Below are 113,196 nucleotides of genomic sequence, written 5' to 3'. Positions count from 1 at the left end.
CCCGGCTGGCCGCGTCGCTGTAAGTGGTCTTTGCCACGGTTCTTGCCGGGCTGATCCCCAGCTTCCTTCTGGTGGGGCTGGGAGGCCTTGTACGCAGGCGACTGTCCGAGAATGCCTGGACCGGGCTCGACCGGCTGAATTTCGAGATCCTGTTTCCCGCCCTGCTGTTCACCGCCGCCGCCAGTCGGCCCATCGTCCCCGCGCAGATGGCGGTGATCGGGCCTTCGGTCTGGGCGATCCTGACGCTGGGCCTGATCGCGGGCTATGCCGCGCGGCGCGTGGGACCTCAGCGGTTTCTGGATTTCGCGGGCGCCTGGCAGACCGCGTGGCGCTTCAACACCGCCATGGGTTTCGTGGCTGTGGGCGCGCTGAGCCTGGCCGATGCCGGGATGATGGCGGTGATGGCGGGCATGGCGGTGCCGATGGCCAATATCTTTGCCGTCTCGGCCCTGTCGCGGGGCGGCAATCTGGGCCTGGGGGCCACGGTTCGGAAGGTGGCGCTGAACCCGTTCCTGCTGGCTTCGGTCGCCGGGGTTCTGGTGGGGGTCAGCGGCGTGCGCGTGCCCGTGCTGGTGATGGCACCGCTTGACTTGCTGGCACAGGCGGCGATTCCCATCGCTCTGGTGTCGGTGGGCGCGACGATGGACTGGCGCGCGCTGGCCCAGTTCGATGCGTTCAGCGCGGTGCTGGTGGCGGTCAAGCTGCTGCTGTTGCCTGCCATGACGCTGGTCGTCTGCCTGACCATCGGCGCCGATCCGGCCCTGACGCAGGGACTGGTCATGTTCGCGGCCCTGCCCACGGCCTCGGCCGCGCATGTGCTGGCGGCGGGGTTCGGCGCGGACCGGCGGCTGTCGGCGACTGTCGTCGCTCAGTCAACGCTGCTGAGTGCGCTGACGTTGACAGTCTGGCTGAGTGTCGTGGAATTTGCGACCTGACACAGACAATCGGGCGCCGAAAACGAAACAGTGCAACCGCAAGGTTTCCACTGTCATTTCAGCGCAAACAAACGCCCCGTCAATTCCCCGGCCCCGCCCAGATCGCGCCCCAATTGGGGTGTCTAACGGAAACATCGAAACTGTCTGGGTATGGGTGCGCTATGGACCGTCTGACCGAAATGGAAGCCTTCGCCACGGTGGTCGATCAGGGGGGATTCACCGATGCCGCGCGGAAGATGGGGATCTCGAAATCCGCCGTTTCCAAGCATGTCTCGTCCCTGGAAGCCCGGCTGGGTGCGCGGCTTCTGAACCGCACGACCCGCCGTGTCAGTCCCACGGAAATCGGGCTTGTCTATTATGACCGCGCCCGCCGCGTCCTGAACGATGCGGGCGAAGCGGACAGCATCGTCACGGCGATGCAATCGGCGCCCTCGGGCGTGCTGCGGATGTCGGTGGCCACGGATTTCGGCGTCAGCCTGCTGTCGCCCGTGCTGGACGAGTTTCTGACCGAATTCCCGGAAATCAGCGTCAACATGGTGCTGAAGAACCGCTATGTCGAGCTGATCTCGGAAGGGTTCGACATGTCGATCCGCGTGGGCGAGATGGAAGACAGCTCGCTCAGGGCGCGCAAGATCACCGAGACGACGCAACGCCTGATCGCCGCGCCGAAATATTTCCAGGCGCATGGCCGTCCGATGAAGATCGACGATCTGAACGAACACCGGCTCTTGCATTATTCGAACCAGGCCAGCGCCAATGTGTGGAAGATCGCCGCGCCCTCGGGCGAGGTGCGTCAGGTCCGCGGCGCGGGCTGGCTGACGGTCAATGACGGGCAATCGCTGCTCAATGCCGCCGTGAAGGGGCTGGGCATCGCTTATCTGCCGAGCTTCCTGTACCACGACGCGATGGCGCAGGGTCTGGTCGAGGACGTGATCCCCGACCTGCCGCAGACCACGCTGGGCATCTATGCCGTCTATCCGCCGGGGCGCTACACGCAGCCCAAGGTCCGCGCTTTCATCGATTTCCTTGTCGCCCGTTTCGCCGACAAGGGCCCGAACGAGTGGTGAGCCGCGCCGGGTGACACGCATGGCAACCGCGTTCACCCGTCGTTTCCCGTTCGTTGCGACGTCCGCCCTGACTTTCGTTCCCTCGGGTCAGGTTTCGTCCAACTGGCCGGCCCTCGGGCCGGCCTTTCTTTTGCCGGCGTGGCGCTTACTTCGAGCCGCCCTTGCCGCCGCCCGATGGCAGGCCCGAGCCGACGCGGCTGTCGTCGGAATTGCCGCCGCTGCCCGCCTGTTTCTTTCCGCCCCCGGGCAAGGTGCCCTGCGAGGACGAGCCCTTGCCGCTTCCCGGAACGCCCTTGTTCATGATTCCCCCTCCTGACATGTCGTGAAAAGCCGGATTCGTTCCGGCGCGATCAGGCTAGCGCAGGCGCCGCGTTCGGCAAAATCAATCTTGCGCTGATGCCGGCAGGGGCAGTGCCCCGTCAGGTCACGCGCAGATAGCCCGTCAGGCCGGTCTTCTGGTGTTCGATGACATGGCAGTGAAACGCCCAGTCGCCGGGATTGTCGGCGACCAGCACCACGTCCATCGTCTCTTCCTCGAGCAGCATCGCGGTATCGAGCCAGTTCTGCGCCACCTCGCGGCGGTTCGAGGCGATCGGCTTGAAGATCATGCCGTGCAGGTGGATCGGGTGGTCGTTGGGGCTTTCGTTGCGCAGCCGCAGGATATAGGTCCGCCCGCGTTCCAGCACCGCCAGCGGATCGGAGGCCGAGGCATCGCCCGGCCAGGCCTCGCGGTTGATCGACCAGAACGTGTAGCCCAGCGTGCCGCAAAAACCGTTGTTCACCGGCGCGTCGTCGGGGGACCAGCCGAAGACGAACTCGATCAGCTCGGCATTGTCCAGATCGGGCTCGGGCAGGGCATTCGCCGTCAGCGGCCGCAGATCGTCCAGCGCGTGCCCCAGGTCCTCGCCCGTTGCGCGCAGGCGCAAGAGGCTCCGCGGGCCGCCCGGCTGTTCGTTGAGCAGGGCCAGTTCCGCGCCCTCTCCGGCGGGCATCCGGATCGCCAGGTCGGCGCGTTGCCCGGGGCCCAGGATCAGCGGCGCGTCCGGTGCCGGCCAGCCGACCGGGTCGATCACCGGATGGCCGTCGAGGGCGATCACCCGCCCCTCGGCCCCGGGCAGATGCAAACGGTAGACGCGCGTCGTGTCGGTCGCGGCCAGCCGCAGACGCACCAGGCCGCCCGCGGGCGCGTCATAGATCGGATCCTGCGCCCAGTTCGCCGTCATCACCGTGCCGAAGGTCCCCGCCCGGGCGGCCCCGCGCGCGGTATAGAGGTCGATGAACTGGCTGTCGTCGCCCAGTCGCCAGTCGCGCAGATTGACCGGCAGGTCCAGATCGAAGCCCGGATCCTCGTCATCCTCGACGATCAGCACGCCGGTGAGGCCGCGCGCCATCTGGTCCATCGTGTTGCAATGCGGGTGATACCAGAACGTGCCCGCATCCATCGGCGTGAAGGCATAGCGATAGCGGTCGCCCGGCCCCATCGGCACCTGCGTGAGATAGGGCACACCGTCCATGTCGTTGCGGATGCGCAGCCCGTGCCAGTGCATCGCGGTGTAATCCTCGGCCTGGTTGGTGACTTCGGCCACAAATTCCACCCCGCGCCGCAGCCGCAGAACCGGCGGCGGCGCGTCGGGAGACAGGCTGATCATCCCCTCGGTCACGGTGCCTTCCAGCGCATAGCGGGCGGGCTGGATGGTCATCGCCATCGGCGCGGCCTGCGCCTTGCGGGCAAGGCTTGCCACGCCAAGCCCGAGCGTGGTCGCGCCCAGCGCGGCAAGACCGGACGTGGCAAGGAACTGACGGCGTTTCATGGAGGCCTCCGGTGTAATCCGAGTGTTTCTATCAGGGATCGCGCGGCGATGCACCTGCGCTATTGGCCGCACTGGGACGGCGGCGGCGATACTTAACATGCGAACCGGGCTTGCCCTGCCTGCCGGCTGCCCCTATCCATGCCGAAGCGGCCCGCACCGCCCGGAGGAACAGCATGACAACCGTACAGGACGGCCCCCATCCGCGTCCCGAACCGCAACAGCAGCCGCTGAAAGCGGCGCTCTGGATGTGCGGGGCGATCCTGTCCTTCGTGCTGATGGCGGTTTCAGGCCGGGCGGTCCAGGCCGAGCTGAACACGTTCGAGCTGATGTTCTGGCGCTCGCTTCTGGGTTTTGCGATCATCCTTCTGGTGATCCGCGTCGGCTCGGGCAACCTGTCCCTCGCCCGGACGCAGCACTGGAAGCTGCACCTCGTGCGCAACGTGTTTCACTTCTTCGGCCAGAACATGTGGTTCTACGGCCTGATGATGATTCCGCTGTCGCAGCTCATCGCGCTGGAATTCACCAGCCCGATCTGGGTCGTGCTGCTGGCGCCCTTGCTTCTGGGCGAGCGTCTGACCGGTCTGAAACTGATGGTGACGGTCGCGGGCTTCATCGGCGTGCTGATCGTGGCGCAGCCGGGCGTGCAGCCGCTGAACGCGGGTCATGCCGCGGGCGTGCTCTGCGCGATGGGCTTCGCGATGAACCTGATCTTCACGCGCAAGATCATGCAGTTCGACCGCGTGCTCACGGTGCTGTTCTGGATGACGCTCAGCCAGACGGTGATGGGGCTGGTGCTGGCGATCGGGGCGGGCTTCACCTGGCCCAGCCTTGCGCTGTCGCCGTGGCTTGTCGTGATCGCGGTGACGGGATTGTCGGCGCATTTCTCGCTGACCTCGGCGCTGCGCCACGCGCCCGCAACGCTGGTGGCGCCGATGGAATTCGCCCGCCTGCCGATCATCGCGCTGGTCGGCTTCGCGCTTTATGCCGAGCCGCTGGACCCGTTCGTTTTCCTTGGCGCGGCGATCATCTTCTCGGCCAATTTCGCCAACCTGATCCTTGGCTCGCGCCGCCGCGCCGCGGCTTGACGCTACGGCAGGGCCGGACAATCCACTGGACGGAAACTGCCGCTCGGATAGGATGCCGACGGCCCGGATTTTGTTCGCTAACATTGACAATCCGGGGCCTCACGGTGCATGAGCCGTGACATACGGACGATTTGGTCAAAAATTCAGACCAAACGAACTCAATGGGAGGACTAAATGGATCGTCGTTCTTTCCTGCGCGCGTCGACTGTCGGCGGTGCGGCAGCCGCTGCCACCTCGCTCGCAGCCCCTGCCGTCGCGCAGGGCCGCACAACCTGGCGCATGGTTACCACCTGGCCGCGCAACTTCCCCGGTCTCGGCGTCGGCGCCCAGCGTCTGGCGGACCGGATCACCGCCGCGACCGACGGCCAGCTGACCGTCGAAGTGTTCTCGGCCGGTGAAATGGTGCCCGCGCTGCAATCGCTCGACGCGGTCATCGACGGCACCGCCGAGATGAGCCACGGCGCCGCCTATTACTGGCAGAACAAGTCGGTTGCGCTGTCGTTCTTCACCGGCGTGCCCTTCGGCCTGACAGCGGCCGAGCATTCGGCCTGGATGCGCTTCCTGGGCGGCCAGGAGATGTGGGACGAGGTCTACGACCAGTTCGGCGTCATGGGCTTCCTGTCGGGCAATACCGGCACCCAGACCGGCGGCTGGTTCCGCGAAGAGCTGACCAGCCTCGACGACCTGCAGGGCCTGCGTTTCCGCACCCCGGGTCTGGGCGGTCAGGTCTGGCAGCGTCTCGGCGCTTCGGTCACCAACATGGCCGGCGGCGAGATCTTCCAGGCGCTGCAATCGGGCACGCTGGACGCGGCCGAATTCGTGGGGCCGTACAACGACCTCGCGCTGGGCTTCTACCAGGTCTGCAAGCACTACTACACCTCGTCCTTCGTCGAGCCCGGCCTTGCGACCGAGCTGGCCGTGGACAAGGCGAAGTTCCTGGAACTGCCCGAAAGCACTCAGGCGATCGTCCGCGCGGCCTGCCAGGCCGAGTACGAGAACGTCTATTCGGACTTCGTGGCGAACGACCCGCGCGCGCTGGCGACCATCGTCAACGAGCACGGCGTGACCGCGCACCCGTCCTTCCCCGACGACATCGTGGAAGCCGGTGCCAACGCGTCGAAGGAAATGATCCAAGAACTGCTGGCCTCGGACGACGACCTGACCGCGCGCACCGCACGCAGCTTCGTCGACGCGCTGAAGCTGATGCGCACCCGGACCGAGGGCACCGACCAGGTGTTCACCACGGCCCGTCAGCGCTTCTTCGACACGTCGGACCTGTAATCCGGCGAAACGACCGCCCCGCGCCCGGCCAGCCCGAGCGCGGGGCTTTTCGCAATCCGGCCCCCGGGCGCTGCGGTCGCCCGTCCAGCCCGGGGCCGTGTCATCCGCGTCCGGATCCAGGAGGTCCCCTTGAACGGTCTTTCCGCCATCATGCGCGCCATCAACGGCGTGAACCGGCTGATCGGCAACGTCTTTTCATGGCTTGCGCTCGCCATCGTTCTGGTCTGCTTCTGGGTCGTGGTCGAGCGATACCTGTTCTCGACCACCCGGCTGTGGATGCAGGATCTGTATCCCTGGCTGAACGGCGTGATGTTCACCGCCGTCGCGGGATACGCGCTTTACACCAACGATCACGTCCGGGTCGACATCTTCTACCGACCGGCCTCGAAGCTGCGCAAGGCGTGGCTCGACATGATCGGGGTGATCCTGTTCCTTCTGCCCTTTGCCTTCGTCGTCTGGACCTATTGCTATGTCTTCGTCGCCCGGTCGTGGCGGCTGCAGGAAGGCTCGGCCAATCCCGGCGGGGCGCCGGGGCTGTATCTGGTCAAGGCCTTCATCCTGGTCTTTGCCGTGACGCTGGCGCTGCAGGGCGTGTCGATGCTGATCCGCTCGATCCTGGTGATCCGGGGGCGCGAGGATCTGGTGCCCGAACCTTACCGCTACGAAGCCGCGCCGGAGTGATCGCATATGGACCTTGTTCTCATCGGTGAGATCCTCTCGGGGCTGATGTTCCTGGGCGTGATCGGCTTTCTCATGCTGGGCTTTCCCGTCGCCTTCACGCTGGCGGGGACCTCGATCCTGTTCGCGCTGATCGGCCTGTCGCTGGGCGTGTTCGACATGTCGAACTTCAGCGCGCTGGCCGGGCGCTATACCGGCTACATGACCAACGAAGTTCTGGTCGCTGTGCCGCTCTTCATCTTCATGGGCGTCATGCTCGAACGCTCGAACATCGCCGAGCAATTGCTGTCGACGATGGGCAAGCTGTTTGGCTCGATGCGCGGCGGGCTGGGCATTTCGGTCGTGGTGGTGGGCGCGCTCTTGGCGGCCTCGACCGGGGTCGTGGGCGCGACCGTGGTGACGATGGGCCTGATCTCGCTCCCGGCGATGCTGCGCGCGGGCTACGACCCCAAGCTTGCCACCGGCACGATCTGCGCCTCGGGCACGCTGGGACAGATCATCCCGCCCTCGACGGTGCTGATCTTCATGGGCGACATGATCGCCGGGATGCACGCGCAGGCGCAGATGAGCCTTGGCAACTTCGCCCCCAGCGCGGTCTCGGTGGGCGACCTGTTCGCGGGGGCCTTCATCCCCGGCCTGCTTCTGGTCTGCGTCTATATCGGCTTCATCCTGTTCAAGGCCTGGACGGACCCGGAAAGCTGCCCGGCGATGCCGATGTCGCCCGAAGAACGCCGCGGCCTGCCGCGCGAGATCTTCGTCGCGCTGGTGCCGCCGCTCATGCTGATCATCGCCGTGCTGGGCTCGATCCTGGGCGGCATCGCCACGCCCACCGAGGCCGCCTCGGTCGGGGCCGTGGGCGCGACGCTGCTGGCCGCCTTGCGTGGGCGTCTGCGGGTGTCGATCATCGTCGATACCGTGCGCAGCACCGCCAAGATCACCGCCATGGTGTTCATCATCCTGTTCGGCGCCTCGGTCTTCTCGGTGGTGTTCCGGCAGATGGGCGGCGACGACCTGGTGCATGAATTCCTGACCGGCATTCCCGGCGGCGCCATCGGCGCGATGATTGCCGTCATGGTGGTGATGTTCATCCTGGGTTTCATCCTGGACACGTTCGAAATCATCTTCATCGTGCTGCCGATCACCGCGCCGACCCTGCTGCTGCTGGGCGTTGATCCGATCTGGCTGGGCGTGATGGTGGGCGTGAACCTGCAAACGAGCTTCCTGACCCCGCCTTTCGGCTTCGCGCTGTTCTACCTGCGCGGGGTCGCGCCGGGCTCGATCTCGACCGGGACGATCTATCGCGGGGCGATCCCCTTCGTCCTGCTGCAGATCGTGGCGATCGCCACGTTGTTCATCTTCCCCGGACTGGTGACCTGGTTGCCGGGTGTGCTTTACTGACCCTCTCGCGGCCCGCCCCCTCCGAGGCGGGCCGTTTCATCTCCGACACGCCCCATGCTGACTGTCTTCGCCCAGACCCTTCCGTTTTTCGCCGTGATCGGCCTGGGCTACGGCGCGGGGAAGACCGGCTTTTTCCCGCCCGAGGCCACGGCCTGGCTGACCAAGTTCGTGTTCTACTTCGCGCTGTCGGCGATGCTGTTCGGCTTTTCCGCCAGCATGTCGCTGGGCGATATCTTCGAACCTCGCGCCGCTGCCGCCTATCTGTGGGGCTGCGCGTTTCTGTACCTGATCACGCTGGGCGTCGCCTTTGTCCGGCTGCGCCCGCTGACCGAGGCGGTGATGGAGGCTCATACCGCCATCATCGGCAATACCGGCTTCCTGGGCGTGCCGATGCTGGTGCTGATCCTGGGCGACCGGGCGGCGGGAACCGTGCTGCTGGTGCTGTCGGTCGACCTGATCGTGTTTTCCAGCCTGCTGACCATCATCATCACGCTGGCCCGGCAAGGGCGGCTGTCGCCCGACCTGCCCCGCGTGATCGGCATGGGACTGTTGCGCAACCCTATGGTCGTGTCGATGGGGCTGGGCCTGTTGTGGTCCGCCACGGGCTATCCCCTGCCCGGGCCGGTCGATGCCACGCTCACGCTGCTGGGGGCCGCTGCGACGCCCGGCGCGCTGTTCGCCATCGGTGCCAGCCTGACCCAGAGCCGGGCCGAGCGCCTGACCGTCGCGGGCTGGCTGAGCGGGGCCAAGCTGGTGCTGCATCCGCTGGCCGTGGGGGGCGCGGCGCTGTTCGTGTTCGGCGTCGATCCCTTCGCCGCGGGCGTGCTGATCTGCGCCGCCGCGCTGCCGGTCGCGGGCAATGTCTATATCCTTGCCCAGCACTACGATGTCTGCGTCACGCGGGTCTCGGCGGCGATCCTGATCTCGACGGCGCTGAGCGTGCTGACGCTTCCGGTCGTGATCGCGCAATTCACCGGATAAGACGCGAAATACTTGTGAAATTGGCACCGCGCCGACGCTTGCAGCGTGCAAGCCCCCTCCCTATATAGCCCTCGAAGCCGGGATGACCCCTCGGGGCCCGGTTCTGGGATCGGGGTGACGAAGCCTGATGGGATCGCCACCCCACAACATCGCCGAAGGAAAGAGGACTTCATCATGGCCAAAGTCATCGGGATCGACCTCGGGACGACGAACAGCTGTGTCGCGATCATGGACGGCTCGGCCGCCCGCGTGATCGAGAACTCGGAAGGCGCGCGCACCACGCCGTCGATCGTCGGTTTCACCGAAAACGAACGCCTCGTCGGCCAGCCCGCCAAGCGGCAGGCCGTCACCAACCCCACCAACACCGTCTATGCCGTCAAGCGCCTGATCGGCCGCCGCGTGGGCGATGCCGAGGTGGTCAAGGACAAGAACCTTGTCCCCTACAACATCGTCGATGGCGGCAATGGCGACGCCTGGGTCGAAGTGCGCGGCGAAAACTATTCGCCCAGCCAGATCTCGGCCTTCATCCTGCAGAAGATGAAGGAAACCGCCGAATCGTATCTGGGTGAAAGCGTCACGCAGGCGGTCATCACCGTGCCCGCCTATTTCAACGACGCCCAGCGTCAGGCCACCAAGGATGCCGGCAAGATCGCCGGCCTGGAAGTGCTGCGCATCATCAACGAGCCGACCGCGGCCGCGCTGGCCTATGGCCTGGACAAGAAAGAAACGAAGACGATCGCCGTCTACGACCTTGGCGGCGGGACCTTCGACATCACCATTCTGGAAATCGACGACGGCCTGTTCGAGGTGAAATCCACCAACGGCGACACGTTCCTCGGTGGTGAAGACTTCGACATGCGGATCGTCAACTACCTCGTTGACGAGTTCAAGAAAGAGCACGGCGTCGACCTGAGCCTCGACAAGATGGCCCTTCAGCGCCTGAAGGAAGCCTCGGAAAAGGCCAAGATCGAGCTGTCGTCCAGCCAGCAGACCGAAATCAACCAGCCGTTCATCTCGATGGACAAGAATACCGGCCAGCCGCTTCACATGGTGATGAAGCTGACCCGTTCGAAGCTGGAATCGCTGGTCGGCGACCTGATCACGAAGTCGATGAAGCCCTGTGCGCAGGCGCTGAAGGATGCCGGCCTGTCGAAGGGCGATATCGACGAGGTCGTGCTGGTCGGCGGTATGACCCGCATGCCCCGCGTGATCGAGGAAGTGACGAAGTTCTTCGGCAAGGAGCCCCACAAGGGCGTGAACCCCGACGAAGTCGTCGCGATGGGCGCGGCCATTCAGGCCGGCGTTCTGCAGGGTGACGTCAAGGACGTCGTGCTGCTGGACGTGACGCCGCTGTCGCTGGGCATCGAGACGCTGGGCGGCGTGTTCACCCGCCTGATCGACCGCAACACGACGATCCCGACGAAGAAATCGCAGGTCTTCTCGACCGCCGAGGACAACCAGAACGCGGTGACCATCCGCGTGTTCCAGGGCGAGCGTGAGATGGCGGCCGACAACAAGATCCTCGGCCAGTTCAACCTGGAAGGGATTCCGCCGGCGCCGCGCGGCATGCCGCAGATCGAAGTGACCTTCGACATCGACGCGAACGGCATCGTCAACGTCTCGGCCCGCGACAAGGCCACCAACAAGGAGCAGCGGATCACGATCCAGGCTTCGGGCGGTCTGTCGGATGCGGATATCGAGCAGATGGTCAAGGACGCCGAGGCCAATGCCGACGCCGACAAGGCCCGCAAGGAGCTGGTCGAAGCCAAGAACCAAGGCGAAAGCCTGATCCACTCGACCGAGAAATCGCTGGCCGAGTACAAGGACAAGGTGGATCCGACCACGGTCGAGGCGATCGAACTGGCCATCGCGGCGCTGCGCGACACGCTGGAAGGCGACGACGCCGACAAGATCAAGTCGGGCATCAACAACGTCCGCGACGCCTCGATGAAGCTGGGCGAAGCCATCTACAAGGCGCAGCAGGAACAGGCCGAGGGCGAAGAAGCCTCGGGCGATGACGAGCCGCGCTCGGTGGATGACGATATCGTCGATGCCGACTTCGAGGATCTCGACGACAACAAGCGTCGTGGCTGACACGTGAACCCATCGCGGGGCCCCGGCCGGAAGAACCCGTGCCGGGGCCTTGCCTTTGACAGCGAGGTCCACGAATGGCCAAACGCGATTACTACGAGGTCCTGGGCGTCGCCCGCGGCGCCTCGGCCGACGAGCTGAAAAAAGCGTACCGGACCAAGGCCAAGGCGCTTCACCCCGACCGCAACGCCGACAATCCCGACGCCGAGGCCCAGTTCAAGGAAGTGAACGAGGCCTATGATGTCCTGAAGGATGCCGACAAGAAGGCAGCCTATGACCGGTTCGGTCACGCGGCCTTCGAAGGCGGAATGGGGGCCAGCGCCGGCGCCCGCGGCGGTCCGCGCGGCGGCGGCGATTTCGGCGCGTCCTTCTCGGACGTGTTCGAAGACCTGTTCGGCGACTTCATGGGCGGACGCGGCGGCGGCAATGCCCGCCAGCGCGCCAGCCGGGGCAGCGATCTGCGCTATAACCTGCGCGTGACGCTGGAAGAAGCCTATGGCGGCGTGCAGAAATCCATCCGCGTGCCCACGCTCGCGGCCTGCGATTCCTGCGGCGGCTCGGGCGCCGAGGGCGGCGCGGAACCCGTGACCTGTCCGACCTGTTCGGGCATGGGCAAGGTCCGCGCGCAGCAAGGGTTCTTCACCGTCGAGCGCACCTGCCCCACCTGCGGCGGGCTGGGTCAGATCGTCAAGAATCCCTGCTCCAGCTGCAAGGGCGCCGGGCGCGTCGAGAAAGAGCGTCAGCTTTCGGTCAACATCCCCGCCGGGGTCGAGACCGGAACGCGCATCCGCCTGACGGGTGAAGGCGAAGCCGGTCTGCGGGGCGGTCCTGCGGGCGATCTGTATATCTTCATCGACGTGCGCGAGCATTCGATCTTCCAGCGCGACGGCATGGATCTGCATTGCCGCGTACCCGTCAGCTTCACCACCGCGGCCCTGGGCGGCGAGGTCGAAGTGCCCACCATCGACGGCGGGCGTTCGCGCGTGAAGGTCCCGGCGGGGGCGCAATCGGGCAAGCAGATGCGCCTGCGGGGCAAGGGGATGCCTGCGCTCAGGGGCGCGGGTCATGGTGACATGATGATCGAGCTGAGCGTCGAGACGCCGGTCAACCTGACCAGCCGGCAAAAGGAACTGTTGCGCGAATTCGAGGGACTGTCGCAAGACAACCACCCCGAGGGCCGCAGCTTCTTTGGCAAGGTCAAGACCTTCTGGGACGGCATGAAGGGCTGACGCCCTGGTCTCTATCCTGCACCAAAAACGGCGCCCCGACGGGCGCCGTTTTCATTTCCGGCGTCCGCTTTGTCCCGTTAACCAATTATCAACGGCTCCGGGCGCAGCCTTGCCATATGCCCCGTTCCGCCCCGCCCTCTGCCGATCCCCGCGACACCGCTCTGTCAGAGCCGCCGCTGCCGCTGTTTTCCAGCCCCGTTCTCGTCACCGGCGGCCGCCTGCCCTCGTATGTCAAGGATCACCGCAAACGCCTGCGCGCGCGGTTTCTGGACGGCGGTGCCGCGGCCATCCCGGATTACGAATTGCTGGAACTGCTGTTGTTCGGCGCCCTGCCGCGTGGCGACGTCAAACCGCTGGCCCATGCGCTGATGGCGCGCTTTGGCGATCTCGCCGGCGTCGTCACCGCGCCCGAAACCCAACTCTGCAAGGTCGAAGGCGTGGGCGAATCGGTGCTGGTGGCGCTGAAGGTCGCGCAGGAAGTGGGCGGGCGACTGGCGCGGGCCAAGGTGCTGAACCGGCCGGTCATCTCGTCCTGGACCGCGCTGCTGGACTATTGCCACACGATCATGGCGCATCGCAGCGTGGAACATGCCCGCGTACTATATCTCGACCGCAAGAATTGCCTGATCGCGGATGAAGAACTCGGGCGCGGAACGGTGGACCATGTCCCGCTCTATCCGCGCGAAGTGCTCAAACGGGCGCTGGATCTTGATGCCTCGGCGCTTATCCTTGTGCACAACCACCCAACCGGCGACCCGACACCCAGCGATCAGGACATCGCCCTGACCAGACGCGTACACGACGCAGCCTCGGCGCTGTCCGTGGTGCTGCACGATCACCTGATCATCGGCAAGTCGCAGGAATACAGCTTTCGGGCCAATGGCTTGCTTTAGGCGCCGCGTTGCGGGGCGACAGCCCGGCCCGCCATCGGACAGGGGCCGCCCGGAGCCATGGCGGCGGACAATCAGTTCGACTGTTGATCCGTCTGCGCGATCTGCAGGTCGGGCAAGACCCCCGGCAGAACCACGAAGCCCCCCGCCCCATCGCAATCGGGCATGTCGAGCTGCATGTTGCGGATCTGCGCCGAGCGGGTGCCATGAACCTCGATCGTGCGCGCGGTGATCGACTGGCCGCAGCTTGCATCGGTCACGGGGACTTCGATTTCAAGCGTGACGGTCCCGGTCTGCGGGGTTTCGCCGCGCGGATAGCTGTAGACCTGCGCCAGCTGGCCACCGGGGATCTGCGGATCGCCCAGAACCGTGACGAAGCCCTGATCCGACACACCCGCCGTGCGCGGCGCGCCAGCATGGACATGGCCCGCACTGCCATAGCGCGCGCCGAACTCGTAGGCATTGAGCTGCAATTCCGCCGGCTGGTCCCATTGCAGGACCACGCGCTCGACGTCGGCCAGATCGGGCACTTCGGTGCGATCATGCTCGACCCGTCCGTCCTGAAACGCGATGCTGACGCTCGCCTCTTCGGTCAGGGCCGGGATCTGCGCCAGATATTGGCCATCCTCGCCCAGCGTGGCATCGAAGCTGAGCCCCGAATGCGACAGGATCACATGCGCGCCGCCGTCGCAGGGCGCGTAGACGCTGGTTTCCAGCATCGCGCCGGCCGAGGGCGTGACAACCAGCCACACGGCACAGGCGGCAAGCTCGGCCTCCAGCTCGGGGTCGAGAGGGGCCGCTTCGGGCGCCTGCATCGCGGGCGAGGGCTGTTCCGCGGGACGTGTATCGTGTTGGGCGTTCAGGGCTTCGGTCAGGGGCGTGTCGGAGCGTCCCGTGCCGGGCGTGGCCCCTGGCGCGACCGCCTCGTCTGCGCGGGCGATCCGCACGCTGTCATCCGTCATGCTGTCCTGGGGTGCGGTGTCGCTGGCCGTGACCGGCGGGGTGGCGGTGTAGGTATCGCCGATCAGCGACGGCACCGATCCCCCGGTCGCGTCCGCCCGCTGCTGGCCTGCCGGGGGCGTGTTGCGCTCGCCATCGACCGGCACGACCGAGGCACGGTTGAGTTCCGCAGCCGCCTCGGATCCCTGGTCCTGCTGGGCCTGCTGAAACTTGGTCCCGGCAGTCACCACGGCACCGAGCGTGACGGCAGCTAAAGCGACGATTCGCACGCGGTTCATGGCGGACTCCACTCAGGTCTGGTTGAGCCCAAAATCCCTTTGAAACCGGGCAGCTTTTGGGCACCCGATGGGTGGTTTCGCGGCAAATCCGTTGCATTCCGCGCAATTGCGCACGGGGTTCGCGACAGCAAAACGGGGCCCGCGGGCCCCGTTTTCGTGCCGACTTTCCGGTCGCGCTGTCAGGCAAGCGCGCCGTGGCAATGCTTGAACTTCTTGCCCGACCCGCAGGGGCAGGGATCGTTCCGCCCGGGATTGCCCCAGGTCGCCTGATCGTTTTCGTCGAAGCCTTCGCGCGGGGTTCCGGCGGGCGCAGGCTCGGCCAGCGCGGTGGCGCCCGCGGCGGCTCCGCCTGCCGGGGCTGCGGCCCCGCCGCCGATACGCGGCAGAGCCATCGGCGTCTCCAGCCTGCCATCGTCGCGCGCGGCGGCCGTCTGCAGCGCCATCTGTTGCTGCATCTGCGCCTGTTCCTCGGGCGAAAGCGGACGGATGCGCGACAATTGACGCGTCACGTCCTCGCGCAAAGCCGCCAGCATGTGCTCGAACAGGACGAAGGCTTCGGACTTGTACTCGTTCAGCGGGTCGCGCTGCGCCAGCCCGCGGAAATTCACCGCCGAGCGCAGATGGTCCAGCGTGACGATATGCTCGCGCCACTTGGTGTCGATGACGTTGAGCAGAAGCTGCTTCTCGATCATCCGCATCGTCTCGGCCGAGAAGGCGGCCTCCTTGTCGGCCATCAGCTTGTCCGAGGCTTCAAGGATCCGCTCGCGCATGACCTCCTGATCCACGCCGTCCTCGGCCGCCCATTCCGCGACCGGCAGGTCCAGGTTCAGGCGATCCTTGATCGACGCGGCCAGACCCTCGGTATCCCATTGATCGGCATAGCTGCCCTTGGGCATGTATTCGGCCACCGTCTCGTCGATGACGGCATGGCGCATGTCGGTCGCGGTTTCCTCAAGCTCGTCGGCTTCGAGAATCTCGAGCCGCTGCTCGAAGATCACCCGACGCTGGTCGTTCATCACGTTGTCGAATTTCAGCAGCGTCTTGCGGATATCGAAGTTGCGCGCCTCGACCTTGCCCTGCGCTTTCTCCAGCGACTTGTTCACCCACGGGTGGACGATCGATTCGCCTTCCTTCATGCCCAGCGTGCTGAGCACCTTTTCCAGCCGCTCGGACCCGAAGATGCGCATCAGATCGTCTTCCAGCGACAGGAAGAACACCGAACGCCCGGGGTCGCCCTGACGGCCCGAACGGCCGCGCAGCTGGTTGTCGATCCGGCGGCTTTCATGCCGTTCGGTGGCCAGAACGTACAGACCGCCCGCATCGAGAACCTTCTGCTTCTCATCCGCGACCGAGGCCTCGATCCGCGCGCGCAGGGCCACGGGGTCGGCGTTCGGATCGGCTTCGAGCGCGTCCTGCACCTGCATCTCGACATTGCCGCCCAGCTGGATATCGGTGCCGCGACCGGCCATGTTGGTGGCGATTGTCACGGCGCCCACGCGTCCCGCTTCGGCGACGATATGCGCCTCGCGCTCGTGCTGGCGGGCGTTGAGGACGTTATGCTTGATGCCGGCCTTGGTCAGCATCTGCGCCAGTTCCTCGGATTTCTCGATCGAGGTCGTGCCCACCAGAACCGGCTGACCCTTGGCATTGGCCTGCTTGATCTCTTCGAGGATGCCTTCGAATTTCTCGCGCGCGGTGCGGTAGACCTGATCGTGCTCGTCCAGACGGGCGATCGGGCGGTTGGTCGGGATTTCGACCACGCCGAGATTGTAGATTTCCTTGAATTCTTCCGCCTCGGTCGAAGCCGTGCCGGTCATCCCGCCCAGCTTCTTGTACATGCGGAAGTAGTTCTGGAAGGTGATCGAGGCCATCGTCACCGTTTCCGGCTGGATCTGCAGACCTTCCTTGGCTTCGACGGCCTGATGCAGCCCCTCGGACAGCTGGCGGCCCAGCATCATGCGGCCGGTGAATTCGTCGATCAGGACGATCTTGCCGTCGCGCACGATGTAATGCTGATCCTTGTGCAGCATCTTGTGCGCGCGCAGCGCCTGATTGACGTGGTGCACGATGGTCGTGGATTCCGGATCATAGAGCGACTGCCCCTCGGGCAGGATCTCGGCCTCGCGCAGAAGCTGCTCGATATGCTCGTTGCCCTCATCGGTATAGGTGATGGTGCGGGCTTTCTCGTCCAGCGTGAAGTCTTCGTCCAGGAGCGACGGGATCAGCGCATCGACTCGGACATACAGATTGCCGCGATCCGCCATCGGACCCGAGATGATGAGCGGCGTCCGCGCTTCGTCGATCAGGATCGAATCGACCTCGTCGACGATGGCGAAGTTGTGCCCGCGCTGCATCATCTGACCCAGATCGGTCTTCATGTTGTCGCGCAGGTAATCGAAGCCCAGCTCGTTGTTCGTCGCATAGGTGATGTCGGCCTGATAGGCCGCGCGCTTTTCCTCGTCGGGCTGGTGCGGGACGACGACGCCCGTCGTCATGCCCAGCTTTGTGAAGACCTTGCTCATCCAGCCGGCGTCGCGGCGGGCGAGGTAGTCGTTCACGGTGACGACATGCACGCCTTCGCCCGACAGCGCGTTCAGATAGGCCGGGAAGGTCGCGACCAGCGTCTTGCCCTCGCCCGTCTTCATCTCGGCGATATTGCCCTGATGCAGGAAGATCCCGCCGATCAGCTGCACGTCGAAGGCGCGCAGGCCCAGGGCCCGTTTCGCGGCTTCGCGGCAATTGGCGAAAGCTTCCGGCAGCAGGGAATCGAGGCTCTCGCCCTTCTGGTAGCGCTCTTTCAGCTCGGCGGTCTTGGCCACCAGGCCCGCGTCATCAAGCGCGGCGATCTCGTCTTCCAGCGCGTTGATCTTGGCCACCAGCGGTCGCACGGTCTTGACCTTGCGATCGTTCGCGGTGCCGAAAATCTTCCGGCTGACAGTTCCGAGGCCCAACATGATTTCTCCCGCTCGCCTTTGTGTGACTGGCCGTTAACGCCGGCGGGGTTGCCGGTCGGCGGCTGCTTTCCTAAACAGGGCGCGGCTGACCAGCCCTTAAATTATACCGTCTTGGCATGTAGGGGCCGGTCATGTTGGTGTCAATCACAGCGACCCGAAGGGACGCGATTCAGGAGCTCTGCATGTTCAAAAACGCTCGATTTGCCACGGCGACCGCGATCTTTACCGCTTTCGCCCTCCCCGTGGCGGCGCAGGACGCGTCGACCGTGCTTGCCCGCGTCGGCGAGACCGAGATCACGCTGGGCCACGCCATCGCGCTGCGCGCGCAGCTGCCCGAGCAATTCGCGCAGGTGCCCGACGAGACGCTGTTTCCGGCCATCGTCGAGCAGCTGGTCGAGCAGGAACTGGTCTCGCAGGCCAATGCCGACACGCTGAGCAGCCGCCAGCGCGTCCTGCTGGAAAACGAAACCCGCAACTTCATCGCCGCCGCCGTGCTGCAGGACATCGCCACCGAGGCGGTGACCGAGGAAAGCCTGAACGCGGCCTATGAAACCTTCGCCGCCGAATATGCCGAGGGCGAGCCGGTGACCGAATACCACGCCGCGCATATCCTCGTGCGGACCGAGGAAGAGCGTGATCAGGTCGTGGCCGCGCTGGACGAAGGCCAGGAATTCGGCGCTGTCGCGGCGGAATTCTCGATCGACGGCTCGGCCCAGCAGGGCGGCGATCTGGGCTGGTTCGCGCCCGGCATGATGATCCCCGATTTCCAGGCCGCCGTCGAAGCGCTCGAACCCGGCCAGGTGTCCGAGCCGGTGCAGACCCGCTTCGGCTGGCATGTCATCAAGCTGTTCGAGACCCGCACCGCCGAGGTTCCCGCGCAGGAAGAGGTGCAGATGGAGCTGAGCCAGGAAATCCAGCGCGAAGCCACCCGCGTCTATATCGAGGGCCTGCGTGAAAACACCGAGGTCGAGATGGATATCGAAGGCGTCGATCCCTCCGCGCTCAGCAATGTGAGCCTGCTGGACGAGTAAACCCCGGCACCGTATTCTCGGCGCCGAACCGGCCCGCGCCCTTCCGGGGTGCGGGCCTTTGCCTTTCCAAGGAGTCAGGGCCGATGGCCAAGAAGACCAAGAAAGCCGGGAAGCCGGAGAAACAGAAAACCGACAAGCTGAAGGCCCGGAAGTGGAAAGCCCGCGCCAAGGCGCTGAAGGCCCGTCTGGCCTCCGTTCCGCTCGTCGCCAAATCCAAGGTCTCGGTCGTCTCGCCGCTGGCGCCGAAAGACGGCTTCCCCGTGCTGCCCGAAATCGCGGGTCTCGAACTTGCCACCGCGCAGGCGGGCGTGCGCTATCAGAACCGCACCGATGTGATGCTGGCCCGGCTTGCCCCCGGCACCGTGATCGCGGGCACCTTCACGCGCTCGGCCACGCGCTCGGCGGCGGTGCTCGATTGCCAGGCGAAGCTGGGCAAGGGGGACGAATCCACAGGTGCCGCGATCCTGGTGAATTCCGGCAATTCCAACGCCTTCACCGGCGCCCGCGGCCGGGAATCGGTCAATGCGCTCTCGGCTGCCGTGGCCGCCAGGCTGGGCCTGCCCGAGAACCGCGTCTTCACCTCGTCGACCGGGGTGATCGGCGAGCCGCTGCCGCATGAGCGGATCGAGGCCGCGCTCGACGGGCTGGTCACCGACCTGTCGCCCGCCACGCTGCCCGATGCCGCGCGCGCGATCATGACCACCGATACCTATCCCAAGGGCGCGATGGCCGAGGTCGAGATCAACGGCCAGACCGCGCGCATCGCCGGTATCGCCAAGGGCTCGGGCATGATCGCCCCCGACATGGCGACGATGCTGGTCTATATCTTCACCGATGTGAAAATCGGCCAGAAACAGCTGCAAAGCCTCGTCAGCCGCCTGACCGACAGCAGTTTCAACAGCATCACCGTCGACAGCGACACCTCGACCTCGGACACGCTTCTGGTTGCCGCCACCGGGCAGGGCCCGGCGCTGGAGGACATGCGCTCGGCCGAGGCCAAGGCCTTCGAGCGCGCGCTGGGCGAGGTCATGCTCAACCTCGCGCATCAGGTCGTGCGCGACGGCGAAGGAGCCACGAAATTCGTGGGCATCACCGTAACCGGCGCGGCCGACGACGCCGATGCCAGGCGCTGCGCGCTGGCCATCGCCAATTCGCCGCTGGTCAAGACCGCCATCGCCGGCGAGGATCCCAACTGGGGCCGCATCGTCATGGCGGTGGGCAAATCCGGCGCCGCGGCCGATCGCGACCGGCTGGGCATCACCTTCGGCGACATCACCGTCGCAACCGCCGGCCTGGTCGACCCGGATTACCGCGAAGAAGACGGAGCTGCCTACATGCAGAACGAAGACCTGGATATCGGGGTCGATCTGGGCATGGGGAACGGCAAGGCGACGATCTGGACCTGCGACCTGACGCATCGCTATATCGACATCAACGCCGATTACCGGTCCTGATCCTGGTTAACAGATCCTGAACGTCCCGTCTTTGTTCGATAAATATCCTCGGGGGGTCCGGGGGGCAGACAGCCCCCCGGGGCCTTCACCCGAACGACCGGCCTGAAAGGTCCGCGCATGAAAACCCTTCTCGTCTCTGCTGTCGCGCTCATCGATGCCGATGGCCGCGTGCTTCTTGCCCAACGGCCCGAGGGCAAGTCGATGGCGGGCCTGTGGGAGTTTCCGGGCGGCAAGGTCGAGCCCGGCGAAACGCCCGAAGCCGCGCTGATCCGCGAGTTGCACGAGGAACTCGGGATCGAAACCTGGCGCAGCTGTCTCGCGCCGCTGACCTTCGCCAGCCACAGTTACGACGATTTCCACCTGCTGATGCCGCTCTTTGCCTGCCGCCGCTGGGAGGGAATCGTCACCCCGCGCGAAGGGCAGAGGCTTGCCTGGGTCCGCGCAAAGGACCTGCGCGACTACCCGATGCCGGCGGCGGATGTCCCGCTTGTGCCGATCCTGCGCGACTGGCTGTAGGTCGTACGGGGTCAATTGCGACCGATCCGGCATACTGTTTCTCATTGCAAAACAGTCAGGCCCGCAACCCTCTGAAACCGAACGAGAATTGTGTCTTTTTTCTGGCGTACGCCGCGCAGATTGTGGCAAAAATCTGTCACGAACGAAAGGGCGCAGCATGTTCAAGACCATCATGATCGGCAACCATCTGAGCATTCAGGGCACCTTCGTGCGGACCACCGCCTCGGGGCTGGTCGTGGTGAAGGTCGGCAGCAAGACCTATGCCGGTCGCCCCGTCCGCAAGCCTGTCGGCACGGCCAAGGCGAACGGCTGAGCCCCTGCCCGGCGGCGCGACAGTTTCCCGCACCTCACCGACCTCTGATCGCCTTGTAACACAGGCGAGTCTGGCCTTCCCGCGCCGGATATGGCATCAACGGGCCGTGTTTTTCGTCCCGTGCCCCGGCACCGGCGCCCGGCTTTCGGGTCCGGTATCCGGGCGCCCCGCTTTCGCGTCTGCCACCAACCAGCGAGCCCACCATGCCCGATCTGTCCCGCCGCGCCCTGCTGGCCGGTCTAGCCCTTGTTCCCGTTGCGGGCTGCGTCATGTCGGACGAGCCGCCCGAATTGCAGCCGGTCGATTACGGGACGGTTTTCGATGGCGGGCGCACCATTCCCGGTGTCCTGCCCGAGGAACTGCCCGTGTCGCAACGGCGGCGGCTGGTCGATTACGACCCCGAGCTCGAAGCCGGGCGGATCGTCATCGACCCTGACGAGGGCGCGCTCTACCTGACCCTGCGCGGACCTTACGCGTTGCGCTATTCCATCGCCGTGGGCCGCGATGCGCTGGGATATCACGGGGAGACCGAGATTTTCGAGATGGAAGAATGGCCGCTCACGCAGCCTTCGGTCCCCGGCATGCCGATGGCGGCGCCCGCCGCCATGCCTGCCGCGCCTGCGGGCACCGTTGCGGCGGATGACGGCGCGATGCCGGCGCCCGCCGGTCCCAGCTATCCGCTGGGCGCACGCTCGCTGGCGCTGCGCTCGATGGCCAGCGCCACCGATCGGGGCATCCGCATTCACGGCACGCCGCTGTCGTCCACCGGCACGCCAAGCTCGGCCGGTTACCGGATGATCAACCAGGAAATCATCGACCTCTATAGCCGCGTCACCATCGGCACGCGGGTGTCGATCCTCTGACGAGCGGCGTTTCGGACGCCTACGGCCTCAGGCCGCGCCCGAACAGCGCGGCCAGCCGGCCCATCGACGCAAGAAGGGGATCGTAGCCGATCCCCGGCGTCATCTTCAGCCCGTGCAACGCCGCGACCATCATCGCCGCCAGCGCCGCCGCGTCGTCATCGGGCAGCGTGATCCGCCCTGCCCCGGCTTCGTTCAGCAGCCACTGCTCCAGCAGTGTCGCGACGCGCCGCTCGCCCTCGGCCACCAGGTCCGACGCCGCATCGAACCCGCCATCCATCAGTTCCTCGCCATGCGGGCTGTCCAGCAACAGCCGCATCTCGGGTCCCAGCTTGGCGGCAAAGGCCGCGGCCAGCGCCCGCTCAGGTGGCAGGCCGGGTTCCAGCGCCGTCTCGACACGGGTGACCACCTGCCCGAAATACCAGCCCACCAGCGAGCGGAAGATGTCCTGTTTGCTGCGGTAGTATTGGTAAAGCGCCGTGCGCGACAGACCCGCCGCCGAGGCGATATCCTCCATCGAGGTCCGCTTGAACCCGTAGCGGGCAAAGACCTCGGTCGCGGCCGTCAGGATGGCGGCGCGGCGCGGATCGGCATCTTCGGCGGACAGGGGATCGGGGACGACAGACTTCATCCGGAAGCGATGACACTTTCCGTTCAAACTGTCAATTTACAGACTGACATTTTTCGACCATAGTGTCAGGAGAGATGATTCGAAGCGCGGGGACCCTCATGGCGACGACATTGACCATCAACGGCAGCGATCACCGGATCGACGCGCCGGACGACACGCCGCTGTTGTGGATCCTGCGCGACGAACTGGGCATGACCGGCACCAAGTTCGGCTGCGGCGTCGGGTCCTGCGGGGCCTGCACCGTGCATATCGACGGCGAGGCGATGCGCAGCTGCCAGGTGGCGCTGGGCGATGTCTGGGGCGACGTGACCACGATCGAGGGTCTGGGCACGCCCGATGCCATGCACGCGCTGCAGGCGGCATGGCTGCGCAACCAGGTGGCGCAATGCGGCTATTGCCAGTCCGGGCAGATCATGCAGGCCGCCGATCTTCTGTCGCAGAACCCCGATCCGACCGATGACGAGATCGACGCCGCGATGTCCGGCAACCTGTGCCGGTGCGGCACCTATAGCCGGATCCGCGCGGCGATCCGCGACGCCGCCACCCAGATGCGGGAGGAGGTGCTGTGAGCCGTCTCGGAACCATCACCCGCCGCAGCTTTCTTGTCGCCTCGGCCGCCATCGCCGGGGGCGTGGCCTTCGGGATCTACAAACTGCGCCAGCCGATCCCCAACCCGCTGGACCCCGGAGAAGGATCGGCGCTGAACGCCTTTCTGGTGATCGATCAGGACGGCGTGACCGCGATCAGCGGCCGCGCCGATATGGGACAGGGCGCGCAATCGACGCTGGCGATGCTGCTGGCCGAAGAACTGGATGTCGACTGGGAAAGCGTCCGCGTGGCGCATGGCCCGGCCTCGGTCGCCTATTACAACGCGGCGATGATGGAATCGGCGTTGCCGGGGGCGGAATACAACAAATCCTCGTGGATGCGCACCGTCGGGGCCTTCGTCGGCAATGCCGGGGGACGGTTCCTCGGCACCCAGATCACCGGCGGCTCCACCTCGGTCCGCGACGGGTTCGATAAAATGCGCCTTGCCGGGGCCTCGGCCCGCGAGACGCTGAAGCTCGCCGCGGCCGAGCGGCTGGGCGTGGCCGCCGACCGCCTGCGCACCGAAGCCGGCGCCGTGGTCGCGCCCGACGGCACCCGCCTGCCCTATGCCGAACTGGCCGAAGCCGCCGCCCGGATAGAGCCGCCACAAACCGAGCCGCGCCCGCGCGCAGATTGGCGGCTTCTGGGCAAGGACCAGCCGCGCCGCGACATGGCGGCGAAGGTCACGGGCACGCAGGCTTATGGCATCGACACGCGCCTGCCGGGCATGAAATTCGCCAGCCTGCGGATGAATCCCCGGCTGGGCGGCGGCCTGCGCGGCTTCGACCCGGCCCCGGCGCTGGCCATTCCCGGCGTCGAGCAGGTGCTCGATATCGACGGCGGCATCGCCGTTGTCGCGCGCAACAGCTGGGCGGCGATGCAGGGCGCTCAGGCGGTCGACTGTGACTGGGGCCCGGCCCCCTATCCCGACACGACCGAAGCGATCTTTGCCCGGATCGAAGCGGCGTTCGACGACAGCCCCAACTCGACCATGCGCGATGATGGCCCCGAGGCGCAGGACGGCACCGAGATCACCGCCGAATATCGCCTGCCCTATCTGGCCCATGCGCCGCTGGAGCCGATGAACGCCACCGCGCTGTTCGAAGACGGCAGGCTGACGCTCTGGTCACCCAATCAGGCGCCTCTTGTCCAGCAACGCACCGCCGCGCGCGGCGCCGGGATCGAGCCCGAACAGGTCACGGTGCACACCACGGCCATGGGCGGCGGTTTCGGGCGACGGGGCGAATCCGACTATTCCGAGCTGGCCGCACGGGTGGCACGGCAGATGCCCGGCGTGCCCGTACAGGTGATCTGGTCGCGCGAAGAGGACATGACGCATGACTTCTACCGCCCCGGCGTGATCGCCCGGCTGCGCGGCGTGGTGGCCGATGGCACGGCGAAACAGCTCGATGCCCGGATCGCGGGACAGGGCATGACCGCCCAGGTCGCGCCGCGTCTCTTCGACATTCCGGTGGGTGGTCCCGACCGCGCGCTGGTCGAAGGGTTGTTCGACCAGCCCTACGCGATTCCCAGCTACCGCGTGCGCGGCTACACCGCCGAGATGGACTTCCCCGTCAGTTTCTGGCGCTCGGTCGGGGCCAGCCATAACGGCTTCATCCACGAAAGCTTCATCGACGAGCTGGCCCATGCCGCCGGTCGCGACCCGATGGAGTTCCGGCTTGACCTTGTGCGCCCGGAAAGCGCGGTCGCGGCGGGGGTGCTGGAGGCCGTGCGCGCGATGTCGGATTGGGACAACGCCCGCGCATCGGGCCGCGCGCTGGGCGTGGCGATGGTGTGGTCCTTCGGCACGCCGGTTGCTCAGGTCATCGAAGTCGAGGATCAGGACGGCGCGATCCGCATCGCCCGCGCCTGGATCGCCTGCGACCCGGGCATCGCCCTGGACCCGCTGAACCTGCGCGCGCAGATGGAGGGCGGGCTGATCTTCGGCCTGTCGGCGGCATTGCACGGGCAGATCACCGTCTCGGACGGGATGGTCGAGCAGTGGAACTTCCCCGATACCGACGGCCTGCGGATCTCGGGCGCGCCCCGGATCGAGGTTCAGGTGCTGGAAACCAACCCGCATCTGGGCGGCGTCGGCGAGCCGGGAACGCCGCCGGCCGCGCCGGCGCTGGCCAACGCGATCTTCGCGCTGACCGGCACCCGGGCCCGGGAGCTGCCCCTGGACCGGCAGTTCGACTTCGTGCTCTGAGCCGGGCCGCCGCTTCGGACTAGCGCCAGCGGCTGCCCAGCGCGCGCACCAGTGCGCCCGCGCCCCGCCGGGCGCGGGTCAGGTTGCCGCGCAGCCCCTGGCCCGCCGCGCCTTCCAGACGCAGCCGGTTGCGCCGGGTCATGCGGGCTTCGGGCAGGACCGCGTCGATCGCCGCGTCAAGCGCGTCGATGTTCCAATCCGGCGCCTCGGCCCGGATCGGGATCACCGCACGCGGATCGACCGCCGGCCCCATCGCCTGCGCGATGGCCCCGGCAGCGGCGTCGAGCGTGGCGCGATCCTCTGCCGTCAGGGTATTCTCGGGGCGGGGCCAACCGGGCAACAGAAGGTCGGCCGCGTTCGCGACATGGATCACCGGCGGGTGCCGGCGCGCGGGATCGCGCGTCATCGCCGCGTCAAAGGCCGCCTGCAGCGCGGTATCGGCGGCGCGGCCCGGGCGATTGGCGCGGTGGACCCAGATCACCAGATCGGCCGCGACCATCTGCGCCGCAATCGCCCGCGCCATCCGGTCGGTGCCGTCGAGCCCCGGCGTATCGATCAGCCGCACGCCGCTTTCCGTCATGTGTCCCGAGGCCGCCTCGGTGGTGGGCGCGGCATCCGTCTCGGCGCTGTCTTCCTCAAGAAGGGCGTTGAGCAGCGTCGATTTCCCCGCCGAGGTCTGGCCGACGATGACGATCTGCACCGCGCCTTCGGGTCTGGCATCGGGCACCGTGACGCGCGCGCCCAGCCGCGTGAGGTCCTGTTCGCTGACCTTCAGCCGCCCGCTATAGAGGTCGATTGCCGCCTGCGCGCTTTCTTCCAGCAAGATCGCCTGCGCATCGCGGCGGAACTTGTCGGTCAGCCGGTCCTGCAGCCCGGTGGCCAGCACACGCTCGGCCTCGCGCAGCAGGCCCACGGCGGGGTTCATCACCAGCCGCACCCCGCGCCAGGCCAGAAAGCCGGTTTCCCACGCGCTGAGCGCCGCGTCCTGCTTGCGCCACAGCCAGTGCATCGTGCGCACTGACAGCTTGTCGGAATAGGGGACGTGTTCAAGCAGGAAGGCGCGGTAGCGAAGCGCGACCTGATCGACCAGCATCAAGGCCTCGGGCAGCGTGAAGTCCAGCGCCGAACGGCGGCCGTCTGACAGGTCGGTCGCGACCTCTTCGACCACGCTCAGCGCCTCGGCGGGCAGGGTGGCCCAGGGTATCGGCTCGGACAGGCGGCGGTCGATACGGGCGCGGGCGCGGGCGAAGGCAGCTTTCTCGGCCTCGGTCCATTCCGGGTCTGGCTTGGGGCCCTCGACCTCGCGCGGGACCCTCTCGCCCGCCGCGCGGGTACGCCAGCGGGCCACGAAGACCGCGCCCCGGAACCCCGCGTAGAACAAGGCCGTGCCCAGCGCGAACCACAGAAGATAGCCGTGTTCGTGCAGATACAGGAAGCCCAGCAGCATCGACAGCGTCAGCGGCAGCGCAAGGATGGCGGCAAGTCCCAGCTTGTCCCAGCGCAGCAGCGTATGCCGAAGCCGTTCACCCAGCGTCATTGCGCGCGCCTTTCAGCGCCTGATCGTAGAGACTGCGCAGCGTCGCGCTATCCGGCTCGGCCCCGTGTGCCACGCCGTAAAGCCAGGCCGAGGCGGCGCGGCCCAGCGCGTAGGTCGTGGCGAAACTTGCCCCCGCAGCGGCGGCGGCCCCCACGGTCTGGCCCGCGACCGGCAGCAGCTTTGCCCCCTGCCGGGCCAGCAACGCGGCGCCCATCCGCGCAAGCGAGCCGATCCCCAGCGCCGAGGCCAGCAGCCCCATCCGCGTCGGCGTCAGATCGACCCCATGGGCCTGCGCCAGCGCTTTCAGCATCGCGGCCTGCGTCGCGGGAACGGTGGCCAGCCCGGCAATCGGCACGACATCGGTCGCCCCCGCCAGCGCCGCGTAGCGCACCACCGTCTTGCGCATCCGCTGGAAGGCGCGCGCTTCGTCTGCGCGTCGCAGCGCGGCGGCGGCACGGGGAAGGAAGCTGTCGAGCGCGTCGAGAAGATCCTCGAGCCCCGTCACCAGCCCCTCGCGCGGCATGGCCAGCGTGACCGAGGGCAGCTCCCGCCCGATCAGCTCGGTGAGATGAGCGCGCGCGCGCAGTTGCGCCTGCGGATCGGGGACCAGGTCGGCGCCGGTCAGGACCAGCAGCACCGGAAGCTTCGTCCGCCTGAGGATGTCGGTGACCGGCGCCTGCACCGGATCGTCAAGCCGCACCACTGCAAGGATCGCCTGCGCCATGCGCTGCGCCGCCGCTACGTCGCCCGAGGCCTCGTGCCCGGCTTCGCCCAGCCCTCTTGTGTCGAGGAACCGCACGGCAGGCGCGGCGGCGGGGAAATCGTGGACTGTCGCGTCCTGCGTGCCGGGGGCAAAGCCGTTGCCGACCTCGCCCGCGCCGGTCAGCGCGCGCACAAGCGATGTCTTTCCCGCCCCGGTCTTGCCCAACAGCCACAGAACCGGGACGGCCGGCTCAACGGCGCCTTTCGTGTCAGTCACGTTCTTGCCCCTTGCGATCCATGCCCATCAAGATGGGAACGGTCCGGCGCGGTTGCAATCCACGAGCCCGCGCTCGGCGCTCAGCGGTTGACGGCCACGTCGATCAGTTCCGAAGGCCCCCGCTGCAGATCGTCGTCCGAGACCATCAGCAGCCGGATACGCCCGTTCCAGTCACGAAACACCGCAAGTCCTTCGAGGTTCCCGAACTGGTTGTATTCCGAGCGCATGACCCATTGCCCCTCGGAAATCGCCTGCCCGTTCACGCGAAAGCGCCTTACCTGGCTGCGATAGCCCCGTCCCGCGCTTTCCTGTTCCAGAATGTAGAGCGCGCCATCGGGTCCGAAATCCGCGCTCACCGGATAGAAATGCCCGTCCGAGGGGATGCGGAAAGCGCCTGTCCAGCTTCCGTTGGTGTACATGTAGGACGGGAAGCCATAGGTCGCCCGCGCCGCGCGTTTGGGGATCGAATAGATGCGCCCGGAGGGGTCGACCGCCACCGATTGCAGCCCGCTTCCCGCGCGCAGGCGTTCGAAATCGTGATGCATGCCGGTCGATTGTGCCGCCGAACCCAGCGACGGATAGCGCAGCACGCGGTTGTGCTGCTCGAACGACACGTAGAAGGCGCCATCGCGGCCGATGCTCAGACCCTCGGCATCGCGCAAAGACCCCGACAGCGGGCGCCCGTCCTCGCCGCGCAACAGCGCAACCTGACGGATCTGCATCCCGTCGATGCTTTGCCCGTAGCCGCGCTGCAGGCGCGCGGCGACGATGAAGCCGTGATCCGAGACCATGTAGATATTGGTGCCGTCGCTGGTGGCGATCCCCGAGAAATCGTTGATGCCCCCCGACATCAGCGGAATCCGGTAACGCGCCACGACCTGAGCGGCGGGAATGCTGGCGGGCTGGTGCTGAACCACGCCGGCATAATAGGTGTCGGGATGCGACTGGGTATGCCCGGACTCGGTCTGAGCGCGCGCGCGTTGCGAATACGAGGTCTGGGCACCGGCGGGCAGGACGGCGCCGCCGAGGGCGACCCCCACGAGGGCAGCGATGAGAGAGCGGGCAGCGATCATCTGGTTACAACTTCCGAACATTGGCGGGGCAGGTCAGCCATGACAAATTCCCGCGGATGGCGACGCCGGGGCGTCGGTTCCGCGGGTTCGGCAGGGCGCTCAGTCTGGCGCGGCGGGTTCAGGAAATCCGTCACCCACCACATGAGGGTGTCGTCGCACGCATTGCCGCCATTCGACAGCTCGGCCACGGTCGGGCTTTGCGTTTCGCATGACGGAGACCCGGCTGGGCAGCGCAGCCGGACATGGAAGTGGTAATTGTGTCCCTGAATCGGGCGAATGCGCTGCAGCCACGCGGTATCGGCCGGGGTGGCCGTGCGGCACATCTCGATCTTCACCGCCGCGGCGACGAATATCCGGTCGACCCGCGGATCGGACGCCGCCGCCCGCAGCACCTGCGCATGTTGCGGCGTCCAGTGGCTGGTCAGCCCGCGCTGATCCTCTGTCCGGACACTGACCGAGGACAGGTTTTCACGCTCGGTGCGGCTGAGATCCAGACGCCCCGGCGGCAGCATCCAGATATCGGCATCCAGCCCCATCTGGTGGCTGGCATGACCCGAGGTCATGGGCCCGCCGCGCGGCTGGCTGATATCGCCGACATAAAGCCCGTTCCAGCCGATCTGCACCGCCTGACGGCTGAGATCCTGAATAAACGAGATCATCTCGGGATGGCCCCAATTTCGGTTGCGCGACAGGCGCATCGCCTGCCATGTCGGTCCGGTTTCGGGCAGTTGAACGAAGCCGTCGCCGCAGCCCCGCGCGTAAGAGCCGTAAACCTGCGCCGGTTCGCTGGTGCCGCGCGTCGCCGCGCCGAACAACTGGTTGGCGAGTTGCTGGGCGATGGCCGGATCGATGGCGCTGCTGCTCACGCAGGCGCCAAGACCCAATGCCCCCAGCAAAAGCGACAGGCGTTTCATGCGGGCACCTCTTTGCGGCTGGACCCTTCGGGGTGGACGAAAGCGAGAAGGACGAGACCCAGCATGAACAGCGCCGTCACCGGCAGGATGCCGATCTGCTGGCTGCCCGACAGGTCGGTGGCGATGCCGATCGACAGCGGCGCCAGGAAGGCGGTCGCCTTGCCCGACAGGGCATAGAGACCGAAGCCTTCGGTCATCTTGTCGGTATCGCCCTGGCGCACCATCATGGTGCGCGACGCCGATTGCATTGCGCCGCCCGCGGCACCGACAATAGCGCCCAGCACATAGAACGCGATGTCAGGAAGCGACGAGTCGGGCGTCACGGCGATGCCGAAGACCGAATCGCGCGACACGAAAACGATGGCCAGCGCGGTCAGGGCCAGCGCCACGACGTTGAAGACGATGACGGGTTTGGGGCCGAAGCGGCTGTCGGCCTTGCCCCCCAGCCATGCGAACAGCGCGCCGGTCGCGGCAGCGAGGATGCCGAAGATGCCCACCTGCACCACGCTCCAGCCCAGCACGCCGGCGGCATAGATGCCGCCGAAAGTGTAAACGCCGTTGAGCGCGTCGCGGTAGAACATCGAGGATCCGAGAAAGGCAAAGAGGCTGCGGTTCGCAGGCAAACCCGCCAGGGTCGATTTCAGTTCCGGCCAGGCGCCGCGAATGGCGGTGCCGATGCCGACCGCGTCGGGTTTGCGCGGCTCGCGCACCCACCAGAAGAACGGGATCATGAAGACGACATACCAGAACGCCGTCAGCGGCCCGACCGAGCGCGTGCCCTCGCGGGTTTCCGGGTCCAGCCCGAAGATCGGGTCGATGCCGATCAGCGTGGTGCCGTTCGATCCCTCGGCCAGCAGCGTCAGCATCAGGATCAGCGCGACCAGCCCGCCGACATAGCCCCAGGCCCAGCCCGAGCCCGACACCTTGCCCAGTTCCTCGCGCGGGGCGAGGTCGGGCAGCATGGCGTTGGTGAAGATCGTCGCGAATTCCATCCCGACCAGACCGAGGCAGAACATCAGCATCACGTACCAGATGTTGAAATCCGCCGGTGCCGAGAACCAGAGCCCCCATGCGCCGACCACGTAGCACAGCGAAAAGAACCAGATGAAGACCATCCGCTTGCCCGAGCGGTCGGCCACAGCGCCCAGAAGCGGCGCCAGCACGGCCAGCAGGATCCCGGCAAAGCCGATCCCGTAGCCCCAGATCGCCTGCGCGCGCGAGCCGTCGCCCACCACGCCCACCACATAGGGGCCGAAGATGAAGGTGATCAGCAGCGTGTTATAGGGCTGGCTGGCCCAGTCGAACCACCACCAGCCCCAGATCCGCCGCTGTGCCGCGCCACGCGCGTCGGCATCGGCCGCGCGTGCGGCCGTCGATTCGGTCATAACAAGGCCCCCCCAGGCTATCTGAACGATCAAGACCTATGGGGGGGCGCCGGGCAAGTCACGAATCCACAACGGTTTTCACCTGTGGCGGATTCGTTACCCCTGCCCGTACGCCTGTCTACCACTCCTTCTCAGGGCGCACGGACTTCAGCGCTTCTTCAGCGCATCCATCAGCGCGGCGCCGAACGCGCCCTGCGCTTGGTCACGCTTCGCGGGCCCGGCGCTGCCGCCGCGCGGACCCTTGCCGCCCTTCGGCCCTCGCTGCTGATCGCGGGCGCCCCGGTCGGGGCGGGTATCGGCATTGTCCTTGCGCATCGTCAGCCCTATGCGCTTGCGCGCCACGTCGACCTCGACCACGCGGACGGTGACGACATCGCCTGCCTTGACCACTTCGTGCGGATCCTTGACGAAGCGATCAGCCAGCTGGCTGACATGGACCAGCCCGTCCTGATGCACGCCGATATCAACGAAAGCGCCGAAGGCCGCGACGTTGGTGACGGTCCCCTCCAGCCGCATCCCCGGTTTCAGGTCGCGGATCTCGTTCACGCCCTCGGCGAAGGTCGCGGTCTTGAACTCGGGGCGCGGGTCGCGGCCGGGTTTTTCCAGCTCGGCCATGATGTCGCGCACGGTGGGCAGCCCGAACGTGTCGTCGGTGAAATCCTCGGGGCTGAGGCGCTTCAGCGGGGCGGGATCCTTCATCAGCGTGGCGACATCCTTGCCCGCCGCCGACACGATCCGGCGTGCCAGATCATAGGCTTCGGGGTGCACGGACGACGCGTCCAGCGGCTCTTTCCCGCCCTGGATGCGCAGGAAGCCCGCCGCCTGTTCAAACGCCTTGGGACCAAGCCGCGCGACTTTCAACAGCTCCTTGCGGCTGGCAAATGGGCCGTTCGCGTCGCGATGCGCGACCACCGATTCCGCCAGCCCCGCGCTGAGCCCCGATACCCGCGCCAGAAGCGGCGCCGAGGCGGTGTTCAGTTCCACACCGACCGCGTTCACCGCGTCCTCGACCACGCCGTCCAGCGCCTTGCCCAGCGCGTTCTGGTTCACGTCGTGCTGGTACTGGCCGACGCCGATGGCCTTCGGTTCGATCTTGACCAGCTCGGCCAGTGGGTCCTGCAAACGCCGCGCGATCGACACCGCGCCCCTGAGCGACACGTCCAGATCGGGGAATTCGCGCGCCGCCAGTTCGCTGGCCGAATAGACCGAGGCGCCCGCTTCGCTGACCACCACCTTGACCGGGCGCGGGCTGGGCAGTTTCGACAGCAGATCGGCGACCAGCGCATCGGTTTCCCGGCTGGCCGTGCCGTTGCCGATGGCGATCAGGCCCACGCCATGCTTGCGCACCAGCGCCCCCAGCACCGCCAGCGTGCCCTGAACATCCATGCGCGGCTGGAACGGGTAGACGGTCGCGGTTTCGACCACCTTGCCCGTCGCATCGACAACCGCCACCTTCACGCCGGTCCGGATGCCCGGATCCAGCCCCATCGTCGCCTTGGCGCCTGCCGGGGCAGCCAGCAGCAGATCCTTGAGATTGCGGGCGAAAACGCGGATCGCTTCGGCCTCGGCGGCTTCGCGCAGATCGGTCATCAGGTCGATGGTCAGGCTGAGCTTCAGCTTGATGCGCCAGACCCAGCCTGCGACCTTGTCGAGCCACGCATCGCCCTTGCCCGCAGTCCCGATATTGAGCGCCCGCGCGACCATGCGTTCGGCGGTGGACTGACCCGGCGCGGCCTCGGGCTCGACAGCGAGATCAAGCGCAAGGATCCCTTCGTTACGCCCGCGCAGCATCGCCAGTGCGCGGTGGCTGGGCACGCCCGACAGCGCTTCGGAATGTTCGAAGTAATCCGAGAATTTCGCGCCCTCGGCTTCCTTGCCCGGCAATACCTGCGCCGTCAGCCGCGCCACGGCGGCCATATGCGCGCGCAGCTGCGCCTTGAGCGCGGCATCCTCGGTCAGACGCTCGGCGATGATCTCGCGCGCGCCGTCGAGCGCGGCCTTGGTATCCGCCACCGCCTCGGACAGGTAGCCCTGCGCCAGCGTTTCGGGATCCGCCGCGCGGTCGTCCAGGATCGCGTCGGCCAGCGGTTCCAGCCCGTTCTCGCGCGCGATCATCGCCTTGGTGCGACGCTTGGGCTTGTAGGGCAGGTACAGGTCTTCGAGCACCGCCTTGGTCTCGGCCGCGTTGATCTTCGCGCTCAGATCGTCGGTCAGCTTGCCCTGCGAGGCGATGCTGTCGAGGATCGTCGCCCGCCGCGCTTCCATCTCGCGCAGATAGGACAGCCGCTCGGACAGCGTGCGCAGCTGCGAATCGTCGAGGCCCCCGGTCGCCTCCTTCCGGTAGCGCGCCACGAAGGGCACGGTCGCGCCTTCGTCCAGCAGGGTCACGGCGGCGATGACCTGATCGGGGCGGGCGCCGATTTCGGCGGCGATGAGACGGGGAATGCGCGCGGTTGCGGGCTGGGTCACGGAGCGGGCCTTTCGGTCGAATGCGGGAAGCGACCCTAGCCGCGCCCGGACCCGAGGCCAAGCCCCGCGCCGCTACTTGTAATCGGGACCGACCACGGTAAGCGCGCTGCTGCCGAGAATACGCTCGGTGCCGTTCTCGCGCCCGACATAGCGCAATTCCCACGATCCCGGTTCCGCGGGCGAGGCGATGATCGCGGCGCCGTCGACGGGAACGAAGGTGGCCCCTCCCGAATCGTCCTCGACCGGGGCGCCGGGGCGGGCGATGCGGATCAGGTCCTGCGCGGCACGCGGGGCCTCGGGGCCCAGTTCCACGGTAAGCGTCACGCCACCCGGCGCGGTCATCGGCGGCAATCCGACCGACGTCGCCACGGGGATGCCGGTGCCCTGCGGCACGCCCTGAGCGGTCAGAGGGGACGCGGCCAGAACCGCGATAAGGACCAGTGCCGCCCGTATCGTCATGAAATCGCTCCCGGTTGCGGCCCGGATTACGGCCGAAGCTTTGGCCGGACGCTGCCACGCGCCGCGCGCGGCGTCCAGCGCTTCCGACCTTAGGCGATGCCCGGGCGCTTTCCTCCGACGTCCCGCCGGGCTATCACCCCGGCATGATCACCCGAAGCCACACCAAGGGCGATGCGCCCTCGACCGCGCTCTACTCGGCCTGCGAAGCCTATCGCTACATGCTCACCCGGATCTGGGATCCGGACGGGCGGCGGGTGCTTTTCGTCATGCTCAACCCCTCGACCGCGACCGAGGTCCAGAACGACCCGACGGTCGAGCGCTGCGAGCGGCGCGCGCGGGCGCTGGGTTACGGCGCATTCCGCGTGTGCAACATCTTCGCCTACCGCGCGACCGACCCCAAGGTGATGCGCGCGCAGCCGGATCCGGTAGGGCCGGCCAATGACGCCGCGATCGTGGAAAGTGCGGAATGGGCGGATACCATCGTCTGCGCCTGGGGCACGCATGGCGCGCACAGGGCGCGCGGGCCGCAGGTCGAGGCGCTTCTGCGCGCGACCGGCAAGCCACTGTACCATCTGGGCCTGAGCCAGGCGGGGCATCCCAAGCATCCGCTCTACATCGCCTATGCCCACCAGCCCGAGCCCTGGTGAAGGCCGGCTGCGTCCGGCTGTCGGCGAAGACCTGCCGATCCGGACCTTCGGCCAAGCCTCCTGGAAACTCCTTGTTTAACAAGGACCTGCCAACAGCTCAGTGAGCGGCGCGACCCGCAGCGCCACCGCTTTGGCCCTTTCGCGGTTCTGACCAAGGAACCCGGACAACCCGCCTTGGCGTTTCTCTCGCGACCCTGCAGCGGCGGCCTTTGTGCCTGTCTCGCTGCCTGCTGCGACGCGAAAGGATGAAAAGATGAAGCGTTTCCTGGTTGCCGGCATCGCCGCCGTATCGACCCTTGCCGTGGCCCCGATGGCTTATGCCGATCCCCCGTCCCATGCCCGTGGCGGTCACGGTGCGCAGCATTGCAACGGGAATGGCCATAACTGCCGGGGCCGTTTCAATCCCGGGCACGGTCCGAACGATGTGCGCCATGGCGGGCGCCACCTGCGCGGCCATGGCGACGACCGCTCGGGCGGCGATATCACCGTCAACGTGACGAATATCCGGATCGGTGCCGATGCCAGCGGCGCCCGGTACTGGGATTACCGCAGCGGCTATGGCATCGCGCCCGCCCCGGCGGGACAGGAATACCGCGTGATCAACGGCCAGCTGGTGCTGGTCGACAGCCAGACCTTGCAGGTCGTGGCGCTGATGGGGCTTCCGAGTGCGCTGATCAACTGACGCGATGACCGCGGTGCCCGGCGGGATGGCTGTCAGAAATCGACCGCCGTTCCCCGGTTCTCGGCCTCGGCGCGGGCCAGAACGTGACGGGCAGCGGCAAGGTCCTGCGCCACGATACCCAGCGAGCGATAGAGCGTGATCGCCTGCGCGTCCGAACGCCCCTGCCCGCCTGCCAGCACGGCACCGATCTCGGATTTCAGGTCCGCCTCGGTGATCGTGCCCGCCTTCAGGCCCGAGATGATCTCTTCCGCCTGCGCCAGAAGCGAGGGGCGGTAATCGAAAAACAGCTCGGCCCGCTGCAGGACCGCATCGTCGATCTCGCGTTTTCCCGGCATCGAGGCGCCGACGATGTTCAGATGCTGCCCGGGTTCCAGCCAGTCGCCCCTCAGCACCGGCGTGGCCGCGTTGGTCACGGTGCAGACGATATCCGCACCGTCGACGGCGGCCTGTGCATCCGTGCCATGGGTGATATCCAGAGCGGGAAAGAGGCTGCGCGCGTGATCGGCGAAGGCTGCGGCCTTCTCGGCGCGGCGCCCGACAATCCGCACGGTGCCGATATCGCGCACCGCCAGCATCGCGGCGAGGTGATGCTCGGCCTGCTCGCCGGTGCCGATGATCGTCAGCCGGGACGCATCGGGCCGCGCCAGGGCGCGGGTGGCCACCGCCGAGGCCGCGGCGGTGCGGATCGCGGTCAGAAGCCCCGCATCCATCATCGCCACGGCGCCGCCCTCTTCGGAGTCAAACAGCACGACCGCCCCGCGATGGCCCGACAGACCCTTGGCCGGGTTGCCCGGGAACAGGCTGACCAGCTTGACGCCGTAACAGGCCGGATCGCCCAGAGCGCCCGACATGACGCCCATCAGGTTCCTGCCTCCCACCGGCACGACATGGCGCAGCGGCAACTCGGCATCGCCCTTCGACACGCTGCGCATGGTGGTGTCGATCACCGCGATGGCCTCGTCCATCGGCAGAAGCGCCGCGACATCGGCGTTCGACAGCACCCTCATGCCTGAAAGACCCCGTCTTCGGCTTTCGTCCACTCCGCCGACAGCGGCACGATCCCCAGCCGCGCGAGCAGCAGGTTGGTGTAGAGATCCGGCCGCAGCAGATAGGGGAAATGCCCGCCCCAGAGAAACCGGAACGCGGGCGCCGGACGGTTGCGGGCGCGCACCGCGTCGCGCATCGGCGGCGGGATCAGCGGGTCGTCGCTGGCTTCGATCACCGTGGCAGCGTCCGCCGTGTTGCTCAGCGCCGGCAAAACCGGCCCGGTCTTGATCGCGTCGAGCCGGGCGCGCATCTCGCGCTCGGGAATGCGGCCCTCGGCTTCGGTCAGCAGGAAACCGACCATGTCGGCATGGTCGGGATGCGCCGCGCGCCAGGCGTTCATGCCCGCCGCGAACCCGGCGCGCAGCTCGTCGATCGGGGCGTTCCACAGATCGCTGGAATAGGGCGGGCGCTGGTCGATGCCGTCGACCGAATGCAACGTATTGGCGGCGAAGAGATGGGCCACCAGATCGGGCCGTTCCGCCGCGAAATACTGCGCAAGGTATCCGCCCAGCGACGAACCCAGAACCGCCGCCTGCCCGACGCGAAGCCGCTCCATAAGCCCGGGCAGAGCCGCCGCCCATTCGACCACGCCGCCGCTTTCCGGGTAGCTGACGGCGATCACGCGCAGATGCGGCGCCATCGCGTCGATCTGGTGAAAGAACACGTCCGCGCGGCCCAGCGTGCCGGGCAGGAACAGGAAGCACGGCCCCGCCGCGTCGCCGTCTTCGCCGCCCGGAACCCCGGTATCGATCAGGCCCCAGGAACGGCCATCGATCTCGATGCGCTGCTCGGGAAAGCGCGACAGGAAAGCGTCGCGCGCGGCCATCAGGCTGTTGCTCATGCGAAAGGGTTCTCCACGCGCGGCCAGTAATTCAGCGACCGGATCTTGTAGGGAATGGCGGTGAAATCGGGGGTGATCGCGCCGGGCGAGGCGATGGGGATGATCACCGACGCGATGGGCGCGAAGCCCGCGCGGAAATGGTTCGAGGATTTCACCACGACATGGCGCTTGCCCTGCACGTCGATGCCGATCTGGGTGAAGGCATCGGGGTGGAAGGTCTGGGTGCGAATGTCGTTCACCACGATGTCGATGTTCTCGGACGGATCGTTGGTTCCGGTGTCGATGGACAGCCAGACGCTTGTGCCCAGCTCGACCGGCAAAGTGCCGAAGGTCTGCGCCAGCCCCGGAACGATGCGCTTGATGGTCACGGTCAGGTCCAAGGGGTCGCCCGACATCGGCCCCACCTTGCCGCCCAGCCGCACCGGCAGCGTTGCGCCCTCGCCCGCATCCTGACACAGCCGCACAAGCTGCGGGTCCCAGTACAGCCCCGACACGACCGAGGTCAGGCCCCGATCCAGCATCGCGCGCAGCACGAAAGTGGCGTCGCCCGGCGCGCCGCCGCCCGCGTTGTCGGACATGTCGGCCAGCACGATGGGGCCCTGATTGTGCCCGGCCGCCAGATCGAGCGCCTCGTCGATGGTCAGGACCTTCTGGAAGATCGCCTCTTTCTCGGCCCAGAGCTTTTCGCCGATCTCGCGGGCGATCTTTTCGGCCAGCGCCGGGTCGCCGTCGGTGATGGCCAGCGCCCGCGCGCCGGTGCGCTCGTGATCGCCCCACGGAAAGCCATGGGCCAGCGACAGCGACAGGATGCCCGGCTCGGTTTCGCGCGCGCTCATCGCATCGACGAAATCGCGCATCGGGCCCTCGGGCGTCGGCATCGCCATGACGATGCGGCAATCGTAATCGCGCATCACCGGGTTGGTCTTGCCCTCGGCCGCGTCGGCGATCAGGGCGAACAGCTCGGCGCCGCGGTCGAGGATGTCGATATGGGGATATTCCTTGAAGCAGATCAGCGCATCGGCCTTGGTCAGCATTACCTCGGTCAGATGGCAATGCGGGTCCAGAAGGGCGCCGATCTTCGCGTCCGGCGCCAGCGCGCGGATATGCGCGATCAGGTCGCCTTCGCAATCGGGATAGCCATCGGCGATCATCGCACCGTGCAGCTGCAACAGCACGATATCGACCGGCATCGCGGCTTTCAGGTCGGCAAGGATCTCGTCGCGGAACTGCTCGTAGACCTTGCGCAGCGTCGGCCCCGAGGGCTGGGCAAAGGCGGCAAGGCTTTCGGCCACGTCCCAGCCGCGCGCTTCGGCCTCCTTGCGCCACAGGCTCATCGCGCCGGTCCAGTAGAGCGGCTTGCTGGAGGTCGCCGTGCCGTGATGGATCATCCCCTCGTCGAAGCTGGCATAACTGGTGGGGAGCGGCGAGAAGCTGTTGGTTTCGGTGGCCAGACAGGCGATGAAGGTCTTCATGGGGTCTTTCCAAGCGGTTCGGGCAACGGGGACCCGGGCGTTCCGGGTTCGGACGCTGCGCGCGCGGGTGCCTGACCGGTGGCGTGCAACGACAGCGATGCGGCGACATGGATCAGGATCAGGATGAAGGCGAGCGGCACCGCCGCCGTGAACCAGATCATCGAGACCGGGATCATTTCGGCGGTCCGCGACAGCGAGCGGCCCAGAAAGCCGCGCGCCATGTTCATGTTGGGGCCGAAGAAGCAATACCAAAGGATCGGCGCGGCAAAGATCACCACGCCCAGCGCCCGCAGGGTCGCCAGAACGGCGCCCAGCTTGCCGCGCATCACGACCATGGCGGGAAACAGCACCGGATCGGCCCCCGCGCGGAACGCGACCGAGGCCCCCAGCATCCCGGCCCAGACCATGGCCCGACGCGACAGTTCCTCGGTCCAGATCGGCGGGCTGGACAGGAGATAGCGCGCGATGACCTGCCAGCCGGCGGCATAGACCATGACCAGCACCGCAAGCACCGCGCCGCCGATGGCAAGCACGTTGAGCGTGGCCGAAACCCGCTCCAGTCCACGAGCGAGCGCCTGGGCAAGTCGGCGGATCATCGCGCGCCTCTCCGTTACTCGATGGCGGCCTGCCAGGCGGCAAGCTCTTCCTCGTTGACGATCCGGCCATAGGTCACGGCCGAGGCTTCCTGGAACTCGGCCCGCGCCTCGGGCGAAAGCTCGGTGATCTCGACACCCGCTTCGCGCAGCTGATCGATCACGCCGCCCTGCGTGCCCAGCCATTCCCGGTTCGCCGCATTCGCGGCCTCGATGGCCGCGTCAACCGTCGCGCGGTCTTCATCCGACAGGCCCGAGTACCAATCTTCGGACACGATGGCGCCCCGCAGCGAGACGAGGATATCGGCAGGGGTGAAGTGGCGCAGGAATTCGGTGTGACCGAACAGAAGCGGCACGAAGGCCGGGTTCAGATAACCGTCGGCGACGCCGGTCTGCAGCGCGTTCGGCACCTCGGCCCAGCTGACGATGGTGCCGGTGGTGCCCCAGGCCTGGAACAGCTCGATCTGCGCCTCGTCGAGCGCCCGCATCCGCAGATCCGCCATATCCGCCATCGAGGCGATGGGCTGGCGGGTGTTGAAGATCCCCGCCGCCGGACCGACGGTCACGACGCCCGCGACCCGCACGCCATGCGACAGAAGCGGCTCGTTGATCCGCTCCAGCATCCCGTTGTCGTAGAGCGCATGGTCGATCTGCTCCATGCCGCTGAAGAAATAGGGCAGGCGCAGGCCGTTGATCAGCGTGTCGAGCGACGAGGTGATGCCCAGCGGCGCCATGGCGACCTCGACCAGCCCCTGCGTGACCTGGTCGAAAACCTCGTCATCGCCGCCCAGCGCGCCGCGCTGGTATTCCTCGGCCTCGATGCCGTGCTCGTTCAGATAGGTCGAAAAGGCATGAGCCCAGACATAGGTGCCCGACCCGTTCAGATCGGCGGGGCTGTCCAGCGCGACCTTGACCTGCGCCTGCGCGGCGCCGGTGGCAAGAGCCGCAAGGATGGATGCGGTGATCAGCAGTCTGTTCATTGTGTTTCCTCCATGTTGTCGTTTCTGCTTGGTGAAGGGGACGGCGCAGGCTAACCGCCGATGAAGCCCAGCACGCGGGGTAACCACAGCGTCACTTCGGGCACCCAGATGAGCACGCCCAGTACCGCGATCTCGACCACCAGGAACGGCAGGACCGCGCGCGCGAGGCGCCAGTAATTGATGCCGGTCACGGTGCTGACAATGATCAGGCAACCGCCCAGCGGCGGGGTGAGCAGGCCCAGCGTCAGGTTGAAACACAAGACGATGCCCAGATGCACGGGATCCGCCCCCTGTTCCAGCGCCACGGGCGCCAGCAGCGGCACCAGCAGCGCCAGCGCAACGGGCGTATCCAGAACCATGCCCGCGAGCAGGAAGATCACGTTCAGCAACAGCATGTATTCGACCGGGCCCAGCCCCGCGCCGGTGACCATGTCGGCGATGGCTTCGGGCAGACGTTCGAGCGCGCCCAGATAGCCCAGGGCGGACACCGCCGCGATCAGCATGAAGATCGAGCCCGACAGCATGGCCGTACGTTTCAGCGCCTCGAACAGCGCCATCAGCGTCATCCGCTCATAAGCCATGCCCGCGAAGGCGGCCGCGACCACGGCCACGGCGGCGGCTTCGGTGGGCGTCATCAGCCCGAACACGATCCCGCCCAGGATGATCCCGGGGATGCACAGCGCCGGCAGCGCGCGCAGGAGGGTAGGCAGGAAGGGCGGCAATTCCCCCTTGGCGGCGCGCGGGTGATCGTCGCGCCACGCGAAATAGCCATTCGCAAGCATCAGTGCGAGCGCCAGCAACAGACCGGGCACGATCCCCGCGATGAACAGCGCGGTGACCGAGGTATTCATCAGCGCGCCGTAGAAGATCATCACGATCGACGGCGGCACGATCGGCCCGATGATCGACGACGCCGCCGTGATCGCGCCCGCATAGGTCAGCGTGTAGCCCTGCTCGCGCATGGCCGGAACCAGCGTGTTCGACACCGCCGCGCTGTCGGCCACGGCCGAGCCCGATATGCCCGCAAAGAAGACAGAGGTCATCACGTTCACATGCCCCAGCCCGCCCGGCAGTCGCCCGACCAGCGCCATGGCCAGCCGGATCAGCACGCGCGTGACGCCGCCCCGGTTCATGATCTCGCCCGCCAGGATGAAGAGCGGCATCGCCATCAGCGCGAAAACGTCGATCTTCGAGAAGATCTGCTGCGGCAGGATGGCGAGATAGCGCTCTTGCCCGGCGCCGAAGAACGCCACCACCGCAGAAGCGCCGATGACATAGGCGATGGCCAGCCCCGAGGCGAGCAGAACGGCACCGAGGACAGGAGCGGCCCAGATCATGCGACCAGCGCCTCGCGGCGGGGGGCCAGCGCAGCGGCGGTGACGCCCGCCCCGGCGATGTCTGGCGGGACGGGCTGGCCCAGAACCAGCGCGGCGGCCATCCGTGCCAGTGCCGGCGCGGTCTGGATCCCGTAGCCACCCTGCCCCGCCAGCCAGAAGAAACCGGGCGCATCAGGCGCATAGCCCACGACCGGCGCCTTGTCGGCGACGAAGCTGCGCAGACCGGCCCATTTATGGTCGATCCGGCGGACCGGCAGGTCGAACGCGGTCTGGATCCGGTCGACGCAGAGGGCGATATCCCATTCGTCGGGCTGCGCATCGCAAGGCTCGGACGGGGTTTCGTCGGCGGGGGACAGCAGCAGCTTCCCGGCATCGGGGCGCAGGTAGAACTGCTCGTCGATATCGACCGCCATCGGCCAATCCTCGACATCGGCCCCTGCGGACGGGCTGACAAGGATCGCCGTGCGCCGCTTGGGGACCAGGCTCACCGACGCGACACCCGCCATGTCGGCCAACGTGTCGGCCCAGGCGCCCGAGGCGTTCACCACGATATCCGCCGCGATCGTCCCCTGGGGCGTTTCAACGCGCCAGCCGTCACCGTCGCGCGACAGGCCGGTCGCCTCGGCCCTGAGCCGCATCTCGCCGCCCATCGCGGTGAGATGGCGCAGATATTGGCGGTGCAGCGCGTCGACATCGATATCGGCCGCCTCGGTGTCGAGGAGGGCGCCATGCAGATCCCCGCTGCGCAAGATTGGCAGGTGCGCGCGCGCCTGCGCGGGCGTCAGGCGATCAAGGGCCATCTCGTCGGCCATCGCGTCGAAGCTGTCGGCCTGATCGCGGCGCGCCAGAAACAGCACGCCGCGCGGCTTCAGCAGGGGATGCGGGCGCCCGGATGTGGGCGGCGCCTGAAACGCCGCGCGCGAGGCCCGGGTCAAAGCGCGGATCACAACCGGGCCATAGCTGGGCGCATACAGCGCGGCAGAACGGCCGGTCGTGTGATAGCCCGGCGCCATTTCCCGCTCGAGCAACACGACATCCTGCCCCGAGCCGGCCAGTTCCGCCGCGACCGAGGCCCCGGCAATCCCGGCGCCGATGACGACGATCCCGCGTTTTTCCATCGGACTCACCCGCGCCCCCGTGTTCACGTTTCCGTCAGGCTAACACGGTTTTTCCAATCCGAAAGAGATTTTTTCCTATACGAAAATTCATTGGCGCGGCACCCGGATCACCGTATGATCGCGCCATGAGCCCCAATGACGCGTCGCCCCGGAAAACCGCCCCCGACATGCCGGACACGCAGCGCGCCGGTTTCGGACGCAGGCTGCACGATCTGCGCCGGGATCGCGGCTGGACCCTCAGCGATCTGGCCGAACGCTCGGGGCTGGCGGTGAGCACGATCTCGAAGGCCGAGCGCGGGCTGATCTCGCTGACCTACGACCGGATGCGGCAACTGGCGAAGGGTCTGGGCATCGACATGGCCGAACTGCTCAGCGCCGAGGGCGCGGCGTTCCAGCCGGGTAGCTTCGCGGTGGCGCCGAAAGGGACCTTCAAGCGGCAGGAGACGCGCAACTACGTCTACGAAATGCTGTTTCCCGAGCTGCGCAACAAGGCGATGATGCCGATGATGGGCACGCTGAAGGCCCATGACCTGATGGATTTCGACGATTTCGTCCGCCATCCGGGACAGGAATTCCTGCTGGTGCTGGAAGGGGCCGTCACCATCTATGCCGAGGGCAAGGCGCCCGTCATCCTGCGTCAGGGCGACAGCGCCTATTTCGACAGCTCGCGCGGGCATCTCTATGCCTCGGCCGGCGCCGAGGATGTGCGGATCCTCGTGGTCTGCACCGATTTCGAAGCGTCCGAGCTGAGCGGGGATGTGCCGGTGAACGGCACATCCGACACCGCGCCCGATTAACGCATCAGAACGACCGGCACCTTGCAGGACCGTACCATCTCGGTCGTGGTCGAGCCGATGATCAGGTTGCGGATGCGCGAATGGCCGTAGGCGCCCATGACCAGCATGTCGAACCCGTCGCGCTCGACCATCTCGCCCAGCGCCTTTTCCGGCTGACCGGGCACGATGGCGGTCGTGGCCTCGATCCCGGCACTGCGCAGCATGGCCTTCGCATCCTCGAGCCCGCCCGCCAGTTCGGCGCTGTGCGAGCCGACCGTCACCAGATGCACCTGCAACCCTGGAAACAGCGACGAGCGGGCGATGTGATCGACCGCCTTCATCGCCGACGAGCCGCCGTCATAGGCCACCAGAACCTTCCCGATCGGCCTGAACGCGCGTGAGGCCACGAAAACGGGTTTATGCGAGGCGCGCACGATCCGTTCCAGGTTCGACCCCAGATGCCCCTTGGCGAAATCCGCCGCCTCGCCGCGCTTGCCGATCAGGATCACGCGGGCTTCGGCCTCGGTCTCGGCCACAGCGTCGACCAGATCCCCGTGGCGCAGGCGGGTCGTCACGGCGGTGACCCCCGCCTTTTCCACCAGCGCGCGTGCATCGTCGAGGATCGCGCGGCCCCGGTGGCCCACCAGCTTGGCGCGCTGCGCGTCAAGCTCGGCCAGTTCCTGCATAAGCTGTGTGCGCGCGCCCAGCGCGATGGCACCGGACAGGTCATGCTTGTCGGCGGCCTCGCGGCGGCCCAGCACATGGACCAGTTCGACGGGCGCACCGGTGCGCTGGGCGATCCAGGCTGCATGGTCGCAGACGCTGGCCGAGTAGATCGAGCCATCGACGAGGGCGATGATCTTTTCCATGGTCTTTCCCTCTCTCAATGCGCGCTCAGCGTATCCATCGCGCCCGGCTTGTCGTGGATCGCCAGCCTGTCGACGATCGTTTCGGACGCCTCGTTCATGCCGACGATCTCGACCTCGGCCCCGTCACGACGGAACTTTAGCACCGCCATGTCCAGCGCCTGAACGCTGGAAATATCCCAGATATGCGCCGCCGAGACGTCGATGACCACACGCTCCAGCGCCTCCTTGAAGTCGAAAGCCGCCATGAAATCCTCGACCGAACCGTAGAACATCTGCCCCTCGACGCGATAGGTGCGCTCGCGCCCATCGGGCGAGATGGTCGAGGTGACGCGGAACAGCTGCGCGATCTTCGCGGCAAAGAAGATACCCGACAGAAGCACGCCCACCAGCACGCCAATGGCAAGGTTATGGGTCCAGACCACGGTCACCACGGTCGCCAGCATCACCACCGAGGACGAGCGCGGATGCGTGCGCAGCGTGCCGAGGGACGACCACGAGAACGTGCCGACCGAAACCATGATCATGATCGCCACCAGAGCCGGCATCGGGATCTGTCCCACCCAGTCGCCCAGGAACACGACAAGGATCAGCAGAACCACGCCCGCGGTGAAACACGACAACCGCCCGCGCCCGCCGGATTTCACGTTGATCATCGACTGCCCGATCATCGCGCAGCCCGCCATCCCGCCGATGAAGCCGGTGCAGAAATTCGCCACGCCCTGACCGACACATTCCTGATTGCGGTCGGTCTTGGTGTCGGTCAGGTCATCGACCAGCTGCTGCGTCATCAGGCTTTCCAAGAGCCCCACGACGGCGACGGCCAGCGAATAGGGCAGGATGATCATCAGCGTCTCGACGGTCAGCGGCACATCGGGCAGCAGGAACACGGGCAGCGCGTCGGGTAGTGCGCCCATATCGCCCACGGTCCGCACGTCCCAGCCGAAGACCATCGTCAGTGCGGTCAGCACGACGATGGTCACAAGCGGCGAGGGGATCGCTTTCGTGAGGCGCGGAAACAGGTAGATGATCGCCAGCGAGGCCGCGACCAGCACATAGGTCAGCCAGGTGACGTTGCGCGGATCGAGCTCGGGCAATTGTGCCATGAAGATCAGGATCGCCAGCGCATTGACGAAGCCGGTCATCACCGATTTCGACACCCAGCGCATGACGAAGCCCAGTTTCAACAGGCCCATGGCGATCTGGATCACGCCTGCCAGCACGGTCGCGGCCAACAGGTATTCCAGCCCGTGATCGCGCACCAGCGTCACCATCAGGACGGCGGTCGCGGCCGTCGCGGCCGAGATCATGCCGGGCCGGCCGCCGGTGATCGCCACCAGAACGGCAATCGAGAAGCTGGCATACAGGCCGACCTTGGGGTCGACGCCTGCGATGAGAGAAAAGGCGATGGCTTCGGGGATCAGCGCAAGCGCCACCACAAGGCCCGAGAGAAGATCGGCACGCATGTTGCCGAACCACTCCCTGCGATACTGGTCGAGGGTCATCATGTCAGTCGTTTCCCGTCCCGACGGGGCGGGGCCCGTCGCTGTCCTGGTCTTGTCAAATCAGGTTGTCCGGCGGATCGGCGGCCGGAATAGCCATCCGGGGCTTGCACCCGGATCCGTGTTCGCTGCCCTGCGGCATACACGGTTTCGTGACGGGTGCCAACCGGGACGGGGCAGGACGCGAAAAGGGCAGAAAGGGTGCCCCCTTCCTGCCCGTCTTCGAGGCGTCAGGCGCCGCTTAGCCGGTAAAGGCCTGCGCCAGCGTGCCCGCGACCATAGTGGTCATCATCAGGGCGAACACGATCTTCTTCATCAGGGGAGACGTCATTGCAGCAACTCGCATGTCAGGCACCGTGCGGCCCTCGGGCAGCGGTCACGGCGCGGGTGATCTGTTCAGGCCGCGCGGACGGGCGCGCGGCGGTGACGGATCAGGCGAGAGGCGGCGCGCGGGCCTGCGGATGCAACCACGCGACCGGGGACGACACCGCGCCCGCCGGCGGAAGGACAAGGGTGGCATGGCTCTGCGGGCGCGCGATATCCAGCGGATCGGGCAGCAGTCCGGCCAGATCGGTCGCGGGATCGGCGGCTTCGGGCGCATGAGCCCGGGCGACGGCAAGGCCCGTCGCACCGCGCGTCTGTGCCTGCGCCGAGGCTTCGCCCGCCTGCACCTGCGGCGGTTGCAGCAGGCCCGTCGCAGGCCCCAGGGCTACGACCCCGCTGACCACAAGCAGCAGGCGCAGCAGGGTCAGGACGGGGTCAAACCGTTGGCGCATTCGTCTCATGTGGGGGCTGCGGGCCAGCCTGCAAGAGCGCCGGCCCGCAGAAAAACGTCAGCCCCGGTTTCAGCCCCAGTCGCGGCACACATATTTGATGTCGGTGAAGGCTTCGAGCCCCTGCCGCGCGCCTTCGCGCCCCAGCCCGGACTGCTTGACCCCGCCGAAGGGAATGGGCGCGCCGGTGACCTTGGTGCGGTTGACCGCCACCATGCCGAATTGCAGCGCGCGGGTCATGCGGTAGATCCGGCGCGGATCCTGACTGTGGACATAGGCGACCAGCCCGTATTCGGTGTCATTGGCGCGCGCGGTCACCTCTTCCTCGGTGTCGAACGGAGTGATCGGGGCGACGGGGCCGAAATTCTCGTGGCTCATGATCAGCGCGCTGTCGGGGACATCGGCCAGAACCGTGGGCTCGAAGAACAAAGCCCCCTTGTCCGCAGCCACCTTGCCGCCGCTCAGCAGCCGCGCGCCCTTGGCCAGCGCATCCTCGACCTGCTCGATCTGCTTGGCGATGGCTTTCTCGTTGATGAGTGGGCCGATATCGGGATCGTCCATGCCCTGCCCCATGCTCAGCGCTTCCACGGCGGCGGTGAAGCGGGCGCAGAAGGCGTCATAGACATCGCGGTGGACGTAGAAACGGTTCGCGCCCAGACAATCCTGTCCCGATGTGGCGAACTTGGCCTTCACCGCCTCGGCCACCGCGCGGTCGAGATCGGCGCTGGGAAACACGATGAAGGGCGCGTGCCCGCCCAGTTCCAGCACCAGCCGCTTCACCGTCTCGGCGGATTGGCGATACAGCAGGCGTCCGACCTCGGTCGAGCCGGTGAAGGACAGCGCACGCACCCGCGCATCCGAGGTCCATTCACCGACGATGGCCGGTGCATCGCCCACAACGGTGCTCATCACCCCGTCCGGAAAGCCCGAGCGGCGGGCCAGTTCGGCCAGTGCCAGCGCCGAAAGCGGCGTCTCGGCCGAGGGATGGATGACCACGGTACAGCCCGCGGCCAGAGCAGCGGCGGCCTTGCGCGTGATCATCGCCGAGGGAAAGTTCCACGGCGTGATCAGCGCGGCCACGCCCACGGGTTCGCGCCACAGCTCCATCTCGGCATCGGGCAGATGGCTGGTCACGCCCTCGATATTCGGGCGCAAGGCTTCCTCGGCGTAGAATTGCACGAAGCTGGCGGCGTAATCGATTTCGCCGCGCGCCTCGGAAATCGGCTTGCCCTGCTCGGCGACCATGATCCGCGCCAGATCCTCTTTCGCGGCGATGATCCGGTCGTGCCAGTCATGCAGGATGCGCGCGCGGTCCTGCGGCAGCATCCCCGCCCAGAGCGGAAAGGCGCCGTGGGCGGCATCGACCGCCGCGCGTGCGCCGGTGGCGTCGGACATCGCGACCTGCGCGACCAGATCGCCGGTGGCGGGGTCGCGCACCGCCAGCCGGCCCTGACCGGGAAAATCGCCTTCGGTGCACAGAAGGGCGGTGTCGTCGATCCAGGCTTCGGGGGTTGGGCGCATCTGCGTCATCGGGGGGCTCCTTTGTCGGGGCCATCATCGCGCGCGGGCGCCAGAGATTATGCCTGTTCCGCGTGGCCCGGGCAGAGGAATCCTCTGTTTCCCGGCCCCGGCGCCGAAAGTTCCCCTGACCCGCGCGTCAACCGCCCAGCAAAGCCAGCGCGGGCGGGACGGTCTTGACCGGCTTGGTGACGATATAGCTGTAATACCGCCGCACGCCCGCGCGACTTTCCAGAAGGCCGTCCATCAGATCCTGAAACGCGGCGACATCGGTCGTGACCACCTGCATCAGGTAATCGTAGCCACCGCCGATGGCCCAGCAGCCCGAGATCGCGTCGATCCGTGCCACGATCCGCTCGAAGCGCTGGAAACTCTCGGCCTTGTGGCTGTCGAGCTCGAGCGTGACGAAGACCTGCACATGCGGTCCCAGCCTTTCCAGATCGACCTCGGCCCGGTAGCCCCGGATAAGCCCCGCCTGTTCAAGCCGCTTCATCCGGTCCCAGCAGGGCGTTGGCGACAGGTTCACGCGCGCAGCAAGCTCGGTCTTGGCGATGCGGCCTTCGCGGCTGAGAATGGCCAGAATGGCGATGTCCCTGTCATCGAGGCGAGTATCCATGCCGCCATGATCCGGGCGGGGGCGCGTTTGTCAATCGCGCGCCGGGCGGGCCAGTTTGCGGGCGTGGGAAAAACCCGATGCGATTTTTGCGATCAAAGGCTTGCTAGGACGCGTTCCGGGCGACAGGGTGGCGGTATCGGCAAGTCCGACGGCCCTTCAACGCCTGTCCAGCGAAAGCCCTTCATGAACAAGCTGCAACGCACGCCCGAGCGCTACACCACCGAGGAATACAACAAGCGGCTTTCCAAGCTGCGCCTGAAAATGGAAGCCCAGGGTTTCGACATGCTGATCCTGAGCGATCCGTCGAACATGTCCTGGGTGTCGGGCTATGGCGGCTGGTCGTTCTATGTCCATCAATGCGTCATCGTGGGCCCCGTGGGCGAGCCCGTCTGGTTCGGCCGCCAGCAGGATGCGCAGGGCGCCTACCGCACCGTCTGGATCAAGCGCGACAACGTCATCGGCTATCCCGACCATTACGTGCAGTCGACCGAATGCCACCCGATGGAATATCTGTGCGAGCAGCTGATCGACAAAGGCTGGGACAAGGGCACGATCGGCGTCGAGATGGACAATTACTGGTTCTCGGCCCGCGCCTATGAGCGGCTGCAGAACGGCCTGCCCAACGCCAAGTTCAAGGATGCGACCGGCTTCATCAACTGGGAACGCGCGGTGAAGTCCGAGAAAGAGCTGGAATACATGCGGCAGGCCGCGCGGATCGTCGAGCGGATGCACCACCGCATCGCCGACAAGATCGAGGTCGGCATCCGTAAATGCGATCTGGTGGCCGAGATCTACGATGCGGGGCTGCGCTATGACGAATGGTACGGGCATGGCGGCGATTACCCCGCCATCGTGCCGCTGCTGCCGTCAGGCCCCGATGCCGCCGCGCCGCACCTGACCTGGGACGACCTGCCGATGAAAGAGAACGAAGGCACGTTCTTCGAAATCGCCGGCTGCTATCAGCGCTATCACGTTCCGCTGTCGCGGACAATCTTCCTGGGCAAGCCGCCGCAGGAGATCCTGGAGGCCGAAAAGGCGGTGATCGAAGGGATGGAGGCCGGGCTGGAGGCCGCGCGTGCGGGCAATACCTGTCACCACATCGCCGACGCGTTCTTCAAGTCGCTGGAAAAGCGCGACATCATCAAGGACAACCGCTGCGGCTATTCCATCGGGCTGAGCTATCCGCCCGACTGGGGCGAGCGCACGATGTCGCTGCGCCGGGGCGACATGACCGAGTTGCAGCCGGGCATGACCTTTCACTTCATGACCGGGCTATGGATGGATACCTGGGGCTACGAGACCACGGAATCCATCGCCATCACCGACGGCGCGCCCGAGGTCTTCTGCGACCTGCCACGCAAGATGCTGATCAAGCAGTGAGGCTCTGGGGCTGCCCGGTCCGGGTGGCCCCCGTTTTCAGAGCCCCCGTTTTCAGAGGTCGAAGGTCGCCAGCACCGGCGCGTGGTCGGATGGCTTCTCCCAGCCCCGCACATGCCGCAGGATGCGCGAGGAGTGACCGGCCGCCGCGATATCGCCGCTGGCCCAGACATGGTCCAGCCGGCGGCCCTTGTCCGCCGCGTCCCAGTCGGGCGAGCGATAGGACCACCACGAATAGACCTGCCCCTCGGGGATGTCCTGCCGGGTGATGTCGACCCATTTGCCCGCCGCGCGCGCCTCTTCGAACGCCTCGACCTCGACGGGGGTGTGGCTGACGACCTTCAGCAACTGCTTGTGGCTCCAGACGTCATCCTCGCGCGGGGCGATGTTCAGATCGCCCACCAGGATCGACTTTTCCGGCAGCGAGTCGCGGAACACGTCGCGCATCTCGGCCACGAAATCCAGCTTGTGGCCGAACTTCTCGTTCACCGTGCGGTCGGGGATGTCGCCCCCCGCCGGGACATAGCAATTGTGGATCGTCACGCCGTTTTCCAGCCGGGCCGCGACGTGGCGCGCATCGCCCTTCTGGCACCAGTCGATATGCCCGGCATCCTCGATCGGGATGCGCGACAGGATGGCGACGCCGTTGTATCCCTTCTGCCCGCGCGCGACCATGTGACCGTATCCCAGGGCCTCGAAATCGGCGAGCGGGATCTTGTCGACGGGGCTCTTGCATTCCTGCAGGCACAGCACGTCGGGCGCTTCCTCGGTCAGGAATTTCTGCACCAGCGGGCTGCGCAGCCGGACCGAGTTGATGTTCCAGGTGGCAAGGGTGAATGACATGGGATTTCCTTTCGCGCCTGAACGTCCGCGCCCGTTTCGCACGCAGCGGGTCTACACGTTCGGATGCCGGGGAAAAACCCGAAACCTGCGATCGCGACGCGGCCTGAGCGGCAAAAAAGAAGGCCCCGCGCAACATGCGGGGCCAAAGTCCAACAGGGAGAAATGACTCGTTAAATCTGCAGCACGGATGCCGCATTGATGTAAATCAAGTCTCGGACGCCCCCGGGTCAAGGTCTGGGCGCGTTTTTTCCCGCCGGGCGCGCGCCTCGCAGGCAAAATCCCTGTCCCGCAAGAAATCCCAGTCGCGAAAGAAATCACCGTCGTGAAAGAAAAAAGGTCCGGGCCGAAGCCCGGACCAGTCCAACAGGGAGGAGCGTGTCATGACCCCGACACGCAGGGGATAAGAAAACCCATGACACCACCCTACCAGCCAGACCTTACCCCAAGGTAAAGCACGGCAGGGGACGGCAGCGGGTTACGGAACCAGCCGGTACCCGCCCGGCTCGGTCACCAGAAGCCGCGCATTCGACGGGTCGGATTCGATCTTCTGACGCAGCCGGTAGATATGCGTCTCGAGCGTGTGGGTGGTGACGCCCGCATTGTATCCCCAGACCTCGTGCAGCAGCACTTCGCGCGGGGCCAGGCCGTCGGGCGCGCGGTACAGGAACTTCAGGATGTTGGTTTCCTTCTCGGTCAGCCGAATCTTGCGGTCCTTTTCGTCGACCAGCATCTTCTGCGCGGGCTTGAACTGGTAATCGCCCAGCTGGAACACCGCGTTTTCGGATTGCTCGTGCTGGCGCAGCTGCGCGCGGATCCGCGCCAGAAGCACCGGGAATTTGAAGGGCTTGGTGACGTAATCGTTCGCGCCGGAATCGAGCCCAAGGATCATGTCGGCATCCGAATCCTGCCCCGTCAGCATGATCACCGGACATTTCACCCCGGCCTTGCGCATCCGCTTGCACAGCTCGCGCCCGTCGGTATCGGGCAGCCCCACATCGAGGATCACGAGGTCGAACTGCTCGTCCCGCACCCGCTCCATCCCCGAGGCGCCGTCGCCGGCTTCGAACGTGTCGAATTCCTCGGTATCGACCAGTTGCTCGGCCAGCGCCTCGCGCAGGTCTTCGTCGTCATCGACAAGCAGGATCTTGTTCAGTTTGGCCATGGGTCCGTCCTCGGGCTCGCGGTCTGTTGCCCATAAGGTGTTGCAGGCACGCGGATCGTTCAAGCGACGGCGAATTTTCTCACGCGGACGTGTCGCAGTTACGGCTTATGTTTCAATTTCCCCGCCGGTGTCTTACATCCACGGGACAATTGTTACAGTCAAAGGCGCGCCATGACGCTGTCCCCCGGCCCTCTCGAACGCCTCAACCGCGCGCGTGCCGATCTGCGCGTGGGCCTGCCCGTGGTGCTGACCGAGGGCGCGCAGACCGCGCTGATCGCCGCCGCCGAGACGCTCGACGATACGCGGCTCGGCGCGCTGCGGGCGCTTGGCCAGCCGGTCGTGGCCCTGACCGAACGCCGCGCCGCCACGCTGAAGGCGCGCGCCTATGACGGCGATCTGGCACGAATCCTCGTGCCCGCCGATGTCGATGCCCGCTGGATCGAGGCGCTGGCCGACCCGGCCGAGGATCTGACCCATCCGATGAAAGGCCCGATGCAGTCGCAGCGCGAGGGCAGCGCCGATCTGCACCGCGCGGCGATCCGGCTGGTGAAATCGGCCCAGCTTTTGCCCGCCGCGCTGGTGGTTACGGGCGCAGCAGTGCCCGAGGGCCTGACCCGCCTGTCCATCGCCGAAACGCAGGCGCCGGAAACCCGGCTCGACCCGGTGATCGCCGCGCGCCTGCCGATGCGGCTGGCCGGTGTCGGACGTCTGCATGTCTTCCGCCCGCAGGATGGCGGGACCGAGCATTACGCGGTCGAGATCGGCAAACCCCTGCGCGATGCGCCGGTCCTGGCACGGCTCCATTCCGCCTGTTTCACCGGCGACGTGCTTGGCTCGCTGAAATGCGATTGCGGCCCGCAACTGCACGCCGCGCTGGCCGCGATGCAGGCGCAGGGGGCGGGCGTGCTGCTCTATCTCAACCAGGAAGGCCGCGGGATCGGGCTGGCCAACAAGATGCGCGCCTATTCGCTGCAGGATCAGGGCTTCGACACGGTCGAGGCCAATCACCGGCTGGGTTTCGAAGACGACGAGCGGGATTTCCGGCTCGGCGCCGAGCTTCTGCGCAAGATGGGCTTTTCGCAGGTGCGGCTGCTGACCAACAATCCGCGCAAGGTCTCGATGCTGGAATCGGGCGGCATCGACGTGGTCGAGCGCGTGCCGCTGAAAGTGGGGCTGACGGACGAAAACGCGGCCTATCTCGCGACCAAGGCTGCCAAATCGGGCCACCTGCTGTGATCGGTATCAGAGACGATGCCCTCCATCTCACGCCCACGGGCATTCTGTTCGCCGGACGCCGCCTTCCCTGCGTGATCGGTCGCGGCGGGATCCGCGACGCCAAGCGCGAAGGCGACATGGCCACGCCGTCGGGCCGCCACCGCATCCTCGGCCTGCTCTACCGCCCCGACCGGCTGCGCGCCGGCGCCCTGCCCCGCTGGGCCGAACCCATCGGCCCGCGCGATCTGTGGTGCGACGATCCGGATCATCCGGATTACAACCACCCGGTCCGCGCGCCGTTCAGGGCCAGCCATGAACGCCTGCGCCGCGCCGATCCGATGTATGACCTGATCCTCGTCACCGACTGGAACTATCCCGATGCCCGCCCCGGCAAGGGTTCGGCCATCTTCGTCCATACCTGGCGCCGCCCCGGCTATCCGACCGCCGGCTGCCTCGCTTTCTCGCGCGAAGACCTGCTCTGGATCGCCGCGCGCGTGACGATCGGCACGGAAATCGTTGTCCCGCCCGCGCCCGGCATCTTTGTTCCCTAAATATCCTCGGGGGGTGAGGCCGCAGGCCGAGGGGGGCAGACAGCCCCCCTTCCCCGACGACCATGTCTCAGCCCTGGTAGACCCGCTCGCCGAAAATCGCCGAGCCCACGCGCACATGCGTGGCGCCATGCGCGATGGCGGTTTCGAAATCGTCGGACATGCCCATGGACAGCCCCTCAAGGCCATTGCGCGCCGCCAGTGCCTGCAACAGCTCAAAATGCGCCGCCGGCTCCTGATCGACCGGGGGAATGCACATCAGCCCTTTCAGCGGCAGCGACAGGTCCCGGATCTGTCGCACCAGCCCGTCGGTATCGTCGGGCAACACGCCCGCCTTCTGCGGCTCGGCGCCGGTATTGATCTGCACGAACAGATCCGGGCACGTCCCGATCTCGTCGGCGATGCGGGCGATCGTTTCGGCCAGCTTCAGCCGGTCGACCGAATGGATCGCGTCGAACATCTCCATCGCGGCGCGGGTCTTGTTTGTCTGCAGCGGGCCGATCAGGTGCAGCGAGATGCCGTCATGCGTCTGCATCAGCGACGGCCAGCGTCCCTGCGCCTCCTGCACCCGATTCTCCCCGAAGACGCGTTGCCCCTGCGCCAGAACGTCGCGCACGCGCTCGACCGGCTGCACCTTGGACACGGCGATCAGCGTCACCGAACCCGGCGCTCGTCCCGCGCGGGCCTCGGCGGCTTTCAGACGATCGTTGATATCTTTCAGCGACATGAACCCTCCTGTGCGTCGGACAGCGGCGTCCGGCGAGGAAGCCACAGCATGCCGGAGAAGTAAATCGCCCGCCGCCCCGATCCACAGACCCGGCCCACGGGCCCACTCCACAGGCCCGGGAAGGATCCGTTCAGTTCTGTGAGACGGGCAGCGGTTCGCCGAAATTGTCGCGGTCGTTGAGCGGCCTGTCGGGCAGATTGCCGACCGTGACGCCCAGATCGAAGCGAAACAGCACCCCGACATCCGAGGTATGGCGGAAACTGGCGGTGTAGCGGCCCTGGTAAAGGGGCTGCAGCGACGATTGCGCGGCGTTCGGGTCGTGCGCATAGCCGACCCCGAACCGGGAATCGAAGGAATGGACGACATAGGTCTGGCCGAAGGCCGGAGCCGACAGCAGGGTCAGGGCGGAAGCGAGAAGGGCGTTGCGCATGAAAACCAACCGAAAATGTACCTAAGGGTATCATTTCGCTTGGGCAGACGGAATGTGGCGCGTGGGCCGTCAGCGGCGCTTCGCTTACACGTTCGCGTGCGCGGCGAGGGTCTGGAAAGCGAACGGGCCCGCAAACGGGCCCGTCGACATGGCGGTCATGCGGTTTTCGGATCGCGGGTCAGAAGGTGAAGGCCACGCCGACCGAGGCCGAGGTCGCGCCCGCGCCGATATCCCAATGCTCGACGCCCGCCGTCAGGGTGGCGCCGCCGCCCAGATCATAGCCGTAGCTCAGACCATAGGTCTGGCCGCCGAATTCCCGGCCGACATAGCCATAGAGCATCCCGCCATAAAGCGCGATATTGCCCGACACCGCATAGTTGTTGATGGTGCCGTCCGACACGACCAGCGCGCCGACGCCCCACGATCCGCCATCGTAATGGCCCGACACGGTCCAGATGCCCGAAGCGAAGGTGGTGTAGCCGGCGGCGACGGTGAAAGCGTCGAACGAGGTCATCGCCGCGACCTCGGTTTCGCCGGTCGCGCGCTCGTGCGAGACGGCGACAGTCGTGGCGCCGAAGGCATAGGCGGCGGTCACATTGGCCGGGCCGACCCCGGCGGTGTCCGAATCGACGAAGGCAAGGTCCGCGCCCGCATCGTCGCCGCAGATCGTGCCGCCCTCATAGCCGACCAGGCAGGTATCAAGCGCGAAGCCGGCGGTATAGACGGCGCCCGGCGTGTTGCCGAAGGTCAGCGTCAGGCCGTTCGCCTCGACCCAGACGGCCGAGCCGGAAAAGATGCCGACCGAGCCGTTGGCGATTTCCGCCGTGGTGAGCGCGCCGAAGCTCAGGCCGTGATCGGCTTCGATGGCGACGTTGAAATCGAGCGACAGCTGGTTGTCCTGCGCCCAGCTCCAGACGCCGAAGAAGGGGCCGTGAACGGCGATGACGCCCATCCGGCCTTCGCCCGAAATGGTGAGGGCCTGCGCATTGGCGATCGTTGCCGAGGCGATCAGGGCGGTAGTGGCGAGGAGAAGGTTTTTCATTGTTGTGCGCTCTCGCGATGTTTGTCCTGAGTATTTTTGTCAGGTATTTCGCGGCGCGTTTCGAGAAAAATCCCGACCCTTTCCTGACTGCTGCATGACTTGTTGCGGCGCAGCAACAATTTCCGCGCAGCCGCAGCATCCTGGCGGATGGTCACGCCCGCAAATCGGGCAACCGGCTTGCCGCTGCCTGCAAAACGGACGGCGGGAAAACCGGCTCTTCAAGGATGAAACAGACAAGCTGTCGGGAGATATGCGGCTGTCTTCCCGGCGATTCCGCATGGGCCGCCATACGGACAGGAGAGCACAAAAAAAAGAAAGAGCGGGCCGAAGCCCGCTCTTCCATAAAGTCCGTCGCGTTCTGGATCAGAACGTGAAGGCAACGCCGACCGAACCGAAGGTCACGTCGTTGTAGGCGGTGTGCTCGGCACCGACGGTCAGGGTGGCGCCGCCGCCCAGGTCGTAGCCGTAGCTGATGCCGTAGGTGGCGTCGTCGTACAGTTGGCCGACGAAGCCGTACAGGTCGCCGCCGCCCAGGTTCACGTTGCCCGAGATGGCGTAGTTGGTCCAGCCAGCGAAGTCGGTGATCAGAGCGCCAACGCCCCACGAACCGCCGTCGTAGTGGCCCGAGATGGTCCAGACGTCGCCGAAGATGAACGCGTCGCCGTCCGAGTAGCCCAGAGCAACGGTGAAGGCGTCGAACGAGGTGCGAACACCCAGCTCGGTGTTGCCGTTACGGTCGTGCGACAGAGCAACACGGGTTTCGCCGAAGCTGTAGTCGATGCGGGTGCGCGAGCCCGGGCCAACGCCGGTCGACGACTGGCCTTGGGTCACGGTGCCGTTGCCGACCAGGCCGAGCGAGTCACCGCACAGGGTGCCGCCTTCGTAGCCGATGCCGCAGCCGCCGCCGTAGCCCATCGCAACGCCAGCGCCACGGATCGCGCCGTCGATGTTGCCGAAGGTCAGGCGCAGGCCCGAAGCTTCAACCCAAACGCGCGAGCCCGAGAAGATGCCGGCGTAGCTGCCCCAGTTGGTCGACTGGGTACGGGCACGGGTCCAAGCGCCGAAGGTCAGGCCGTGATCGGCTTCGACCGAGACGTTGAAGTTCAGGGTCAGGCGGTTTTCTTGCGTCCAGGCCGACACGAAGCCGTTGTCCTGGAAGAAGACCCCCATGCGGCCTTCGCCGGTGATGGTCAGGCCTTGGGCGTGGGCCAGGCCGGCCGACAGGACCAGGGCGGTCGAAGCGAGAAGAATTTTCTTCATGGTTTCCCTCGTTGCGTTTTAACTGCCCACCTTGTCCGCAAGCTGGGTCTGTGTCTGTTTCTCGCCTTTGCCCCCCCAATGCAAGATACGCACAAACACCCCCGGAACTCCGTCGATTTGTGATGCAGAATTGCCACGCCGCTGTTTCCACCGGGCTTTCCGGGACAGGATTCGGGCAAGGCTAAGCGCTTCAGGGTCGCGTTTTCGACCGCAGGAACCACCTTATCTTATCCCCTGGCCGCCGCCAGTGCCGCGATGGCGGACGCCCCATAGAATCGCGGGCCGTGCCGGGGCCGGATCGAAAAGCAGGCAGACCCTTGTGGAATGCGGCGGGAATCGGCAGGTGCGGGAGGCTGCCGTTCCTCTCCTGCACGGCGCGCGCGCGACGAACTGCCGGCACGCCCTGCAAGCAGACACCGACTCGCGCACCGACCCTTGTTCGCAAACGCCCGCTCGGGTAGACACGCGATGCGCGTCTTGGGACGCCACGCATGTGCCCTGTCACGGGGAACGCTCAGGGGGACGCCGCAGGGCAAACCCGAAGGCAGGCAGGCGGGGCCTCATGAAGCATTGGTGGACGACAACAAGGGTGACGGACCCATGATCACGAAACCGGCGATGCAGGTCATTGCGGCCCTCGGTATCACGCTTGCGCTGGGCGCCTGTGGCGGCGGCAGCTTTTTCCGCGGGGGCGGCGATGCCGCGCGCGAGGAGGCGCTGCAGCAGCGGGTCGAGGAAACCGGGTCGACCGACTCGATCTGGGACCTGTTTTCAGGGCGCGAGGATCCCTCGACCGTGCTGACGGTGAACCGCTATATCTGGACGGCCTCGCTGGAAGTGCTGGATTTCCTGCCGGTCGAACAGGTCGATCCCTTCTCGGGCGTGATCACCACGGGCTTCGGCACACCGCCGGGCGGCGGGCGCCCCTACCGCGCGACCATCGCGGTGACGGATGCCGCGCTCGATGCGCGCTCGCTCAACGTGGCGCTGATCACCCGCAACGGCCCGGCCAGCGCCGAGACCGTGCGCGCGGTGGAAAACGCCATCCTCACCCGCGCCCGCCAGATCCGCATCCGCGAGCTGGGGCTCTGAGCGCGAATCGCGCGCGGGGCATCGCGACGCTGGAAACCCCGCGGAAACGCGCGTAAGACACCGCCGGGCGTTTCGCCCGGCTTTTTCATTCGTCCGGCCCTTACACTTCGCAGGAAACCGCATGTCCGCCGACCGTTATTCCCCGCAAGAGATCGAACCCCGCTGGCAGGCCGCCTGGGATTCCGAGGGCTGCTTCACCGCCAGGGTCGACGCCTCGCGCCCGAAATACTACGTGCTCGAGATGTTCCCCTACCCGTCGGGCCGGATCCATATCGGCCATGTGCGCAACTACACGATGGGCGACGTGGTGGCGCGGACGAAAAAGGCGCAAGGCTTCTCGGTGCTGCACCCGATGGGCTGGGACGCGTTCGGGATGCCGGCGGAAAACGCCGCTATGGCCGAGGGCGGGCATCCGGGCACCTGGACCTATAACAACATCAAGGTGATGAAGGGGCAGATGAAGCCCCTGGGCCTGTCGATCGACTGGTCGCGCGAATTTGCCACCTGCGATCCGGAATATTACGGGCAGCAGCAGGCGCTGTTTCTCGACATGCTGGAAGCGGGCCTCGTCTATCGCAAGAACGCGGTGGTGAACTGGGACCCGGTCGACATGACCGTCCTGGCCAACGAACAGGTCATCGACGGCAAGGGCTGGCGCTCGGGCGCGGATGTGGAACGCCGCGAGCTGACGCAATGGTTCTTCAAGATTTCCGAATACAGCGAAGAGCTGCTCGACGCGCTGGATGGGCTGAAGGACTGGCCCGAAAAGGTGCGCCTGATGCAGGCCAACTGGATCGGCAAGTCGCGCGGGCTGCAATTCGCCTTCGAGCGGACCGACGGCCAGGGCGAAATCGAAGTCTACACCACCCGCCCCGACACCCTGATGGGTGCCAGCTTCGTCGGCATCTCGCCCGATCACCCGCTGGCACGCGAGCTGGCCAAGCGTAACGCCGCCCTGCAGGCCTTCCGCGAGGAATGCGCCAAGGGCGGCACCACCGCCGAAGAGCTGGAAACCGCCGAAAAGAAGGGCTTCGATACCGGCCTGACCGTCAAGCACCCGTTCGATCCCGACTGGGAGCTGCCGATCTGGGTCGCCAACTTCATCCTGATGGATTACGGCACCGGCGCGATCTTCGGCTGCCCCGCGCATGACCAGCGCGATTTCGAATTCGCCACCAAGTACAGCCTGCCGATCCCGCCCGTCTTCGTGCCCGAAGGCACCGAGGAAGCGCCGCTGACCGAGGCTTTCGTCCCTGCCAAGTCCGAACCCGTCCGCTTCGTCCGCCTGCTGGCCGGGTCCGAGGAGCAGACAGGTGAGGCCGCCGTCGATGCCGCCATCGCGCTCTGCGAGGAAAAGGGCATCGGCAAGGGCGTGACCAAGTTCCGCCTGCGCGACTGGGGCCTGTCGCGGCAGCGCTACTGGGGCTGCCCGATTCCGGTGATCCATTGCGACACCTGCGGCGTGGTGCCCGAGGCGAAGGAAAACCTGCCTGTCCGCCTGCCCGAGGATGTCAGCTTCGACAAACCCGGCAACCCGCTGGACCGCCATCCCACCTGGCGCGACTGCACCTGCCCGAAATGCGGCGCGCCGGCCAAGCGCGAAACCGACACGATGGACACGTTCGTCGATTCGTCGTGGTACTTCGCCCGCTTCACCGCGCCCCATGCCAACGGCCCGACCGACATGGCCGAGGCCGAGTACTGGATGAATGTCGACCAGTATATCGGCGGGATCGAGCACGCGATCCTGCACCTGCTCTATTCGCGCTTCTTCGCCCGCGCGATGCACAAGACGGGGCACCTGCCGCAAAAGTCGATCGAGCCGTTCAACGCGCTGTTCACGCAGGGCATGGTGACGCACGCGATCTACCAGACCCGCGACGCCAAGGGCCGCGCGGTCTATCACTTCCCCGAGGATGTCGAGCTGAAGGACGGCAAGGGCTTCCTCAAGGACGGCACCGAGGTCGAGATCGTGCCCTCGGCCAAGATGTCGAAATCGAAGCGCAACGTGGTCGATCCCGTCGCCATCATCGACCAGTTCGGCGCCGATACCGCGCGCTGGTTCGTGATGTCCGACAGCCCGCCCGAGCGGGACGTGGAATGGACCGCTGCGGGCGCCGAGGCCGCGTACAAGCATCTGGGCCGGGTCTGGACGCTGGGCGAGAAGATCGCCGCGATGGATCCGGGCATTACGGGCGAGGGCGACGACGACCTCAAGCGCGCGATGCACCGCGCCATCGACGACGTGACGCAGACGATCGAGGGCTTCGCCTTCAACAAGGCAATCGCCAAGCTTTATGAATTCACCAACACGCTGAGCCGCACCAAGGCTTCGGGCGCGGTGCAGAAGGAAGCCGCGCGCGTTCTGGCCCAGCTGATGGCGCCGATGACGCCGCATCTGGCCGAGCATCTGTGGCACCGTCTGGGCGGCGCCGGGCTGGTGACGCTGGCCGCATGGCCAAAGGCCGATCCGGCGATGCTGGTCGATGAAAGCATCACCCTGCCCGTGCAGTTCAACGGCAAGCGCAAGGCCGAGATCACCGTCCCCGCCGATGCCAGCAAGGAAGAGGTTGAAAAAGCCGCGCTGGCCGACGAAGCTGTGATCCGGGTGCTGGCCGGGGCCACACCCAAGAAGGTGATCGTGGTGCCGGGGCGGATCGTGAATGTGGTGGTCTGAGACCAGAACATTGAACAGACGGGGTTTCCTGGGGCTTGCGGGGGCGCTTGCGCTGGCGGGCTGCGGCTTTACGCCGGTCTACGGGCCGGGCGGCGCGGGCACGGCCTTGCGCAACGCCGTGCGTGTCGATGATCCGGTCACCCGCTCGGACTTTCAGTTCCTGCGTGCGGTCGAGGATATCCTCGGCCCGCCCACCGCGCCGCGCTATGCGCTGGCCTACACGATCACAACCGAGGAAGTCGGCGGCGGCGATGTGCAGGATTTCGGCGCGACACGGGTGCAGATCTTCGGCACCGCCGCCTTCACCCTGACCGACACCGCGACCGGCCGGACCGTCGCGCAGGGCGAAGTCGCGGGCAACACCGCCTATTCGACCACTGGCACCCAGCTTGCCAGCTTCACCGCCGCCGAGGATGCCGAGGCGCGGCTGATGCGGATGCTGGCCGATTCGGTCGTCACGCGGCTTTACACCGAGCCGGGCCTCACCGCGGAATGAAGCTTTCTCCCCGCGATGCGACCGGGTTTCTCAGCCGTCCCGATCCGCGCGTGCCGGGGCTTCTGATCTATGGTGCCGATGCGATGCGGGTGGCCGAGCGCCGCGCCAAGGTCGTCACCGCGCATGTCGGCGCGAATGCCGATACCGAGATGCGCCTCACCCGGATGACCGGCAGCGACCTGCGCAAGGACGGCTCGGCGGCGGTGGATGCGATCAAGGCGCAGGGCTTTTTCCCCGGCCCCCGCGCGCTGGTCATCGACGAAGCCAATGACCACGCCGTCAACGCGCTGAAAACCGCGCTGGCCGAATGGGCCGAGGGCGACGCGATGATCGTCGCCACGGCCGGGCAGCTTACCCCCGGATCGAAACTGCGCAAGCTGTTCGAGGGCGACAAGCGCGCGCTGTGCCTGGCGGTCTATGACGACCCGCCGGGCCGGGCCGAGATCGAGGCCATGCTGCGCGAGGCCGGGCTGACGCAGATCCCCGACGACACGATGCGCGACCTGCTGGCCTTGGGCCAGATGCTGGAACCGGGCGATTTCCGCCAGACGCTGACGCGGATCTCGCTCTACAAGCTCAACGACGACACTCCGCTCAGTCCCGCCGAAGTCGCGCTTCTGGCGCCGCAATCGAACGAAGCGGATATCGACGACGTGCTCGACGTGGTGGCCGAGGGCCGCGTGGGCGAACTTGCGCCGATTCTGTCGCGGCTGTCGGCGCAGGGCGTGCAGCCGGTCGCGGTGTTCATCGGCGCCGCGCGGCATTTCCGGGTGCTGCATGCGCTGGTCAGCGCGCCGGGCGGGCCCGGTCAGGCCATCGGCACGCTGCGGCCCCCGGTCTTCGGCCCGCGCCGCGACAAGCTGCTCAGACAGGCCAATATGTGGTCCCTGCCGCGTGTGGAAGAAGCCCTGCGCGGCCTGACGGAGACCGATCTGATGCTGCGGTCATCGACCCGCGCGCCCACCCGGGCGCTGGCTGAGCGCGCGCTGGTCCGGCTGTGCCGGCTTGCCGGGCGGCGCTGAATGACGCAGCGGCGGGCTTGCCTGCCCGCTCGGCCCGTGGCTTGATGCCGCCCGACTGCCAAGGAGGAGCGTGCATGTCCACCCCGAATTACACCCTGATCGGCGCGGTCTCGACCCGCGCCGCCCGTCCGGTCTGGATGCTGGAAGAGCTGGGTGTGCCCTATGAGCATCTCGGCGTGAAGCCGCATAGCGACGACGTGGTCCGCCACTACCCGCGCGGGAAGGTCCCCGTGCTGCTGGTCGAGGGCGAGCCGATCACCGATTCCACCGCGATCCTGAGCTATCTGGCGGATGCGCACGACCAGTTCACCGCCCGCGCCGGAACGCTGGCCCGCGCGCGTCAGGACATGCTGCTGCAATGCGCGCTGGACGAGTTCGACTCGGTCCTCTGGACCTCGGCCCGGCACAGCTTCATCCTGCCCGAGGACAAGCGCGTGCCGCAGGTCAAGGATTCGCTGCGCTGGGAATTCGAACGCAACCAGGCCAGCATGGCCCGGCGGATGGGCGACGGCCCCTATCTGACAGGCGAGAATTTCTCGATCGCGGATATCGTGCTGGGGCATTGCCTGCTCTGGGCGAAGGCCGCGAAATTCGAGATCACCGAACCCGCGCTGGTCGAGTATTTCGACCGCATCAGCGAGCGCCCGGCCTACAAGGCGACGATGGCCAAGCGCTGAGCCCGAACCGCCCGCCCCGAACGCATCGGGGCGGGCGCTTCAGTAATCCCGCTCGAAAAAGATCCCGACCGACGATCCGCCTTCGCTGTCGGCGCTGCCGCGCAGCGTGATGCTGTCGGTCAGGTCCAGATTGATCGACACCTCGCTCTCGCCCGCCGCATCCACCGTCACGTCGGTGTAAAGCTGGTCGCTGATCCGGCGACCGGCGCGCAATTCGGTGGTGCCCTCGTCATTGACCGTGAAGTCGAGATCGTCGAGGCCCAGCGTCTCGCGCGTGCGGCTGATGATCGAATTGTCCGCCCGCCCGGTCAGCGTGGCCACGGACAGCGCCAGCTGCGCCGCCTGGAACGGGCTGAGCGAGGTCAGCGCGCGCCCGAAGATCAGCCGCGCGAGGATCTCGTCATCGGGCAGGTCGGGCACCGAGGAAAACTCGATCTCGGGGCTGTTCGCCTCGCCCGTGACGGTGATCGAGGTCACGACACCGTCGCTTTCGGTCGTGGCGATCAGGGTGATGAAGGGCATGAAGCTGCCGATCATGCTGGCCGACCCATCGGTCAGGGTGAAGCGATTGCCCAGCAGGTCCAGACGCCCGCGCACCAGCGTGAAGTCGCCCGCAGGCACCACGGCGCGGGTGGTCCCGCCCAGCCGCAATGTGCCCGCCAGTTCGGCATCCAGCCCGCGGCCGCGCACGAACACGCTGCTGGGCGCGTTGATCCGCAGATCCAGCCGCAGCGGCACCGGCGCCGAGCCCACCCGTGTGCCGGTGGCGATGCCCGCATTGACCCGCGTGCGCAGGCTGCCCGCGCCTTCGCCCACGTGGCTGAGATTCTGCAGCCCGAAGCCTGCGCGACCCAGCGGCGAATTGGGAATGCGGATCTCGGCCTCGTCCAGCGTCACGTCGCCCGAGACCAGCGCATTGCGCCCGATCTGGCCCAGAAGCCGCACGGTGCCCGACACCCGCGCATCGAACAGGTTGGCCTGCTGCACGACAAGGTTGCGCACCTGCACGCTCAGATCGGCATCGGCGCCCTGATCCAGCCGGATCCGTCCGCTGACCGTGCCGGTCCCGCCGGCCAGCGAGCGGCCTTCAAGCTGAACCTGCGCGGACAGCCCGTCCAGCTGCGCCTGCGCGTCGATATCGGCAAAGGCGATCCCGGCGGCGGGCAGCGCATAGCGGCCATCGCTGAGCGAGACGTCCATCCGCAGCGCGTCGATCCCCGGCGCGCCGTTGATCGAGCCGTTGAACCGGATCAGCCCCGACACGCTGGCGGGTTCCAGCATCGCGTTCAGAAGCTGGCTCTGGACCTGACCGTCAAGCTGCACGGCCATGGTGAAATCCTCGTTCACCCGTCCGCGCGCCGTGGCGCTCATGCCCTGCGGCCCCGAGGCGCGCAGATCGACACCGTAGCCGGTATCGCCCGCCGCCCGCGTGACATCCCCCGCAAGCGTCAGGTTCCCTGCCAGCCCCGGCGCCAGACGTCCGATATTCTGCAAGGCCGCGTCGACCGAGAAACGGGCCGCGCCCGAAGGTTCCTGCGATCCGGTGACCGAGGCCCGCACGCCGTCGGCATCGAGCCGCGCGGTGTCGATCCGGACGCCGCCATCGGGCGTGGTCGTGGCGCGCGCTTCAAGCCGCAGCCCGCGCCCGACAAGTGCGTCAAGCTGGTCGATGCCGGTCACGATCGGGCCCTGCCCGTCCACGAACAGGCCGAACCGCGTCGTCCCGTTCTCGCCGTTCATCTCGGCGCGGCCCGTGATCTGGCCCCGGCCGCCCGGACGCAGCGCCGCCATGTCCAGCCGGTTGAGCGTCAGGGTCAGGTCCGGGCGCTCGGCGGAATAGCTGCCCTCGGCCTGAAGGTCCAGCCGCGGGCCGGTCAGGGTCAGTTCGCTGACCCGCGTCACGCCGTCGACCAGCGACAGGTCGGCCCGTAGGGTGTTCGACCCGGTGAAGATGCCGCCGATGACATCGGCCGCCGGAAGATCCGCCAAAGCAAGGTCGATGACCGACCCGTCAAGCTGCAGCCGGGTCGCGATCTCGGTCGTTGTCAGCGTCGCGTCGAGCCGCGCCTGCCCGCGATAGCCCGGGCCCAGCCGCGACAGATCGCTGGCGACCAGACGCGCGGCGATATCAGCGGCGCTGGGCTCCAGCGAGCCCTCGGCGCTCAGTTGCAGCGTGCCCGCCCGGACATCGAGATTGCGCAGCGTCGTGCCCTCGGTATCGCGGCGGATCGACAGCTGGATCCCGGCCTGGCCCGCCAGCAGCGCGTCGGCCTCGGCGATGCCGACCGACAGGTCGGTCGTGGTCAGTTCGGCGCCAAGGTCGAACGCGCCGGTCAGCGCATTGACCGAGCCGTCGACCGTGGCCAGCGCGTGGCCGCCCAGGGGGCGCTGCGCGAGCCCCGAAAAGACCGACAGGTTCGGCGCCTCAAGCTCGGTGAAGCCCGTGAAGGTCAGCCCTTCGAGCGATCCGTAGGCGGTCAGCGACACGGTGTCGCCTTCGAAGGTCAGGCCGGTCAGTTCCAGCGGATCGCCCGCCGAGGTCAGGCTCACGCTGATGAGGCCCAGGAACTGGTCCCCGAGCGCGCGCTGAACATCGGGATCGCGCGCCTCGATTTCTTGGGCGGCGAATTCGAACACGCCTTCGAACAGCGGCGAGCCGTCGCCGACCACGCTGGTGCCCAGCCGTCCGCGCCCCGACAGCGTGGTCGATCCCAGCGTCGCCTGCGTCAGGTCCAGCGTGTCGACCTCGGCGCTGAGCGACCAGTCGCGCGAGACCTCCTCGTCGAAACCGATGTTCAGCGTGGCGCTTTGCAGCATCACCGCCCCGCCCGAGCCGGGCAGGACCGTGGGCTCGCCGTCGTCGCGCATGATCCCGGCCACCAGCTGCACACGGCGCGGCAGACCCTGCGGGCTGATCGCGGCGCTGCCATCGACCTGCATCGCGCCGGTCGAGATGCTGAGCTCCGGCAGCGTGATCTCGCCCTGATCGTCGCGCTGGCCGGTGGCGCGCAGGCTGGCCTGATCGCCGAAGAACGGGTGCAGGTCCGACGACAAGAGCGGGCGCAGATCCCCGGCGATATCCAGGCTGAACCCGCCGCCCGACAACAGCCCCGTTTCCGGCGATTCGTCGATGAACGAGAACTGGCCCGTCACGCGCTCGGTCCCGTCGGTTGCCAACGCGATATCGGCCTCGAAGGTGTTGATCGGGCCCTCGCCCGCAATCGACAGGCTCAGAGCGGGTTCGCCGGGAATGCTGAGCAGGGTCGTGGCGATGCCGCCCTCGCCCTCGCTCAGATCGAGATTGAGCTGCAGCACCCGGCTTTCATTGTCGAAGGCGCCGGCAAAGACGAACTGGCCGGCGACACCGTCCGTGCGGCGGGCATCGAAACTGGCAACGCCCTGCCCGCCCTCAAGCTGTGCGCTGCCGGTCAGCGTGAATTCGGCCGCCTCGCCCAGGATGGGGGCGCCAAGCGCGACGACATCGGCCCGGACTTCGCCGATATTCACCGAGACCGGCAATTCCGGCAGCGCGAAATCAGGGCGCGCGGTGGGGCTGGGCATCGCGGGCCCGTCGGACGGGGCCGTGACCGGCAGGCGGGCCAGTTCGATCCGCCCCGCGCTCAGCTCGTTGACCTCGACGCGGCGGTTGAACAGCGCGCTGCGGTTCCAGTCGATCACCACGTCGGTAAGCGTGAGCCACACGCCCTGATCGTCGGCAATCGAGATTTCGTCCACCGTCGCGCGCGAGGACAACGCGCCCTGGAAGCCGCGGATCCGCACGTCGCGCCCGGCATCCGACAACACGTCCTGCAGCATCCCGGCAAGGATGCCGACATCCTCGCTCTCGTCCTGCGGCAGGACCGGCGTCGCAGCCAGCGTGAGCACGGTCAGGATCATCGCCAGCCAGCGCCAGCGGCGGCGGACCGGCAAACGTGCCGGGCGGGGCGGGGCAGAGAACGGGGTTCGGATCATCAGAACGCCTGGCCGATGCCAAGGTAAAGCTGGAAGTCGCTGTTCGTCACGCTGGCATTGCGGCGCACCGGCACCGCCACGTCCAGCCGCAAGGGACCGATGGGCGTATCATAGCGCAGCCCGAGCCCCGCACCCGCGTGCCAGCCGGATACGCCCGAGAACGCCCCCGACGACACCGCGCCCGCATCGGCGAAAGCGACGATGGAATAGTTTTCGCGCACCTGGAAGCGCACCTCTGCCGACAGCGCCGCGAAACCGCGACCGCCGGAATCCACGCCGTTCGTCGTCACGCCCAGCGACTGATAGGGCAGCCCCCGCACCGTGCCGCCACCGCCGGAATAGAACAGGAAACCGCGCGGGGTGGCCGGGGTGGCCGCGCCCACGACCGCGCCCAGCTGCGCGCGGGCAGCCAGCACGATGCGGCCGTCGGTGCCGACATCGTTGTAAATGCGCGCATCGAAGCGCAGCCGCAATCCGCTATCGGCCTGCGCGAAGCCCAGATAGGGCATCGCCTCGGTCCACAGGTAATAGCCCTGCGTGGCGTTCAAAGGCTCGTCGCGGGTGTCGTAGGTGATGGCCAGAGGCACGCCGAACGTGCCGAAATCGCGGTCCAGGCCGGAATAATCGGCGGTCTCGAACCGCAGGTTCAGCCCGCCGCTGACCGTGATCGTGTCGCTGTAGCGCCGCACCAGCGAGGCGCTGGCCTCGTAGGCATCGGCGTCATAGTCCCGCTCGCTCATCCGCACGGCGTTGAGGCCCAGTTCCATATCCGTATCGCGGTTGAACGTGGCGGGGCGGGTATAGAGCGCCGACAGGGTGAACCCCACGCCGCCGACCTGCGCCGCGATGCCGTCGATCGCGGCTTCCAGCCGCAGCCGCTCGGCCCCGCCCAGAAGGTTGCGGTGCAGCCAGAAGCCGCTGAGCCCGACCCCGTTCTCGCTGTCCAGTTCCGCGCCGAACCCGATCCGTCGCGGCAGGGCCTCTTCCACGCGCGCGGTGACATCGACGGTGTTGTCGGGATTGGGCGTCTCGGCGGTTTCCAGCACCACCGTCGAGAACGCGCCGGTCTGGCGCAGCCGCGTCTCGGCATCGGCGATGCTTTCGGGCGTGTGCAATTCACCGCGACGCAGCCCGGCAATCGCCACCACGCGGCGATCGCGGGTGCGCTCGTTCCCTTCGGGGATGATGGCCCCGACATTCAGCCGCGGCCCCGGTGCCAGCGACACGCGCACGTTCAGCGAGCGGGTAATGTGGTTGGCCACCACCTGCTGACCCACGGATTCCACCAGTGCGTGGCCCTGATCGCGCCATGCCTCCAGCGCGGCGGTCAGCGCCGCGCGCACGACCGTGCTGCGCGCGGGCTGGCCCGGGGCGAAATCCGCAGGAAGTTCGGTGCCGGGGGCAAGCGGCGCGATGGCGATCTCGCCGAAGGTGAATTGCGGGCCCAGCGCGATGTCGATGACGATATTGTCGATACGACCGGGATTGTTGAGCGGCGAGATATCCGCCGCCTCGCGCCCGTCGACCCGGACATGGATCTCGGGCGCGTAATAGGCTTCCTCGTACAGAAGATTGATCAGACGCCCGTATTCCGCCCGCGCCGCCGCCATCAGGTCGATCGGATCGGTCCGTTCCGCCTCTTCCGAGGTCAACAGCAGCGAACTGGCCCGCAACGTCTCGAGCAGGCTGTCGGACGCGCCGGGGGCATTCAGCGCGATGCTGTCGAGCGCATGGGCAGGGGGCGTGCAGACAAACGGCACCGCCAGCGCGACGCCCGCCGCCACGGCAAGCCTGCGCGTGCGCGCGTAGAACGTCCTGAGCGCCAGGCCGCGCCGGGAATCCGGGCCCCCGGCCGAGCGCGGCCTGTCCCGCCATCCTGCCGTCGCGTGTGCCACGCGCTGTCCTCTTTGTACCGCCTTTTGAACCAGATGTCGCATAAAGGTCCCTGCGTCACAACAGCAGAGTGACCGCCAAAGGCCCGCAGGTCCGGGCGGCGGCGGAAAGGCGCCCTGACATTCTTCCGTGGCGAACGTCCCGATAATGCACATTGACCAAGGCTTGACCTTGCGGCAGGACACGATCATGTCACCCTTGCACATGTGAAGGACCAGTCATGGCCGATTCCAGCATCCCGCAAGCCACGATGCCGCTGCCCGGCGCTCTCCCTTCCGCGGCGCAGGGCGACGCAGTGCTGAAGACGCAGTATCTGGTGCTGATGTCGATCGCGCTGTGCCATTTCATCAACGATGTGATGCAATCGGTGCTCTCGGCAAGCTATCCGTTGCTGCGCGACGAATTCGCGCTGAGCTTCACCCAGATCGGGCTCATGTCCTTTGCCTTCATGGGCACGGCCTCGGTCCTGCAGCCGCTGGTGGGCACGCTGACCGACCGCTACCCGTTCTCGCAATCGCTGACGGTCGGCATGGGGTCGACCATGCTGGGCCTGCTGATGCTGGCCAATGCGCCGTCCTATCCCTACCTGCTGGCGGGCGCGGCGCTGATCGGGATCGGCTCGGCCGTGTTCCACCCCGAGGCAAGCCGCGTCACCCGCACCGCCGCCGGGCGCAGGTTCGGCACCGCGCAATCGATGTTCCAGGTGGGCGGCAATGCCGGGCATGCGGCGGGGCCGCTTCTGGCCGCGTTCATCGTCGTGCCGCTGGGGCGCGGATCGGTCGCGTGGTTCGCCGCCCTGGCGCTGGTGGGCATGACGATCCTCAGCCTTGTGGGCCGCTGGCAGGCCGAGCACCGGCGCAAGAAGAAACGCACCGCACCCGCACGCGAACACGGCCTGCCGCGCCGCGTCGTGATGCTTACCATCGTCGTGCTGGCCTTCCTGACCTTTACCAAGAACGTCTACATGGCCTCGATCAGCGCCTATTACACGTTCTTCCTGATCGACCGCTTCGGGCTCAGCGCCCAGGAGGCGCAGATGATGCTGTTCCTGTTCCTTGCGGCGGCGGCGGCGGGCGTGATCTTCGGCGGCGTCATCGGCGACCGGATCGGCACGCGGGCGGTGATCTGGGTGTCGATCCTGGGCGTTCTGCCCTTCACGCTGGCCCTGCCCTATCTGGATCTGTTCTGGACCGGCGTGATGACGGTGTTCATCGGCTTCATCCTGTCCTCGGCCTTTCCCGCCATCGTCGTCTTCGCACAGGAGCTGGTGCCGGGGCGTGTCGGGCTGATCGCGGGCGTGTTCTTCGGCATGGCCTTCGGCATCGGCGGGATCGCAGCGGCAGCGCTGGGGCTGGTGGCCGACGCGACCAGCATCGAGACGGTGTACCGGATCTGCAGCTTCCTGCCGGCGCTGGGGCTGCTGGCGGTGTTCCTGCCGCGTTTTAATCGCGATACCGCCTGACGACGGCCCGCGGGACCGTCACGCGTTCCGCGCCTCGCCCTGCGGCGTTTCGCCCCGCGCGGTGCGTCTGAGCCAGCGGCGGAACAGCCGCGTGCCGGGCGACAGCGCCTCGGGCCGCGTGACCATGTAATAGCCGAGCCCCTCGGCATCGCCCTCGAACAGCGACACGAGCTGCCCCGATTGCAGATCGGGCGCGACCAGCGGCAGGGCCTGGATAGACAGGCCCAGCCCGGCGCGCACCGCGCTGACCACCAGCCCGTTATTGGCCATTTCGCGCGCGCCCACGCGTTCGAAATCCACACCGATCGCGCGGCCCCAGATCCGCTGCTCGCTGCTGGCGGTGGAAAAGAACCAGTCATGCGCCTTCAGCCGACCCAGATCCTCGAGCGTCCGCGCCTTGGTGAAGTCGGGCGCGGCGACCACCGCGAAACGGCTGGCGGTCAGCGGTTCCGCATCGAGCCCGGGCCAGTTCCCCTCACCGAAGCGGATCGCCAGATCGATCCCGTCGCGGCGCAGGTCCGACAGCGCGATCCCGGGAACCAGGCGCACCTCGATCTCGGGATGCGCGGCCCAGAACCCGCCGATCCGCGGCATGAGCCAGGCTTCGGCAAACGAGGGCGTCAGGGCGACGACGACCGGACGCGAGATGCTGCGGTCGCGCAACCGGGTGACGCCCTCGGCGATCCGGCCGAAACCGTCGCCCAGCGCCGCCGCCAGTTCATGCCCTGCCTCGGTCAGCGCCATGCCCTGCCCTTCGCGCCGCGCAAGGGATTCGCCGAACTCGGATTCCAGATGCCGCAGATGCTGCGACACCGCGGCGTGTGTCACGTTCAGCTCGCGCGCCGCGCCCGACAGGCTGCCAAGACGCGCCATGGCTTCGAACGCGCGCAACGACGCCAGCGAGGGGATGCCCTTCCAGTCCATCCGGAAATGTTAGCACAGCTTACAGCACGAAAACCATCGCAACTTTCCTGCCGCCGCGGGTTCGGGCAAAACAAGACTCAGAAAACCACCCAGCGCCAAGGAGGCGACCTTATGATCGGCATCATGAACTCGGTAATCCGTCAGGCAACGCTCTCCGAGCGCAGCACCACGACCATTCAGCCCGCGACCTGCGAAGACAGCAGCCGCGAAACGTTGGCCCGCCGCGAGGCAGCCATCGCTGAATGGCGCAAAACTGCGCATCGGTGATATCCAAGCTGAGCTGTCAGTTACGCGCTCAGCCACGGACCCGGATACGCGCCTAGTCCCGCGTCGCTTTCCGCGCCCTGCCCGGTGGTTGCTTCCCCGCCCGGCACGGGCGCGGATTGTCGTTCCGGCCCCGCGATTGCGCGCCTTGCCGCAGGGGCGCGACCGGAACCTTTCCAGCCCGGCAACCATGGTCCCGGCCGCAGCATTGCCGCGATGGCGTGGCGGTGTTATCTCGGCTTCAAAATAAGGACATGACAGGAGCCGGACATGGCTGGGGACTACATCGTCAAGGACATCGCGCTTGCGGATTTCGGCCGCAAGGAGCTGGACATCGCCGAAACCGAAATGCCCGGCCTGATGGCCTGCCGCGAAGAATTCGGCACCTCGAAGCCGCTCAAGGGCGCGAAGATCGCGGGCTCGCTGCACATGACCGTGCAGACCGCCGTGCTGATCGAGACGCTCAAGGCGCTCGGCGCGGATGTCCGCTGGGCTTCGTGCAACATCTATTCGACACAGGACCACGCCGCCGCCGCCATCGCCGCGACCGGCACGCCGGTCTTCGCCATCAAGGGCGAAACGCTGGTCGAATACTGGGAATACACCGATCGGATCTTCCAGTTCGGCGGTGAAGGCGGCACGGCCAACATGATCCTCGACGATGGCGGCGATGCCACGCTCTATATCCTGCTGGGCGCGCGCGTCGAAGCGGGCGAGCAGGGCCTGATCGACGTGCCGACCTCGGAAGAGGAAGAGGCGCTGTTCGCGCAGATCAAGAAACGACTGGCGGCCTCGCCCGGCTGGTTCACCAAGCAGCGCGCCGAGATCCAGGGCGTGTCGGAAGAAACCACCACCGGCGTGCATCGCCTGTACGACCTGCACAAGAAGGGCCTGCTGCCCTTCCCGGCGATCAACGTCAACGACTCGGTCACCAAGTCGAAATTCGACAACAAGTACGGCTGCAAGGAATCGCTGGTCGACGGCATCCGCCGCGCCACCGACACGATGATGGCCGGCAAGGTCGCCGTGGTCTGCGGCTATGGCGATGTGGGCAAGGGATCGGCCGCGTCGCTGCGCGGCGCCGGCGCCCGGGTGAAAGTGACCGAGATCGACCCGATCTGCGCGCTGCAGGCGGCGATGGACGGCTACGAGGTGGTGACGCTGGAAGACGTGGCCTCGAGCGCCGACATCTTCATCACCACCACCGGCAACAAGGATGTCATCCGCGTCGAGCACATGCGCGAGATGAAGGACATGGCGATCGTCGGCAATATCGGCCATTTCGACAACGAGATTCAGGTCGCCGCGCTGAAGAACCACAAATGGACCAATATCAAGGACCAGGTGGACATGATCGAGATGCCTTCGGGCAACCGCATGATCCTGCTGTCCCAGGGCCGTCTGCTGAATCTCGGCAACGCCACGGGGCACCCGTCCTTCGTGATGTCGGCGTCCTTCACCAACCAGGTTCTGGCGCAGATCGAGCTGTGGACGAAGAAGGGTGAATACGCGCCGGGCGTCTACATCCTGCCCAAGCATCTGGATGAAAAGGTCGCGCGCCTGCACCTGGCCCGGATCGGCGTCAAGCTGACCGAGCTGAAGAAAGAGCAGGCCGATTACATCGGCGTCACCGTCGACGGGCCGTACAAGTCGGAACATTACCGCTACTGACGCGGTTTCCGAAGCCAGCCCCATAACGGGGCCGGCTACCCGGAGACGCGTATGGACCTGGTTCTGGAACCTTTCGTGAGGGCGGCGGCCGCAGTGGCCGCCGTCATCTTTCTGACCCGCCTGAACGGGCTGCGAAGCTTCTCAAAGATGTCGAGCTTCGACTTCGCGCTGACCATCGCCACAGGCTCGGTGCTGGGATCGACCATTTCGGATACAAGCAGCGCTTTTGTGTCGGGGATCGCCGCGATAACCGCGATCTTCGCGGTTCAGGCGCTCGTGGCCTTTGGCCGCAGCCGCGCCCGGCGGATCGAGCGATCAGTCGATAACGAACCGCTCCTTTTGATGGATGGCCGCCTGTTCCTTCACGCCAATCTTGCCCATGCCCGGCTGACCGAGGACGACCTGCGCGCCCGTTTGCGTGAAACGGGCGTCTCGTCCTTGGATGCCGTGCGGGCCGCAGTGCTTGAGACGACCGGCACGATCAGCATTCTCACCCGACCGGACACCGGACAGGACGACAGCGACTTGCTGCTGGCAGGGGTGAGGCGCAGCGTATAGGTTCGCCGCAACGCGGAAAACGAGGCAGGAGACTGACATGCGCATCATCGTCTACGGGGTCGGCGCCATCGGCGGGGTACTGGCGGGCGCGTTGGCCAGATCCGGGGCCGAGGTGATCGGCATCGCGCGCGGCAGGATGCTGGAGGCGGTGCAGCAAAAGGGTCTGCGCCTGATGAGCCCCGACCTGGACGAGGTGATCAGGGTACCGATGGTCGGCTCGCCGTCCGAGATCGACTTTCGCCCGGACGACGCGATCCTGCTCTGCATGAAGACGCAGGACACCCAGCCCGCGCTCGAGGCGCTGCGCATGGCGGGCGTGACCGATCAGCCGGTCTTCTGCACCCAGAACGGTGTCGCCAACGAGCCCATGGCGCTGCGGTTCTTTCCCAACGTGCACGGCATGACGGTGATGCTGCCCGGCACCTACCTGACCCCGGGCGAGGTGGTCTCGCATTGCACGCCGAAGCTGGGGATGTTCGATATCGGGCGCTTCCCCTACGGCAAGGATGCCGCCGACGACGCGCTGGTCGACGCGCTGTGGAAGGCAGGATTCGCGGCCTTCGTGAAACCGGACGTGATGGCGTCGAAATACGGCAAGCTGCTGCTCAATCTCGGCAATATCTCGGGCGCGGCGTTTGGCTCGGCGGCGCCCGACGGCGACTTGCGCAAGGCCGCCCAGCGCGAAGCCCGCACGGTCTACGAGGCCGCCGGGATCACCTTTGCCGATGTCAGCAATGCCGATGAGCGGCGCGACGCATACATCCGGGTGGCCGAGGTGCCGGGCGCGCCGGCGATGTCGAACTCGACCCTGCAGAGCTTTCAGCGCGGCAACTCGGTCGAGACCGATTTCCTGAACGGCGAGATCTGCTATCTGGGCCGGCTCCACGGCGTGAAAACCCCGGTGAACGACGCGCTGATGGCGCTGGCGGTGCGGATGCTGCGCGAGCGGATCGAGCCCGGCGCGCTGGACCTGCAGGCAACGCTGCACGAGTCGGGCCTTGCCTGAGCGCGCCCTGCCGGGCTTAAATCCCTGTTGACGCTGAACGATCAGGGTTACATCCCGGTCAGGGGCATCCCTGCCGTCCCCCACTTGCCCGCCCGCAAATCCGAGGTTTGACCATGTCCCGTCTGCTTGCCATCCTGACCCTTGTCGTCTCGGTGACCTTCGCCGTGTCGCCCTTCTTCGTCACCAGCTTCGCGGGCTTCGATCCCAGCCTGTTCCCGGTGCCGCAGGACAACCCGCCGGTGCAGCCCGCGGGCTACGCCTTTTCGATCTGGGGGCTGCTTTATGTCTGGCTGATCGTGTCGGCCGGGTTCGGGCTCGTCAAACGCGCCGAGCATCCGGCCTGGCAGCCCGCGCGGCCCTGGCTGCTGGCAAGCCTTGCCATGGGAACCTTCTGGCTGGCGCTTGCCGAGCGTACGCCGATCGGCGCGACGGTGCTGATCTGGGCGATGCTGGCGACGGCTCTGGTGGCATTGTTCAAGACCCCCAAGCGCGACCGCTGGTGGTACCAGGCGCCGATTGCCACCTATGCAGGCTGGCTGACCGCCGCGTCTTCGGTGTCGGTCGGGCTGCTTCTGGCGGGCTGGGGCATTCTCGAGGCGACGCCCGCCGCGCTGGTCGCGCTGATGATCGCGCTGGTTCTGGGGCTTTTCGTGCAATCGCGGGTGATGCGCGCCCCGGGCTACGCGCTGGCGCTGATCTGGGCGCTGATCGCCGTCGTCGTCAGCAATTCCGATCCGCTCAACACGCCGGTGGCGGGCCTTGCCGCGCTGGGTGCCGTGCTGTTCACGGCGATGCTGATCCTGCGCCGCCGGATGGGCCGGGACAACGCGGCCTGATCGCCGGAGGGCGAAAAACGCACGGCGCGGACGGGCTCATGCCGTCAGCGCCGTCACCTCGCCTTCGCGGATCACGGCCGGATCGTACGCCTTGCGCGCAAAGACCTCGCGCACCATCGGCACGAAATGGTCGAGCGGCAAGCTGTCGTAATCCGGATCGAACGAGGATTGGTCCCAGCGCTCGCAGAACGTGGCGCAGGCGTCGAAGCAGGGATGATCGCGGAACCGGTCGCGCGCGTTCCGGTCCCATCCGTAATGATGGCCGTAATAGAGCATCTGGAAGATGCCGTGATGTTCGACCACCCAGGCGACATCCCAGCGCACGAAGGGGCGGATCACCTCGGCCGAGAACCGGTCGTGGTTCTGCGGGGCAAGCCCGTCGCCGATATCGTGCAGCAGGGCGCCGACGATCCAGTCAAGATCGGCGCCGTCCCGTTCCGCCCGCGTCGCGGCCTGCAATCCGTGCTCGAGCCGGGTGATGCGATAGCCTTCCAGCGTCGCCTCGCCATGGCGCGCAAGCTCGGCGAGGACACGCTCGCCGGTGGCGGCGATGAAGGGCTTTTCCAACTCGGCAAGCAGGGCGTAATCCTCGGCCGTGCCGTCCTTCATGCGGGTAAAGGAAACCGTCGGACCGGGCATCAGAACAGCATCAGCACGCCGCCCATGATCGCGCAGGCAATCGCCGCATAGCCGCCGTCGATCAGGATCAGCACTTTCGGCCGTTGTGCAAAGAGGATGTTGAGCGCGACCCAGGGGGCGATGAAGAACAGCCCGATCCCCAGCCCTGCGACCACCCCGTCATTCACCGAAACGACCGCCGACATGTTGAAGACGTGCCGCATCATGCCCGCGACCAGCAGGATGCACAGATAGGCGCCGGCCCAGGTCACCGGGTTGGCGCCGTCCCGCGGAGCGCCCTTCTCATCGGTCGGCACGCCCGAGGCGGCGACCCACGGCCGGGCAAAGATCCCGTACCACAAGGCACCGATGGCGAACCCTACCGCCGCCGTCACGATGACTGCCAGATAATCCATGTCACACGCCCCCTCTCCGTTTGCAGGCACGCTAGCGCGGGGATGCGGGACGGGAAAGCGTTTTCAGCCCGTGACTTCCATGAAGCGCAGCCGGTTCCCGAACGGGTCGATGACGGTGCATTCCAGCCGCCCGCCGGCATCTTCAAGCCCCGGGCGGTTGAACCTGTAGCGCTTCGCGCTCAGTTGCGCGTGCAGGTCGCGGATGCCCGTCATGACGATACAGGCGGTGCTGCCCGGCGTCGCGTCGCCCGAATGTTCGGTCAGATGCAGCACCAGATCGCCGCGCGAGACCTGACAATAGAGCGGGAAATCGTCACCGTAGCGATGCTCCCAGTCGATCCCGAAGCCCAGGAAATCCAGGTAGAATTCATGCGCCTTGGGAATGTCGAAGATCCGGAAGACCGGCACCGCGCGCTGAAACGCGATGGGCGCCATCAAAGGCCGCCCATCTTGCAGACGATCTTCCACTCCTCGTCCGTCACCGGCTGCACCGACAGCCGCATCGACGTCACCAGCGACATCTCGGACAATTCGGGCGTGGCCTTGATCTCTTTCAGGCTGACGGGGCGCGGCAGCGGCTTGACCGCGCGGATATCGACGCAATCCCAGCGCGGATCGTCGGTCGTGCTGTCGGGATGCGACAGCGCGCAGACCTCGGCGATGCCCACGACTTCCAGCCCGATATTCGAATGGTAAAAGAACACCGTGTCGCCCAGCGCCATCGCCCGCATGTTGTTGCGGGCAAGGTAATTGCGCACACCGTCCCATTCCTCGCCGGCCTCGCCCTTGGCGACAAGCTGGTCCCACGAGAACTTGTTGGGCTCGGATTTCATCAGCCAGTGGGCCATCAGCCGATCACCTTTTTCCATTCCTCGATCCGCACCTTGGCGAACAGGCCCGCCTGCGCATAGGGATCGTTCGCGGCCCAGTCCTCGGCGGCGGCGCGGTCGGCCACTTCGATCACCACGAGCGAGCCGGTCATGTGCCCGTCTTCCAGAAACGGCCCGGCCATGACGGTGGTGCCGGTGGCGTTGAGATAGGCCAGATGCGCCTCGCGCGTGGATTTGCGCAGGTCTTCGCATTCGGCCTTGTCGGTGCAGATCAGGGCAAACAGGGGCATCGTGTCTCTCCTCAGGCTTTCGCGCCGCGTTTGCCCGAGCCGATAAGCGGAGCGGCGGCAGTGTCAAGCGGCCAGCGGGGCCGGGCGCTCAGGGTCATGTCGTCGCGCGCGCCGAGCCGCAGGCGTTCCAGCCCGGCCCAGGCGATCATCGCGGCGTTATCGGTGCACAAGGCCAAGGGCGGCGCCACGAAGGGCAGATCGCCCGCCACCGCCGTCAGACGCTGGCGCAGAACGGTATTGGCGGCCACGCCCCCCGCCACCGCGAAGGCGGTGATGCCGGGGCATTGCGACAGCGCGCGGCGCGCTTTCTCGGCCAGCACATCGGCAATCGCCGCCTGGAACCCGGCGCAGAGATCGGCGCGGTCCTGACGCGTCAGCCCGCCCTTTTCGGCGACGACCGCATCGCGGGCGCGCATCAACGCGGTTTTCAGCCCCGAGAAGCTGAGATCGCAACCCGGCCGGTCCAGGAGCGGGCGCGGAAAGGCAAACCGCGCGGGATCGCCCTGCCTGGCCTCGGTCTCGACCGCGGGCCCACCCGGTTGCGGCAGGCCCAGAAGCTTCGCGCATTTGTCGAAAGCCTCGCCCGGCGCGTCGTCGATGGTCCCGCCAAGGCGCGAGAAGCTTTCCGGCCCGTCGACGCGCAGGAACTGGCAATGCCCGCCCGAGACCAGCAAGATGAGATAGGGGAATTCCAGGCCGTCCGTCAGCCGGGGTGTCAGCGCATGGCCGGCCAGATGGTTGACGCCCACCAAGGGCAGACCCGTGGCGGCGCAGAGGCCCTTGGCGGTCATGACGCCCGACAACACGCCGCCGATCAGGCCCGGCCCGGCGGTAACCGCGATGGCGTCGAGATCGCGCAGGGTGAGCCGCGCCTGACCCAGGGCCTGTTCGATGACCAGGTCCAGCTTCTCGGCATGGGCGCGCGCGGCGATTTCGGGGACCACGCCGCCGAACGCGGCGTGCAGCTCGGTCTGGCTGGCGACGATATTGGCCAGGATCTCGGGCGCCGCGCCGTCGGTGGCCCGGACCAGCGCGGCGCCGGTATCGTCGCAGCTCGATTCAATGCCAAGGATTGTCAGCGTGCGGGTCATGTCGGTCCGGTTGCGTCTGGCGTCTACAGGGGGGTAGCATCGGCACAGACCGCAGACAATGCCGCGAGACCCGCTCATGGAGCCCATCATCCTCTGGACCCGCCCGCAGCGCGAAAGCGAGGCCTCGGCGCAAGCGGCCCGGCTGCGCTGCCCGCCGCACCAAGCGGTCATCGCGCCCCTCTTCCGGATCGTGCCGGCGAAGTACGACCCGGCGGTGTTCGACGGCGCAAAAGGGCTGATCCTGACCTCGGCCAACGCGGTGCCGGGCCTGCCCGCGCTCGGTGCTCTGAAAACATGGTGCGTATGGCGCAAGACCGCCGCCGCCGCGCGCGAGGCCGGGCTGGATGCCATCGCCGCCGGGCGCGAAGCGGGCGAGCTGATCGACGTCCTGCGCGCCGAACGCCCCGAAGGCCCGCTCGTCTATGCCCATGGCGTGCATTGGTCGCGCGACATCGTGGCCGCCCTGCCGGAGCTGACGATCCACGGCGTCGCGGTATACGAATCCCGCGCCTGTCCCATCCCGGCGGACCTGTCCGACCGGCTGTCGCGCGCCGGACGCGTTTACGCCCCGCTCTATTCCGCACGCGCCGCGACGGAACTTGCACGGCAGCCGGGTGTTGTCTCTCTGTCCGGACTTGTGCCCGTGGCAATCAGCGACGCCTGCGCCGATGCCCTGCCCCAGCCGCTTCGTGCCCGCGCAATCATCGCATCGGGGCCGAATGGCGATGCAGTGATCGGCGCTTTGGCGGAAGCGATGTCGCAGGATGCCCCGGCGGCTTGAGACCCCGAGGGGGGCAGGCTAAGACTCAGACAGGCGCCCGGTTCCGGCGCCGCGAACGTGACTGGAGGTATCGATGGCCCGTAACACGCGCAGCCGACCCAAGGCGGAGACCCCAGGGGGCAAGGCGGAGGCCATCGACAAAACGGACACCCCCGACAGGGATACCCCCGACGCATCGCCTGCGGATCCCGCGCAGGAAAAGCCCGCCGCGACGGCCAAGGGCACCGGCAAGTCGAAGGCCCGCGGCAAGACGGAAGCGGCTGGTTCGCCCTCCGAGGCCGAACTGGCTCCGACGCCCGAGGCGCCGCCCTCCGAAACGCCTGATCTGGTCGCAGCAGTGGACGACTCCCCCTCCGCGCCCACCGGCAGCGAACCGCCCGTCAGCACCGCCGATCCCGCCCTGACCGATACGGCCGACAGCGCGGCGCCCGCGCGGCTTGCCGCCGGGACGCCTGCGCCGGGTGGCGACCCGCGCAAACCGGGAACGGACCTGCGAGCGGTGGCTGCGTCGGCCGCGGAAAGGTCCGTTTCGGACACCTCCGCCCCCGGGTCCGCCCCCGAGCGTACCGCAACCGCCGATACCACAGCCGAGCCCCGTCGCGACGGGCGCACCGTCAGCCCGACCACGCCGCCGGCGGCCCCGGCCCCAACCTCGGGCGGCGGCGGCGCGATGCCGATGGTGCTGGGTGGCTTCTTCGCCGCCGCTCTGGGCGCGCTGGTGGTGCTGTTCTTCCTGCCCAATGGCTGGCAGGGCGGCGCGGCGGATCCCGAACTGGCCGAGCGCGTGCGCGCGCTCGAAGCGCGCTCGGGCGGGCTCACGGAATCGGATCTGCAGCCACTCGAAGACCGTATCGCCGCGCTGGAAAGCAGTCAGACCGCCGCGCCCGACCTCGCGCCGCTGCAAGACCGCGTGACAGCGCTGGAACAGCAGCAGGGCGGCGTCATCGAAGAGCGGCTGAACACCGCCATCGGTGCGCTGACCTCGCAACTGGCCGAGCTGGACTCGGGCATCGAAAGCCGCATCGACAGCGCGGTGGCCGCCGCCACCGCCGATGCCGAGGCCGCGCTGCAACAGCGCGCCGACAGCGTCGAGGCGCAGGCCGAGGATGTCGAGGCACGGCAGGCCCGGATCTCCGCGCGCGCCGCCCTGGCCGAGCTGACCGCGGCCAGCGAATCGGGCGAGCCCGCACCCGACGCACTGGCGCGGCTGCAGGACTCGATGCCCGACGCCGTCCCCGACCCGCTGACCGCGATGGCCGACGGGATTGCGCCGCTTGCCACGCTGCAGGACGAATTCTCGGTCGCGGCGCGCGACGCGCTCGCGGCGCAGCCGATCCCCGAAAACGCCACGCTGGGCGAGCGGGTGAGCGAATTCTTCCGCGCCCAGACCGGCGCGCGCTCGCTCGCGCCGCGCGAAGGTGACGATGTCGATGCCGTGCTGTCGCGCGCCGAAGCCGCCCTGCGGCAGGGCGATCTCGCGGCAACGCTGAGCGAACTGGACGCGCTGACGGACGAGCCCGCAGCGGAAATGGCACAGTGGCGCGCCAGGGCCGAGACCCGGCTGGCCGCGCTGCAGGCGCTGGACGATGTCCGCGCGCAACTCGATCGTGACGAGGAGTAACCGACGATGTTCTGGACCGTGTTGAAGATCGTTCTGTTCCTCGCCATCGTTGCGGGGCTGGTTCTGGGCGTCGAGGCGCTCACCAACCAGGAAGCCGGGCTGCGCATCGCCATCGCCAATACCGAGTTCACGCTGGGCCCGGTGCAGATGGCCATCGCGGCGATCCTGCTGGTGGCGCTGCTCTGGGTGCTGATGAAGCTGGTGGGCCTGCTGATCGCCACGCTGCGTTTCATCAATGGCGACGATACCGCGATCAGCCGCTATTTCGAACGCAACCGCCGCAAGCGGGGCCTGAACGCGCTGACCGACGGGTTCCTCGCGCTGGCGTCGGGGGATGGCGACCGGGCGCTGAACAAGGGCCGCCGCGCCGAAAGCCTGATGGAAGAGCAGACGCTCACCAACCTGTTGATCGCACAGGCGGCTCAGGCCAAGGGCAACACCCAGATGGCCGAGCAGTATTACAAGCGCCTTCTGGACGATGACCGCGCGCGCTTTGTCGGGGTGCAGGGGTTGATGGCGCAGCAGATCGAGGCCGGCAACGACACCAAGGCGCGCAAGCTTGCCGAGACCGCGCTCAGCCTCCGTCCCGGTCACGCGCCGACGCAGGATCGCCTGCTGGCGCTGCAAAATCAGGCGGGCGACTGGCCCGGCGCGCGCAAGACGCTGCTGGAAACCTCGCGCACGGGACGGCTGCCCAAGCCGGTCTTCAAACGCCGCGACGCGGTGCTGACCCTGCAGCAGGCCGCCGCAGAAGAGGCCAAGGGCAACACGCAGGTGGCACAGGACCTGGCGATCGAGGCGAACAAGGAATCGCCCGAACTTATCCCCGCCGCCGCCGCCGCCGCCCGCGCGCTGGCCAATCGCGGCAAGCCCAACCCGGCGTCGAAGGTGATCCGCCGCGCGTGGAAGGCGCAGCCGCATCCCGAACTGGCGCAGGCCTATGCCGCCATTGCGCCCGATGAGACCGCCGCCCAGCGCGCCACCCGGTTCGAGTGGCTGCTGTCGACGGTTCCGGGGCCCGAAGCGCAGATGACCCGCGCCGAGCTTCTCATCGCGGCCGAGGATTTCCCCGGCGCCCGCCGCGCCATCGGCACCCTGCACGAAACGCATCCGACGCAGCGCGTGATGACCATCATGGCCGCCATCGAACGCGGAGAGGGCTCGCCCGATGCGGTGGTGCGCGGCTGGCTGGCCCGCGCGCTGATCGCACCGAAGGGCCCGCAATGGGTCTGCGACAACTGCGCGCATGAACATGCGTCGTGGCAGGCGATCTGCGGCCATTGCGGCGCCTTCGACACGCTGTCGTGGAAGGAAACCGCCGACACGTCGGGGCCCAGCGCAACCGGGACCGAGATGCTGCCGCTGATCGTCGGCGCCCTGCCCCCGGCCGAGGCCGAAGCCGCCGAAGCGGAAACCATCGATCCCGAGCCCGAGGCGCCCGCGCCCGAGATGGAGGAACCCGCGACCGAGGCCCCCGACGCGACGACCGAGGACGCGGACATCGCCGGGGAAAAGCCGCAGGATCCCAAGGCCGGGAACACGCAATCCGCCGATCCCGGCGCGGACAGCGAAGATCCGAAGGTCATCGATCTGGCACAGACCCGGCGGATGGGTCTGTAAGCCCGCATGGGAACGCGCCGGGCCGAAAAAAGGGGCTGGATACGCCCCGGGCCCGGTGCTAAGAGCAGCCCGTTCGCGGCGCCGGGCCGGGAAGCCTCAGGCTTCCGATTGACACCGCCCGGCAATCGTTTAGACGATGCCCGCGACGGCCCGTTCCGGGCCGGACCGAGAAGAGTGCCGCTGTAGCTCAGCTGGTAGAGCACGTCATTCGTAATGATGGGGTCGGGGGTTCGAGTCCCTTCAGCGGCACCATTCTTCTCTCTCCACTTTCCACGCTGATCTTCGCCGAACCGGGTGCCGCGACCTCGCAGCGCCCTTGATCCTGCGCTGTTGCAGGCGATTATTCAGGGCAGGACCGGACAGGAGACGCTCATGCCCCTTCGCAATCCGCATCGCCGCGCCTTTCTTGCGCAGGCTTCGGCTCTGGGCGTGCTTGGCATGGCCACGCCGCGCGCGCTGTTCGCGCAGGAAACGGCGGACCTGATCCGCTTCGATCCCGACGCGCCGGTGCTGGGCAATCCCGATGGCGACGTCACGCTGGTCGAGTATTTCGATTACCAATGCGGGTTCTGCAAAGCGATGCATCCCGTCATCACTGATCTGGTTCAGCAGGACGGCAATATCCGGCTGGTACTGAAGGACTGGCCTGTCTTCGGCGTGGCCTCGGTCTATGCCGCGCAGCTGGCCCTTGGGGCCGCGTCGCTGGGGCATTATGCCGAGGTCAACCATGCGCTGATGGACACGCGGGGCGAGCTGGGCTTCGACGTGATCGCCGATATCGTCTCGGGCATCGTTCCGGCGGACGATGCGATGGCCGCGTATGATGCGGATCGCGCGCGCTGGGACCCGTTGCTGGCGCGCAATGCCGCCCAGGCCGAGGCGTTCGGCTTCATCGGCACGCCGTCTTTCGTGATCGGCGCCGAGCAGTTCGGCGGCGCGATGGAGCGCCCGGCGCTGGAAGCCGCGATCGCCGCCGCCCGGGCCTGAAGCGCCCCTGGCCTGAAGCGCCGCCCGGTCAGTCGAAAAGCAGCGACACCACCGCGTCGGGCGCGGTGACATGGGCATTGTGCGGTTGTCCCGGCAGCTGGACGGCACCGGCGTCGTGGCGCTGCATGGCGGCCAGGCTGACCATCGGATCTTCGGCCCCCGCCGCCACCCGCATCGGCGCCTGCACCGCGGCGAAGATTGCGTCGATGGCGGCCCCCGCCACGACAAAGACGCGCGAATCCATGGCCAGCCGGTAACCCGCCCCCTCGGCGACCACGCCGCGCGCCATTTCCGGCGCATCGGGCGACACCAGCCCCCAGAGCCCCGAGACCTTCGCGAAGCGCTCGCGGGCTTCGGCCTGGGTTTCGAAGATCCGCGCGGGCTTTCGGGCCAGCGCATGGGCATTGGCGATCTCTTCCGGCGTCCAGTCCAGCTTGGTTCCCAGCGTGACCAGCCGCGCGGGCAGCGGCCCGAACAGCCCGCCCGCCATCAGCGCCCCCACGGCGCCCCCGAAGGAATGGCCCAGAATCAGCGTTGTCGCCGGATCCTCGTCCGCCAGCAGGTCCGCGATATCGGCCGCGTGATTGCCGATGCCGAAAGCGCCCCCCGGATGCGAGGCCCCGTGCCCGCGCAGATCCGGCGCGATCCAGCGGCAGCCATGCGCCTCGATCAGCGGCGTGACGCGATGCCAGACCGCGCCGGTCGCGCCCAGACCATGCAACAGGACCACCAGCCGCTTGCCCGTACCGCCCCGTTCCGCGTATAGCCGCGAGTCGTCCTGTCTCGTCATGCCGGCTCTCCCTCTGCCGTGGCAGGCTGCGGTGGACGCGACCTCAGGTCAAGCGCCGCGCTCACGCGAATGTTGCCATGACTCGCCCCTCTGTTCATGGTATGTTCACATCAAAACAACCCGTTGAGCAGCCTCATGTCCCGACTCGATCTGGCCGGAAAGCTCGGCATCCTGGCCGATGCCGCGAAATACGATGCTTCCTGCGCCTCGTCCGGGGCGCAGAAGCGCGATTCGAAAGGGGGCAAGGGGATCGGCTCGACCACGGGCAGCGGCATCTGCCACGCCTATACGCCCGACGGACGCTGCATTTCGCTGCTGAAGATCCTGCTGACCAATGCCTGCATCTTCGACTGTCATTACTGCATCAACCGCAAATCCTCGAACACGCGGCGGGCGCGGTTCACGGCGAAAGAAGTCGTCGAGCTGACGCTGGATTTCTATCGCCGCAACTATATCGAGGGGCTGTTCCTGTCCTCGGGGATCATCCAGTCGCCCGATTACACGATGGAACAGATCGTCGAGGTCGCGCGCAGCCTGCGGCAGGATCACCATTTCCGGGGCTATATCCACCTGAAGACCATCCCCGACGCCGATCCCGCGCTGATCCATGCGGCGGGTGTCCATGCCGACCGCGTGTCGATCAATATCGAACTGCCCACGCGCGAGGGGCTGACACGGCTGGCGCCCGAGAAATCCGAACCCCGGATCGAAGGCGCGATGGACGGGATGAAAACCGCCATCCTGGACGGCAAGGACGCGCGCAAACGCTACCGCCATGCGCCGCGCTTCGCGCCCTCGGGGCAATCGACGCAGATGATCGTCGGTGCGGACGCCGCCACTGACCGCGATATCGTCGGGCGGGCCTCGGGGCTGTACCAGCGCTTTGCGCTCAAGCGGGTCTATTACTCGGCCTTCAGCCCGATCCCCGATGCCTCGGCCGTGCTGCCGCTGAAGCGCCCGCCGCTCATGCGCGAGCACCGGCTCTATCAGTCCGACTGGCTGATGCGGTTCTATGGCTTTGCCCCGGCCGAGGTGCAGGCGGCAGCCAACGATAACGGGATGTTGCCCCTCGATATCGATCCGAAACTCGCCTGGGCGCTGAAATTCCGCGATGCCTTTCCGGTCGATGTGAACCGCGCCCCGCGCGAGATGCTGCTGCGGGTGCCGGGGCTGGGCACGCGGGCGGTGAAGAACATCCTTGCCGCACGCCGTCACCGCAGCCTGACGCTGGCGGATGTGGGGCGCATGACCACGTCGATCATCAAGCTCAGGCCGTTCCTGATCGCGGCCGACTGGCGCCCCGTTGCGCTGGCCGACCGCGAGGATCTGTCGGCACTGGTCAAACCCAAATCCGTGCAACTGGAGCTGTTCTGATGCATGTCGTCCGCCTGGCGCGCGAGGACGATCTCGACGGCTGGCGCGAGGCCGCGCGCGGGCTGGCCTGTGCCGGGGTGCCTGCGGATCAGGTGCTGTGGCAGGTGGGCGACGCTTCCGCCGACCTGTTCGGCGAGGCGACGCCATCATTCCCTGCGGGCGGTGCGCTGAGCGTGCCGAAATCCTTCATGGCGCTCGCCAATCGCGCGCTCTTGCACAACGAGCCGCAACGCTGGGCGATGCTCTACGCCCTTCTCCTGCGCGTCCTGCGCCAGCCCGGACTGATGGGCGATCGCGCCGATCCGGCTCTGCGCCGGGTGACCATGCTGGAACGCCAAGTGCGCCGCGACATCCACAAGATGCGCGCCTTCGTGCGGTTCCGGCAGATGCAGGACGATGACGGCCCGCGCTATGTCGCGTGGTTCGAACCCGAGCACCACATCCTGCGCGCCAATGCCGGTTTCTTCACCGGTCGCTTCGCCACCATGCGCTGGTCGATCCTGACGCCGCTGGGCTGCCTGCACTGGGATGGCGAATCGCTGTCCGAAGGGCCAGCCGCTTCAAAGGGCGATGCCCCCTCGGACGACCCGGTCGAGGCCGTGTGGCAGACCTATTACCGCTCGATCTTCAACCCGGCGCGGCTGATGACCAAGGCGATGCTGTCGGAAATGCCCAAGAAATACTGGAAGAACATGCCCGAAACCGCGCTGATCCCCGAGCTGATCGCGGGGGCGCGCGGGCGCGAGCTGGAAATGATCGAGCGTTCTAGGCCCGCAGCCGCAATGTCGCCAGCCACGCCAGAGCCGCCATCGCCCCGGCCACGGCCAGACACAGCGCGACGCCGCCCAGCTGATAGCTGACGCCGGACAGAAGCGTGCCCAACAGGCGACCCGCCGCGTTCGACATGTAATAGAAGCCCACGTCGCGGGTGATCCGGTCGGCCTGTCCGAAAGCGAGGATCAGGTAGGAATGGACCGAGGAATTGACCGCGAAGGCGAAGCCGAACAGCAACAGCCCGGCGATCAGCGTCACGGTCAGCCAGTCCTGCGGCCCGCCCGAAAGCCACGCGGCCAGCGCCAGGGCCAGCGGGATCGGCACCAGGAAACCGGCCCAGCGGATCGCCTTGGTCGTGCTGTCCCCCCCGCGCAGGAGACGCGGCGCCAGCGCCTGCACGGCGCCGTAGCCGATGATCCAGATCGCCATGAAACCGCCGACGATGAAGAACGCCGTGCGCCGCCCCTCGTCGGTGCCATCCGACAGGACCGCGTGGAAATAGACCGGGATGCCGACCACGAACCACACGTCGCGGGCGCCGAACAGGAACATCCGCGCCAGTGACAACCGGTTCACGCGCGGATCGGACGACCGCCAGCCGGCGAATCGCGCGCTCTTGTCCCTGGCGGGCAGGCCCGGCGGCAGGAACAGCGCCACCGCCAGAAGGATCAGCCCGAGGACGACCGCCATGACCCAGAGCGAGACGGCAAAGCCCGCCAGCGCCAGCAGCGCCGCGCCAAGGAAGAAGCCCGCGCCCTTGACCGCGTTCTTCGATCCCGTCAACGCGGCCACCCAGCGGAACAGCCCGGCTTCGGGCGCCAGGAGCTTGACGGCGGATTTCGACGACATCTTCGCCAGATCCTTGGCCACGCCCGACACGCCCTGCACCGCCATCACGAAGACCACCGAGGCGGCGACGGACCAGCCCGGATCGAGCTGCGTCAGCGCCAGCAGGGCGGCGATCTGCAGACCGAGCCCGGCATAGAGCGTCGCGGCGAGGCCGAAGCGGGCCGCGAGGAACCCCGCGTAGAGATTGGTGACGATGCCCGCGATCTCGTAGAGCAGGAAGAGCCAGGCCAGCTGCACCGGCGAGAAACCCAGCGCGTTGAACTGCAACAGGACCAGCATCCTGAGCGCGCCGTCGGTCAGCATGAAGGCCCAGTAGGCGGCGGTGACGGCGGCATAGGCGCGGAGGGGACGGGCAACAGGCATGGCGGCGCTCCGGGCGGCGGGGGCGGAACCGGGGGCTGTCTGCCCCCGGACCCCCGAGAGTATTTGAGACAAAGTGAAGATCAGAGCGCGGCGGCGACCATGCGGGCGATGTCGCCCAGCCGGCAGGCATAGCCCCATTCGTTATCGTACCAGGCGTAGATCTTCACCTGCGTGCCGTTCACCACCATCGTCGAGGGCGCGTCGATGATCGACGAGCGCGGATCGTTGGTGAAATCGGACGAGACGAGGTGGCGCGTTTCGTAGCCGAGAATGCCCTTGAGCGGGCCCTCGGCGGCGGATTTGAACAGGGCGTTGACCGCGTCGGCGGTGGTTTCGCGCGCGACTTCGAAGACGCAATCGGTGAGCGAGCCGTTGAGCAGCGGCACCCGGACGGCGTGGCCGTTCAGCTTGCCCGCGAGTTCAGGGTAGATCAGCGTGATCGCCGTGGCCGAGCCGGTGGAGGTGGGGATCAGGTTGGTCAGCGCCGAGCGCGCGCGGCGCATGTCCTTGGCCGGGCGGTCGACGATGGTCTGGGTATTGGTCACGTCGTGGATCGTGGTGATCGAGCCGTGGCGGATGCCGAGGGCGTCGTGGATCACCTTGACCACCGGGGCGAGGCAATTGGTGGTGCAGGAGGCCGCGGTGACGATGGTGTGCTGCGCGGGGTCGTAGAGATCGTGGTTGATCCCGTAGACGAGGTTCAGCGCGCCGCCGTCCTTCACGGGGGCCGAGACCACGACTTTCTTCACCCCCGCGTCGAGATAGGGCTGCAGCTTGGCGCCGGTCTTGAACACGCCGGTGCAATCGATGACCAGATCGACGCCCATTTCGGCAAGCGGCAGGTCCTCGATCCGGCGATGGGCGGTCAGGCGCATCCGGGTGCCACCGATGCCGAGGCTGCCGTCGCCGGCCGTGATGGCGCGGGGCCAGCGGCCATGCACGCTGTCGAATTCCAGGAGCAGCGCGTGCTGTTCGGCATCGCCGGCCGGGTCGTTGAGCAGGACGATATCGCCCGCGATACCGCTGTCGACGAGATCGCGCAGGACGAGTTTACCGATCCGGCCGAGGCCGTTCAAAGCGATGCGGGGCATGGCGTTTCCTTCAGGTCAAAAGAGAGAGACGATCGACACCGTCCTGCAGCGCCAGCCGGTCGAGCGTGGCAAGCGGCAGCGCGGTGAAGGCGGTAATCCGGCGGTGCAGGGCGGCATAGGTGCGGGCGAAGGCCAGCGCGCGCTCGGCCTCGGTGCCTTCGGCGCGGGCGGGATCAGGCAGGCCCCAATGAGCCGAGATCGGCTGGCCGGGCCAGGGCGGGCAATCCTCGGACGCGGCGGAATCGCAGACGGTGAAGACGAAATCCAGCGCGGGCGCGCCCTGCTGGCGGAGTTCGCTGACCGGCTTCGCGCGCAGGCCCGTCACGTCGTGATCGTTGCGCCGGAGCAGGGTCAGCGTCATCGGATGGGGTTCGGCGCGGGGGGTCGTGCCGGCGGACAAGGCGCGGAACCGGCCCTGCCCGAGATCGCGCAGGATCGCTTCGGCCATCAGCGAGCGGGCGGAATTTCCGGTGCACAGGAAAAGCACGGTGAAGACGCGGTCCGAGGCATTCTCGGCAGGTTGGTCGGCCGAGTGCAGCGGGGACAAAAGCTGCGGCCGGCCGCGCCCGAGATCGAGCGCCAGGTAACCGACCAGCGCTTCGGTGCGGTCCATGGCGACGGCGTAGAACAGGTTGCGCCCCTGCCTTTCGGCGCGGACGAGCCCCGCGGCGGCAAGATCGGAGAGGTGATGCGACAGCGTGTTCGCCTTCAGATCGAGAGCCTCGGCGATTTCCGTCGGGCGCACGCCGCGCGGGGCGAAGCGCATGAGCAGCCGGAAAACCGCGAGGCGTCCGGGGTGACCGAGGGTCGAGAGAGCGTGGGCAGCGTCATTCGTTTCCATGATTCCGGAATACTGGAATCGTTTTCAGGACTCAAGTGACATTTCCATGACAGCGGGCGGCGGCGCGCTATTCCTGCCCGTCCTCGTAGAGGGTCAAGACCTTGTCTTCGAGCACCCCGCCCAGCGCCACGAAGGGGGTGTCCGGGCCCAGATAGTCGCCGAGGGTCAGATGCGGGAAGGCAAAGTAGCGCGGCGGGACGTTTTCCTGCCTGGCGGCAAAGATCACCCGGCCGATCCCGGCAAAGCGCATCGCGGCGAGGCACATTTCGCAGGGCTGGAGCGTGCTCAGAAGCGTGCAATCGGACAGATCGGCGCGACCGAGCGCGTCGGCAGCGCGGCCCAGCGCGACGATCTCGGCATGCAGGGTCGGGTTGTCGTGCAGGTGGACATGGTTCGTGCCCTCGGCGACGATGCGGCCGTCGCGCAGAAGCGCCGCGGAGATACCCGCCTTGCCCGGCTCGTGCGACGCTTCATGCGCGCGTGCGACAAGCTCCGCCATCGCGGCGCGTTCGGCTTCGGTGACATCGTCCATTCAGGCGACCTTCCGGGGTTCGACAAGCCGCGATCCGACGATCAGCCGGCGTATGGCGTCCATCTTCTCGATCACGGCCCCGTTCAGCACGAAAGGATAGAAGGTTTCGTGCCCCATGGCCTGATTGACGGCGTTGAGCGCGATCGACAGCTCGATCCAGGCTTCGGCCAGTCGCGCCATCGGCAGCGCCAGCAGGTCCGCCGGCTCGACCGGCAGGTCGGCCGGGATCAGGCCGAAAGCGCGGGCGGTTTCGATCCCGTCGAGCAGGTGCATCACATGCGCCCATGTCTCGGCGAAATCCTCCCACGGATGGGCGCTGGCATAGGCCGAGATGAACCGGTCTTCCCAGTCGGCGGGCGGCCCGTCTCGGTAATGCGCGGCCAGCGCCTCGCCGTAATCCTGCCGGTCATCGCCGAAAACCGCGCGCAGGGTCTCCAGCGCCCGGGGATCGGCCTCGGTCAGAAGGGCCCAGTAATGGTGGCCGACCTCGTGCCGGAAATGGCCCGACAGGGTGCGATAGGGCTCGCCCATGGCGCTGCGCATCGCTTCACGCTGGTCGTCGTCGGCTTCCTCGATATTGAGGGTGATGGTGCCGCTGTCATGCCCGGTCAGAACGCGCGGCCTGTCGGGATCGAGCGGATCGCCCTTCAGCTTGAAGACCGGGGCGGGCGCGCCCGTCGTGTCGCGCAGGGGCAGACCCATGTGGAACAGCGCGCGCATCACCGGCCGCTTTGCCGCCTCGATCCGGGCCCAGCGGTCCAGATTGCCCTCGACCCCCAGATCGGGGACGACGATCGTATGCGCGCAGGACAGGCACAGATCCTGTCCGTCTGCGGCGATCCAGTTGCAGCCGATGCTGTCGCGGTTGGCGCAGGGCACGGCATCGGGCGTGCTGGCCGAGAAACCGGCGCCCGGCTTGTAGATCAGCACGGTGCCGCAATTGAGACAGGCGGTATTCGAGAAGAACACTTCGTGCTGGCACGAAGGGCATCGAAAGCGGCGCATGGCAGACCTTGAGACTTGGTGACGGGGCACCAGTATAACACTGCCGGGGTGAAAAAGGTTTCACCGGGCGACGCGCCGGGCGGACGGGCCGTCGGGACGGGCGTTACAGACGGAAGATCATGCAGAGCGAGACCTTCACCCACCTGCTTCTGCCCCGCCCCGAGGGGCTGTATTGTCCCGCCGGCGATTTCCATATCGACCCGGTGCGCCCGGTGGCGCGCGCGCTCATCACCCATGGACACGCCGATCATGCACGGGCCGGGCACGATACGGTGCTGGCCTCGCGCCAGACGCTCGACATCATGGCGATCCGGTATGGCCCGGATTTCGCGCGGGTGACGCAGGCGGCCGAGGGGCGCATGGATCTGGGCGGCGTCGAGGTGAGCTTCCATCCCGCCGGCCATGTGCTGGGGTCGTGCCAGGTGGCTTTGCACCAGGGCGGCGTGACCGCCGTCGTGTCGGGCGATTACTCGCGCGTCGCGAACCCGGCCTGCGCGCCGTTCGAGCCCGTCCCCTGCGATCTGTTCGTGACCGAGGCCACCTTTGCCCTGCCGGTTTTCAAGCATCCCCCGCCGCAGGATGAAATCGCGCGCCTGCTGGCCTCGGTCCGGGCGTTTCCCGAGCGCGCGCATCTGGTCGGCGCCTATGCCCTGGGCAAGGCGCAGCGGGTCATCATGCTGCTGCGCGAGGCCGGCTATGACACGCCGATCTACATCCATGGCGCGTTGCAGCGGCTGTGCGAATACCACATCGAACAGGGCGTGAAGCTGGGCGACCTGCGCCCGGCCACGATGGACAAGGCCGAGGCGAAGACGCTGCGCGAGGCGGTGGTGATTGCGCCGCCCTCGGCCTTTGCCAGCCCGTGGGTGCAGCGTTTCACCGATCCGGTGGTGGGGTTCGCCTCGGGCTGGATGCAGATCCGGGGCCGGGTGCGCCAGCGCGGGGTCGAGATGCCGCTGGTCATTTCCGACCATGTCGACTGGCCCGACCTGACCGGCACGCTGCGCGAGCTGAATCCCGAGGAATTCTGGATCACCCATGGCCGCGACGATGCGCTGATGCGCTGGGCCGCGCTGGAACAGCGTCGCGCCCGCCCCCTGCATCTGGTGGGCTACGAGGACGAGGCGGAATGAAGCGCTTTGCCGATCTTCTGGAACGGCTGGCTTTCACGCCCGGGCGCAATGCAAAGCTGGCGCTGCTGGAGCGGTATTTCCGCGACACGCCCGACCCGGACCGGGGTTACGCGCTGGCCGCTCTCACTGGCGGGCTCGAAACCGGGCAGGCCAAGCCCGCGCTGCTGCGCGCGCTGGTGGCCGAGCGGGTCGATCCCGAGCTGTTCGCGCTGTCCTACGATTATGTCGGCGACCTGGCCGAAACCATCGCGCTGATCTGGCCCGAACGCGGCACGCCCCGCGACGTCCCGCTCTCCGAGGTCGTGGTCACCTTGTCGGGTGCCGGCAAGACCGAGTTGCCGGCGCTGATCGCGCGCTGGCTTGACCAGATGCGCCCGTCCGAGCGGTTTGCGCTCATCAAGCTGGTGACGGGCTCGCTGCGGGTCGGCATCTCGACCCGGCTGGCGCTGACCGGGCTTGCGCGGATCGGCACCGTCCCGCTTGACGAGATCGAGGAGCTCTGGTCGGGCTTCGAGCCGCCTTATGCCCCGCTTTTCGCATGGCTGGACGGCGGCCCGCGGCCCGAAGTGACGGCGAAAGCGCCGTTTCGCCCGGTCATGCTGTCGACCCCCGTGACCGAGGCCGACCTGCCCGCGCTTGACCCCGCAGCCTATGCCGCCGAGTGGAAATGGGACGGGATCCGCGTTCAGGCGGTATCCGAGGGTGGTGTGGCGCGGCTATATACCCGAACGGGCGAGGACATCTCGGGCTCGTTCCCCGATATCGTCGAGCGGATGCACTTCGACGGCGCGCTGGACGGCGAGTTGCTGATCCGCCGCGAGGGGCTGGTCGCCCCGTTCAGCGACCTGCAGAAGAGGTTGGGCCGGAAATCGCCGGGCAAGGCGATCATCGCCAGTCATCCCGCTGCGCTCAGGCTTTATGACGTGATGACATGGGACGGCGAGGATCTGCGCGCCCTGCCCTGGACCGAGCGGCGCGCGCGGCTGGAAGCGGCGGTCGCGGGACTGGACGATGCGCGCTTCGACGTTTCGGAACGACTGCCGTTTGGCGACTGGGACGCGCTTGCCTCTCTGCGCGCCGACCCGCCCGACGCGGTGATCGAGGGCGTGATGCTGAAGCGGCTGGACAGCCCCTATACCGCCGGGCGCCCGCGTGGCCCGTGGTTCAAGTGGAAGCGCGACCCGATGATCGTGGACGCCGTGATCCTCTATGCCCAGCGCGGGCATGGGAAACGCTCGGGCTTCTATTCGGATTTCACCTTCGGCCTTTGGGACGGCGACATGCTGGTGCCGGTGGGCAAGGCCTATTCCGGCTTCACGGACGAGGAACTGAACAGGCTCGACCGTTTCGTGCGCAACAACACCATCGACCGCTTCGGCCCGGTCCGGTCGCTGAAGGCCAGGCTGGTGGTCGAGGTGGCCTTCGAGGGGCTGAACCGCTCGACCCGGCACAAATCCGGCGTGGCGATGCGCTTTCCGCGCATCAGCCGCATCCGCTGGGACAAGCCGGCCGAGGAAGCCGACCGCCTGACCGCGCTGACCGACATCCTGGACGGGATGGGCGCATGAGCCTGCCCGCCCGTTTCCGCGACTGGTTCGCCGCGCGCGGCTGGCAGCCGCATCCGCACCAGCTGGCGCTGCTGGAGGCGACCGGGGACACGCTGCTGATCGCCCCCACCGGCGGCGGCAAGACGCTGGCGGGGTTCATGCCCTCGCTCGTCGACATGGAGGCGGGCGCAAAGGGGCTGCACACGCTTTATCTGTCGCCGCTGAAGGCGCTGACGGCGGATATCGCCCGCAACCTTGCCGCGCCGGTGACCGAGATGGGCCTGCCGATCCGCATCGAGGACCGCACCGGCGATACCTCCGGCACCCGACGCGCGCGCCAGCGGGTCGATCCGCCCCATATCCTGCTGACCACGCCCGAATCGCTGGCCCTGATGACCAGCTACCCGGAAGCGCCGAAGATCTTCGCCAGCCTGAAGCGCGTGGTGGTGGACGAGATCCACGCGCTGGCGGAATCGAAGCGCGGCGATCAGACCATGCTGGGCATTGCCCGGTTACGCTCGCTGGCGCCGGGGATGCGCGTGACGGGCCTGTCCGCCACCGTCTCGGACCCGCAGGCGCTGGCGGCGTTCATGGGTGGCGCGCGGATCCTGCGCGCCGATCCCGGCCCCGCGCCCGATATCGCGATGCTGCCGACCAGCGCCGCGCCGCCCTGGGCCGGGGGGAATGCCCATTACGCGGTGCCCGACGTGATGGCGGCGGTCGCGCAGGCCCGGATGACGCTGATCTTCGTCAATACCCGCGCGCAGGCCGAGCTGTTCTTTCAGCAGCTCTGGGAATCGAACCCCGAGAACCTGCCCATCGGGCTGCACCATGGCTCGCTCTCGCGCGAGGCGCGGCAACGGGTCGAACAGGCGATGGCCCAGGGGGCGCTCAGGGCCGTGGTCTGCACCGGCTCGCTGGACCTGGGCATCGACTGGGGCGATGTGGATCTGGTGCTGCAGGTCGGCGCGCCCAAGCTGGTGACGCGGCTGGTGCAACGGATCGGGCGGTCGAACCACCGGTACGACGCGCCGTCCCGCGCCCGGCTGGTGCCCGCCAACCGCTTCGAGGTGATCGAAAGCGTGGTCGCGCTGGAAGCCGTCGAGGCACGCGATCTGGACGGGCAACCGCATGGCGCCGGGCCGCTGGACGTGCTGTGCCAGCATATCCTGCTGACCGCCTGCGCCGGACCGTTCGAGGCCGACAGCCTGTTCGAGGAATTCCGAAGCGCCGGCCCCTATCGCGGTCTCAGCCGCGCCGATTTCGATGCCTGTCTCGATTTCTGCGCCACGGGGGGCTATGCGCTGAAAGCTTATGACCGCTGGCAGCGGCTGATGGAGCGCAAGGGCCTGTGGTACCTGCGCGACCCGCGCGCGGCAAAGCTGATCCGCATGAATATCGGCACGATCACCGATCCCGAGCAGCTGAATGTCCGCATGGCCCGCTCGCGCGGCGGCGCGCCGCTCGGCACGGTCGAGGAAAGCTTCGCCGCCTCGCTGGAACCCGGCGACACGTTCCTGATCGGCGGGCGCGTCGTCGCCTTCGAGCGCCTGCGCGAAATGGTGGTCGAGGTGCAGAACACCCCGCGCAAACAGCCGCGCATCGCCGTCTATAGCGGCGTGAAGATGGCCAGCAGCCTGCAGGTCTCGCACCGGGTGCAGGCGCTGATCGGCGACCCCGCGCAGTGGCACCGCCTGCCGCCCGGGATCCGCGACTGGCTGGAAACGCAGCGCCGCCTGTCGATCCTGCCGCGCGACGGCGTGCTGGCCTGCGAGACGTTCGCGCGCGGCGGACAGTGGTATCTGACGATCTGGGGCTTCGCCGGACGCAACGCGCACCAGACGCTGGGCCTGCTGATCTCGCGCCGGATGGAGGCGATGGGGCTGGGTCCCCTGGGGTTCGTCACCACCGATTACGCGCTGATGATCTGGTCTGTCGATCCGGTGGACGATCCCGCGCCGCTGCTCAATGCCGAAAGCCTGCGCGACGGGTTCGACGACTGGCTGGCCAACAATTCGCTGATAAAACGCACATTCCGCAGCGTGGCGACCATCGCGGGGCTGATGCAGCGCAACCTGCCCGGACAGCGACGCTCGGGCAAGCAGGCGACCTTTTCCTCGGACATCATCCATGACACGTTGCGCAGGCACGACCCCGACCACCTGCTGTTGCGGATCACCCGCGACGAGGCGCGGCGGGGTCTGGTGGATTACGACCGGATCGAGGACATGCTGCGCACCAATCCCCTCATCGACCACGCCCGAGCGCCGCATGTCACGCCGCTTTCGGCGCCACTGCTGCTGGAAATCGGACGCGTGTCGGTCGATGGCGAGGGACGCGAGAGGATGATGGAACGCGAGGCCGGGCGCCTCATGGCCGAGGCGGGGATGGCATGACGCAACCGCTGACCTTTGCCGGGCAGGCCTTCGAGGCCCGGCCCTCGGGCGCGCTTTGGTGGCCCGCGCTGCGCTGGCTGATCGTCGCGGATCTGCATCTGGGCAAATCCGCCCGGATGGCCGCGCGGGGTGGCGCGCTGCTGCCGCCGCACGAAACCCAAGACACGATCGACAAGCTGGCGGCCGAGCTGGCGGCTCTGCCCGTCGCGCGTGTCGTATCGCTGGGCGACGCCTTCGAGGACCACGCCGCACCCGACGCGCTGTCCGTGGGTGACACCGCGCGGCTTGCGGAACTGGCCGCGGGGCGCGACTGGGTGTGGATCACCGGCAACCACGACCTGCGGGCACGACCGGGATTCGGCACCGTTACTTCGGAAATAAACGAAAAAGGCCTGACCCTGAGACATATCGCCGAGACAGGCCCCGATATCAGCGGCCATTACCACCCCAAGGCCCGGCTTGCGGGACGCGCGCGCCCGGCCTTCCTTGTCGGTGCGGATCACCTGATCCTCCCCGCCTTCGGCACCTATACCGGCGGTCTCGATTGCGAGCGCGCGCCGCTCAGCACGCTGATCGGGCCCGGGCTGGCGCTGCTCTGCGGGTCGAAGATCCTGTCGCGCCCGATCGGGCAGCCAAGCCAGCGGCGTCGCGCATGAGGGTCGGACTTGCCATGCCGCCGCGCAATTCCCGCTGGCGCCTGATCCGGCAGGTCATCGGCCGGATGTACAACGAAATGGTCACCGACCAGATCGGGCTTCTGGCTGCGGGGATCGCGTTCTATGCGCTGCTGGCGATCTTTCCGGCGATGGGCTCTGTCCTGGCGCTGCTGGGCATTTTCTTCACGCCCGAGGAAATCACCGGCCCCGTCGCCACCGCCACCGCCGGGATGCCGCCCAGCGCGGCGCAACTGATCGTCGATCAGGCGAATTCCGTCGTCGCCGCGGACAATTCCTCGCTGGGTCTGGCGGCGGGCATCGGGCTTTTCGTCGCGCTTTATTCCACGGCGCGCGGAATGCGCCATCTGGTTCAGGGGCTCAACGTCGCCTTCGACCGGGTCGAAAGACGCAATTTCTTCATGCTCTGGACCACGATCGTGATCCTTGCCGTCTTCGTCATTTCCGGCGTGCTTCTGGGCATGGGCGCCATCGCCGTGATCCCGGCCCTGCTCAAGATCGTGCCGCTGGACCTGAACCTGCAAGGCTGGATCTCGCTCGCCCGCTGGGTGGTGCTTTTCACCATCTCGACGATCGGCATCGCGGTGATCTATCGCTACGGCCCCGACCGTCGCCACCATCGCTGGCACTGGACGTTGCCCGGCGCGGTCGTCGCCTGCCTGCTCTGGGTCATCGCCTCGGCCGGGTTCTCGCTCTATGCCGAGAATTTCGCCAGCTACCAGCGGAGTTTCGGTGCCCTCACCGGGGTGATCGTGCTGCTCACATGGCTCTGGCTGTCAGCCTATGTACTGTTGCTGGGGGCCGAGCTGAACGCCGCGCTCGAAGCGGTGATCCACGCGCGGCAGGACGACGAGGCCAAGACCCCGCCGTCCACCGCCACGGATGAGCGTCTCCCGGCGGACCGATAGTTCAGAAGCGCAGGATCGTATGCGCGCCGACATCGGGGGTCTTGTCCTCGTCCATGTTGGCCTTGAGGATCTCGAAGCCGAACTTCACCTTGCTGTCGGTGGAACCCCAGAGCGCCGCATCGACCAGATCAAAGCGCAGCATGGTCAGCTTGGGATCGTCCTTTCCGCCCTGGAACCACGCGCCCGCGACGGGCGACCAGTATTCGTCCAGCTTGGCACGGTCGAGATCCTCGGTCAGGTGACCCTTGATGCAGGCGTCGAAGCCGTGCTCCTGATCGGTCACGCAGAACTTCGCGGGCGCACCGGATTTCAACTCGCGGACAAGATCGGTATCCTTCGAGGTAAGAAACCAGATGCGGTTCGCTTCCCAGTCGGGGAAATGGGTCATCGGCTGCATGTGCTGCGACGAGCCGTCGACGCCCAGCATGCCGGCACGCACCTTTTCCAGCCCGTCCTGCAGCGCTTCGCGCGGATGGGCCACGATGGAGGCATAGGCATTCATCGTCTGTCCTTTCATTCATTGAGAGTTGAACAGACAACGCGGGGCAGGCCGGGCTGTTCCGGCCCGGGCCACAACCTGTGGTCATTTAATCGTGTCCGGTGCCGGGGCGGAAAATCCCGGCGACGGGTCAGCCGTCCGACCGCACGGCGTCGGCCTTCGTGTCGTCCGGCGTGGGCGGGGTCCAGCCGCGCGTGCTGCGCTCGTGATAGGCGCCCATCGGGGCGCCCAGAACGGTGTCCGTCATCAGCGTGCGCGCCATCTTCACATAGGCTTCGTTCTGGGTATCGGGAACATCCGGTTTCCACAGCTGCGCCAGTTCATAGAGCGCGTGCCGGTCGGCGGAAACGAAGGCGCGCGCCGTCCTTTCGGCCTGAAACGGGTGCATTCCCAGCGCTTCGAGCGCCGAGCGACCGGTGCGCACCGAGCTGTCGAACGTGTCGCGGATGATGTCGCGGCAACCGGCCGAGTACAACCGGTAGACATGCCGCCGGTCCATCGCCCGCGCGATGATATGCACATGCGGATAGGTCTGGTGGACATGGTGGACGATGGCTTCGGCCTGATCCTTGTCGTCGATGGCCACGACCAGCAGCTTCGCTTCGGCGATGCCCGCGGCATGCAACAGGTCCGGTCGGCTGGCATCGCCGAAGAACGCCTGCACGCCATAGGTCCGGAGCATGTCGAGCTGCGCTGCGGAATGGTCCAGAACCGTGGTCTGATACCCTGCCGCCAGCAGCATCCGGTTGACGATGCCGCCGAACCGCCCGTGCCCGGCGATGATCGCCAGCCCCTTCGGCGTGATCTCGTCCGCGTCGCGCTCGACCGGGCGGTGAAAGCGCGGCTGGATCACCCGGTCGTAGAGGATGAACAGCCCCGGCGTCAGCATCATCGACAGCGTGATGATCAGCGTCAGCCGGGGGGCGATGTCGTCGGGCAGCACGAAGCTCGACACCGCGAACGAGGTCAGCACGAACCCGAACTCGCCCGCCTGTGCCAGTCCCAGGCCGAACAGGTACTTGTCGGCGCCCCGCACGCGGAACACCATCGCCAGCGCCATCAGCACCGCCGCTTTCGCCACCATCACCGCGACGGTGGCACCGAGGATGAAGAACAGCTCGTCCCACAGAAGCCCGAAATTGATCGCCGCCCCCACGGTCATGAAGAACAGGCCCAAAAGCAGCCCACGGAACGGGTCGATATCGGATTCCAGCTCGTGCCGGTATTCGCTGTTGGCCAGCACCACCCCGGCCAGGAACGTGCCCAGGGCGGGCGACAGGCCGACCATCGTCATCAGCAGCGCGATGCCCACCACGAAGGCCAGCGCGGTGGCCACGAAGATCTCGCGCAAGCGGGCATGGGCGATGTAGCGAAAGACGGGCCGGGTCAGGAACATGCCCCCTGCGACCACCAGCGCGATCGCCCCCGCCGTGACCAACGCGACCTGCCAGCCGGCCATGTCGGCCACGATCGACAGCGAGGCGCCGTGCTCTTCGCCGCCATGCGGATGATGCGCGCCGGGCATCGCCAGAAGCGGGATCAGCGCCAGGATCGGGATCACCGCAATGTCCTGAAACAGCAGGACCGAGAAACTCGCCTGCCCGCCATCTCCGCGCATCAGCCCCTTTTCATTCAGCGTCTGCAGCACGATCGCGGTCGAGGACATGGCCAGAATGAGCCCGATGGCCAGCGCCATGCGCATATCCATGCCGAACAGGACCAGAACCCCGAAGATCAGGGCCGTGGTGCCCGCGACCTGAAGCCCGCCCAGTCCCATCAGCCGGTTGCGCAGGGCCCAGAGCCGTTTCGGCTCAAGCTCGAGCCCGACCAGAAACAGCATCATCACCACGCCGAACTCGGCGAAGTGCTGGATCGAGACGACATCGACCTCCAGCAGCGTCAGAACCGGACTCAGCGCGATCCCGGCGATCAGGTAGCCCAGCACCGAGCCAAGCCCCGCCAGCGAGGCCAGCGGCACCGCCGCAACCCCGGCAGCAAGGAACAGAAAGGCGAGGATCAGGAAATCGGACATGGCTCAGGCACTTTCGGTCAGCGGCAGGGTGTCGTGGGTCAGGATGTCTTGCGCCTCGGCCCGGGCCAGATCCAGCCGGTCGTCGCGCAGCGCGGCGAGATAGCGCGCGAAACCCTCGGCATGGGCTTCGGGATCGGCTTTCAGCGCCCCGTGCAAGACATAGGGCGCAGGAAAGCGCATCTGCGCCAGCCGCGCGGTCTGTTCGAACGGGGTCAGGAAGGTGCGCAGCTCGTAATGCTGATAGCCTTCGGGCCGGTAGGCCTCCTGCGGGCCGCCCGCGGTAACCGCCAGCGCCAGAACCTTGCCCTTCAGCTTGTCGCCGTTCTGACCATAGGCGAAACCGTGTTCCCAGGTCAGGTCCAGCCATTCCTTGACCAGCGCGGGGCAGGAATACCAGAAGATCGGAAACTGCAGCACGATGATGTCGTGATCCAGAAGGCGCTGCTGCTCTTCCCCGATATCGATGTCATAGCGGGGATATTCCGCGTACAGGTCCAGTCGGCTGATCCCGGTCAGCGCGCGAGAGGCCCGCAGCATCGCCCGGTTGGCGCGCGACGAGGACGGCGCCGGATGCGCGGCGATATGCAGAAGTCGGGGCATGACGGGGTCCTGAACTGCGCCGGGAACAAGCTTTCAGGACACTTTGGCGGCGAAAATCGGGGCGGGCAATGCCGCGCGTGCGACGCCGGCTCGCGCCCAAAACGTCCTGTGCAAAAAAATGCACATGTCGGATAAGCCGCTTGCATTCGGATGCAAAAGTTGCACTATATAGCATAGCGGCGACGCGACTCGCGTCCGGCCTGAGGAGAGGCCGTGCCCGCGCGGGAGGAGAGCCAGCATGAACGAAAACGCAGCCGTCTATTTCGTGGACCGCCACCTGGACGAAGGCCGGGCAGCCAAGACCGCCTTCCGCGAGGCTGACGGCGCCCAACGCAGCCTGACCTATGGCGCGCTGGCAGAACAGGCCGCGCGGTTCGGCGGAGCGCTGGAGCGGCATGGCGTGCGGCGCGAAGAACGCGTGGCGATGATCGTGCGCGACCAGATCGAGTTTCCGGTCGTGTTCTGGGGCGCGCTGAAAGCGGGCGCGATCCCGGTGCCGCTGAACACGCTGCTATCGGCTTCGGTCTACGAAACGATCCTGAACGACAGCCGGGCGTCGATCCTCGTCGTGTCGGAACAGCTCTGGGACACCGTCAAACCGGCCATCGACGGCAACCGCTTCCTGCGCGCGGTCGTGGTGATCGGCGAAGCGCGCGATTGCGACGGCAAGGAATGCGTAAGCTTCGATGCCTTCATGGACGGCGCGCATCCCGTCGAGACGGTCGACGCGCATGGCGACGAACTGGCCTTCTGGCTGTATTCCTCAGGCTCGACGGGTGTGCCGAAGGGCGTGCGCCACGTTCATTCCAGCCTGAAAGCCACCTCGGACACGTTCGGCGCGCAGGTTCTGGGCATCTGCGAGGACGACACCGTGTTTTCCGCGGCGAAGCTGTTCTTCGCCTACGGGCTGGGCAACGGCATGTCCTTTCCGATGTCGGTGGGCGCCACCACGATCCTGTTCGGCGGCCGCCCCACGCCCGACGCGGTGTTCGACATCCTCGCCCGCGAGAAACCGACGATCTTCTGCGGCGTGCCCACGCTTTACGCGGCGCTGGTTGCCGCGCAGGAAAAGGCGGGCACCGCGCCCGTCCATTGCGTGCGGCTCTGCACCTCGGCGGGCGAAGCGCTGCCGCGCGATATCGGCGAACGGTGGGAAAAGCTCTGGGCGGCCGAGATCGTCGATGGCGTCGGCTCGACCGAGATGCTGCATATCTTCCTGTCCAACCGTCCGGGCGACATCGCCTATGGCACGTCGGGCATCGCGGTCCCGGGCTACGAGGTCCGGCTGGTCGACGAGCATGACGAGGACGTGGCCGAGGGCGATGTCGGCGAGCTTCTGGTTCGCGGGCCGTCCAGCGCCGAAGGCTACTGGAACCGCCGTTCGAAAAGCATGAGCACGTTCCAGGGGCACTGGACGCGCACCGGCGACAAGTACGAGCGCACGAAGGACGGCCGCTTCGTCTATTGCGGACGCACGGACGACATGTTCAAGGTCTCGGGCATCTGGGTCAGCCCGTTCGAGGTGGAACAGGCGCTGGTGGAATATCCCGGCATCCTGGAAGCCGCCGTCGTCGCCCGCGCCGATGACAAGGACCTGATCAAGCCCGCCGCCTTCATCGTGCTGAAAGAGGGCGCCGAGATCGACACCGACGCGCTGAAAGAGCATGTGAAGGCGAAGATCGGGATGTGGAAATACCCGCGCTGGGTTTCGGTGGTGGACGAGCTTCCCAAAACCGCTACCGGCAAGATCCAGCGCTTCAAACTGCGCACACCGGAGCCTGCCGAATGATCGACTGGAACGCTGGAAAAGGCCGCTTCACCGCAGGCGGCAAGGAACTGGAATGGGCCTGCTGGGGCGACCGCGACGCGGGCCCGGTGATCGTGCTGCTGCACGAGGGGCTGGGATCGCTGGCGCTGTGGCGGGACTTCCCCGAGAAACTGGCGCAGGCGACGGGACTGGGCGTCTTTGCCTTCTCGCGCGAGAATTACGGCCAGTCGGAAGCGGGCGACCTGCCCTTCCCGATCGATTACATGACCCGTCAGGCGACGGGCGTGATCCCCGACGTGCTGGATCAGATCGGCGCCGGCAGCGTGATCCTGATGGGCCATTCCGACGGTGCGACCATCGCGCTGGAATATGCCGGCCGGGTCGAGGACTTCCGCACCCGGGGCATTGTGCTGATGGCACCGCATGTCTTCACTGAAGAGATGGGACTGGCGGAAATCGCCCGCGCGGGCGCCGTCTTCGGCCCCGACATGGCGGCCAGGATGGGCAAGTACCACCGCGACCCGGAAGCCACCTTCCGGGGCTGGAACGAGGCGTGGCTCAACCCCGATTTCAAGCGCTGGGACGTCAGCGAGGTCATCGATTACCTGCGCGTTCCCGCGCTGGTGATCCAGGGCCATCAGGACCAGTACGGCACGATGAAACAGGTGGACGAGATCGCCACCCGCTCTTACGCGCCCGTCGATGTGCTGGCGCTCGACGATTGCCGCCACGCACCGCATGTCGACCAGCCGCAGGCGGTTCTGGATGCGGTTTCGTTCTTCGCGCAGCGGCTCATGGCGCATGAAGCGGCCATGCCCGAAGGCGCATGATCGACTTTCCCGGCGCGCCGCATCTTCCGGGCCGCAACGCGCGCCCGGACGAGGCGGTCTTCGCCCCTCTGCGCGCCGGGCTCGACAGCGACGACCCCGTGCGTCTGGCGCAAAGCCCAGCCTTTGATGCAGGGTTCAAGGCCTTTGCGGCCCGCTATTACTGGGAAGCGCACGAGTTCTGGGAACCCGTCTGGATGGCCCTGCCCCCGGCCAGCGCGGAACGCCATCTTGTGCGCGGCCTGATCCAGCTGGCCAATGCGGCGCTGAAGGCCCGGATGGGACGCGCGCGAGCAGCCGCACGGATCCTGCCGCTGGCCGATGCCGCGCTGGCCGAGGCGTTCGGCGCCGGTAACACCGCCCCGATGGGCGTGACGCGGACCCGAATCGCATCGCTGCGCCAGCAAGTCGAGAAAGAAAGTGCACTATAGTGCTATTTTTGCGTGACAAGACGCACAAGATAGGCGATATGATGCATTGAAACGGCCAATTTAGGTATTTACCGCTCACCTCGTCGGCATTATTGTGCAATCCACAAGGCAGCCGGCGGATTCCAGGGAGGACCCCCAGTGACCAAGCGAATCGACTTCCAGACCAACCCGTCCATGTATCGCCACTGGCGCGTGGATTATGACGGCGACGTCGCCAACCTGACCATGGATGTCGACGAGAATGGCGGGCTGTTCGACGGCTACCAGCTTAAGCTGAACAGCTACGATCTGGGTGTCGATATCGAGCTGGCGGATGTCGTGCAGCGCATGCGCTTCGAGCATCCCGAAGTGAAGGTCGTGGTGATGCGCTCGGGCAAGGACAAGGTGTTCTGCGCCGGCGCCAATATCCGCATGCTGGGCGGCGCCAGCCATGCCCACAAGGTGAACTTCTGCAAATTCACCAACGAGACCCGCAACACGTTCGAAGCCGCCGAAGCCGATTCGGGCCAGAAATACGTCGCCGCCGTGAAAGGCGCTTGCGCCGGGGGCGGCTACGAGCTGGCGCTGGCCTGCAACCACATCATGCTGGTCGATGACAGCACCTCGTCCGTGGCCCTGCCCGAAGTGCCGCTTCTGGCCGTGCTGCCCGGCACCGGCGGGCTGACGCGCGTCACCGACAAGCGCAAGGTGCGCCGCGACCTGGCGGATATCTTCTGCTCGCTCGAAGAAGGCATCAAGGGCAAGCGTGCCAAGCAATGGCGGCTGGTGGACGAGGTCGTCGCGACCTCGAAATTCGACGAGACGGTCGCCGAGCGCGCGAAGGAATTCGCGGCCGCCTCGGACAAGGCCACCGGCACCGGCATCGCGCTGAACCCGCTCAAGAAAACCATCGATGACAACGGCTCGATCCATTACTCGCTGGTCGAGGTCGACGTTGACCGCGAAGGCCGCAAGGTCACGATCACGCTGAACGGCCCCGACCGCGACGTGCCCGCCTCGACCGAGGCGCTGGAGGCCGAGGGCGATCAGTCCTGGATGCTGCGGCTCGCGCGGGAATTCGACGACGCGATCCTGGAGCTGCGCCTCAACGAGATGGAGCTGGGCCTTGTCGTGTTCCGCACGCAGGGCGATCCCGAGGCCGTGCTGGCGCATGAAGCCTTCATGCTGGCCAACAAGGACCACTGGCTGGCGGGTGAGATCCTGCAATACTGGAAACGTGTCCTGAAGCGCGTCGACGTCACCTCGCGCTCGCTGGTGGCGCTGGTCGAGAACGGCTCGTGCTATGCGGGCTTCCTGGCCGAACTGCTCTGGGCCTCGGACCGCAGCTACATGATGGACGGCGAGTTCGACGGCGACAACCGCCCGGTCGCCACCGTGACGCTGTCGGACGGCAATTTCGGCCCCTTCCCGATGGGTAACGACCTGACCCGCCTGGAGACCCGCTTCCTGGGCGAGCCCGAGGCGGTCGGGACGCTCAAGGGCAAGCTGGGCGAAGCGATGGAAGCCGAGGACGCGATGGAGGCGGGGCTTGTGACCGAAGCCTTCGACGATATCGACTGGGAAGACGAGATCCGCATCTTCATGGAAGAACGCGCCTCGTTCAGCCCTGACGCGATGACCGGCATGGAAGCGAACCTGCGCTTCGCCGGCCCGGAAACGATGGAGACCCGGATCTTCGGCCGGCTGACCGCGTGGCAGAACTGGATCTTCAACCGCCCGAACGCCACCGGCACCGACGGCGCGCTGCAGCGCTACGGCACGGGCGTGCGCGGCGACTACAACATGCAGCGCGTGTGACGCAGCGGTGCGTGCGAGCACGCACCCTACAACGTCAGCGCAAACGGACAACACTGTAGGGTGCGTGATTGCACGCACCATCCCCTGGAGGAGAACCCATGATCGACCTCATCAATGTCAGCTACGACACCCAGATCCCCAACAATGTGGGCCTGTCGTCGGACAAGCGCGTGCTGAAGGCGCTGGAGAAATGGCATCCCGGTTACATCAACTGGTGGAACGACCTGATCCCGCAGAACTTCCAGAAGAGCATGGTCTACCTGCGCACCGCCGTTTCGGTTGACCCCAAAGGCTGGGCCAAGTTCGACTACGTCAAGATGCCGGAATACCGCTGGGGCGTTCTGCTGGCACCCGAGGTCGAGGGCCGTGTCATTCCCTGCGGCGAGCATATGGGCCAGCCCGCGTGGCAGGAAGTTCCGGGCGAATACCGCAACATGCTCAAGCGCCTGATCGTGATCCAGGGCGATACCGAGCCGGGCTCGGTCGAGCAGCAGCGCTTCCTCGGCCTGACCGCGCCGTCGCTCTACGACATGCGCAACCTGTTCCAGGTCAACGTCGAAGAGGGCCGTCACCTGTGGGCGATGGTGTACCTGCTGCAGAAATACTTCGGCAAGGACGGTCGCGAAGAGGCCGATGACCTGCTGGTCCGTTCCTCGGGGTCGGAAGAGGCGCCGCGCATGCTGGGCGCCTTCAACGAGGAAACGCCCGACTGGCTGTCCTTCTTCATGTTCACCTATTTCACCGACCGTGACGGCAAGATGCAGCTCGAATCGCTCGCACAATCGGGCTTCGACCCGCTGTCGCGCACCTGCCGCTTCATGCTGACCGAGGAAGCGCACCACATGTTCGTGGGCGAAACCGGCGTGGGCCGCACGATCGAAAAGACCTGCGAGGTGATGAACGCCAACGGCATCACCGACCCCTATGACATCGACAAGATCCGCGATCTGGGCGTCATCGACCTGCCGACGATCCAGAAGAAGCTGAACCTGCATTACACGCTGTCGCTCGACCTGTTCGGTCAGGAAGTCTCGACCAATGCCGCCAACGCGTTTAACGCGGGCATCAAGGGCCGCTACATGGAGCACCGGCTGAAAGACGACCACCAGCTGAAGAACGACACCTACCCGGTGTGGGATTTCGTCGACGGCAAGCTGGTGCGCCACGAAGTGCCGGCGTTGACCGCGATAAACATGCGCCTGCGCGACGATTACACCCGCGATGCGGCGGGCGGTGTCGGCCGCTGGAACAAGATCATCGAGAAAGCCGGGATCGAGTTCGAACTGAAGCTGCCGCATGAAAGCTTCCACCGCCAGATCGGCGTGTTCTCGGGCAAGACCTTCGACCCCGATGGCAACCTTCTGTCGGGCGAAGAATACGACAAGCGCAAGAACGACTGGCTGCCGACCCATGCCGATGGCGATTTCATCCAGTCGCTGATGAAGCCTGTGACCGAGCCCGGTCAGTTCGCCAGCTGGATCGCCCCGCCGAAAGTCGGCATCGACAACAAGCCCGGCGACTTCGAGTATGTGAAACTGTACATGGCCTGAGGCCGATGGTGGGAAGACATCCCACCCTTGCGGGGCGGAGACCCGAGCGTCTCCGCCCCGACAGCAAGGCACACGGAAGGGAGGTCCCGATGCCCGTCGAACGCACTGCCCTTGACGCCAAGCGCCATGCCCTCAAGCCAGGTTCCTGTCTCGGCTGCCCCGATTGCACCGGGCGCTGCTGGAGCCTCCTCGAACTGAACCGTCTGCCCGAGACGGTGCTGCACACCCGGAAGCCAAGCGCATGAACAAGCCCCTCAAACAGCACCTGATCGACCCCGAAATCTGCATCCGCTGCTATACCTGCGAGATGACCTGTCCGGTCGAGGCGATCACCCATGACGACAACAACGTCGTCGTCGATGCCGAGAAATGCGATTTCTGCATGGATTGCATCCCGGTCTGCCCGACGGGTTCGATCGACGAATGGCGGGTGGTGGAAACGCCCTATTCGCTGGACGAACAGTTCGAATGGGACGAGCTGCCGGCGCAGGAAGAAATCGGCGAGGCCTCGGGCGTCGAGGCGCTTGACGACGCGATGGCCGCGCTGCTGGCCGAGGCCCATGCCGGCGCCGGCGGCAAGTCGAAAGCGCCCGCGAGCGCGGCGAAACCCTCGGTGAACCTGTACAATCTGGGCAAACCCGCGACCGCGCGGGTGACCGGCAATTACCGCCTGACCTCCGAGGAATCGGGGTCGGACGTGCGCCACATCATCCTCGATTTCGGCGCCCAGCCCTTTCCGGTGCTCGAAGGCCAGTCGATCGGCATCATCCCCCCCGGCACCGATGCCGACGGCAAGCCGCATCTGCCGCGTCTCTATTCCGTCAGCTCGCCGCGCGACGGCGAACGGCCCAATTACAACAACCTCTCGCTGACCGTGAAGCGTGAGGAAAAGGGCCTGTGCTCGAACTATGTCTGCGACCTGAAGATCGGCGACGAGATCAAGGTCACCGGCCCGTTCGGCGCGACCTTCCTGATGCCCGAAGACCCCGCAGCCCGCTTGCTGATGGTCTGCACCGGCACCGGCTCGGCACCGTTCCGCGCCTTCACCATGCGGCGTCAGCGGTCGAAAGCCGGCGGCGCGGGCGACATGACGATGTTCTTCGGGGCGCGCACGCCCGACTCGCTGCCCTATTTCGGCCCCTTGGGCAAAGTGCCCGAGCAGCTGCTGAAAAAGCACCTCGTCTTCAGCCGTCAGCCCGGCCAGCAGAAGGAATATGTCCAGCACCGGATGATGAACGAAGAAGAGGCCCTGGCCGATCTTCTGGCCGATCCGAAGACGCATATCTATATCTGCGGTCTGCGCGGCATGGAGCAGGGCGTCGAGGAAGCGTTCCGCTCGATCAGTGAAAGCACCGGCCAATCCTGGGATGCCACGCGCGACGCGATGCGCGACGAGGGCCGCTACCACGTCGAAACCTACTGATGGCCTATCAGCACAAGATCCGCGTCGCGTGGGGCGATTGCGACCCGGCGAATATCGTCTACACGGCGCGGATCCCGTGGTTCGCGCTGGATGCGATCAATGGCTGGTGGGAAGAGAAGTTCGGCGGCGGCTGGTACCAGATGGAGATGGACCACGGCTTCGGCTCGCCCTTCGTCAACATGAACCTCGATTTCCGCGCGCCGATCACGCCCCGCCACCGGCTGATCTGCGAGGTCGCGCCGACGCGCCTGGGCCGGACCTCGATCGACTGGCGGGTGGTCGGGCGCCAGGACGGCGTGACCTGTTTCGAAGGGCGTTTTACCTGCGTCTTCACCGATGCGCGCAGCTTCACCAAGGCCCCGCCCCCCGACGAGGTAAAGGCCCTGATCGAAGCGCATCTCGAACCCTCAGCAGAATAGTGCAGAACGTCCCCCACGCTGCCCCGTTGCCTATTGTTAGGGCCAGACGCATCGCCTAGGGTTATGCATTATTGTTCCGTCCGGTGCGATCCGTGCAGCGTCGTCGCGCTGAACTTGTGCCGGACATCGCCGATACACCCGTTCCCGCCTGGCCTGCCGACCCCATGTCCGAGATCACCAACTTTCGCGGCGAAGCCGTCTCAGCCGATACCGGAAGCCTGGGCGAAGACGCCGCGCGGGCGCTGATCCTGCGCGTGGGCGAACGGGTGCGCAAGGCGCGTGAGCTGAAGGGCATTCCGCGCCGCGTGCTGTCGGAATCCTCGGGCGTGTCGCCGCGTTACCTGGCGCTGCTGGAAGCGGGCGAAGGCAATATCTCGATCGGGCTTCTGCAGCGTGTGGCCGATGCCTTGGACCACCGGATCGAATGGCTGGTCGGCGAAGAAGACCCGTGGACCTCCGAGGCAATACAGGTGGCCGACCTTTATCGCCGCGCTCCGAACGACCGCCGCGCGAAGGTGCTCGAAATCCTCTCGCCGCAGCCCGAGGCCACGGCGCGTCGTCACCGGATCGCGCTGATCGGCCTGCGCGGCGCCGGAAAATCGACGCTGGGCATGATGGCGGGCGACGCGCTGGGCCTGCCTTTCGTGGAACTCAACCGCGAGATCGAGGATCAGGCGGGGATGCCCGTGAACGAGGTGATGGCCTTTTACGGACAGGAAGGCTACCGCCGGCTGGAGGCGCAGGCGCTGGGCCGCATCATCGCCACGCACGATTCGATGATCCTGGCCGTTGCAGGGGGCATCGTGTCCGAGCCCGAGACCTACAAGACGCTGCTGGGCCATTTCCACACGATCTGGATCAAGGCAAGCCCGTCGGAACACATGGCGCGCGTGCGGGAACAGGGCGATCTGCGCCCCATGGCCGGCAATCCCGAAGCGATGGACCAGCTCAAGTTCATCCTGACCAGCCGCGAGACGCTCTACGATCAGGCGCGCGCCAAACTGGACACGTCCGGGCGCAGCATCGACGAGTCCGTCTCCGACCTTCTGGCCCTGATCGACGAGCGCGGCTTCCTGTCTTGACCCCTTCCGAACACCTCGCCGCGATCCGCGCCCGGCTGTCGCAGGGCGAGGCGATGGCGCTTACCCGCGCCGCCGTCGCAGGGGGCAGCCCGCAGGCGCTCGGGCTGGCCGTGGCAATGGTCACGGCGGGCGCCGAGGTCACGCTGATCGAAGCCGATGACTGGGGCCTGACCCGCGCCCGCGATGCGCTGATCCGGGCCGGGCGACTGGACGGGATCACGCTGACGACCGACAGCGCCGCAGCGGAGGGCGCGGAGGTCATCGTCGAAGCGTCCGAGGGCGATATCGGCCTGCGGCTGGCCCTGCTGAGCGAGATGGCGCGTACCGCCCCCGACGCGCTGCGCGTCAGCCTGGGCCCCGGCGTCAATCTTGGCGCGCTGAAGGACGGGTTGCGCGGACCTGTCGCGCTGATCGATACCGATGCCCCGCCGCCCGCCATCGACCTGATCGAGATCGCCAAGGGCTCGGACCCGCGCGCGTCGGGTTTCGCCCGCGCGCTGGGGGCGCTGCCGGTCATCGTGCCGCTGTTTCTGGGCGCGAAGCTGATCGCCGCGCTTGAAGACGAGGCCGAGGCGCTGGTGTTCCAGGGCTCGACCCCGTGGGAGGTCGACGCCGCCGCCGAGGCCTACGGCTTCGCGCTGGGCCCCTGTGCCGCGCAGGATCTGCGCGGGCTCGACCGCGCCCGTGCGCGTCACCGCGTCACGGGCCACGACCTGCCCGTGCTGGACCGGATGGTTCAAGAGGGACGGCTCGGGCGCAAGGCGGGCGTCGGCTGGTATCGCTATCCCGGCGGCGGCGGGCGCGTGATCGATCCGCTGATCGAGGATCTGGCCCGCGAGGAGGCGCATTTCGCCGGTTTCTCCCCGCGCGAGATCCCTGAGTCCGAGATCCGGCGCCGCCTGATCGGCGCCCTGATCCGCGCGGGACATGCCCTGAGGGTCGAACCCGCCATGGTCGACCTGGTCTCGGTTCTGGCCTGCGGTTTTCCCGCGGCGAAAGGCGGCGTGCTGTTCGACGCCGCGCCGCGCTGATCAGTCACCGGCGCGGCAAAGCGCGAAGAGCGCGCTGCGCGATGTGAGGCCCAGCTTCAGATAGGCGCGCTTGCGATAGGTCGTCACCGTCGCCGCCGACAATCCCATGTCGTGCGCAATCGCGTCGGCGGTCTGCCCTGCAAGGATCCCCAGGCAGACATCGCGCTCGCGCGCGCTCAATCCCGACAGCGCGGCATAGCGGTCGACCGGCGCCGCCTCGAAATGCCGCGCGACGAGCAAGGCCAGCAGATCGGCCAGATCGGCATCAATGGCCCCGTCTTCCGCCTCGTAGAGATTGACGATCAGCCGCCGCCCGGTTCCCGCACACAGAACCGCCGTCTTGCCCGCAAGCCCCGGCGCGTCGAAGAAGATCCGCCGGTAATCGGCAGCCATCCCCGCCGTGTCCGGTCGCACGCGCAACACACGGCGCCGGCCCGGCGCCAGCCGCCGCAGAGCGGGCAGAAGCGGGTCGCGGCGAAACCAGCCGTTCAGGTATTCCGCCGCCAGGATTTCGGCCATGCCGGGCGCGGCGTAATTGCGCGACATCAGGCAGCGCGCGCCGGTGGCGCCGATCTCGAACACCATCAGCTGGCGCGCGCCGGTCGCCTCGGCCAGAGCCTCCAGCGCCGGGGCAAAGCCCGCGCCGCCCAGCGCGTCCAGACAGGCAACCGTCAGGCGATGTGTGCTGCTCATCCTGCCCCCTTTTTCAGGGGACATACATGGCGCAGCGCGGGCGGTAAACGGATCACAGGCCCGATGATGGGCTTCAAGGCTCTCCATTCGGCTGAAGCGACTATCGCTGGCATCGAGGCGGCTCACATGATCCGCAAGGATCAAATTCCCGCCAATGGCGCCAACGCTATCGAGACTATCGCCGCACCGGCAGCGCAAGTGTGTCGGCCGGTCAGCCTGACTCGGCTAGTTGCAAAGTTTGCGACACAACCTAGACAATCGCCGCCGGATCACAGTCGCCGAACAGCACGGACCGCGTCGCCAAGGTCTTAGATGTCCATTGCGCTCACAGCTTTTCGGTCAGTTCGGGGACGATGGTGAACAGGTCGCCCACGAGGCCGTAATCGGCGACCTGGAAGATCGGGGCTTCCTCGTCCTTGTTGATCGCCACGATCACCTTCGAATCCTTCATCCCCGCCAGGTGCTGGATCGCGCCCGAGATGCCCACCGCCACGTAGAGGTCCGGCGCCACGACCTTGCCGGTCTGGCCCACCTG

General features: G+C 67.0%; 106 protein-coding genes, 1 tRNA gene, 1 pseudogene and 1 other annotated feature (1 of these 109 only partly in view). Of the genes and pseudogenes, 57 read left to right on the top strand and 51 right to left on the bottom strand.

What is annotated here, in order from left to right; translation table 11 throughout:
• From C4N9_RS07390 to C4N9_RS07380, 3 genes are all read left to right on the top strand, one after another.
• Positions 1–23, top strand: the end of a protein-coding gene (locus C4N9_RS07390; RefSeq protein ID WP_109532679.1) for an NADPH-dependent 2,4-dienoyl-CoA reductase. It extends 1,993 nt beyond the left edge of the window; the window shows 23 of its 2,016 coding nt (coding positions 1,994–2,016); its start codon lies off the left edge, out of view; it ends in the stop codon at positions 21–23.
• Complete coding sequence (locus C4N9_RS07385; RefSeq protein WP_109532678.1) at positions 24–935, top strand: AEC family transporter; 912 nt, start codon at positions 24–26, stop codon at positions 933–935. It abuts the gene before it with no gap.
• A gap of 161 nt (positions 936–1,096) precedes the next feature.
• The gene (locus C4N9_RS07380) at positions 1,097–2,002 is read left to right on the top strand and encodes a LysR family transcriptional regulator (RefSeq protein ID WP_109532677.1); all 906 of its coding nucleotides are present in this window, start codon (positions 1,097–1,099) and stop codon (positions 2,000–2,002) included.
• A gap of 145 nt (positions 2,003–2,147) precedes the next feature.
• Here the strand turns inward: C4N9_RS07380 and C4N9_RS21850 are convergent, their stop codons facing one another.
• Both C4N9_RS21850 and C4N9_RS07375 read right to left on the bottom strand, forming a co-directional pair.
• The gene (locus C4N9_RS21850; protein WP_168192155.1) at positions 2,148–2,303 is read right to left on the bottom strand and encodes a hypothetical protein; all 156 of its coding nucleotides are present in this window, start codon (positions 2,301–2,303) and stop codon (positions 2,148–2,150) included.
• A 118-nt stretch (positions 2,304–2,421) separates the two neighbouring features.
• Entirely contained in the window at positions 2,422–3,813 is a 1,392-nt protein-coding gene (locus C4N9_RS07375; RefSeq protein WP_109532676.1) for a multicopper oxidase family protein, read from the bottom strand.
• A 173-nt stretch (positions 3,814–3,986) separates the two neighbouring features.
• Between C4N9_RS07375 and C4N9_RS07370 the strand changes: the two genes are divergently transcribed.
• From C4N9_RS07370 to radC, 8 genes are all read left to right on the top strand, one after another.
• Positions 3,987–4,898: a DMT family transporter gene (locus C4N9_RS07370; protein ID WP_109532675.1), complete on the top strand. Its 912-nt coding sequence runs from the start codon at positions 3,987–3,989 to the stop codon at positions 4,896–4,898.
• 174 nt (positions 4,899–5,072) lie between these two features.
• Positions 5,073–6,179 carry a TRAP transporter substrate-binding protein gene (locus C4N9_RS07365; RefSeq protein WP_109532674.1) on the top strand — a complete coding sequence of 369 codons (1,107 nt, stop codon included), beginning with the start codon at positions 5,073–5,075 and terminating at the stop codon, positions 6,177–6,179.
• Positions 6,180–6,308: 129 nt separating this feature from the next.
• Entirely contained in the window at positions 6,309–6,860 is a 552-nt protein-coding gene (locus tag C4N9_RS07360) for a TRAP transporter small permease subunit (protein ID WP_109532673.1), read from the top strand.
• Between the two features lie 6 nt (positions 6,861–6,866).
• Positions 6,867–8,255 (top strand): TRAP transporter large permease, encoded by a 1,389-nt coding sequence (locus C4N9_RS07355; protein ID WP_109532672.1) that lies wholly within the window; start codon positions 6,867–6,869, stop codon positions 8,253–8,255.
• 54 nt (positions 8,256–8,309) lie between these two features.
• Complete coding sequence (locus C4N9_RS07350) at positions 8,310–9,236, top strand: AEC family transporter (protein ID WP_109532671.1); 927 nt, start codon at positions 8,310–8,312, stop codon at positions 9,234–9,236.
• A 174-nt stretch (positions 9,237–9,410) separates the two neighbouring features.
• Positions 9,411–11,330, top strand: coding sequence for a molecular chaperone DnaK (gene dnaK, locus C4N9_RS07345; RefSeq protein ID WP_109532670.1), 1,920 nt, complete (start codon positions 9,411–9,413; stop codon positions 11,328–11,330).
• A gap of 74 nt (positions 11,331–11,404) precedes the next feature.
• Positions 11,405–12,556, top strand: a complete 1,152-nt coding sequence (gene dnaJ / locus C4N9_RS07340) for a molecular chaperone DnaJ (RefSeq protein WP_109532669.1) — start codon at positions 11,405–11,407, stop codon at positions 12,554–12,556.
• A gap of 116 nt (positions 12,557–12,672) precedes the next feature.
• Complete coding sequence (gene radC, locus C4N9_RS07335; RefSeq protein WP_109532668.1) at positions 12,673–13,449, top strand: RadC family protein; 777 nt, start codon at positions 12,673–12,675, stop codon at positions 13,447–13,449.
• A 71-nt stretch (positions 13,450–13,520) separates the two neighbouring features.
• On the opposite strand, the gene C4N9_RS07330 is transcribed toward radC, so the two are convergent.
• Positions 13,521–14,684, bottom strand: a complete 1,164-nt coding sequence (locus C4N9_RS07330; protein ID WP_109532667.1) for a hypothetical protein — start codon at positions 14,682–14,684, stop codon at positions 13,521–13,523.
• A gap of 179 nt (positions 14,685–14,863) precedes the next feature.
• Positions 14,864–17,638, bottom strand: coding sequence for a preprotein translocase subunit SecA (gene secA / locus C4N9_RS07325; RefSeq protein WP_109532666.1), 2,775 nt, complete (start codon positions 17,636–17,638; stop codon positions 14,864–14,866).
• 182 nt (positions 17,639–17,820) lie between these two features.
• Between secA and C4N9_RS07320 the strand changes: the two genes are divergently transcribed.
• The 5 genes from C4N9_RS07320 (at position 17,821) to C4N9_RS07305 (ending at position 21,815) form a co-directional block, all read left to right on the top strand.
• Positions 17,821–18,669: a peptidylprolyl isomerase gene (locus C4N9_RS07320; protein ID WP_168192154.1), complete on the top strand. Its 849-nt coding sequence runs from the start codon at positions 17,821–17,823 to the stop codon at positions 18,667–18,669.
• Positions 18,670–18,752: 83 nt separating this feature from the next.
• Positions 18,753–20,123: a bifunctional glutamate N-acetyltransferase/amino-acid acetyltransferase ArgJ gene (gene argJ, locus C4N9_RS07315; protein WP_109532664.1), complete on the top strand. Its 1,371-nt coding sequence runs from the start codon at positions 18,753–18,755 to the stop codon at positions 20,121–20,123.
• 117 nt (positions 20,124–20,240) lie between these two features.
• Positions 20,241–20,639 (top strand): (deoxy)nucleoside triphosphate pyrophosphohydrolase, encoded by a 399-nt coding sequence (locus tag C4N9_RS07310; RefSeq protein ID WP_109532663.1) that lies wholly within the window; start codon positions 20,241–20,243, stop codon positions 20,637–20,639.
• A 157-nt stretch (positions 20,640–20,796) separates the two neighbouring features.
• A complete protein-coding gene (locus tag C4N9_RS21845; protein ID WP_168192153.1) occupies positions 20,797–20,952 on the top strand; it encodes a hypothetical protein in 156 nt (51 codons plus the stop codon).
• Positions 20,953–21,155: 203 nt separating this feature from the next.
• Positions 21,156–21,815 carry a L,D-transpeptidase gene (locus C4N9_RS07305; protein WP_109532662.1) on the top strand — a complete coding sequence of 220 codons (660 nt, stop codon included), beginning with the start codon at positions 21,156–21,158 and terminating at the stop codon, positions 21,813–21,815.
• A 19-nt stretch (positions 21,816–21,834) separates the two neighbouring features.
• On the opposite strand, the gene C4N9_RS07300 is transcribed toward C4N9_RS07305, so the two are convergent.
• Complete coding sequence (locus tag C4N9_RS07300) at positions 21,835–22,443, bottom strand: TetR/AcrR family transcriptional regulator (protein ID WP_109532661.1); 609 nt, start codon at positions 22,441–22,443, stop codon at positions 21,835–21,837.
• 98 nt (positions 22,444–22,541) lie between these two features.
• Between C4N9_RS07300 and C4N9_RS07295 the strand changes: the two genes are divergently transcribed.
• Together C4N9_RS07295 and C4N9_RS07290 are read left to right on the top strand one after the other, a co-directional pair.
• On the top strand, positions 22,542–23,012 hold the full coding sequence (locus C4N9_RS07295; RefSeq protein ID WP_109532660.1) for a (2Fe-2S)-binding protein: 471 nt from the start codon (positions 22,542–22,544) through the stop codon (positions 23,010–23,012).
• Positions 23,009–25,240, top strand: a complete 2,232-nt coding sequence (locus C4N9_RS07290) for a xanthine dehydrogenase family protein molybdopterin-binding subunit (RefSeq protein ID WP_109532659.1) — start codon at positions 23,009–23,011, stop codon at positions 25,238–25,240. The genes C4N9_RS07295 and C4N9_RS07290 overlap by 4 nt, the downstream gene beginning before the upstream one ends.
• 19 nt (positions 25,241–25,259) lie before the next feature.
• Here the strand turns inward: C4N9_RS07290 and C4N9_RS07285 are convergent, their stop codons facing one another.
• The 7 genes from C4N9_RS07285 to C4N9_RS07255 all read right to left on the bottom strand — a co-directional run bounded on the left by C4N9_RS07285 (position 25,260) and on the right by C4N9_RS07255 (position 34,056).
• Positions 25,260–26,777: a GTPase gene (locus C4N9_RS07285; protein ID WP_109532658.1), complete on the bottom strand. Its 1,518-nt coding sequence runs from the start codon at positions 26,775–26,777 to the stop codon at positions 25,260–25,262.
• Positions 26,764–27,756, bottom strand: a complete 993-nt coding sequence (locus C4N9_RS07280) for a GTPase (RefSeq protein WP_168192152.1) — start codon at positions 27,754–27,756, stop codon at positions 26,764–26,766. The genes C4N9_RS07285 and C4N9_RS07280 overlap by 14 nt, the downstream gene beginning before the upstream one ends.
• Before the next feature lie 80 nt (positions 27,757–27,836).
• Positions 27,837–28,829 carry an esterase-like activity of phytase family protein gene (locus C4N9_RS07275; protein WP_168192151.1) on the bottom strand — a complete coding sequence of 331 codons (993 nt, stop codon included), beginning with the start codon at positions 28,827–28,829 and terminating at the stop codon, positions 27,837–27,839.
• Entirely contained in the window at positions 28,826–29,743 is a 918-nt protein-coding gene (gene mepA / locus C4N9_RS07270) for a penicillin-insensitive murein endopeptidase (protein WP_109532655.1), read from the bottom strand. Before mepA ends, C4N9_RS07275 begins: the two co-directional genes overlap by 4 nt.
• Positions 29,740–31,128 carry an MFS transporter gene (locus tag C4N9_RS07265; protein ID WP_109532654.1) on the bottom strand — a complete coding sequence of 463 codons (1,389 nt, stop codon included), beginning with the start codon at positions 31,126–31,128 and terminating at the stop codon, positions 29,740–29,742. The genes mepA and C4N9_RS07265 overlap by 4 nt, the downstream gene beginning before the upstream one ends.
• A gap of 147 nt (positions 31,129–31,275) precedes the next feature.
• Positions 31,276–33,597, bottom strand: coding sequence for a Tex family protein (locus C4N9_RS07260; RefSeq protein WP_109532653.1), 2,322 nt, complete (start codon positions 33,595–33,597; stop codon positions 31,276–31,278).
• Between the two features lie 72 nt (positions 33,598–33,669).
• A complete protein-coding gene (locus tag C4N9_RS07255) occupies positions 33,670–34,056 on the bottom strand; it encodes a hypothetical protein (protein WP_109532652.1) in 387 nt (128 codons plus the stop codon).
• 143 nt (positions 34,057–34,199) lie between these two features.
• On the opposite strand from C4N9_RS07255, the gene C4N9_RS07250 reads away from it, so the two are divergent.
• The gene (locus C4N9_RS07250) at positions 34,200–34,703 is read left to right on the top strand and encodes a DUF1643 domain-containing protein (RefSeq protein WP_109532651.1); all 504 of its coding nucleotides are present in this window, start codon (positions 34,200–34,202) and stop codon (positions 34,701–34,703) included.
• 253 nt (positions 34,704–34,956) lie between these two features.
• Positions 34,957–35,385, top strand: a complete 429-nt coding sequence (locus tag C4N9_RS07245) for a hypothetical protein (protein WP_109532650.1) — start codon at positions 34,957–34,959, stop codon at positions 35,383–35,385.
• A gap of 32 nt (positions 35,386–35,417) precedes the next feature.
• Here the strand turns inward: C4N9_RS07245 and C4N9_RS07240 are convergent, their stop codons facing one another.
• The 7 genes from C4N9_RS07240 to C4N9_RS07210 are packed head-to-tail and all read right to left on the bottom strand — an operon-like array spanning position 35,418 to position 42,773.
• Positions 35,418–36,392 carry an ornithine cyclodeaminase family protein gene (locus tag C4N9_RS07240; RefSeq protein WP_109532649.1) on the bottom strand — a complete coding sequence of 325 codons (975 nt, stop codon included), beginning with the start codon at positions 36,390–36,392 and terminating at the stop codon, positions 35,418–35,420.
• Entirely contained in the window at positions 36,389–37,273 is an 885-nt protein-coding gene (locus C4N9_RS07235; protein WP_109532648.1) for an alpha/beta fold hydrolase, read from the bottom strand. Before C4N9_RS07235 ends, C4N9_RS07240 begins: the two co-directional genes overlap by 4 nt.
• The gene (locus tag C4N9_RS07230; RefSeq protein WP_109532647.1) at positions 37,270–38,745 is read right to left on the bottom strand and encodes a M81 family metallopeptidase; all 1,476 of its coding nucleotides are present in this window, start codon (positions 38,743–38,745) and stop codon (positions 37,270–37,272) included. Before C4N9_RS07230 ends, C4N9_RS07235 begins: the two co-directional genes overlap by 4 nt.
• Positions 38,742–39,341: a TRAP transporter small permease gene (locus tag C4N9_RS07225; RefSeq protein WP_109532646.1), complete on the bottom strand. Its 600-nt coding sequence runs from the start codon at positions 39,339–39,341 to the stop codon at positions 38,742–38,744. The genes C4N9_RS07230 and C4N9_RS07225 overlap by 4 nt, the downstream gene beginning before the upstream one ends.
• Before the next feature lie 14 nt (positions 39,342–39,355).
• On the bottom strand, positions 39,356–40,318 hold the full coding sequence (locus C4N9_RS07220; RefSeq protein ID WP_109532645.1) for a TRAP transporter substrate-binding protein: 963 nt from the start codon (positions 40,316–40,318) through the stop codon (positions 39,356–39,358).
• A 50-nt stretch (positions 40,319–40,368) separates the two neighbouring features.
• On the bottom strand, positions 40,369–41,655 hold the full coding sequence (locus C4N9_RS07215; RefSeq protein ID WP_109532644.1) for a TRAP transporter large permease: 1,287 nt from the start codon (positions 41,653–41,655) through the stop codon (positions 40,369–40,371).
• Positions 41,652–42,773 (bottom strand): NAD(P)/FAD-dependent oxidoreductase, encoded by a 1,122-nt coding sequence (locus C4N9_RS07210; RefSeq protein ID WP_109532643.1) that lies wholly within the window; start codon positions 42,771–42,773, stop codon positions 41,652–41,654. Before C4N9_RS07210 ends, C4N9_RS07215 begins: the two co-directional genes overlap by 4 nt.
• A 125-nt stretch (positions 42,774–42,898) precedes the next feature.
• On the opposite strand from C4N9_RS07210, the gene C4N9_RS07205 reads away from it, so the two are divergent.
• Complete coding sequence (locus tag C4N9_RS07205) at positions 42,899–43,570, top strand: helix-turn-helix domain-containing protein (RefSeq protein WP_168192150.1); 672 nt, start codon at positions 42,899–42,901, stop codon at positions 43,568–43,570.
• Here the strand turns inward: C4N9_RS07205 and C4N9_RS07200 are convergent.
• From C4N9_RS07200 to C4N9_RS07180, 5 genes are all read right to left on the bottom strand, one after another.
• A complete protein-coding gene (locus C4N9_RS07200; protein WP_109532642.1) occupies positions 43,567–44,418 on the bottom strand; it encodes a universal stress protein in 852 nt (283 codons plus the stop codon). The genes C4N9_RS07205 and C4N9_RS07200 overlap by 4 nt on opposite strands.
• A 14-nt stretch (positions 44,419–44,432) precedes the next feature.
• Entirely contained in the window at positions 44,433–45,923 is a 1,491-nt protein-coding gene (locus tag C4N9_RS07195) for a SulP family inorganic anion transporter (RefSeq protein ID WP_109532641.1), read from the bottom strand.
• Positions 45,924–45,983: 60 nt separating this feature from the next.
• Positions 45,984–46,041 (bottom strand) — a sequence feature (sul1 is cis-regulatory element that is thought to sense ions involved in sulfur or methionine metabolism; They are found in Alphaproteobacteria).
• A 307-nt stretch (positions 46,042–46,348) separates the two neighbouring features.
• A complete protein-coding gene (locus C4N9_RS07190) occupies positions 46,349–46,693 on the bottom strand; it encodes a hypothetical protein (protein ID WP_109532640.1) in 345 nt (114 codons plus the stop codon).
• Between the two features lie 69 nt (positions 46,694–46,762).
• Positions 46,763–48,220, bottom strand: coding sequence for an NAD-dependent succinate-semialdehyde dehydrogenase (locus tag C4N9_RS07185; protein WP_109532639.1), 1,458 nt, complete (start codon positions 48,218–48,220; stop codon positions 46,763–46,765).
• Between the two features lie 127 nt (positions 48,221–48,347).
• Entirely contained in the window at positions 48,348–48,824 is a 477-nt protein-coding gene (locus tag C4N9_RS07180) for an Lrp/AsnC family transcriptional regulator (RefSeq protein ID WP_109532638.1), read from the bottom strand.
• A 183-nt stretch (positions 48,825–49,007) separates the two neighbouring features.
• Between C4N9_RS07180 and doeA the strand changes: the two genes are divergently transcribed.
• Complete coding sequence (doeA, locus tag C4N9_RS07175; protein ID WP_109532637.1) at positions 49,008–50,204, top strand: ectoine hydrolase DoeA; 1,197 nt, start codon at positions 49,008–49,010, stop codon at positions 50,202–50,204.
• A gap of 51 nt (positions 50,205–50,255) precedes the next feature.
• Here doeA and C4N9_RS07170 read toward each other — a convergent pair whose 3' ends face one another.
• The gene (locus tag C4N9_RS07170; protein ID WP_109532636.1) at positions 50,256–51,044 is read right to left on the bottom strand and encodes an exodeoxyribonuclease III; all 789 of its coding nucleotides are present in this window, start codon (positions 51,042–51,044) and stop codon (positions 50,256–50,258) included.
• Between the two features lie 475 nt (positions 51,045–51,519).
• On the bottom strand, positions 51,520–52,206 hold the full coding sequence (locus C4N9_RS07165) for a response regulator transcription factor (RefSeq protein ID WP_109532635.1): 687 nt from the start codon (positions 52,204–52,206) through the stop codon (positions 51,520–51,522).
• A gap of 171 nt (positions 52,207–52,377) precedes the next feature.
• On the opposite strand from C4N9_RS07165, the gene ribA reads away from it, so the two are divergent.
• Both ribA and C4N9_RS07155 read left to right on the top strand, forming a co-directional pair.
• Positions 52,378–53,442 (top strand): GTP cyclohydrolase II, encoded by a 1,065-nt coding sequence (ribA, locus tag C4N9_RS07160; protein ID WP_109532634.1) that lies wholly within the window; start codon positions 52,378–52,380, stop codon positions 53,440–53,442.
• Complete coding sequence (locus tag C4N9_RS07155; protein ID WP_245902487.1) at positions 53,439–53,972, top strand: L,D-transpeptidase family protein; 534 nt, start codon at positions 53,439–53,441, stop codon at positions 53,970–53,972. The genes ribA and C4N9_RS07155 overlap by 4 nt, the downstream gene beginning before the upstream one ends.
• 67 nt (positions 53,973–54,039) lie before the next feature.
• Here C4N9_RS07155 and C4N9_RS07150 read toward each other — a convergent pair whose 3' ends face one another.
• The 5 genes from C4N9_RS07150 to C4N9_RS07135 all read right to left on the bottom strand — a co-directional run bounded on the left by C4N9_RS07150 (position 54,040) and on the right by C4N9_RS07135 (position 57,428).
• Positions 54,040–54,696, bottom strand: a complete 657-nt coding sequence (locus C4N9_RS07150; protein ID WP_109532633.1) for a YggS family pyridoxal phosphate-dependent enzyme — start codon at positions 54,694–54,696, stop codon at positions 54,040–54,042.
• Between the two features lie 130 nt (positions 54,697–54,826).
• Entirely contained in the window at positions 54,827–55,126 is a 300-nt protein-coding gene (locus C4N9_RS07145) for a hypothetical protein (protein WP_109532632.1), read from the bottom strand.
• Positions 55,127–55,304: 178 nt separating this feature from the next.
• Positions 55,305–56,168 carry a porin family protein gene (locus C4N9_RS07140; protein WP_109532631.1) on the bottom strand — a complete coding sequence of 288 codons (864 nt, stop codon included), beginning with the start codon at positions 56,166–56,168 and terminating at the stop codon, positions 55,305–55,307.
• Positions 56,165–56,323, bottom strand: coding sequence for a hypothetical protein (locus C4N9_RS21840; RefSeq protein WP_168192149.1), 159 nt, complete (start codon positions 56,321–56,323; stop codon positions 56,165–56,167). Before C4N9_RS21840 ends, C4N9_RS07140 begins: the two co-directional genes overlap by 4 nt.
• Positions 56,324–56,531: 208 nt before the next feature.
• Positions 56,532–57,428, bottom strand: coding sequence for a porin (locus tag C4N9_RS07135; protein WP_109532630.1), 897 nt, complete (start codon positions 57,426–57,428; stop codon positions 56,532–56,534).
• Positions 57,429–58,028: 600 nt separating this feature from the next.
• On the opposite strand from C4N9_RS07135, the gene C4N9_RS07130 reads away from it, so the two are divergent.
• The 5 genes from C4N9_RS07130 (at position 58,029) to C4N9_RS07110 (ending at position 63,392) form a co-directional block, all read left to right on the top strand.
• Positions 58,029–58,520 (top strand): DUF3576 domain-containing protein, encoded by a 492-nt coding sequence (locus C4N9_RS07130; protein WP_245902486.1) that lies wholly within the window; start codon positions 58,029–58,031, stop codon positions 58,518–58,520.
• Positions 58,521–58,641: 121 nt separating this feature from the next.
• A complete protein-coding gene (leuS, locus tag C4N9_RS07125) occupies positions 58,642–61,197 on the top strand; it encodes a leucine--tRNA ligase (protein WP_109532629.1) in 2,556 nt (851 codons plus the stop codon).
• A gap of 10 nt (positions 61,198–61,207) precedes the next feature.
• On the top strand, positions 61,208–61,693 hold the full coding sequence (locus C4N9_RS07120; RefSeq protein WP_168192148.1) for an LPS assembly lipoprotein LptE: 486 nt from the start codon (positions 61,208–61,210) through the stop codon (positions 61,691–61,693).
• Positions 61,690–62,715 carry a DNA polymerase III subunit delta gene (gene holA / locus C4N9_RS07115; RefSeq protein ID WP_109532627.1) on the top strand — a complete coding sequence of 342 codons (1,026 nt, stop codon included), beginning with the start codon at positions 61,690–61,692 and terminating at the stop codon, positions 62,713–62,715. Before C4N9_RS07120 ends, holA begins: the two co-directional genes overlap by 4 nt.
• Before the next feature lie 74 nt (positions 62,716–62,789).
• Positions 62,790–63,392 carry a glutathione S-transferase family protein gene (locus tag C4N9_RS07110; protein ID WP_109532626.1) on the top strand — a complete coding sequence of 201 codons (603 nt, stop codon included), beginning with the start codon at positions 62,790–62,792 and terminating at the stop codon, positions 63,390–63,392.
• A gap of 39 nt (positions 63,393–63,431) precedes the next feature.
• Here C4N9_RS07110 and C4N9_RS07105 read toward each other — a convergent pair whose 3' ends face one another.
• Both C4N9_RS07105 and C4N9_RS07100 read right to left on the bottom strand, forming a co-directional pair.
• Positions 63,432–67,364: a translocation/assembly module TamB domain-containing protein gene (locus C4N9_RS07105; RefSeq protein ID WP_109532625.1), complete on the bottom strand. Its 3,933-nt coding sequence runs from the start codon at positions 67,362–67,364 to the stop codon at positions 63,432–63,434.
• The gene (locus tag C4N9_RS07100) at positions 67,364–69,259 is read right to left on the bottom strand and encodes an autotransporter assembly complex protein TamA (RefSeq protein WP_168192147.1); all 1,896 of its coding nucleotides are present in this window, start codon (positions 69,257–69,259) and stop codon (positions 67,364–67,366) included. The genes C4N9_RS07105 and C4N9_RS07100 overlap by 1 nt, the downstream gene beginning before the upstream one ends.
• Positions 69,260–69,507: 248 nt before the next feature.
• Between C4N9_RS07100 and C4N9_RS07095 the strand changes: the two genes are divergently transcribed.
• Positions 69,508–70,719, top strand: coding sequence for an MFS transporter (locus C4N9_RS07095; RefSeq protein WP_109532932.1), 1,212 nt, complete (start codon positions 69,508–69,510; stop codon positions 70,717–70,719).
• Positions 70,720–70,737: 18 nt separating this feature from the next.
• Here C4N9_RS07095 and C4N9_RS07090 read toward each other — a convergent pair whose 3' ends face one another.
• Positions 70,738–71,643, bottom strand: a complete 906-nt coding sequence (locus C4N9_RS07090) for a LysR family transcriptional regulator (protein ID WP_109532623.1) — start codon at positions 71,641–71,643, stop codon at positions 70,738–70,740.
• 111 nt (positions 71,644–71,754) lie between these two features.
• Between C4N9_RS07090 and C4N9_RS21835 the strand changes: the two genes are divergently transcribed.
• The 5 genes from C4N9_RS21835 (at position 71,755) to C4N9_RS07070 (ending at position 75,978) form a co-directional block, all read left to right on the top strand.
• Positions 71,755–71,910 (top strand): hypothetical protein, encoded by a 156-nt coding sequence (locus C4N9_RS21835; RefSeq protein ID WP_168192145.1) that lies wholly within the window; start codon positions 71,755–71,757, stop codon positions 71,908–71,910.
• Positions 71,911–72,177: 267 nt separating this feature from the next.
• Positions 72,178–73,578 carry an adenosylhomocysteinase gene (ahcY, locus tag C4N9_RS07085; RefSeq protein ID WP_109532622.1) on the top strand — a complete coding sequence of 467 codons (1,401 nt, stop codon included), beginning with the start codon at positions 72,178–72,180 and terminating at the stop codon, positions 73,576–73,578.
• 51 nt (positions 73,579–73,629) lie between these two features.
• Entirely contained in the window at positions 73,630–74,136 is a 507-nt protein-coding gene (locus C4N9_RS07080; protein ID WP_109532621.1) for a DUF421 domain-containing protein, read from the top strand.
• A gap of 37 nt (positions 74,137–74,173) precedes the next feature.
• Entirely contained in the window at positions 74,174–75,142 is a 969-nt protein-coding gene (locus C4N9_RS07075) for a ketopantoate reductase family protein (RefSeq protein WP_109532620.1), read from the top strand.
• A 113-nt stretch (positions 75,143–75,255) separates the two neighbouring features.
• A complete protein-coding gene (locus C4N9_RS07070) occupies positions 75,256–75,978 on the top strand; it encodes a hypothetical protein (RefSeq protein WP_109532619.1) in 723 nt (240 codons plus the stop codon).
• A 36-nt stretch (positions 75,979–76,014) separates the two neighbouring features.
• On the opposite strand, the gene C4N9_RS07065 is transcribed toward C4N9_RS07070, so the two are convergent.
• The 6 genes from C4N9_RS07065 to tsaD all read right to left on the bottom strand — a co-directional run bounded on the left by C4N9_RS07065 (position 76,015) and on the right by tsaD (position 79,223).
• Positions 76,015–76,617 (bottom strand): HD domain-containing protein, encoded by a 603-nt coding sequence (locus tag C4N9_RS07065; protein ID WP_245902485.1) that lies wholly within the window; start codon positions 76,615–76,617, stop codon positions 76,015–76,017.
• On the bottom strand, positions 76,617–77,012 hold the full coding sequence (locus C4N9_RS07060) for a DUF1761 domain-containing protein (protein ID WP_109532618.1): 396 nt from the start codon (positions 77,010–77,012) through the stop codon (positions 76,617–76,619). The genes C4N9_RS07065 and C4N9_RS07060 overlap by 1 nt, the downstream gene beginning before the upstream one ends.
• A 63-nt stretch (positions 77,013–77,075) precedes the next feature.
• Positions 77,076–77,447 (bottom strand): glyoxalase superfamily protein, encoded by a 372-nt coding sequence (locus C4N9_RS07055; RefSeq protein WP_109532617.1) that lies wholly within the window; start codon positions 77,445–77,447, stop codon positions 77,076–77,078.
• The gene (locus C4N9_RS07050) at positions 77,447–77,860 is read right to left on the bottom strand and encodes an EVE domain-containing protein (RefSeq protein WP_109532616.1); all 414 of its coding nucleotides are present in this window, start codon (positions 77,858–77,860) and stop codon (positions 77,447–77,449) included. The genes C4N9_RS07055 and C4N9_RS07050 overlap by 1 nt, the downstream gene beginning before the upstream one ends.
• The gene (locus C4N9_RS07045; RefSeq protein ID WP_109532615.1) at positions 77,860–78,132 is read right to left on the bottom strand and encodes a YciI family protein; all 273 of its coding nucleotides are present in this window, start codon (positions 78,130–78,132) and stop codon (positions 77,860–77,862) included. Before C4N9_RS07045 ends, C4N9_RS07050 begins: the two co-directional genes overlap by 1 nt.
• Before the next feature lie 11 nt (positions 78,133–78,143).
• Positions 78,144–79,223, bottom strand: a complete 1,080-nt coding sequence (tsaD, locus tag C4N9_RS07040) for a tRNA (adenosine(37)-N6)-threonylcarbamoyltransferase complex transferase subunit TsaD (protein WP_109532614.1) — start codon at positions 79,221–79,223, stop codon at positions 78,144–78,146.
• Between the two features lie 76 nt (positions 79,224–79,299).
• On the opposite strand from tsaD, the gene C4N9_RS07035 reads away from it, so the two are divergent.
• The 5 genes from C4N9_RS07035 to C4N9_RS07015 all read left to right on the top strand — a co-directional run bounded on the left by C4N9_RS07035 (position 79,300) and on the right by C4N9_RS07015 (position 84,232).
• Positions 79,300–80,004, top strand: a complete 705-nt coding sequence (locus C4N9_RS07035; RefSeq protein ID WP_168192144.1) for a uroporphyrinogen-III synthase — start codon at positions 79,300–79,302, stop codon at positions 80,002–80,004.
• Positions 80,005–80,077: 73 nt separating this feature from the next.
• On the top strand, positions 80,078–81,625 hold the full coding sequence (locus tag C4N9_RS07030) for a mitofilin family membrane protein (protein ID WP_109532612.1): 1,548 nt from the start codon (positions 80,078–80,080) through the stop codon (positions 81,623–81,625).
• 6 nt (positions 81,626–81,631) lie between these two features.
• The gene (locus C4N9_RS07025) at positions 81,632–83,245 is read left to right on the top strand and encodes a heme biosynthesis protein HemY (protein WP_109532611.1); all 1,614 of its coding nucleotides are present in this window, start codon (positions 81,632–81,634) and stop codon (positions 83,243–83,245) included.
• A 176-nt stretch (positions 83,246–83,421) separates the two neighbouring features.
• Positions 83,422–83,497 (top strand) — tRNA-Thr (locus tag C4N9_RS07020).
• A 120-nt stretch (positions 83,498–83,617) separates the two neighbouring features.
• Positions 83,618–84,232 carry a DsbA family protein gene (locus C4N9_RS07015; RefSeq protein WP_109532610.1) on the top strand — a complete coding sequence of 205 codons (615 nt, stop codon included), beginning with the start codon at positions 83,618–83,620 and terminating at the stop codon, positions 84,230–84,232.
• A gap of 28 nt (positions 84,233–84,260) precedes the next feature.
• On the opposite strand, the gene C4N9_RS07010 is transcribed toward C4N9_RS07015, so the two are convergent.
• On the bottom strand, positions 84,261–85,022 hold the full coding sequence (locus C4N9_RS07010; protein WP_109532609.1) for an alpha/beta fold hydrolase: 762 nt from the start codon (positions 85,020–85,022) through the stop codon (positions 84,261–84,263).
• 135 nt (positions 85,023–85,157) lie between these two features.
• Here C4N9_RS07010 and C4N9_RS07005 point away from each other — a divergent pair, with 135 nt between their 5' ends.
• Together C4N9_RS07005 and C4N9_RS07000 are read left to right on the top strand one after the other, a co-directional pair.
• Positions 85,158–86,396 (top strand): putative DNA modification/repair radical SAM protein, encoded by a 1,239-nt coding sequence (locus tag C4N9_RS07005; RefSeq protein WP_109532608.1) that lies wholly within the window; start codon positions 85,158–85,160, stop codon positions 86,394–86,396.
• On the top strand, positions 86,396–87,256 hold the full coding sequence (locus tag C4N9_RS07000; protein ID WP_109532607.1) for a TIGR03915 family putative DNA repair protein: 861 nt from the start codon (positions 86,396–86,398) through the stop codon (positions 87,254–87,256). The genes C4N9_RS07005 and C4N9_RS07000 overlap by 1 nt, the downstream gene beginning before the upstream one ends.
• On the opposite strand, the gene arsJ is transcribed toward C4N9_RS07000, so the two are convergent.
• From arsJ to C4N9_RS06975, 5 genes are all read right to left on the bottom strand, one after another.
• Positions 87,162–88,382: an organoarsenical effux MFS transporter ArsJ gene (gene arsJ, locus C4N9_RS06995; RefSeq protein ID WP_109532606.1), complete on the bottom strand. Its 1,221-nt coding sequence runs from the start codon at positions 88,380–88,382 to the stop codon at positions 87,162–87,164. The genes C4N9_RS07000 and arsJ overlap by 95 nt on opposite strands.
• 80 nt (positions 88,383–88,462) lie before the next feature.
• On the bottom strand, positions 88,463–89,473 hold the full coding sequence (locus C4N9_RS06990; RefSeq protein WP_109532605.1) for an ArsJ-associated glyceraldehyde-3-phosphate dehydrogenase: 1,011 nt from the start codon (positions 89,471–89,473) through the stop codon (positions 88,463–88,465).
• A 10-nt stretch (positions 89,474–89,483) separates the two neighbouring features.
• Positions 89,484–90,314: a metalloregulator ArsR/SmtB family transcription factor gene (locus C4N9_RS06985; protein WP_109532604.1), complete on the bottom strand. Its 831-nt coding sequence runs from the start codon at positions 90,312–90,314 to the stop codon at positions 89,484–89,486.
• A gap of 67 nt (positions 90,315–90,381) precedes the next feature.
• Complete coding sequence (locus C4N9_RS06980; protein ID WP_109532603.1) at positions 90,382–90,846, bottom strand: nucleoside deaminase; 465 nt, start codon at positions 90,844–90,846, stop codon at positions 90,382–90,384.
• Entirely contained in the window at positions 90,847–91,851 is a 1,005-nt protein-coding gene (locus C4N9_RS06975) for a zinc-binding metallopeptidase family protein (RefSeq protein WP_109532602.1), read from the bottom strand.
• Positions 91,852–91,970: 119 nt separating this feature from the next.
• Here C4N9_RS06975 and C4N9_RS06970 point away from each other — a divergent pair, with 119 nt between their 5' ends.
• The 5 genes from C4N9_RS06970 to C4N9_RS06950 are packed head-to-tail and all read left to right on the top strand — an operon-like array spanning position 91,971 to position 98,509.
• Positions 91,971–92,984: a ligase-associated DNA damage response exonuclease gene (locus tag C4N9_RS06970; protein WP_109532601.1), complete on the top strand. Its 1,014-nt coding sequence runs from the start codon at positions 91,971–91,973 to the stop codon at positions 92,982–92,984.
• The gene (locus C4N9_RS06965; RefSeq protein WP_109532600.1) at positions 92,981–94,552 is read left to right on the top strand and encodes a cisplatin damage response ATP-dependent DNA ligase; all 1,572 of its coding nucleotides are present in this window, start codon (positions 92,981–92,983) and stop codon (positions 94,550–94,552) included. Before C4N9_RS06970 ends, C4N9_RS06965 begins: the two co-directional genes overlap by 4 nt.
• Positions 94,549–96,927: a ligase-associated DNA damage response DEXH box helicase gene (locus C4N9_RS06960; protein WP_109532599.1), complete on the top strand. Its 2,379-nt coding sequence runs from the start codon at positions 94,549–94,551 to the stop codon at positions 96,925–96,927. Before C4N9_RS06965 ends, C4N9_RS06960 begins: the two co-directional genes overlap by 4 nt.
• Entirely contained in the window at positions 96,924–97,583 is a 660-nt protein-coding gene (gene pdeM / locus C4N9_RS06955; protein WP_109532598.1) for a ligase-associated DNA damage response endonuclease PdeM, read from the top strand. Before C4N9_RS06960 ends, pdeM begins: the two co-directional genes overlap by 4 nt.
• Positions 97,580–98,509, top strand: a complete 930-nt coding sequence (locus C4N9_RS06950; RefSeq protein ID WP_109532597.1) for a YihY/virulence factor BrkB family protein — start codon at positions 97,580–97,582, stop codon at positions 98,507–98,509. Before pdeM ends, C4N9_RS06950 begins: the two co-directional genes overlap by 4 nt.
• Position 98,510: 1 nt before the next feature.
• Here C4N9_RS06950 and C4N9_RS06945 read toward each other — a convergent pair whose 3' ends face one another.
• The 3 genes from C4N9_RS06945 to C4N9_RS06935 form a co-directional block, all read right to left on the bottom strand.
• On the bottom strand, positions 98,511–99,011 hold the full coding sequence (locus C4N9_RS06945) for a pyridoxamine 5'-phosphate oxidase family protein (protein ID WP_109532596.1): 501 nt from the start codon (positions 99,009–99,011) through the stop codon (positions 98,511–98,513).
• 127 nt (positions 99,012–99,138) lie between these two features.
• Positions 99,139–101,040 (bottom strand): cation:proton antiporter domain-containing protein, encoded by a 1,902-nt coding sequence (locus C4N9_RS06940; protein ID WP_109532595.1) that lies wholly within the window; start codon positions 101,038–101,040, stop codon positions 99,139–99,141.
• A 3-nt stretch (positions 101,041–101,043) separates the two neighbouring features.
• On the bottom strand, positions 101,044–101,640 hold the full coding sequence (locus C4N9_RS06935; RefSeq protein ID WP_109532594.1) for an NAD(P)H-dependent oxidoreductase: 597 nt from the start codon (positions 101,638–101,640) through the stop codon (positions 101,044–101,046).
• Positions 101,641–101,878: 238 nt separating this feature from the next.
• On the opposite strand from C4N9_RS06935, the gene C4N9_RS06930 reads away from it, so the two are divergent.
• From C4N9_RS06930 to C4N9_RS06890, 9 genes are all read left to right on the top strand, one after another.
• Positions 101,879–103,429: a benzoate-CoA ligase family protein gene (locus C4N9_RS06930; RefSeq protein WP_109532593.1), complete on the top strand. Its 1,551-nt coding sequence runs from the start codon at positions 101,879–101,881 to the stop codon at positions 103,427–103,429.
• Complete coding sequence (locus C4N9_RS06925; protein WP_109532592.1) at positions 103,426–104,238, top strand: alpha/beta fold hydrolase; 813 nt, start codon at positions 103,426–103,428, stop codon at positions 104,236–104,238. Before C4N9_RS06930 ends, C4N9_RS06925 begins: the two co-directional genes overlap by 4 nt.
• Positions 104,235–104,666, top strand: a complete 432-nt coding sequence (locus C4N9_RS06920; protein ID WP_109532591.1) for a DUF309 domain-containing protein — start codon at positions 104,235–104,237, stop codon at positions 104,664–104,666. Before C4N9_RS06925 ends, C4N9_RS06920 begins: the two co-directional genes overlap by 4 nt.
• 138 nt (positions 104,667–104,804) lie before the next feature.
• A complete protein-coding gene (boxC, locus tag C4N9_RS06915; protein ID WP_109532590.1) occupies positions 104,805–106,463 on the top strand; it encodes a 2,3-epoxybenzoyl-CoA dihydrolase in 1,659 nt (552 codons plus the stop codon).
• Between the two features lie 98 nt (positions 106,464–106,561).
• Entirely contained in the window at positions 106,562–108,013 is a 1,452-nt protein-coding gene (gene boxB, locus C4N9_RS06910) for a benzoyl-CoA 2,3-epoxidase subunit BoxB (RefSeq protein WP_109532589.1), read from the top strand.
• A gap of 241 nt (positions 108,014–108,254) precedes the next feature.
• The gene (boxA, locus tag C4N9_RS06905; protein ID WP_109532588.1) at positions 108,255–109,436 is read left to right on the top strand and encodes a benzoyl-CoA 2,3-epoxidase subunit BoxA; all 1,182 of its coding nucleotides are present in this window, start codon (positions 108,255–108,257) and stop codon (positions 109,434–109,436) included.
• Positions 109,436–109,855, top strand: a complete 420-nt coding sequence (locus C4N9_RS06900) for an acyl-CoA thioesterase (RefSeq protein ID WP_109532587.1) — start codon at positions 109,436–109,438, stop codon at positions 109,853–109,855. Before boxA ends, C4N9_RS06900 begins: the two co-directional genes overlap by 1 nt.
• A 164-nt stretch (positions 109,856–110,019) precedes the next feature.
• Positions 110,020–110,937, top strand: a complete 918-nt coding sequence (locus tag C4N9_RS06895; protein ID WP_109532930.1) for a helix-turn-helix transcriptional regulator — start codon at positions 110,020–110,022, stop codon at positions 110,935–110,937.
• Positions 110,934–111,968 carry a 3-hydroxyacyl-CoA dehydrogenase family protein gene (locus tag C4N9_RS06890; protein ID WP_109532586.1) on the top strand — a complete coding sequence of 345 codons (1,035 nt, stop codon included), beginning with the start codon at positions 110,934–110,936 and terminating at the stop codon, positions 111,966–111,968. The genes C4N9_RS06895 and C4N9_RS06890 overlap by 4 nt, the downstream gene beginning before the upstream one ends.
• On the opposite strand, the gene C4N9_RS06885 is transcribed toward C4N9_RS06890, so the two are convergent.
• A complete protein-coding gene (locus C4N9_RS06885) occupies positions 111,969–112,661 on the bottom strand; it encodes a helix-turn-helix transcriptional regulator (protein ID WP_109532585.1) in 693 nt (230 codons plus the stop codon).
• Between the two features lie 45 nt (positions 112,662–112,706).
• Between C4N9_RS06885 and C4N9_RS06880 the strand changes: the two are divergent.
• A pseudogene (locus tag C4N9_RS06880) lies at positions 112,707–112,856 on the top strand (IS6 family transposase); the annotation flags it as partial.
• 130 nt (positions 112,857–112,986) lie between these two features.
• On the opposite strand, the gene C4N9_RS06875 reads toward C4N9_RS06880, so the two are convergent.
• On the bottom strand, positions 112,987–113,196 hold a 210-nt coding region (locus C4N9_RS06875), incomplete at its 5' end, for an electron transfer flavoprotein subunit alpha/FixB family protein (RefSeq protein ID WP_210403991.1).

The sequence above is a fragment of the Pararhodobacter marinus genome (assembly GCF_003122215.1).
Classification (GTDB): domain Bacteria; phylum Pseudomonadota; class Alphaproteobacteria; order Rhodobacterales; family Rhodobacteraceae; genus Pararhodobacter; species Pararhodobacter marinus.
The sequence above is the reverse complement of the archived record's forward strand: the minus strand, read 5'-3'. Positions and strand labels throughout refer to the sequence as shown.

Bases quoted from the DNA above. Each gene is read 5' to 3' on its own strand.
- C4N9_RS07380 (WP_109532677.1), top strand. From the start codon at position 1,097: ATGGACCGTCTGACCGAAATGGAAGCCTTCGCCACGGTGGTCGATCAG.
- C4N9_RS21850 (WP_168192155.1), bottom strand. From the start codon at position 2,303: ATGAACAAGGGCGTTCCGGGAAGCGGCAAGGGCTCGTCCTCGCAGGGC.
- C4N9_RS07375 (WP_109532676.1), bottom strand. From the start codon at position 3,813: ATGAAACGCCGTCAGTTCCTTGCCACGTCCGGTCTTGCCGCGCTGGGC.
- C4N9_RS07370 (WP_109532675.1), top strand. From the start codon at position 3,987: ATGACAACCGTACAGGACGGCCCCCATCCGCGTCCCGAACCGCAACAG.
- C4N9_RS07365 (WP_109532674.1), top strand. From the start codon at position 5,073: ATGGATCGTCGTTCTTTCCTGCGCGCGTCGACTGTCGGCGGTGCGGCA.
- C4N9_RS07355 (WP_109532672.1), top strand. From the start codon at position 6,867: ATGGACCTTGTTCTCATCGGTGAGATCCTCTCGGGGCTGATGTTCCTG.
- C4N9_RS07350 (WP_109532671.1), top strand. From the start codon at position 8,310: ATGCTGACTGTCTTCGCCCAGACCCTTCCGTTTTTCGCCGTGATCGGC.
- dnaK (WP_109532670.1), top strand. From the start codon at position 9,411: ATGGCCAAAGTCATCGGGATCGACCTCGGGACGACGAACAGCTGTGTC.
- dnaJ (WP_109532669.1), top strand. From the start codon at position 11,405: ATGGCCAAACGCGATTACTACGAGGTCCTGGGCGTCGCCCGCGGCGCC.
- radC (WP_109532668.1), top strand. From the start codon at position 12,673: ATGCCCCGTTCCGCCCCGCCCTCTGCCGATCCCCGCGACACCGCTCTG.
- C4N9_RS07330 (WP_109532667.1), bottom strand. From the start codon at position 14,684: ATGAACCGCGTGCGAATCGTCGCTTTAGCTGCCGTCACGCTCGGTGCC.
- secA (WP_109532666.1), bottom strand. From the start codon at position 17,638: ATGTTGGGCCTCGGAACTGTCAGCCGGAAGATTTTCGGCACCGCGAAC.
- C4N9_RS07320 (WP_168192154.1), top strand. From the start codon at position 17,821: ATGTTCAAAAACGCTCGATTTGCCACGGCGACCGCGATCTTTACCGCT.
- argJ (WP_109532664.1), top strand. From the start codon at position 18,753: ATGGCCAAGAAGACCAAGAAAGCCGGGAAGCCGGAGAAACAGAAAACC.
- C4N9_RS07310 (WP_109532663.1), top strand. From the start codon at position 20,241: ATGAAAACCCTTCTCGTCTCTGCTGTCGCGCTCATCGATGCCGATGGC.
- C4N9_RS21845 (WP_168192153.1), top strand. From the start codon at position 20,797: ATGTTCAAGACCATCATGATCGGCAACCATCTGAGCATTCAGGGCACC.
- C4N9_RS07305 (WP_109532662.1), top strand. From the start codon at position 21,156: ATGCCCGATCTGTCCCGCCGCGCCCTGCTGGCCGGTCTAGCCCTTGTT.
- C4N9_RS07300 (WP_109532661.1), bottom strand. From the start codon at position 22,443: ATGAAGTCTGTCGTCCCCGATCCCCTGTCCGCCGAAGATGCCGATCCG.
- C4N9_RS07295 (WP_109532660.1), top strand. From the start codon at position 22,542: ATGGCGACGACATTGACCATCAACGGCAGCGATCACCGGATCGACGCG.
- C4N9_RS07285 (WP_109532658.1), bottom strand. From the start codon at position 26,777: ATGACGCTGGGTGAACGGCTTCGGCATACGCTGCTGCGCTGGGACAAG.
- C4N9_RS07275 (WP_168192151.1), bottom strand. From the start codon at position 28,829: ATGATCGCTGCCCGCTCTCTCATCGCTGCCCTCGTGGGGGTCGCCCTC.
- mepA (WP_109532655.1), bottom strand. From the start codon at position 29,743: ATGAAACGCCTGTCGCTTTTGCTGGGGGCATTGGGTCTTGGCGCCTGC.
- C4N9_RS07265 (WP_109532654.1), bottom strand. From the start codon at position 31,128: ATGACCGAATCGACGGCCGCACGCGCGGCCGATGCCGACGCGCGTGGC.
- C4N9_RS07255 (WP_109532652.1), bottom strand. From the start codon at position 34,056: ATGACGATACGGGCGGCACTGGTCCTTATCGCGGTTCTGGCCGCGTCC.
- C4N9_RS07250 (WP_109532651.1), top strand. From the start codon at position 34,200: ATGATCACCCGAAGCCACACCAAGGGCGATGCGCCCTCGACCGCGCTC.
- C4N9_RS07245 (WP_109532650.1), top strand. From the start codon at position 34,957: ATGAAGCGTTTCCTGGTTGCCGGCATCGCCGCCGTATCGACCCTTGCC.
- C4N9_RS07240 (WP_109532649.1), bottom strand. From the start codon at position 36,392: ATGAGGGTGCTGTCGAACGCCGATGTCGCGGCGCTTCTGCCGATGGAC.
- C4N9_RS07235 (WP_109532648.1), bottom strand. From the start codon at position 37,273: ATGAGCAACAGCCTGATGGCCGCGCGCGACGCTTTCCTGTCGCGCTTT.
- C4N9_RS07230 (WP_109532647.1), bottom strand. From the start codon at position 38,745: ATGAAGACCTTCATCGCCTGTCTGGCCACCGAAACCAACAGCTTCTCG.
- C4N9_RS07225 (WP_109532646.1), bottom strand. From the start codon at position 39,341: ATGATCCGCCGACTTGCCCAGGCGCTCGCTCGTGGACTGGAGCGGGTT.
- C4N9_RS07220 (WP_109532645.1), bottom strand. From the start codon at position 40,318: ATGAACAGACTGCTGATCACCGCATCCATCCTTGCGGCTCTTGCCACC.
- C4N9_RS07215 (WP_109532644.1), bottom strand. From the start codon at position 41,655: ATGATCTGGGCCGCTCCTGTCCTCGGTGCCGTTCTGCTCGCCTCGGGG.
- C4N9_RS07210 (WP_109532643.1), bottom strand. From the start codon at position 42,773: ATGGAAAAACGCGGGATCGTCGTCATCGGCGCCGGGATTGCCGGGGCC.
- C4N9_RS07205 (WP_168192150.1), top strand. From the start codon at position 42,899: ATGAGCCCCAATGACGCGTCGCCCCGGAAAACCGCCCCCGACATGCCG.
- C4N9_RS07200 (WP_109532642.1), bottom strand. From the start codon at position 44,418: ATGGAAAAGATCATCGCCCTCGTCGATGGCTCGATCTACTCGGCCAGC.
- C4N9_RS07195 (WP_109532641.1), bottom strand. From the start codon at position 45,923: ATGATGACCCTCGACCAGTATCGCAGGGAGTGGTTCGGCAACATGCGT.
- C4N9_RS07190 (WP_109532640.1), bottom strand. From the start codon at position 46,693: ATGCGCCAACGGTTTGACCCCGTCCTGACCCTGCTGCGCCTGCTGCTT.
- C4N9_RS07185 (WP_109532639.1), bottom strand. From the start codon at position 48,220: ATGACGCAGATGCGCCCAACCCCCGAAGCCTGGATCGACGACACCGCC.
- C4N9_RS07180 (WP_109532638.1), bottom strand. From the start codon at position 48,824: ATGGATACTCGCCTCGATGACAGGGACATCGCCATTCTGGCCATTCTC.
- doeA (WP_109532637.1), top strand. From the start codon at position 49,008: ATGAACAAGCTGCAACGCACGCCCGAGCGCTACACCACCGAGGAATAC.
- C4N9_RS07170 (WP_109532636.1), bottom strand. From the start codon at position 51,044: ATGTCATTCACCCTTGCCACCTGGAACATCAACTCGGTCCGGCTGCGC.
- C4N9_RS07165 (WP_109532635.1), bottom strand. From the start codon at position 52,206: ATGGCCAAACTGAACAAGATCCTGCTTGTCGATGACGACGAAGACCTG.
- ribA (WP_109532634.1), top strand. From the start codon at position 52,378: ATGACGCTGTCCCCCGGCCCTCTCGAACGCCTCAACCGCGCGCGTGCC.
- C4N9_RS07150 (WP_109532633.1), bottom strand. From the start codon at position 54,696: ATGTCGCTGAAAGATATCAACGATCGTCTGAAAGCCGCCGAGGCCCGC.
- C4N9_RS07145 (WP_109532632.1), bottom strand. From the start codon at position 55,126: ATGCGCAACGCCCTTCTCGCTTCCGCCCTGACCCTGCTGTCGGCTCCG.
- C4N9_RS07140 (WP_109532631.1), bottom strand. From the start codon at position 56,168: ATGAAAAACCTTCTCCTCGCCACTACCGCCCTGATCGCCTCGGCAACG.
- C4N9_RS07135 (WP_109532630.1), bottom strand. From the start codon at position 57,428: ATGAAGAAAATTCTTCTCGCTTCGACCGCCCTGGTCCTGTCGGCCGGC.
- C4N9_RS07130 (WP_245902486.1), top strand. From the start codon at position 58,029: ATGATCACGAAACCGGCGATGCAGGTCATTGCGGCCCTCGGTATCACG.
- leuS (WP_109532629.1), top strand. From the start codon at position 58,642: ATGTCCGCCGACCGTTATTCCCCGCAAGAGATCGAACCCCGCTGGCAG.
- holA (WP_109532627.1), top strand. From the start codon at position 61,690: ATGAAGCTTTCTCCCCGCGATGCGACCGGGTTTCTCAGCCGTCCCGAT.
- C4N9_RS07110 (WP_109532626.1), top strand. From the start codon at position 62,790: ATGTCCACCCCGAATTACACCCTGATCGGCGCGGTCTCGACCCGCGCC.
- C4N9_RS07105 (WP_109532625.1), bottom strand. From the start codon at position 67,364: ATGATCCGAACCCCGTTCTCTGCCCCGCCCCGCCCGGCACGTTTGCCG.
- C4N9_RS07095 (WP_109532932.1), top strand. From the start codon at position 69,508: ATGCCGCTGCCCGGCGCTCTCCCTTCCGCGGCGCAGGGCGACGCAGTG.
- C4N9_RS07090 (WP_109532623.1), bottom strand. From the start codon at position 71,643: ATGGACTGGAAGGGCATCCCCTCGCTGGCGTCGTTGCGCGCGTTCGAA.
- C4N9_RS21835 (WP_168192145.1), top strand. From the start codon at position 71,755: ATGATCGGCATCATGAACTCGGTAATCCGTCAGGCAACGCTCTCCGAG.
- ahcY (WP_109532622.1), top strand. From the start codon at position 72,178: ATGGCTGGGGACTACATCGTCAAGGACATCGCGCTTGCGGATTTCGGC.
- C4N9_RS07080 (WP_109532621.1), top strand. From the start codon at position 73,630: ATGGACCTGGTTCTGGAACCTTTCGTGAGGGCGGCGGCCGCAGTGGCC.
- C4N9_RS07075 (WP_109532620.1), top strand. From the start codon at position 74,174: ATGCGCATCATCGTCTACGGGGTCGGCGCCATCGGCGGGGTACTGGCG.
- C4N9_RS07070 (WP_109532619.1), top strand. From the start codon at position 75,256: ATGTCCCGTCTGCTTGCCATCCTGACCCTTGTCGTCTCGGTGACCTTC.
- C4N9_RS07065 (WP_245902485.1), bottom strand. From the start codon at position 76,617: ATGCCCGGTCCGACGGTTTCCTTTACCCGCATGAAGGACGGCACGGCC.
- C4N9_RS07060 (WP_109532618.1), bottom strand. From the start codon at position 77,012: ATGGATTATCTGGCAGTCATCGTGACGGCGGCGGTAGGGTTCGCCATC.
- C4N9_RS07055 (WP_109532617.1), bottom strand. From the start codon at position 77,447: ATGGCGCCCATCGCGTTTCAGCGCGCGGTGCCGGTCTTCCGGATCTTC.
- C4N9_RS07050 (WP_109532616.1), bottom strand. From the start codon at position 77,860: ATGGCCCACTGGCTGATGAAATCCGAGCCCAACAAGTTCTCGTGGGAC.
- C4N9_RS07045 (WP_109532615.1), bottom strand. From the start codon at position 78,132: ATGCCCCTGTTTGCCCTGATCTGCACCGACAAGGCCGAATGCGAAGAC.
- tsaD (WP_109532614.1), bottom strand. From the start codon at position 79,223: ATGACCCGCACGCTGACAATCCTTGGCATTGAATCGAGCTGCGACGAT.
- C4N9_RS07035 (WP_168192144.1), top strand. From the start codon at position 79,300: ATGGAGCCCATCATCCTCTGGACCCGCCCGCAGCGCGAAAGCGAGGCC.
- C4N9_RS07030 (WP_109532612.1), top strand. From the start codon at position 80,078: ATGGCCCGTAACACGCGCAGCCGACCCAAGGCGGAGACCCCAGGGGGC.
- C4N9_RS07025 (WP_109532611.1), top strand. From the start codon at position 81,632: ATGTTCTGGACCGTGTTGAAGATCGTTCTGTTCCTCGCCATCGTTGCG.
- C4N9_RS07015 (WP_109532610.1), top strand. From the start codon at position 83,618: ATGCCCCTTCGCAATCCGCATCGCCGCGCCTTTCTTGCGCAGGCTTCG.
- C4N9_RS07010 (WP_109532609.1), bottom strand. From the start codon at position 85,022: ATGACGAGACAGGACGACTCGCGGCTATACGCGGAACGGGGCGGTACG.
- C4N9_RS07005 (WP_109532608.1), top strand. From the start codon at position 85,158: ATGTCCCGACTCGATCTGGCCGGAAAGCTCGGCATCCTGGCCGATGCC.
- C4N9_RS07000 (WP_109532607.1), top strand. From the start codon at position 86,396: ATGCATGTCGTCCGCCTGGCGCGCGAGGACGATCTCGACGGCTGGCGC.
- arsJ (WP_109532606.1), bottom strand. From the start codon at position 88,382: ATGCCTGTTGCCCGTCCCCTCCGCGCCTATGCCGCCGTCACCGCCGCC.
- C4N9_RS06990 (WP_109532605.1), bottom strand. From the start codon at position 89,473: ATGCCCCGCATCGCTTTGAACGGCCTCGGCCGGATCGGTAAACTCGTC.
- C4N9_RS06985 (WP_109532604.1), bottom strand. From the start codon at position 90,314: ATGGAAACGAATGACGCTGCCCACGCTCTCTCGACCCTCGGTCACCCC.
- C4N9_RS06980 (WP_109532603.1), bottom strand. From the start codon at position 90,846: ATGGACGATGTCACCGAAGCCGAACGCGCCGCGATGGCGGAGCTTGTC.
- C4N9_RS06975 (WP_109532602.1), bottom strand. From the start codon at position 91,851: ATGCGCCGCTTTCGATGCCCTTCGTGCCAGCACGAAGTGTTCTTCTCG.
- C4N9_RS06970 (WP_109532601.1), top strand. From the start codon at position 91,971: ATGCAGAGCGAGACCTTCACCCACCTGCTTCTGCCCCGCCCCGAGGGG.
- C4N9_RS06965 (WP_109532600.1), top strand. From the start codon at position 92,981: ATGAAGCGCTTTGCCGATCTTCTGGAACGGCTGGCTTTCACGCCCGGG.
- C4N9_RS06960 (WP_109532599.1), top strand. From the start codon at position 94,549: ATGAGCCTGCCCGCCCGTTTCCGCGACTGGTTCGCCGCGCGCGGCTGG.
- pdeM (WP_109532598.1), top strand. From the start codon at position 96,924: ATGACGCAACCGCTGACCTTTGCCGGGCAGGCCTTCGAGGCCCGGCCC.
- C4N9_RS06950 (WP_109532597.1), top strand. From the start codon at position 97,580: ATGAGGGTCGGACTTGCCATGCCGCCGCGCAATTCCCGCTGGCGCCTG.
- C4N9_RS06945 (WP_109532596.1), bottom strand. From the start codon at position 99,011: ATGAATGCCTATGCCTCCATCGTGGCCCATCCGCGCGAAGCGCTGCAG.
- C4N9_RS06940 (WP_109532595.1), bottom strand. From the start codon at position 101,040: ATGTCCGATTTCCTGATCCTCGCCTTTCTGTTCCTTGCTGCCGGGGTT.
- C4N9_RS06935 (WP_109532594.1), bottom strand. From the start codon at position 101,640: ATGCCCCGACTTCTGCATATCGCCGCGCATCCGGCGCCGTCCTCGTCG.
- C4N9_RS06930 (WP_109532593.1), top strand. From the start codon at position 101,879: ATGAACGAAAACGCAGCCGTCTATTTCGTGGACCGCCACCTGGACGAA.
- C4N9_RS06925 (WP_109532592.1), top strand. From the start codon at position 103,426: ATGATCGACTGGAACGCTGGAAAAGGCCGCTTCACCGCAGGCGGCAAG.
- C4N9_RS06920 (WP_109532591.1), top strand. From the start codon at position 104,235: ATGATCGACTTTCCCGGCGCGCCGCATCTTCCGGGCCGCAACGCGCGC.
- boxB (WP_109532589.1), top strand. From the start codon at position 106,562: ATGATCGACCTCATCAATGTCAGCTACGACACCCAGATCCCCAACAAT.
- boxA (WP_109532588.1), top strand. From the start codon at position 108,255: ATGAACAAGCCCCTCAAACAGCACCTGATCGACCCCGAAATCTGCATC.
- C4N9_RS06900 (WP_109532587.1), top strand. From the start codon at position 109,436: ATGGCCTATCAGCACAAGATCCGCGTCGCGTGGGGCGATTGCGACCCG.
- C4N9_RS06895 (WP_109532930.1), top strand. From the start codon at position 110,020: ATGTCCGAGATCACCAACTTTCGCGGCGAAGCCGTCTCAGCCGATACC.
- C4N9_RS06885 (WP_109532585.1), bottom strand. From the start codon at position 112,661: ATGAGCAGCACACATCGCCTGACGGTTGCCTGTCTGGACGCGCTGGGC.